This window comes from Candidatus Nitrosocosmicus sp. R (genome assembly GCF_054408505.1).
In genome coordinates, this window is the sequence record NZ_CP167090.1 from 1,624,044 (window position 1) to 1,739,386 (window position 115,343).

General features: G+C 33.4%; 124 protein-coding genes, 3 tRNA genes and 2 pseudogenes. 62 read left to right on the top strand and 67 right to left on the bottom strand.

The window, feature by feature from the left end:
- Positions 1-125 precede the first annotated feature (125 nt).
- Both AAGU22_RS08320 and AAGU22_RS08325 read left to right on the top strand, forming a co-directional pair.
- Positions 126-527: a hypothetical protein gene (locus AAGU22_RS08320; RefSeq protein WP_458718659.1), complete on the top strand. Its 402-nt coding sequence runs from the start codon at positions 126-128 to the stop codon at positions 525-527.
- Positions 528-1,064: 537 nt separating this feature from the next.
- Positions 1,065-1,400, top strand: a complete 336-nt coding sequence (locus AAGU22_RS08325) for a hypothetical protein (protein ID WP_458718660.1) — start codon at positions 1,065-1,067, stop codon at positions 1,398-1,400.
- A gap of 553 nt (positions 1,401-1,953) precedes the next feature.
- Here the strand turns inward: AAGU22_RS08325 and AAGU22_RS08330 are convergent.
- Both AAGU22_RS08330 and AAGU22_RS08335 read right to left on the bottom strand, forming a co-directional pair.
- Complete coding sequence (locus tag AAGU22_RS08330) at positions 1,954-2,307, bottom strand: hypothetical protein (RefSeq protein ID WP_458718661.1); 354 nt, start codon at positions 2,305-2,307, stop codon at positions 1,954-1,956.
- A 452-nt stretch (positions 2,308-2,759) separates the two neighbouring features.
- Entirely contained in the window at positions 2,760-3,905 is a 1,146-nt protein-coding gene (locus AAGU22_RS08335) for a sensor histidine kinase (protein WP_458718662.1), read from the bottom strand.
- A gap of 281 nt (positions 3,906-4,186) precedes the next feature.
- Between AAGU22_RS08335 and AAGU22_RS08340 the strand changes: the two genes are divergently transcribed.
- Together AAGU22_RS08340 and AAGU22_RS08345 are read left to right on the top strand one after the other, a co-directional pair.
- A complete protein-coding gene (locus AAGU22_RS08340) occupies positions 4,187-4,705 on the top strand; it encodes a hypothetical protein (RefSeq protein ID WP_458718663.1) in 519 nt (172 codons plus the stop codon).
- A gap of 347 nt (positions 4,706-5,052) precedes the next feature.
- Positions 5,053-5,214, top strand: a complete 162-nt coding sequence (locus AAGU22_RS08345) for a hypothetical protein (protein WP_458718664.1) — start codon at positions 5,053-5,055, stop codon at positions 5,212-5,214.
- Positions 5,215-5,716: 502 nt separating this feature from the next.
- On the opposite strand, the gene AAGU22_RS08350 is transcribed toward AAGU22_RS08345, so the two are convergent.
- From AAGU22_RS08350 to AAGU22_RS08370, 5 genes are all read right to left on the bottom strand, one after another.
- A complete protein-coding gene (locus tag AAGU22_RS08350) occupies positions 5,717-7,135 on the bottom strand; it encodes a patatin-like phospholipase family protein (RefSeq protein ID WP_458718665.1) in 1,419 nt (472 codons plus the stop codon).
- Positions 7,135-7,506, bottom strand: coding sequence for a hypothetical protein (locus tag AAGU22_RS08355; protein ID WP_458718666.1), 372 nt, complete (start codon positions 7,504-7,506; stop codon positions 7,135-7,137). Before AAGU22_RS08355 ends, AAGU22_RS08350 begins: the two co-directional genes overlap by 1 nt.
- Positions 7,507-7,757: 251 nt before the next feature.
- A complete protein-coding gene (locus AAGU22_RS08360; protein WP_458718667.1) occupies positions 7,758-7,892 on the bottom strand; it encodes a hypothetical protein in 135 nt (44 codons plus the stop codon).
- 28 nt (positions 7,893-7,920) lie between these two features.
- Positions 7,921-8,796 (bottom strand): manganese catalase family protein, encoded by an 876-nt coding sequence (locus AAGU22_RS08365; RefSeq protein ID WP_458718668.1) that lies wholly within the window; start codon positions 8,794-8,796, stop codon positions 7,921-7,923.
- Between the two features lie 130 nt (positions 8,797-8,926).
- Complete coding sequence (locus AAGU22_RS08370) at positions 8,927-9,439, bottom strand: hypothetical protein (RefSeq protein WP_458718669.1); 513 nt, start codon at positions 9,437-9,439, stop codon at positions 8,927-8,929.
- A 1,987-nt stretch (positions 9,440-11,426) separates the two neighbouring features.
- Between AAGU22_RS08370 and AAGU22_RS08375 the strand changes: the two genes are divergently transcribed.
- A complete protein-coding gene (locus AAGU22_RS08375) occupies positions 11,427-12,104 on the top strand; it encodes a hypothetical protein (protein ID WP_458718670.1) in 678 nt (225 codons plus the stop codon).
- Between the two features lie 366 nt (positions 12,105-12,470).
- Here AAGU22_RS08375 and AAGU22_RS08380 read toward each other — a convergent pair whose 3' ends face one another.
- Positions 12,471-13,130, bottom strand: coding sequence for a YsnF/AvaK domain-containing protein (locus AAGU22_RS08380; protein ID WP_458718671.1), 660 nt, complete (start codon positions 13,128-13,130; stop codon positions 12,471-12,473).
- Between the two features lie 294 nt (positions 13,131-13,424).
- On the opposite strand from AAGU22_RS08380, the gene AAGU22_RS08385 reads away from it, so the two are divergent.
- Positions 13,425-13,922, top strand: coding sequence for a hypothetical protein (locus AAGU22_RS08385; protein ID WP_458718672.1), 498 nt, complete (start codon positions 13,425-13,427; stop codon positions 13,920-13,922).
- Positions 13,923-14,438: 516 nt separating this feature from the next.
- Here AAGU22_RS08385 and AAGU22_RS08390 read toward each other — a convergent pair.
- Positions 14,439-14,750 (bottom strand): CorA family divalent cation transporter, encoded by a 312-nt coding sequence (locus AAGU22_RS08390; RefSeq protein ID WP_458718673.1) that lies wholly within the window; start codon positions 14,748-14,750, stop codon positions 14,439-14,441.
- 817 nt (positions 14,751-15,567) lie between these two features.
- Positions 15,568-16,473, bottom strand: a complete 906-nt coding sequence (locus tag AAGU22_RS08395) for a hypothetical protein (protein WP_458718674.1) — start codon at positions 16,471-16,473, stop codon at positions 15,568-15,570.
- 244 nt (positions 16,474-16,717) lie between these two features.
- On the opposite strand from AAGU22_RS08395, the gene AAGU22_RS08400 reads away from it, so the two are divergent.
- The 3 genes from AAGU22_RS08400 to AAGU22_RS08410 all read left to right on the top strand — a co-directional run bounded on the left by AAGU22_RS08400 (position 16,718) and on the right by AAGU22_RS08410 (position 20,118).
- Complete coding sequence (locus tag AAGU22_RS08400) at positions 16,718-17,146, top strand: hypothetical protein (protein WP_458718675.1); 429 nt, start codon at positions 16,718-16,720, stop codon at positions 17,144-17,146.
- A 572-nt stretch (positions 17,147-17,718) separates the two neighbouring features.
- Complete coding sequence (locus tag AAGU22_RS08405; RefSeq protein WP_458718676.1) at positions 17,719-18,639, top strand: transcription initiation factor IIB; 921 nt, start codon at positions 17,719-17,721, stop codon at positions 18,637-18,639.
- Between the two features lie 1,149 nt (positions 18,640-19,788).
- Entirely contained in the window at positions 19,789-20,118 is a 330-nt protein-coding gene (locus AAGU22_RS08410) for a hypothetical protein (protein ID WP_458718677.1), read from the top strand.
- A gap of 78 nt (positions 20,119-20,196) precedes the next feature.
- Here AAGU22_RS08410 and AAGU22_RS08415 read toward each other — a convergent pair whose 3' ends face one another.
- Positions 20,197-20,328 (bottom strand): hypothetical protein, encoded by a 132-nt coding sequence (locus AAGU22_RS08415; RefSeq protein WP_458718678.1) that lies wholly within the window; start codon positions 20,326-20,328, stop codon positions 20,197-20,199.
- Positions 20,329-20,424: 96 nt separating this feature from the next.
- Here AAGU22_RS08415 and AAGU22_RS08420 point away from each other — a divergent pair, with 96 nt between their 5' ends.
- From AAGU22_RS08420 to AAGU22_RS08435, 4 genes are all read left to right on the top strand, one after another.
- Positions 20,425-21,129, top strand: coding sequence for a DUF1264 domain-containing protein (locus AAGU22_RS08420; protein WP_458718679.1), 705 nt, complete (start codon positions 20,425-20,427; stop codon positions 21,127-21,129).
- A 187-nt stretch (positions 21,130-21,316) separates the two neighbouring features.
- The gene (locus tag AAGU22_RS08425) at positions 21,317-21,670 is read left to right on the top strand and encodes a hypothetical protein (protein ID WP_458718680.1); all 354 of its coding nucleotides are present in this window, start codon (positions 21,317-21,319) and stop codon (positions 21,668-21,670) included.
- 344 nt (positions 21,671-22,014) lie between these two features.
- Positions 22,015-22,434 (top strand): hypothetical protein, encoded by a 420-nt coding sequence (locus AAGU22_RS08430; RefSeq protein WP_458718681.1) that lies wholly within the window; start codon positions 22,015-22,017, stop codon positions 22,432-22,434.
- A 76-nt stretch (positions 22,435-22,510) separates the two neighbouring features.
- Positions 22,511-22,795 carry a hypothetical protein gene (locus AAGU22_RS08435; RefSeq protein ID WP_458718682.1) on the top strand — a complete coding sequence of 95 codons (285 nt, stop codon included), beginning with the start codon at positions 22,511-22,513 and terminating at the stop codon, positions 22,793-22,795.
- Between the two features lie 709 nt (positions 22,796-23,504).
- On the opposite strand, the gene AAGU22_RS08440 is transcribed toward AAGU22_RS08435, so the two are convergent.
- The gene (locus AAGU22_RS08440; RefSeq protein WP_458718683.1) at positions 23,505-24,185 is read right to left on the bottom strand and encodes a type 1 glutamine amidotransferase domain-containing protein; all 681 of its coding nucleotides are present in this window, start codon (positions 24,183-24,185) and stop codon (positions 23,505-23,507) included.
- A 992-nt stretch (positions 24,186-25,177) separates the two neighbouring features.
- On the opposite strand from AAGU22_RS08440, the gene AAGU22_RS08445 reads away from it, so the two are divergent.
- On the top strand, positions 25,178-25,408 hold the full coding sequence (locus AAGU22_RS08445) for a hypothetical protein (protein WP_458718684.1): 231 nt from the start codon (positions 25,178-25,180) through the stop codon (positions 25,406-25,408).
- Between the two features lie 355 nt (positions 25,409-25,763).
- Here AAGU22_RS08445 and AAGU22_RS08450 read toward each other — a convergent pair whose 3' ends face one another.
- A complete protein-coding gene (locus AAGU22_RS08450) occupies positions 25,764-25,916 on the bottom strand; it encodes a hypothetical protein (RefSeq protein WP_458718685.1) in 153 nt (50 codons plus the stop codon).
- A gap of 293 nt (positions 25,917-26,209) precedes the next feature.
- Here AAGU22_RS08450 and AAGU22_RS08455 point away from each other — a divergent pair, with 293 nt between their 5' ends.
- Together AAGU22_RS08455 and AAGU22_RS08460 are read left to right on the top strand one after the other, a co-directional pair.
- Positions 26,210-26,470, top strand: coding sequence for a hypothetical protein (locus AAGU22_RS08455; RefSeq protein WP_458718686.1), 261 nt, complete (start codon positions 26,210-26,212; stop codon positions 26,468-26,470).
- A 582-nt stretch (positions 26,471-27,052) separates the two neighbouring features.
- Entirely contained in the window at positions 27,053-29,482 is a 2,430-nt protein-coding gene (locus AAGU22_RS08460) for a sialidase family protein (protein WP_458718687.1), read from the top strand.
- A 751-nt stretch (positions 29,483-30,233) separates the two neighbouring features.
- Here AAGU22_RS08460 and AAGU22_RS08465 read toward each other — a convergent pair.
- The gene (locus tag AAGU22_RS08465) at positions 30,234-31,169 is read right to left on the bottom strand and encodes a hypothetical protein (RefSeq protein WP_458718688.1); all 936 of its coding nucleotides are present in this window, start codon (positions 31,167-31,169) and stop codon (positions 30,234-30,236) included.
- A gap of 194 nt (positions 31,170-31,363) precedes the next feature.
- On the opposite strand from AAGU22_RS08465, the gene AAGU22_RS08470 reads away from it, so the two are divergent.
- From AAGU22_RS08470 to AAGU22_RS08485, 4 genes are all read left to right on the top strand, one after another.
- Positions 31,364-31,636 (top strand): hypothetical protein, encoded by a 273-nt coding sequence (locus AAGU22_RS08470; protein WP_458718689.1) that lies wholly within the window; start codon positions 31,364-31,366, stop codon positions 31,634-31,636.
- Positions 31,637-33,233: 1,597 nt separating this feature from the next.
- Positions 33,234-33,701, top strand: coding sequence for a TspO/MBR family protein (locus tag AAGU22_RS08475; protein WP_458718690.1), 468 nt, complete (start codon positions 33,234-33,236; stop codon positions 33,699-33,701).
- A gap of 663 nt (positions 33,702-34,364) precedes the next feature.
- Positions 34,365-34,628, top strand: coding sequence for a cyclophilin-like family protein (locus tag AAGU22_RS08480; RefSeq protein WP_458718691.1), 264 nt, complete (start codon positions 34,365-34,367; stop codon positions 34,626-34,628).
- A 151-nt stretch (positions 34,629-34,779) separates the two neighbouring features.
- Positions 34,780-35,112, top strand: coding sequence for a hypothetical protein (locus tag AAGU22_RS08485; RefSeq protein WP_458718692.1), 333 nt, complete (start codon positions 34,780-34,782; stop codon positions 35,110-35,112).
- Positions 35,113-35,359: 247 nt separating this feature from the next.
- Here the strand turns inward: AAGU22_RS08485 and AAGU22_RS08490 are convergent, their stop codons facing one another.
- Positions 35,360-35,944, bottom strand: a complete 585-nt coding sequence (locus AAGU22_RS08490) for a hypothetical protein (protein WP_458718693.1) — start codon at positions 35,942-35,944, stop codon at positions 35,360-35,362.
- Positions 35,945-36,768: 824 nt separating this feature from the next.
- Between AAGU22_RS08490 and AAGU22_RS08495 the strand changes: the two genes are divergently transcribed.
- From AAGU22_RS08495 to AAGU22_RS08510, 4 genes are all read left to right on the top strand, one after another.
- Entirely contained in the window at positions 36,769-37,191 is a 423-nt protein-coding gene (locus tag AAGU22_RS08495) for a pyridoxamine 5'-phosphate oxidase family protein (RefSeq protein ID WP_458718694.1), read from the top strand.
- A gap of 182 nt (positions 37,192-37,373) precedes the next feature.
- Positions 37,374-37,724, top strand: coding sequence for a PPOX class F420-dependent oxidoreductase (locus AAGU22_RS08500; protein WP_458718695.1), 351 nt, complete (start codon positions 37,374-37,376; stop codon positions 37,722-37,724).
- Positions 37,725-38,486: 762 nt separating this feature from the next.
- Positions 38,487-39,242: an adenylate/guanylate cyclase domain-containing protein gene (locus tag AAGU22_RS08505; RefSeq protein WP_458718696.1), complete on the top strand. Its 756-nt coding sequence runs from the start codon at positions 38,487-38,489 to the stop codon at positions 39,240-39,242.
- A gap of 404 nt (positions 39,243-39,646) precedes the next feature.
- Positions 39,647-39,976 carry a nitroreductase/quinone reductase family protein gene (locus tag AAGU22_RS08510; protein WP_458718697.1) on the top strand — a complete coding sequence of 110 codons (330 nt, stop codon included), beginning with the start codon at positions 39,647-39,649 and terminating at the stop codon, positions 39,974-39,976.
- A 799-nt stretch (positions 39,977-40,775) separates the two neighbouring features.
- Here AAGU22_RS08510 and AAGU22_RS08515 read toward each other — a convergent pair.
- From AAGU22_RS08515 to AAGU22_RS08530, 4 genes are all read right to left on the bottom strand, one after another.
- Positions 40,776-41,042: a hypothetical protein gene (locus AAGU22_RS08515; protein ID WP_458718698.1), complete on the bottom strand. Its 267-nt coding sequence runs from the start codon at positions 41,040-41,042 to the stop codon at positions 40,776-40,778.
- A gap of 56 nt (positions 41,043-41,098) precedes the next feature.
- The gene (locus tag AAGU22_RS08520; RefSeq protein ID WP_458718699.1) at positions 41,099-41,254 is read right to left on the bottom strand and encodes a hypothetical protein; all 156 of its coding nucleotides are present in this window, start codon (positions 41,252-41,254) and stop codon (positions 41,099-41,101) included.
- Between the two features lie 327 nt (positions 41,255-41,581).
- Positions 41,582-42,181: a hypothetical protein gene (locus AAGU22_RS08525; RefSeq protein ID WP_458718700.1), complete on the bottom strand. Its 600-nt coding sequence runs from the start codon at positions 42,179-42,181 to the stop codon at positions 41,582-41,584.
- 252 nt (positions 42,182-42,433) lie between these two features.
- On the bottom strand, positions 42,434-42,580 hold the full coding sequence (locus AAGU22_RS08530) for a hypothetical protein (RefSeq protein WP_458718701.1): 147 nt from the start codon (positions 42,578-42,580) through the stop codon (positions 42,434-42,436).
- Between the two features lie 1,891 nt (positions 42,581-44,471).
- Between AAGU22_RS08530 and AAGU22_RS08535 the strand changes: the two genes are divergently transcribed.
- Positions 44,472-44,720, top strand: coding sequence for a hypothetical protein (locus tag AAGU22_RS08535; protein WP_458718702.1), 249 nt, complete (start codon positions 44,472-44,474; stop codon positions 44,718-44,720).
- A gap of 316 nt (positions 44,721-45,036) precedes the next feature.
- Entirely contained in the window at positions 45,037-45,399 is a 363-nt protein-coding gene (locus AAGU22_RS08540) for a hypothetical protein (protein ID WP_458718703.1), read from the top strand.
- A 243-nt stretch (positions 45,400-45,642) separates the two neighbouring features.
- Here AAGU22_RS08540 and AAGU22_RS08545 read toward each other — a convergent pair whose 3' ends face one another.
- Entirely contained in the window at positions 45,643-46,062 is a 420-nt protein-coding gene (locus tag AAGU22_RS08545) for a hypothetical protein (protein ID WP_458718704.1), read from the bottom strand.
- A 284-nt stretch (positions 46,063-46,346) separates the two neighbouring features.
- Between AAGU22_RS08545 and AAGU22_RS08550 the strand changes: the two genes are divergently transcribed.
- Positions 46,347-46,901 carry a DUF6789 family protein gene (locus AAGU22_RS08550; protein ID WP_458718705.1) on the top strand — a complete coding sequence of 185 codons (555 nt, stop codon included), beginning with the start codon at positions 46,347-46,349 and terminating at the stop codon, positions 46,899-46,901.
- A 598-nt stretch (positions 46,902-47,499) separates the two neighbouring features.
- On the opposite strand, the gene AAGU22_RS08555 is transcribed toward AAGU22_RS08550, so the two are convergent.
- The gene (locus AAGU22_RS08555; protein ID WP_458718706.1) at positions 47,500-48,066 is read right to left on the bottom strand and encodes a hypothetical protein; all 567 of its coding nucleotides are present in this window, start codon (positions 48,064-48,066) and stop codon (positions 47,500-47,502) included.
- Positions 48,067-48,302: 236 nt separating this feature from the next.
- Between AAGU22_RS08555 and AAGU22_RS08560 the strand changes: the two genes are divergently transcribed.
- Complete coding sequence (locus AAGU22_RS08560) at positions 48,303-48,653, top strand: hypothetical protein (RefSeq protein WP_458718707.1); 351 nt, start codon at positions 48,303-48,305, stop codon at positions 48,651-48,653.
- 871 nt (positions 48,654-49,524) lie between these two features.
- Here the strand turns inward: AAGU22_RS08560 and AAGU22_RS08565 are convergent.
- Positions 49,525-49,839: a Rieske (2Fe-2S) protein gene (locus tag AAGU22_RS08565; protein ID WP_458718708.1), complete on the bottom strand. Its 315-nt coding sequence runs from the start codon at positions 49,837-49,839 to the stop codon at positions 49,525-49,527.
- Positions 49,840-49,996: 157 nt separating this feature from the next.
- Between AAGU22_RS08565 and AAGU22_RS08570 the strand changes: the two genes are divergently transcribed.
- Positions 49,997-50,170, top strand: coding sequence for a transposase (locus AAGU22_RS08570; RefSeq protein WP_458718709.1), 174 nt, complete (start codon positions 49,997-49,999; stop codon positions 50,168-50,170).
- Positions 50,171-50,176: 6 nt separating this feature from the next.
- On the opposite strand, the pseudogene AAGU22_RS08575 reads toward AAGU22_RS08570, so the two are convergent.
- The 7 genes and pseudogenes from AAGU22_RS08575 to AAGU22_RS08605 all read right to left on the bottom strand — a co-directional run.
- Positions 50,177-50,443 (bottom strand): annotated as a pseudogene (locus AAGU22_RS08575) (DUF72 domain-containing protein); the annotation flags it as partial.
- Positions 50,444-50,727: 284 nt separating this feature from the next.
- Positions 50,728-50,895, bottom strand: a complete 168-nt coding sequence (locus AAGU22_RS08580) for a hypothetical protein (RefSeq protein ID WP_458718710.1) — start codon at positions 50,893-50,895, stop codon at positions 50,728-50,730.
- A 172-nt stretch (positions 50,896-51,067) separates the two neighbouring features.
- The gene (locus tag AAGU22_RS08585; protein ID WP_458718711.1) at positions 51,068-51,325 is read right to left on the bottom strand and encodes a hypothetical protein; all 258 of its coding nucleotides are present in this window, start codon (positions 51,323-51,325) and stop codon (positions 51,068-51,070) included.
- Between the two features lie 590 nt (positions 51,326-51,915).
- A complete protein-coding gene (locus AAGU22_RS08590) occupies positions 51,916-52,197 on the bottom strand; it encodes a hypothetical protein (RefSeq protein WP_458718712.1) in 282 nt (93 codons plus the stop codon).
- A gap of 203 nt (positions 52,198-52,400) precedes the next feature.
- On the bottom strand, positions 52,401-52,667 hold the full coding sequence (locus tag AAGU22_RS08595; protein WP_458718713.1) for a hypothetical protein: 267 nt from the start codon (positions 52,665-52,667) through the stop codon (positions 52,401-52,403).
- 69 nt (positions 52,668-52,736) lie between these two features.
- Positions 52,737-53,966 carry a patatin-like phospholipase family protein gene (locus tag AAGU22_RS08600; protein WP_458718714.1) on the bottom strand — a complete coding sequence of 410 codons (1,230 nt, stop codon included), beginning with the start codon at positions 53,964-53,966 and terminating at the stop codon, positions 52,737-52,739.
- A 515-nt stretch (positions 53,967-54,481) separates the two neighbouring features.
- Positions 54,482-54,655, bottom strand: coding sequence for a hypothetical protein (locus AAGU22_RS08605; protein ID WP_458718715.1), 174 nt, complete (start codon positions 54,653-54,655; stop codon positions 54,482-54,484).
- A 257-nt stretch (positions 54,656-54,912) separates the two neighbouring features.
- Between AAGU22_RS08605 and AAGU22_RS08610 the strand changes: the two genes are divergently transcribed.
- Both AAGU22_RS08610 and AAGU22_RS08615 read left to right on the top strand, forming a co-directional pair.
- Positions 54,913-55,506: a hypothetical protein gene (locus AAGU22_RS08610; RefSeq protein WP_458718716.1), complete on the top strand. Its 594-nt coding sequence runs from the start codon at positions 54,913-54,915 to the stop codon at positions 55,504-55,506.
- A 265-nt stretch (positions 55,507-55,771) separates the two neighbouring features.
- Positions 55,772-55,912: a hypothetical protein gene (locus tag AAGU22_RS08615; protein ID WP_458718717.1), complete on the top strand. Its 141-nt coding sequence runs from the start codon at positions 55,772-55,774 to the stop codon at positions 55,910-55,912.
- 473 nt (positions 55,913-56,385) lie between these two features.
- On the opposite strand, the gene AAGU22_RS08620 is transcribed toward AAGU22_RS08615, so the two are convergent.
- From AAGU22_RS08620 to AAGU22_RS08630, 3 genes are all read right to left on the bottom strand, one after another.
- The gene (locus AAGU22_RS08620; protein ID WP_458718718.1) at positions 56,386-56,616 is read right to left on the bottom strand and encodes a hypothetical protein; all 231 of its coding nucleotides are present in this window, start codon (positions 56,614-56,616) and stop codon (positions 56,386-56,388) included.
- Positions 56,617-56,907: 291 nt separating this feature from the next.
- Positions 56,908-57,609: a hypothetical protein gene (locus tag AAGU22_RS08625; RefSeq protein ID WP_458718719.1), complete on the bottom strand. Its 702-nt coding sequence runs from the start codon at positions 57,607-57,609 to the stop codon at positions 56,908-56,910.
- A 1,002-nt stretch (positions 57,610-58,611) separates the two neighbouring features.
- On the bottom strand, positions 58,612-59,037 hold the full coding sequence (locus tag AAGU22_RS08630) for a winged helix-turn-helix transcriptional regulator (protein WP_458718720.1): 426 nt from the start codon (positions 59,035-59,037) through the stop codon (positions 58,612-58,614).
- A gap of 57 nt (positions 59,038-59,094) precedes the next feature.
- Here AAGU22_RS08630 and arsM point away from each other — a divergent pair, with 57 nt between their 5' ends.
- The 5 genes from arsM to AAGU22_RS08655 all read left to right on the top strand — a co-directional run bounded on the left by arsM (position 59,095) and on the right by AAGU22_RS08655 (position 62,096).
- On the top strand, positions 59,095-59,901 hold the full coding sequence (gene arsM / locus AAGU22_RS08635) for an arsenite methyltransferase (protein WP_458718721.1): 807 nt from the start codon (positions 59,095-59,097) through the stop codon (positions 59,899-59,901).
- A 154-nt stretch (positions 59,902-60,055) separates the two neighbouring features.
- Positions 60,056-60,646, top strand: a complete 591-nt coding sequence (locus tag AAGU22_RS08640; RefSeq protein WP_458718722.1) for a methyltransferase domain-containing protein — start codon at positions 60,056-60,058, stop codon at positions 60,644-60,646.
- A 58-nt stretch (positions 60,647-60,704) separates the two neighbouring features.
- Entirely contained in the window at positions 60,705-60,860 is a 156-nt protein-coding gene (locus AAGU22_RS08645) for a hypothetical protein (RefSeq protein ID WP_458718723.1), read from the top strand.
- A 25-nt stretch (positions 60,861-60,885) separates the two neighbouring features.
- On the top strand, positions 60,886-61,338 hold the full coding sequence (locus AAGU22_RS08650) for an arsenate reductase ArsC (RefSeq protein WP_458718724.1): 453 nt from the start codon (positions 60,886-60,888) through the stop codon (positions 61,336-61,338).
- 59 nt (positions 61,339-61,397) lie between these two features.
- Positions 61,398-62,096 (top strand): MIP/aquaporin family protein, encoded by a 699-nt coding sequence (locus AAGU22_RS08655; protein WP_458718725.1) that lies wholly within the window; start codon positions 61,398-61,400, stop codon positions 62,094-62,096.
- Between the two features lie 211 nt (positions 62,097-62,307).
- Here the strand turns inward: AAGU22_RS08655 and AAGU22_RS08660 are convergent, their stop codons facing one another.
- Positions 62,308-62,712 (bottom strand): YybH family protein, encoded by a 405-nt coding sequence (locus AAGU22_RS08660; protein ID WP_458718726.1) that lies wholly within the window; start codon positions 62,710-62,712, stop codon positions 62,308-62,310.
- 624 nt (positions 62,713-63,336) lie between these two features.
- On the opposite strand from AAGU22_RS08660, the gene AAGU22_RS08665 reads away from it, so the two are divergent.
- The gene (locus AAGU22_RS08665) at positions 63,337-63,768 is read left to right on the top strand and encodes a hypothetical protein (protein WP_458718727.1); all 432 of its coding nucleotides are present in this window, start codon (positions 63,337-63,339) and stop codon (positions 63,766-63,768) included.
- A 287-nt stretch (positions 63,769-64,055) separates the two neighbouring features.
- Here AAGU22_RS08665 and AAGU22_RS08670 read toward each other — a convergent pair whose 3' ends face one another.
- Positions 64,056-64,409 (bottom strand): hypothetical protein, encoded by a 354-nt coding sequence (locus AAGU22_RS08670; protein WP_458718661.1) that lies wholly within the window; start codon positions 64,407-64,409, stop codon positions 64,056-64,058.
- 419 nt (positions 64,410-64,828) lie between these two features.
- Positions 64,829-65,113, bottom strand: a complete 285-nt coding sequence (locus AAGU22_RS08675; protein WP_458718728.1) for a hypothetical protein — start codon at positions 65,111-65,113, stop codon at positions 64,829-64,831.
- Positions 65,114-65,227: 114 nt separating this feature from the next.
- Between AAGU22_RS08675 and AAGU22_RS08680 the strand changes: the two genes are divergently transcribed.
- From AAGU22_RS08680 to AAGU22_RS08695, 4 genes are all read left to right on the top strand, one after another.
- Positions 65,228-65,692, top strand: coding sequence for a hypothetical protein (locus tag AAGU22_RS08680; protein ID WP_458718729.1), 465 nt, complete (start codon positions 65,228-65,230; stop codon positions 65,690-65,692).
- The gene (locus AAGU22_RS08685) at positions 65,658-66,059 is read left to right on the top strand and encodes a hypothetical protein (RefSeq protein WP_458718730.1); all 402 of its coding nucleotides are present in this window, start codon (positions 65,658-65,660) and stop codon (positions 66,057-66,059) included. Before AAGU22_RS08680 ends, AAGU22_RS08685 begins: the two co-directional genes overlap by 35 nt.
- A 357-nt stretch (positions 66,060-66,416) precedes the next feature.
- Complete coding sequence (locus AAGU22_RS08690; RefSeq protein WP_458718731.1) at positions 66,417-66,623, top strand: hypothetical protein; 207 nt, start codon at positions 66,417-66,419, stop codon at positions 66,621-66,623.
- 310 nt (positions 66,624-66,933) lie between these two features.
- Positions 66,934-67,170, top strand: a complete 237-nt coding sequence (locus AAGU22_RS08695) for a hypothetical protein (protein WP_458718732.1) — start codon at positions 66,934-66,936, stop codon at positions 67,168-67,170.
- A gap of 616 nt (positions 67,171-67,786) precedes the next feature.
- On the opposite strand, the gene AAGU22_RS08700 is transcribed toward AAGU22_RS08695, so the two are convergent.
- Together AAGU22_RS08700 and AAGU22_RS08705 are read right to left on the bottom strand one after the other, a co-directional pair.
- Entirely contained in the window at positions 67,787-68,065 is a 279-nt protein-coding gene (locus tag AAGU22_RS08700; protein WP_458718733.1) for a hypothetical protein, read from the bottom strand.
- A 24-nt stretch (positions 68,066-68,089) separates the two neighbouring features.
- Positions 68,090-68,371, bottom strand: a complete 282-nt coding sequence (locus tag AAGU22_RS08705) for an HsdM family class I SAM-dependent methyltransferase (protein WP_458718734.1) — start codon at positions 68,369-68,371, stop codon at positions 68,090-68,092.
- Between the two features lie 52 nt (positions 68,372-68,423).
- On the opposite strand from AAGU22_RS08705, the gene AAGU22_RS08710 reads away from it, so the two are divergent.
- Positions 68,424-68,687: a DUF5661 family protein gene (locus tag AAGU22_RS08710; protein WP_458718735.1), complete on the top strand. Its 264-nt coding sequence runs from the start codon at positions 68,424-68,426 to the stop codon at positions 68,685-68,687.
- Between the two features lie 270 nt (positions 68,688-68,957).
- Here AAGU22_RS08710 and AAGU22_RS08715 read toward each other — a convergent pair.
- The 4 genes from AAGU22_RS08715 to AAGU22_RS08730 all read right to left on the bottom strand — a co-directional run bounded on the left by AAGU22_RS08715 (position 68,958) and on the right by AAGU22_RS08730 (position 71,289).
- A tRNA-Ile gene (locus AAGU22_RS08715) sits at positions 68,958-69,031 on the bottom strand.
- Positions 69,032-69,085: 54 nt separating this feature from the next.
- Positions 69,086-69,766 carry a TenA family transcriptional regulator gene (locus tag AAGU22_RS08720; protein ID WP_458718736.1) on the bottom strand — a complete coding sequence of 227 codons (681 nt, stop codon included), beginning with the start codon at positions 69,764-69,766 and terminating at the stop codon, positions 69,086-69,088.
- 16 nt (positions 69,767-69,782) lie between these two features.
- Positions 69,783-70,013 carry a hypothetical protein gene (locus AAGU22_RS08725; RefSeq protein WP_458718737.1) on the bottom strand — a complete coding sequence of 77 codons (231 nt, stop codon included), beginning with the start codon at positions 70,011-70,013 and terminating at the stop codon, positions 69,783-69,785.
- Positions 70,014-71,007: 994 nt separating this feature from the next.
- Positions 71,008-71,289 (bottom strand): hypothetical protein, encoded by a 282-nt coding sequence (locus tag AAGU22_RS08730; RefSeq protein WP_458718738.1) that lies wholly within the window; start codon positions 71,287-71,289, stop codon positions 71,008-71,010.
- Between the two features lie 181 nt (positions 71,290-71,470).
- On the opposite strand from AAGU22_RS08730, the gene AAGU22_RS08735 reads away from it, so the two are divergent.
- The 4 genes from AAGU22_RS08735 to AAGU22_RS08750 all read left to right on the top strand — a co-directional run bounded on the left by AAGU22_RS08735 (position 71,471) and on the right by AAGU22_RS08750 (position 74,368).
- Positions 71,471-71,566, top strand: a tRNA-Glu gene (locus tag AAGU22_RS08735).
- Positions 71,567-72,398: 832 nt separating this feature from the next.
- Positions 72,399-72,683, top strand: coding sequence for a hypothetical protein (locus AAGU22_RS08740; RefSeq protein ID WP_458718739.1), 285 nt, complete (start codon positions 72,399-72,401; stop codon positions 72,681-72,683).
- Between the two features lie 347 nt (positions 72,684-73,030).
- Complete coding sequence (locus AAGU22_RS08745) at positions 73,031-73,543, top strand: hypothetical protein (protein WP_458718740.1); 513 nt, start codon at positions 73,031-73,033, stop codon at positions 73,541-73,543.
- 588 nt (positions 73,544-74,131) lie between these two features.
- A complete protein-coding gene (locus AAGU22_RS08750; protein WP_458718741.1) occupies positions 74,132-74,368 on the top strand; it encodes a DUF5678 domain-containing protein in 237 nt (78 codons plus the stop codon).
- A 725-nt stretch (positions 74,369-75,093) separates the two neighbouring features.
- Here AAGU22_RS08750 and AAGU22_RS08755 read toward each other — a convergent pair.
- Complete coding sequence (locus tag AAGU22_RS08755) at positions 75,094-75,501, bottom strand: response regulator (protein WP_458718742.1); 408 nt, start codon at positions 75,499-75,501, stop codon at positions 75,094-75,096.
- Between the two features lie 507 nt (positions 75,502-76,008).
- On the opposite strand from AAGU22_RS08755, the gene AAGU22_RS08760 reads away from it, so the two are divergent.
- Both AAGU22_RS08760 and AAGU22_RS08765 read left to right on the top strand, forming a co-directional pair.
- Positions 76,009-76,251, top strand: coding sequence for a hypothetical protein (locus tag AAGU22_RS08760; protein WP_458718743.1), 243 nt, complete (start codon positions 76,009-76,011; stop codon positions 76,249-76,251).
- 32 nt (positions 76,252-76,283) lie between these two features.
- Entirely contained in the window at positions 76,284-76,553 is a 270-nt protein-coding gene (locus tag AAGU22_RS08765) for a hypothetical protein (protein WP_458718744.1), read from the top strand.
- A 425-nt stretch (positions 76,554-76,978) separates the two neighbouring features.
- Here AAGU22_RS08765 and AAGU22_RS08770 read toward each other — a convergent pair whose 3' ends face one another.
- The 6 genes from AAGU22_RS08770 to AAGU22_RS08795 form a co-directional block, all read right to left on the bottom strand.
- Positions 76,979-77,221, bottom strand: coding sequence for a hypothetical protein (locus tag AAGU22_RS08770; RefSeq protein ID WP_458718745.1), 243 nt, complete (start codon positions 77,219-77,221; stop codon positions 76,979-76,981).
- Positions 77,222-78,270: 1,049 nt separating this feature from the next.
- Positions 78,271-78,564, bottom strand: coding sequence for a hypothetical protein (locus tag AAGU22_RS08775; RefSeq protein ID WP_458718746.1), 294 nt, complete (start codon positions 78,562-78,564; stop codon positions 78,271-78,273).
- A gap of 436 nt (positions 78,565-79,000) precedes the next feature.
- Positions 79,001-79,279, bottom strand: a complete 279-nt coding sequence (locus AAGU22_RS08780; protein WP_458718747.1) for a hypothetical protein — start codon at positions 79,277-79,279, stop codon at positions 79,001-79,003.
- A 439-nt stretch (positions 79,280-79,718) separates the two neighbouring features.
- Complete coding sequence (locus tag AAGU22_RS08785) at positions 79,719-79,934, bottom strand: hypothetical protein (RefSeq protein ID WP_458718748.1); 216 nt, start codon at positions 79,932-79,934, stop codon at positions 79,719-79,721.
- A gap of 262 nt (positions 79,935-80,196) precedes the next feature.
- Positions 80,197-80,709, bottom strand: coding sequence for a nitroreductase family protein (locus AAGU22_RS08790; protein WP_458718749.1), 513 nt, complete (start codon positions 80,707-80,709; stop codon positions 80,197-80,199).
- Between the two features lie 552 nt (positions 80,710-81,261).
- Positions 81,262-81,921 carry a GNAT family N-acetyltransferase gene (locus tag AAGU22_RS08795; protein ID WP_458718750.1) on the bottom strand — a complete coding sequence of 220 codons (660 nt, stop codon included), beginning with the start codon at positions 81,919-81,921 and terminating at the stop codon, positions 81,262-81,264.
- Positions 81,922-82,812: 891 nt separating this feature from the next.
- Between AAGU22_RS08795 and AAGU22_RS08800 the strand changes: the two genes are divergently transcribed.
- Entirely contained in the window at positions 82,813-83,691 is an 879-nt protein-coding gene (locus AAGU22_RS08800) for a polyprenyl synthetase family protein (RefSeq protein WP_458718751.1), read from the top strand.
- Between the two features lie 323 nt (positions 83,692-84,014).
- Here the strand turns inward: AAGU22_RS08800 and AAGU22_RS08805 are convergent, their stop codons facing one another.
- Positions 84,015-84,782: a tRNA (adenine-N1)-methyltransferase gene (locus AAGU22_RS08805; protein ID WP_458718752.1), complete on the bottom strand. Its 768-nt coding sequence runs from the start codon at positions 84,780-84,782 to the stop codon at positions 84,015-84,017.
- An 88-nt stretch (positions 84,783-84,870) separates the two neighbouring features.
- On the opposite strand from AAGU22_RS08805, the gene AAGU22_RS08810 reads away from it, so the two are divergent.
- On the top strand, positions 84,871-85,563 hold the full coding sequence (locus tag AAGU22_RS08810; protein ID WP_458718753.1) for a hypothetical protein: 693 nt from the start codon (positions 84,871-84,873) through the stop codon (positions 85,561-85,563).
- Positions 85,564-85,627: 64 nt separating this feature from the next.
- On the opposite strand, the gene AAGU22_RS08815 is transcribed toward AAGU22_RS08810, so the two are convergent.
- Complete coding sequence (locus tag AAGU22_RS08815; protein ID WP_458718754.1) at positions 85,628-85,981, bottom strand: hypothetical protein; 354 nt, start codon at positions 85,979-85,981, stop codon at positions 85,628-85,630.
- A gap of 57 nt (positions 85,982-86,038) precedes the next feature.
- On the opposite strand from AAGU22_RS08815, the gene AAGU22_RS08820 reads away from it, so the two are divergent.
- Positions 86,039-86,863, top strand: coding sequence for a metallophosphoesterase (locus tag AAGU22_RS08820; RefSeq protein WP_458718755.1), 825 nt, complete (start codon positions 86,039-86,041; stop codon positions 86,861-86,863).
- A 22-nt stretch (positions 86,864-86,885) separates the two neighbouring features.
- Here the strand turns inward: AAGU22_RS08820 and carB are convergent.
- The 3 genes and pseudogenes from carB to AAGU22_RS08835 all read right to left on the bottom strand — a co-directional run bounded on the left by carB (position 86,886) and on the right by AAGU22_RS08835 (position 92,676).
- Positions 86,886-90,202: pseudogene (gene carB / locus AAGU22_RS08825) on the bottom strand (carbamoyl-phosphate synthase (glutamine-hydrolyzing) large subunit).
- A gap of 66 nt (positions 90,203-90,268) precedes the next feature.
- Positions 90,269-91,423: a glutamine-hydrolyzing carbamoyl-phosphate synthase small subunit gene (gene carA, locus AAGU22_RS08830; RefSeq protein WP_458718756.1), complete on the bottom strand. Its 1,155-nt coding sequence runs from the start codon at positions 91,421-91,423 to the stop codon at positions 90,269-90,271.
- 44 nt (positions 91,424-91,467) lie between these two features.
- Positions 91,468-92,676: a glycosyltransferase family 2 protein gene (locus AAGU22_RS08835; RefSeq protein ID WP_458718757.1), complete on the bottom strand. Its 1,209-nt coding sequence runs from the start codon at positions 92,674-92,676 to the stop codon at positions 91,468-91,470.
- Between the two features lie 93 nt (positions 92,677-92,769).
- Between AAGU22_RS08835 and AAGU22_RS08840 the strand changes: the two genes are divergently transcribed.
- From AAGU22_RS08840 to AAGU22_RS08855, 4 genes are all read left to right on the top strand, one after another.
- Entirely contained in the window at positions 92,770-94,047 is a 1,278-nt protein-coding gene (locus AAGU22_RS08840; RefSeq protein WP_458718758.1) for a YdhT family protein, read from the top strand.
- A gap of 34 nt (positions 94,048-94,081) precedes the next feature.
- Positions 94,082-94,438, top strand: a complete 357-nt coding sequence (metG, locus tag AAGU22_RS08845; RefSeq protein WP_458718759.1) for a methionine--tRNA ligase subunit beta — start codon at positions 94,082-94,084, stop codon at positions 94,436-94,438.
- Positions 94,439-95,120: 682 nt separating this feature from the next.
- On the top strand, positions 95,121-96,245 hold the full coding sequence (gene purD, locus AAGU22_RS08850; protein WP_458718760.1) for a phosphoribosylamine--glycine ligase: 1,125 nt from the start codon (positions 95,121-95,123) through the stop codon (positions 96,243-96,245).
- Between the two features lie 10 nt (positions 96,246-96,255).
- Entirely contained in the window at positions 96,256-96,459 is a 204-nt protein-coding gene (locus tag AAGU22_RS08855) for a phosphoribosylglycinamide synthetase C domain-containing protein (RefSeq protein WP_458718761.1), read from the top strand.
- A 5-nt stretch (positions 96,460-96,464) separates the two neighbouring features.
- Here AAGU22_RS08855 and AAGU22_RS08860 read toward each other — a convergent pair whose 3' ends face one another.
- The 7 genes from AAGU22_RS08860 to AAGU22_RS08890 all read right to left on the bottom strand — a co-directional run bounded on the left by AAGU22_RS08860 (position 96,465) and on the right by AAGU22_RS08890 (position 101,060).
- Positions 96,465-97,034, bottom strand: a complete 570-nt coding sequence (locus AAGU22_RS08860) for a 5-formyltetrahydrofolate cyclo-ligase (protein ID WP_458718762.1) — start codon at positions 97,032-97,034, stop codon at positions 96,465-96,467.
- Positions 97,035-97,037: 3 nt separating this feature from the next.
- Positions 97,038-97,892 carry a bifunctional 5,10-methylenetetrahydrofolate dehydrogenase/5,10-methenyltetrahydrofolate cyclohydrolase gene (locus AAGU22_RS08865; protein ID WP_458718763.1) on the bottom strand — a complete coding sequence of 285 codons (855 nt, stop codon included), beginning with the start codon at positions 97,890-97,892 and terminating at the stop codon, positions 97,038-97,040.
- 109 nt (positions 97,893-98,001) lie between these two features.
- On the bottom strand, positions 98,002-98,823 hold the full coding sequence (locus AAGU22_RS08870; protein WP_458721765.1) for a sulfide-dependent adenosine diphosphate thiazole synthase: 822 nt from the start codon (positions 98,821-98,823) through the stop codon (positions 98,002-98,004).
- A 186-nt stretch (positions 98,824-99,009) separates the two neighbouring features.
- Positions 99,010-99,648 (bottom strand): DedA family protein, encoded by a 639-nt coding sequence (locus AAGU22_RS08875; protein WP_458718764.1) that lies wholly within the window; start codon positions 99,646-99,648, stop codon positions 99,010-99,012.
- A gap of 224 nt (positions 99,649-99,872) precedes the next feature.
- A complete protein-coding gene (locus AAGU22_RS08880) occupies positions 99,873-100,433 on the bottom strand; it encodes a CBS domain-containing protein (protein WP_458718765.1) in 561 nt (186 codons plus the stop codon).
- 88 nt (positions 100,434-100,521) lie between these two features.
- Positions 100,522-100,596: transfer RNA gene (locus tag AAGU22_RS08885), tRNA-Gly, on the bottom strand.
- Between the two features lie 203 nt (positions 100,597-100,799).
- Positions 100,800-101,060, bottom strand: a complete 261-nt coding sequence (locus tag AAGU22_RS08890) for a hypothetical protein (protein ID WP_196816258.1) — start codon at positions 101,058-101,060, stop codon at positions 100,800-100,802.
- Between the two features lie 146 nt (positions 101,061-101,206).
- Here AAGU22_RS08890 and AAGU22_RS08895 point away from each other — a divergent pair, with 146 nt between their 5' ends.
- Positions 101,207-101,620, top strand: coding sequence for a hypothetical protein (locus tag AAGU22_RS08895; RefSeq protein ID WP_458718766.1), 414 nt, complete (start codon positions 101,207-101,209; stop codon positions 101,618-101,620).
- 60 nt (positions 101,621-101,680) lie between these two features.
- Positions 101,681-102,646, top strand: a complete 966-nt coding sequence (locus AAGU22_RS08900; protein WP_458718767.1) for a DHH family phosphoesterase — start codon at positions 101,681-101,683, stop codon at positions 102,644-102,646.
- A gap of 10 nt (positions 102,647-102,656) precedes the next feature.
- On the opposite strand, the gene rpsJ is transcribed toward AAGU22_RS08900, so the two are convergent.
- The 5 genes from rpsJ to AAGU22_RS08925 all read right to left on the bottom strand — a co-directional run bounded on the left by rpsJ (position 102,657) and on the right by AAGU22_RS08925 (position 109,119).
- Entirely contained in the window at positions 102,657-102,968 is a 312-nt protein-coding gene (gene rpsJ / locus AAGU22_RS08905; RefSeq protein WP_148686504.1) for a 30S ribosomal protein S10, read from the bottom strand.
- 10 nt (positions 102,969-102,978) lie between these two features.
- Complete coding sequence (gene tuf, locus AAGU22_RS08910; protein ID WP_458718768.1) at positions 102,979-104,292, bottom strand: translation elongation factor EF-1 subunit alpha; 1,314 nt, start codon at positions 104,290-104,292, stop codon at positions 102,979-102,981.
- 292 nt (positions 104,293-104,584) lie between these two features.
- Complete coding sequence (locus tag AAGU22_RS08915; RefSeq protein ID WP_458718769.1) at positions 104,585-104,929, bottom strand: phosphomannose isomerase type II C-terminal cupin domain; 345 nt, start codon at positions 104,927-104,929, stop codon at positions 104,585-104,587.
- 153 nt (positions 104,930-105,082) lie between these two features.
- Positions 105,083-105,364 (bottom strand): hypothetical protein, encoded by a 282-nt coding sequence (locus AAGU22_RS08920; protein ID WP_458718770.1) that lies wholly within the window; start codon positions 105,362-105,364, stop codon positions 105,083-105,085.
- Positions 105,365-105,870: 506 nt separating this feature from the next.
- Positions 105,871-109,119, bottom strand: a complete 3,249-nt coding sequence (locus tag AAGU22_RS08925; protein ID WP_458718771.1) for a class I tRNA ligase family protein — start codon at positions 109,117-109,119, stop codon at positions 105,871-105,873.
- A gap of 274 nt (positions 109,120-109,393) precedes the next feature.
- Here AAGU22_RS08925 and ppa point away from each other — a divergent pair, with 274 nt between their 5' ends.
- A complete protein-coding gene (ppa, locus tag AAGU22_RS08930; protein ID WP_458718772.1) occupies positions 109,394-109,927 on the top strand; it encodes an inorganic diphosphatase in 534 nt (177 codons plus the stop codon).
- On the opposite strand, the gene AAGU22_RS08935 is transcribed toward ppa, so the two are convergent.
- A complete protein-coding gene (locus AAGU22_RS08935; RefSeq protein WP_458718773.1) occupies positions 109,922-111,223 on the bottom strand; it encodes an AAA family ATPase in 1,302 nt (433 codons plus the stop codon). The genes ppa and AAGU22_RS08935 overlap by 6 nt on opposite strands.
- A 192-nt stretch (positions 111,224-111,415) precedes the next feature.
- Between AAGU22_RS08935 and AAGU22_RS08940 the strand changes: the two genes are divergently transcribed.
- Positions 111,416-112,210, top strand: a complete 795-nt coding sequence (locus tag AAGU22_RS08940) for a TrmB family transcriptional regulator (RefSeq protein ID WP_458718774.1) — start codon at positions 111,416-111,418, stop codon at positions 112,208-112,210.
- A gap of 29 nt (positions 112,211-112,239) precedes the next feature.
- Here the strand turns inward: AAGU22_RS08940 and AAGU22_RS08945 are convergent, their stop codons facing one another.
- Positions 112,240-113,103, bottom strand: a complete 864-nt coding sequence (locus AAGU22_RS08945) for an NAD(P)H-hydrate dehydratase (protein ID WP_458718775.1) — start codon at positions 113,101-113,103, stop codon at positions 112,240-112,242.
- Positions 113,104-113,193: 90 nt separating this feature from the next.
- Here AAGU22_RS08945 and AAGU22_RS08950 point away from each other — a divergent pair, with 90 nt between their 5' ends.
- From AAGU22_RS08950 to AAGU22_RS08960, 3 genes are all read left to right on the top strand, one after another.
- Complete coding sequence (locus AAGU22_RS08950) at positions 113,194-113,397, top strand: hypothetical protein (protein ID WP_458718776.1); 204 nt, start codon at positions 113,194-113,196, stop codon at positions 113,395-113,397.
- Positions 113,398-113,527: 130 nt separating this feature from the next.
- Complete coding sequence (locus AAGU22_RS08955; protein WP_134482808.1) at positions 113,528-113,692, top strand: TFIIB-type zinc ribbon-containing protein; 165 nt, start codon at positions 113,528-113,530, stop codon at positions 113,690-113,692.
- Positions 113,693-113,908: 216 nt separating this feature from the next.
- The gene (locus AAGU22_RS08960) at positions 113,909-115,138 is read left to right on the top strand and encodes an adenosylhomocysteinase (protein ID WP_458718777.1); all 1,230 of its coding nucleotides are present in this window, start codon (positions 113,909-113,911) and stop codon (positions 115,136-115,138) included.
- Positions 115,139-115,343: the final 205 nt, after the last annotated feature.

Consider the following 115,343-nt stretch of genomic DNA (forward strand, 5'->3'; position numbering starts at 1 on the left):
ATTCATTTTATTACTAAAAGGAGGATATCTGTTATTAAATTAGATTTGTAATATGGTTAGCCAGTTAAGTTATTGGATGGGAGTTTGATAAGATCTATTTAAAGTATAGAATCTAAATTGTACTAATGAAAAACACCTTTATCATCCTGGTATGCACAGCCACATTATTTTTTACATTGGCATACACAGGATCAGTGTACGCTCAAAATCAAAATCAAACAACTGCATCTTCTCAAAATGAGACAATGGCAACTATTACAGACAAGCCACAAACTACCATAGCAAATCAGACTACCATACCAGTTGAACAAACCACAGTTACTGTCAATCAAACAACAAAGCCTATGGATAAATCTCAAATTCAACCACTCGGAAACCAAACATTGACACAGCAACCTGGAAATTTATCAAATCTTGAAAATAAAACTCTAATTCAACCCACAGGACCTGCTATTACCACTATCGCCAATAAAACCACAATACCTTTTAACCAAACTACAGTTGGAATGGGCAATATGACTAATTAATAATCTATTCCCTCTTTCTTTACATTAAGAAATAGAAAATTAGAGTAAGCATACAAGATTCTAGAATAGATCTTGATTCATAATTTTATTTAATAATTTGTAGAATTATGCAGAGGACAAAATAAAGCTTCGGACCATAGTTTTCTTAAATTGACTAAATATTCGTATTGACCATACTGCGAATATCATTCAGAATACCGATAACTCCTTTCCTGAAAAAAAAGTAGTAGATATTACTGCTGCAACGAATTTCCAGGAAACAAAGGAACTGATTTTACAAGGCTGAGAATACTAAACATCATGTCCTGCAATAATCTCTAATATCCCTTATTTCATATTGATAAAAAGGAAAATTTAATGTGGATAAATTCAATAAGATGAAAAAATTATGACAGAAAAATTCCAACCTATCTCCAATTATTATTTTTATTCTTCACTTTAGTTTTTGAAGATGAAGATACTTAATGAATTGAGTTAAGAAAAGTGTAAAATATTTGAATTTATTATGCTTAACTACTTTGAGCGAATATTATCAATATGTCAGAATCTAATAACGACATAAATTATACTGATCCGACCAAAACGGGAGAGTTTTCTACACATTTAAGACAGGGTGATAAAACAAATACTCCGGCTGATAACGAAGCCACAGATAGAGAAATCCTATCCAAAATGGCTAATTTGTTAGAGGGACTTCAATTTCCAGCTACGACGGAGGAAATAAAAAATCATTTGAATCATAAATCACCGGCGATGGGAAATAGAATCAACGATGTCTTGGAGGCCATACAAAATAATTTGAATCCAAAAACAAAATATCATGACGTATATGATATAGCTCTAGCTGCAGGATTGGTGATAAAGAAAAATTAGTTTCTAATAAAATATTAAAATAGAATCTATCATACATCGAGTTCTGAATATCTCGTTGCAATATGTTTGGTCAAAACAATTTTAGTAAATTTAGTTTACATCGAATTAGATTTCTTGGATTTAAAAAGAAAAGCAAAATAAAAAACTAAAAAATAGTTCTTCAATAACGCATCAAGCCAGTCAAGGATTCTTTGATGTGTTATCGCAACAGCACCTACTTGAAAGTGTTTTTCTGATTCTTCCTCTGTAAACATTATATATTTCGTTAATTCAGATTGTACAGAAAATGATCAATCGTAGACTTTTTTGGTTGCCCTTTTTTATCTTTATTATTTATTGTCGTTCCGCACCATCCTTTAAGAACGGCGCTAAATTATAGCTACATGAAAATAAGGCCCGTCAAAAAGATCTATTAGATTCGATTTTACATTTTTTTTATACTACGTATCTAAAGGCTGATTCAGTAAAGCCTACTTTCGTCTTTATAGAGTAATCATTGATTGCTTCCATCTAGATAATACCTTTCAACAATTTGATATTAGCAGATTCAAATTTACATGTTAACATCAGTTAGTGGAAATACCAAAGTAGAACGAACTAAATTTACAATGGGAATATAGATAGACTGACTATTGTCTCCAATGGCATTTGTAAATTTGTAATTTGATGTCATTTTATTTAATTCAATAAACTTTGTAGAAGGTTTTTCTTCCAAGATAAAATAGTGAGCAACGACTCCTCCAACCATCCCTGTGTGGACAAATAAGATTTCTTTATCTTTATATTTAATAGAATAAAGCATCGGTGTTATAGCCATAAAAGACTGCGACGTGTAAAGTACTACATTTAGTAAATCCCTTAGATTTTCATACTGGAGGTAAGTAGTAAACCATTCGCCTTGAGACACACTTCAATTAAAATGTGTTATATTTCTTAAATATTTCTTAAATATCTATTTGGTTTGAATTGACCATATTTTCATTGATATAATTAAAGGTCCCATTAGTTGTGATAGTAGTTACAACGACTCTAATAATTACTCTGTCCATAGAGCTTATCTACCATATTTCATTTTTATAAGAAATGGCAACAAAATAATAAGTTTGGATAGTCCATTATTAATCGTAAACAAATATTTGTTAAAATTTCGACATTAAAACTAACATACGGATACAGATCTTATATAGTTGGTGACATTTTTAGTTACCATGTGATTCTGAATAAGGATCATAGTACTCGCCGCCTTAAGGCGGTGCAACTATCTTCCACAGCCCACACTAGATGAAAAACGATGAATGGCAGTAGTTTATTATTCGAGTCCGTTGCCATATGAGAGTAGTAGCGTTCTATCGACTTTAATCAGTTGTTAGTTGAATAACTGTGTCGCCTGTTTATTGGTAAACTAAATGAGAAGGTTGCCCCTTTTCCATTCTTGTTATTTTGAGCCCAGATTCGGCCCCCATGTGCTTCAATAATGTTTTTGGCTATGAAAAGCCCTAAACCCGTACCTTGTTCTGATGTGGTCACAAACTTGTTGAATAGTCGTGGTAACACCTCTTCGTCAATACCTTTTCCTTTATCTTTAATGGATACTATTACTAATTCACCGTCTTTTTCCTTCCTGCATTCCCTTTCTCCAATTTGAGAGTCTTCGTGATTGATATGGTTCATTTTATTCCCATTATTTTGAAACTTTATGGCTGAAATAGTGATGGATTCGCCATTTGAAAATTTGATTGCGTTATTTATTAGGTTTGAGAGAACTTCAAAAATCCTTATTTTATCTGCAAATACAGTAATAGGCTCCTCTTGTGAATCAAAAACTATGTCAATGGGAGTAGGCAAGTTCGTATGAAGCGAACTAATGTTTATTTTAGTATGGACGTCTTTAATTACATTCTGTATATTTTCGTTTAGATTAAAGAATTCTTTATGTAAATCTAATCTATTACTTTCGATTCGCGATGTATCTAAAACATCATTTACCAATTTCTCAAGTCTCTGTGAATTTCTGTGGATGGATATGAGCCTATTTGCAAATTGTTCTAGCCTAGGCTTATCTTTGATTAAACTTTCAAATTCTTTATTGATATTATTTTTGCCTTCTAAGGAATTCTGCAGAAGTGACGGTATATCCATTTCAATTAATTCAAAATTTCCAGATAAGGCCTGGACTGGTGTCCTTAGTTCATGACCTGTAATATCCATGAATTCTTTTTGCTTTAATACAAGTTGTTTTATCTGTTCGTTAGCCACAACAAGATCTTTATTGACTTTTGCAAGTTGTTTATTGGTTAATGAGAATTTTTCATTGGTTTCTGTCAAATTATCATTGGCAACAAGAAGATTTCTTTCTGTTTCAGTTAGATCCTTTTTTGTATTTCTTACTTCTTCTGATTTCTTTCTAATTTCATTGTTTAAAAGATGAAGAGACTCATTTATCTCTCTCAATTCATCCGTCTTTGCGAGTAATTCACCCGTTTTTATTGTGAGGAGCTCCTTCACTGTCAAATCATTATTGCTTTTAGTTTCAGGTAGCGTTATGTTTATTCCATATATGTTGCAAAAGATACTTTAAATAAATAACTAATATAGGCCAGATAATCATATCGCATTATCCGAGTACCATGCTAATCCCAAAGCGAATAGAAGCCTTTTTTATTATTTGAAAATTGTCAACAGAAAGATAAAAAATCCTATCAATGTCTCCGTCCTTTGGCCTAATACAGGAATAGATTTTTGAAAAAATTCCTATATCAATATCCTATGAGATATGACTTTATTTTTTGAGAAAAGATAAAAAGTTGGCACTATTTCGTTATTTTAGCACTAGTGAGATAAGATTTACTATCGGTAAATACTTTATTATACAACTTTTTCATCTAATGGTTCGTTATCTTAAGGAAAAATTAAATCACTCTAAAATTGTATCGGTAAAAATAGAAATTATTAAGGGATGTATTATTGCATTTGTTTTGGCTATTACATTAAGCAGTATGGAAATGTTATATCCGAATAACATCCAGGCACAAGTTACAATGTATAAGTGTACACCTGATATGGGTATAAATGTGTCAATGGTAAATTGTCTTACAAATTCCACATCCGATACTTATAATAATTCAATGGTTGCTGAAATGAGGCAAAACCAAACCGGTCAAGTTGCTCAAGATACAATGAATGGGACTAGACAAACAGCAACTCAAGGAATGGAAGTTGCAATGAATGAAACTGGCGAAGCAGTATCAAATGCTACTGGTGGTGTGATGGAAGGAATTAAGGACTTGGTTAATGGCTTAAGCTAATAATAGAAATCTAACAATGGAATAACCAATATAACTATCACATTTTTATTGCGAAATTTCAAACACCATAATAATCAATCAGTCTTAAAGTTACGTTTAAGACTGTATTCAAAATTTTTTATTTGTGATTACGGATAGTAGTTTTTATAAGTCAATTAAAATACAAGAGCGTCCGTATGGCTTCCATTTCACATACTTGGATTTTCATATGAGGTTGCTTATTGTTAAAGACTTATCCTTATTACGAATTAGCAGTTTACGAAATTCTGAATTAGAATATTATATTAACAATTTAAATTAAGCAAATTTTAAAGTTTATCTGTAAAAATCTCATTTAGAATATACGAGTGAGGAAAACAAACCCGAGTGATTCATTGGAAAATGACAAGTTAAATAACGAAATCCTAAAACCTATAACAAAATCTGATTCTAAGGTAGTTGATGATTTGAAGGAGTTAGAAGTGGAGAATTCTGGAGGGGGCAGGGATGGTGGAGAGAGGTTGAAATAATCTTTTTTATAATCTGAATTATCCATAACTCAAATCAGAATGTTCAAAGTGGATTCTCGATTACTAACTAGAGTGAAATTTCCCATACTTACCACCTGTTTGTTATGTCATGATATTCAGAAAATGCAAATAACATGGAAAATAAAGTAAAAACTGTTATTATTAATTTCCGGCTGATCTGTATATGTTAAGTAGTGATTTAGATTATGTAGACATTAGTTTGAATCAATCACTTGTTAATTTCATAAGTCCTTCCTTTGGTAATATGTTTGAATATTAATTAAGAAGGTTTTTTTTGTCTTAAATTCTAATTTTATTATGCTTAGTTTGCTCAGATTGTGCTTTTGGCTTTGGTATATTGCAATAGCACTAGGTGATAAAATTGATAAGATTGATTTCTTTGAACCTGATTTTTACTTATTTAATTCTTTCGTGCTAATTTTATAGACCATATTGATAAATAAAACCAATTATATCGAAGCACGTCGCATTATTAGAAAAGTTATTTACTCAGAGCGTCTTGGTATCCATCCCGTATTAATCTGTCTATGGTTTCAGATGTAAAGTCAGTAAGTTTTCCTGAAACACTATTTTTGTCATCTTTCCGTTGTATGTGGGTTATTTTTACTATTCTAAAAGTACTCTTTAGTATATCGATATTTTTCTTAATTTCCTCGGTCATAAATCGTCTTTGGGCATATTCTTCTAATATCATGTTAATCTTCTCCCTTAGTAATTCATCATTCTCTCCAAGGCCAATCAACTTTTCAATTAAATTAACGTAGTCTGCATAGAGGCCATATGTTTCTGAATCATATGCTTTACCAAGTTTTATATCAATAATTCTACCTTTAACTCCATCAAAATCTTGTGGAACCTTGTTTCCAACAGAATTACTACTATTTTGCTTGGGATCCAACAAATTTACAATATATATTTCCAAATCTGGAATTCTCTGAACCTGTTGTTGCTCTTGTGATTTTCTGCTGTAATTATCCATACCTGTACTCTTCACTCTTACTCGAAATGAGTTTTCAAGATCTTTAGAACCTATTCTTTTTTCCCAAAATCTTTTATGTGCATTTACCAACTCTTTAATTGGAGTATTACTTAAGAGTCCTCCATCCCAGAACTTTCTTCCGTCTATATCCTCATAAGCATAGGTTTCAGGTAAGCATGAACTTGCTATTAGATGTTTGATGCCAATACCTTCATCGTAATGAATGATAATGGACTTCCCTAAATGAGAATCACCATATTCTGATTCTCTTTTTCCTTGCTCACTCTCATAGCTATCAAATGTAACTGTGGTACCTTCGGCCGCGTCAACACTCACAACAAGTAATCTTGGTTCGCCTTTATCAAAGCTAGTTGCAATAGGAAATTTAGCAAATTTTTCTATACTCTCTCTTAATGGTTGGTTATCATATACAAGCCATTGATTTTGAGAATCACAAAATTTATTATCTTGTTTTGGAGGATGTACGGGCTTGAATACGTTTTCCACACCCGATTTAGTAAATTCTTTTGCGGAATAATATCTTCGTGCAGATTCTTCTGATGCTACTAAGGGATTTCCTTTTGCATATTCTTTTTTCCACTGTTTTAACGGCTCAGCTATGTTTGGTGTAGGGGTAGACAAATACTTCCAAAATGTCTCAAGCTTTTCTGAAGCACCATCCCATGTCTTATTTTCAACAAAATAACTAACAAGGATGGCACCATTGATGGCACCTATAGAGGTTCCTGCAATAATGTCAAATAATGGAACATCTTTTTCATTACTAACATCTTGAATTCCTTTGATTTTTTCATGGAGACATTTAAAAGCCCCAGCCTGGTATGCGCCTAATGCTCCACCTCCTTGCAAAACTAATGCTCTTTGAACTTGCGGAATAGAATGTTTGTTTAAGTTTGACATTAATAATCTATACCTAGTTTCAGATTTTTAGTGGGGCTTCCCAAATTATCAGATCTCTCCTTACCTTCATCAGTTGTGGAGAAGTATCTATCTATATTATCTTCTTCTTTGTAATCATCTAATTTGAAAGCAGAATTGTTTATAGATTTTTTCTTTCTTATAGGGTTAACATATTTTGACATAAGTTGAATCTCTTCTTTGAATCCGGTATAGTTCCAATAGTATTTGTTAACAAGAGTCGAGATAACAAACCAAATAATACTATTGACTATGATAGTGATTAAAAAGCTATAATTATAAGCCATAATCGTCCCAGTTATTGTGCCTCCTACAAGATAAGGCATTTGACGCTTTAATACTGATTTTAACAAATTATCCAAAAGAACTACTACTCAGTATTTTTTGTATAACATAGTTTATAGACAAGTATATGATAACTGATACTCTTGAAGGGTTTATAAGATTATTTGAAGATACTCGGGATCATCATATATTAGTAATACTAAGGCCATTTGGTTTACAATTTACTATATGACTAGGCTAGAACTATTGATCAGGTTAGACATGCTATTTTTTTTGCAATTGAATCCCAATAGTGCTTCAAAAATTAAAAATAGTGGATTTATGGTCCAGTAGATGTAGTAGGAATTTTGCTATTTTCTGAAAGGTTTTGATAAGTGGATGTGCGCATTATCATCTCTTTGGCTTGTTTTATCAGATCCTTTGCATTTCCAGTTACAGACCAATGTAGGAACAATATCTTTCTTCTTACTTGCTAAATCTCTTCATAATTTCTTTGTCATGTTCTTTAGATCAGCATCGAGTCCTGGTGAAAATTCTTGTGGAGCTTCGGGCATACTGGGTATTTCAACACCTTCGGGAAATCCTTCAATAACCTCAAGGGTACCACCATCATCAAATGGGGAATCACCTTTGAATATCTTATCTAACAACGACTCTTCCCCCTTATTTGCAAATGTCCACATCTGATTATGTAGATTCTTGCTTTCCAGATCTCTTACTTCTGGCATATTAGATGTATCTATTCTTGGAACGGGTAATGATTTCCCCCAATTGACTCCAAGAGTCTCCAATGCTTTAGCAAAAACCTTTTCATGAACCAAATCCCTTACGATTAGGTAAGAAACTGTAGACCTGAACGCTTTATTATCACACATTTCATACAATCGACATTTTTGTAATCTTCCTGTGGCCTCTAGCATCAAATTATACAACATGTTAAGCACAAGATTTCCGCTATCGTAGACATAAGAAGCAGACCAAGGATTTCCTGCTGCATCTACAGGGCGTGCACTTTGAGCTGCAACCAAAAAGTGATGAATATTAGGAGATTCTAAAGCGATAGATAAAGGTAGTTCATTTGGATTATTTGAATTAGTTGAAGCACCTTCTAAAAGAATATTTATTGTGTTTGTTATTTGTTCAACATGTCCCATCTCTTCAGTGGCCATACTTCTTAGTAAATCTTGATAAGGTTTGGCGTTACCTCTAAAATTCATGTTTTGGAAAAAATATTGCATCATTGTACGCATCTCTCCAAACTGACCTCCTAATCCTTCTTGCAAGGCTTGAGCAGCTTTTGGATCAGGTTTATCTGCAGGTGGTATTGGATGTGGAATCCTTTTTACTGATAAAAACATATCATAAATTACTAATCATCAAAGTATTTATCAAAGGTACTTAAACAACTTAAGGATCATATTGGAAAATCAAATCTTAAGCAAATCATTCTAATATTACTATAAATGAGTACATGTAAAAAGAATAAAACTATAGTTTAATTCCATTTCCAATTTTTACAATTAAAGCATAACTCATCTCAGGTTCCAATCTGCCTTTTAGTAACAAACGTGCATAAGAATTAAGATAATATTCACAATCTTTGCGTTGAAATCCCTCAGTGGCTTCATTTATCACTCGTCCTTTTTCATAGTCTAATTTTTCACCTCTCTGGGTGACGTAGTACCAGAGAATATCTCCAGGCAACATTCCGTGTCCCCTTGGAGAAAAAAATTTAGATATTCTTTCCTCGTTATTCATACTTCCCTCTACAATATGACAGAGCTTCTCCGCTGGAAGATTAAACTTACATTTGTCGCATGACATTTGTTCATTTGCTCGGTTGGAGCCACTTTGTTCTCGTCGTTGCTCTATATAATTGGCATCAATCTTTGAAATCTTTTGGCCAGTCGACAAAAAATTTACCAATAAAAGGTCTGTATCATGTATATCTTGTTCCTCCTGATCTCCAATTGATTTTGTAATGTCTGACTCTTTTGCCATAACTGAAACTATTTAGTTTATCAAAACTTAACAACCAAACTTAGCAACGTTTACATTCATAAGTTTAATAAAACTGCTAAGGATTCCTAGGATTATTCATATACGGTATTGTCAGAATTGCATTATTTTCATAACAAAAACATAAAACTGTACTGATCCATTGTCACCACAGGTGCCACATATTTACAATTTGAAAAGCAAGTTTTACGCATAAATAATAAATTAGAACATGAAAAGAATTAATTTCTCCATTGCTTCTTTCTCCAGCGGTCCTGGAATTGCATCTGTATATTCATAAGCACCTATGACGAGTTTATGACATCCTGGACAGAACTGATGATAATTGTCATAGTTCATTCTTGTTTTTTTGTTCCATCTCTATCTTTTTTCCATTTGAGGTTGAAATGTAATTGTAAAGTGAAGGCATTGCATACTTAATTAACTATCGACAATAAACTATGTTAAATGTAAATTCTACCACTTTCCGAGTTGATTGCTATAAACCGTTTTAATTAACTGATTATCTGGTTCTAGTTTTGTTTCTATCTGTTACATATTTTTTAAAAAGAAACATTTCATCCCTAAAACCTGTATAATGCCAATAGTATTTATTGACAACCATTGAAATTATAAACCAGATAACACTATTCACCACAATAGCAAATAGAAAACCGTAATAATATGTCATTATAAGACCAGTTATTGTTCCTCCAATAAGAAAAGGAATTTGACGTTGAAGTGTTGCTTTTAATATTGTATCCAAACGACTCTATTCATAAATATACATGATAGTTTTTAACAATCTATAAAATTATCGAGAAGACTGAACTTCTTGATACTAAAATAAGGCCAATGGACGAACCCGATGAATTATTGTCTGATATTAAATCTGTTACTAAAAAAAATAGTAGATATTTTTATACTTTATTGATCATTTATTATTTACTTATTACTTGCACCAGTTAGGAGGTAGAGAAAGGTATTAACAATGATTACTTACAGTTTATCTACCTCATTTTATTATGGTTATAAACTATCGTATACATTGTATATTGCAATACAAGCAGCGCGATTCCATTACGGGATTGAGGTAAATGACTAATCCATATACCAACTTGACGAGGTTGTTGTTGTTGTTGTTTGCCTCTTCCCTTTTATACTGTTTTATTATTATCATTAAATACTATTTTAAACTTGAATATTTACCTCTCCGACACTCGAAGGGACATCGGCATTACTCAGAGATGGGGAATGATGTTCTTATGTTAATCGCATAACTTTTTCCCTATTCCTCATCTCTGGTTAGAAGACATAATTAGAATTGGTTATGTTCTGATCTGGATAGGAATATAAAATTAAAATCCTCATGAGATATCAACAAGGTAAACAGACTTTCGAATTCATAGTAAATGAGTCAACTTTGTTATTTTAGAATCAAATCCCATTCCTTATTATTTGGATTTCATTAAAAAGAAAAAATTTGTTAGTCTCAAAAATAATTCATTTTGAACCTGCGATTAAAACCAGAATAAACTGTGATGGCCAGTAGCCTCAAGCCGACGTTATAACTTTTGAACGATCGACAGTAAGATTCTTTAATCAGTATTTGGCACCTAAGCTGATCGAGATCCAAATAACGTATGATATTCACATTTAAAGGTAGTTAGGACATTCATCTTTAATTTCTCCTCGTCTGTTTCCATAAATCATACGAAATTTTTGAAATACAGGATAGAAAAAAAATCTGTTAACTACTGTATCAATTGGTTTTTAGAATAAAGGATAAACTTGCAATTACGATTCAAACAAGAATAATGAGACTATATAATTTGGTTTTAACATTTAAAAGTCTGAAAGATAAACGATGTTATAATAAGGTAGTTCCATTTATATTGAACTAGTTTAATTTATTCCGCTGTCTACTCCAAAATTTAATACGATTCTCCCACTTATGGAATGTTAAATACTTTATTATACATATTAGATTGTGAATAATACTAATTCAAGTAATTTTAACTGGAAAGATAATAGTATAGAATGGAAAGACATTATTAAAAAAGAAGCTAGAGGATATGAGAAGGGAGATGATTTGGGTGAGGTGCAAGAAATCGGACAGGAATTTGTTGTAACAGAAAGGGGGAGAGTCAAAAAAAACAAATTTTATTTACCTAAACTATTAGTTGCAGGTTATGATGGAGAAGTTCTTTGGTTTAATATAACCGAACAAGAAGCTGAAGACAATTTCAAAAAAGATGAACCACCACAGATGGGTGAGTATTCAAGGTACAAGTCAGCATCTGTAACAGAACAACCAGATACACAAACGTCCAATCAGTCAGAATCTTCGCGCGATCTTCAAAAGTATATTCCCCTTATTGAGAAAAGAAAAATAGATAATGTTGGTACTGATGCATCGTATACCATGCCTCAGGCGGGCATACAAGATTGGGACTCTATTCTGAAAAAGGGTGCACGGACAGGGGATTCTGTAGCAGTAGGCATTGTAACAGCAGTAAACGATGAAAATGTAATAATAACTTCTGATGGTGCTAAAGATGAATTTAGTATACCAAAAAACGAAATTCAATCCTACAATGGACAAGAGGTAGTTCTAAATACAACCTACGATAGGTTAAGTCAGTTCAAGGTAAAAGTTCCAAGATAGGCGGAAATACAATACCCCCACAACTTTTGACTTAAATGTAACATAATCTCCTAATTTTACTTATACACTGATTACTTTGTTCAAATTTGATGGCCTAATTTATCATCATAAATTTGATATGGTATTACAATTAGTAAAATAAAGAAAGAATAAATTCAACTTTGGCAGGCTTAAAGAGGAGATAAAATTCCATGTTAAGTAAACTTATACATTCATTTTCTTCTTGGTCTCATTAACCTATTAATCATCATATGGACCCCTTTTGTGGCTAATAAAGTTAAAAGCCATTTTCTTTTTGACATTTTTTATTATCTGCTTATATGATAAATGTAAAAGCTAAGTAAAAGAGGTTAAAGATTTCTTTCTTTATACATTACTGTCAGAAACATTAACCTTTTCAGACGTAACTTCTTCTGTAAATTTTCTGGTTTCTGTTACGGGTTTTTTCTTTACCACTACTTCCTCTTTTACATAGGGAGTTTTTGAAACTTCTACTTCTTCACTCTTTAATGGTATTTGTATATTTTCTGTTGAAGTAATTGGTTCTTGTGCTGTCGACGTATCTCCAGTTGGTTGTCTTCTTTCAATTGAAACTTCTTCATGCGTTACTGGGACTTCAATAGTTTTTGTTTCTGTTACAGGTTCTTTTGTAATATGTGTTTGACTTTCTTCAACTCTTTTGGCTACGTCTAATTTTTCCTCAGTTAAAGGTATAGTCGTCTCCTCACTTTCTAAAATACTTGATCCTTGATCAGCCTTGGATTGAGATGATTGGGAGTAAGAAGCCGGATAAGATTCTCCTTGATATGTGCTTAAAGCTTCATCATAAGAAATACCAAATCGGAGAACTTCACCATCATAACTTTCAACCTTGTCTTGAGGTATGAAAAACTTCTCTTTATCAATAATACCTTTTTGTACAAAAACATAACCGTTTGAAACTTCTTGAACTTCACCAAAATCTTCATCATTTAATCCTCTAGCTTCTTTTTTTATGACATCATTCCAGTCAATATTAGAACTCATAAGAATTTTTATATAACATAGTATAAATAGACGGATAAAAGGGTACTCCTAATGGTAATAGATCGAACTAACAAATCATGATTGGCTTTTAAAGGCAAATTTCGATAAACGTTGTTGATATCTTGTATTGTCATTTTCGTTATTTGATTTTCGACATTTTAATTTTTTCTTAAAACAACATTGTACCATGAATTAAGGTTTCGGGTCTAGCATGTCAGCCTGGGATATAAACATCTTCTGGCACAACTATCTCTATTACTGACTTATTTAAATTTTTATACATATAGGATTTCAGTGCCAAACAAAAAAGAAAACATAGAAAATCTGCAAAAGAAGTTAGGTGAAGTTCTAGGTTTAGAACGAGCAGCTCAAAAAGCAGTGACCGAACTAATATCGATGAAATTACTAAAATCTGGTTCTAAGTCTGAAGCAGAAGAAATCCAGGGAGAGGCAAGTACTCATGAAGAAAAAATTCAAGAAGTAGTTACCATTTTTTCTGAAGACAAGGATGTAAAATTGGACATTCGCAAAGTAGAGGAAAGTGCCAAAGAAACAGAGGAGAAAGCAACTAAAATTATGAAAACGTATCTTGGTGAAGAGCCCGATACACCAGAAGCATTAGAATTCCTGTGTTTAGCTGAAGGCGGAGAAGTTTCTCATTATGAAGTATTACAAGCTATTTGTGGGAACTTTGATAATAAAAAGGCGTTATCAACAGTCAAATCTATCCTAAAAGAAGAACAAAGACATCTTACTCAATGTATCGATATGGCCAAATCGGCCGTCTCATAATGAAATCATTGCTTAGGTCGTCATTTTTAAAATTCATCTTTCATATTTGATAGAGAGTGATTTTGTCTTTGCCTTGAAGTCAGTAGAACAATTAAACAAAGAAGGTAAGATTAGAAATATGCGATTAAAAATACATAGATTTGATCCTAGACCTAATCAACAAAGTTCATTTACCCTTCTCTTTACCAATGGAACCAAGGTACTTTGTTAAAATTTCAGCATGGATCAACATGACATGCTAGTATGCGTTGAAGACAATTTTATAAGTGAAAAAGAAAAAAGAACTTTTTAATGGCTTAGGGATGGTGATGTAATAGAGGATCTACAGGATTATACATATCTTGGAACGAGGGATGGTGGTCTCTATTGATTTGAAATTACAGGAAAAGGGATGGAGTAATTATCAAAATACTCGCTCTTCCCTTTATTTAATAAATATCCATTTTTTTGATTATAGAATAGCAGTAACTGCAGGGCAATAACACCCATAGTTAAAATCACTGTGACAAAGCTAGCCTAGAAGTTACTTAGATGTGATAGATCCAATCCACTCATTCCATAAATACCTGCCATCAATGTCAGGGGCGATAATATTACACTAAAAATCGTCAAAATTCTCATAGGATCATTTAACTGTAGAGAAACATTTGCCATATACATACCTCGTGTTGAATTTATTGTATCTCGATACGATTCTACTAGTTCAATTAGCTGATTTATATCATCATGGGCCAAGCGTAAATATTTAATTCCATCTTCTTTATCTGTTTGAGGATGTATAAGGAAATTCATTATATCTCTCGTATAGCAAAAGTGCCTCCTTAACATAAATTTGCTTTGGCATTGTATCTAAATACCTGAACATGTCTTTTGAAGGCTTTTATATAGAGACCTTTGTTCAAAATCTGCATTAGTGAGTTCTATGGAAGTTAAGAGTTGTTCTAACTTTTACGATAATCTCGTTGATTATGGTATGATAAAGAGCATCCATATGCGATTGTTTTAAATTCTTGTTTTTCTGTTCAAAAATACGTTTTACTGAACTTATCAAATCAATATTGGAGGAATGGATAGTTATTAAGCAATCCTTTCCTACCAAAATGTATATTACTCTATACTTAAATGAAGAGTTTTGTATCCCGTGTCTAAGATTATTGTAAAAATGTAGTTATTTATTTAATTTAACTCCATAAGAACCCTATGACTGATAAACAAGGAAAAACGATTTCATGAAAAAGAAACGAGATAACATCTCCATGACATTTGTTAATTTGTCACAAGCATTTTACATTGATAGAAGACTGTTGGTGCCCAGCATGTCTAATGTCCCCACTCAAATACTTATTCTTCCTTTTTAGAATCAAAAACATGAAAATGTGATCTGGCTGGATACCAATGCTGTCTATGATTAGGTTGGAGTAAGTTCATAACTGATGGTCTTTGCTTAATTCCTTTCTGTTTTTAGAGGTAAAGTGTCGCCAAAAGTTATTGTCGATATCATTGAATAGTAACTCAATTTCACATTAACGATTCATTATTAAAACAAGACTAACATTCTTTATTCGCCTCGGATAGGCAATATACTCCTACTCCTACTAACGCTATGGAAGAGTCTTCCTATAGGCTATAACAATGTGTTTAGTATTTACTTATAGTGATTGATACTAGTGTGTTCCTTTAAAACTTGTCTTGAGTCAAATGTTTGTCCACACGTTTCACAGGAAAAGGTTGCCTTTACATTTGTTGAACTTTCGTCTGAATTTCTTCCACTATCTACTTCGAAACTACTCGGTCTACTTTGATTGACTGATGAACCTTCGTATGTATGATTATCTGAACCTACCTTTGTCATTCCCCTCTTACGATACTCCTCTTGTGCTTCTGGCGTATCTGTTCCAGTTTGTCCGCCTGAAGTAATTTTCTGATCATGGGGGTCTCTTTTGACTGCTGTTGGCTCACCGGTGTTAATTTTAGCAGGAGTCATAGGTTCTTTATCTCTATACTCTTCTAAAGGATTATCATCCCTACTTGTATCTGTACCAGGTCCGCCTTCTTCGTATATTCTATCTCCACCAGAAGACTGTACATGTCCAACAGAAGATGAAGCTATTGTATCTTTTGTCTTATCCGTGACATCTTTAGTAGTATCTACTACCTTGTCTTTGACATCTTTAGTAGTATCTACTACCTTGTCTTTGACATCTTTAGTAGTATCTACTACCTTGTCTTTGACATCTTTAGTAGTATCTACTACCTTGTCTTTGACATCACCTATCTTATCGGAGATATTGTCTAGAACTGATTCGCCGTGGTTCTCCCTTTTTTGTTCAAACATTTTAAGTTCGGATTCAGTACTTTTCAACATTAATTGCGTGCCGTCATAGCCTTCAATCTTGGATTTCGGTATTGTGTAAACATTTTCACTTACTTTATCTTTTTCTACTATAATATAGTCATCTCTTTCACCAATTATGTTTCCTACAATTTGACGATCTAATAAAATTACCCCTTTTTTTGATACGATTAATTCTGCAAAATCTATATTTGACATATTTAATTTGGTTTATATAACTATATAAGGCTCATAATTTTTTAACATCCATCAAAAATTAGATTTATCTTGATTCATAAGGAAAATGACTGTTGTTAGTCACTACTTTTATAGATTCTGCTCTACATTCATGAAAAGCCCGGTCTCTTAAGTACAATCAGAGTATGCTACATTAGGTCGGACTCTAAAGTAATAGCAATCCTAATTGTGGTACTATATGAACCATCTTGCTTATAATATAGTAATGAAAAATCTTTCAAACATGTTTATGATTTTTCTAATAGCAGTCGGACTGGCAATAGTTCCTGTAATTAGTATGAATTCCATAAATAATGTTAATGCTCAAAATCAAAATCAAACTTCGACACCAAATTCTCAAAATGATACAATGGCAACAATCACTGATAACCCTCAAACTACAATTGCTAATCAAACTACTATTCCTGCAGAACAAACAACAGTAACGGTTAATCAAACGACTAACCCCATCGACCAATCTCAACTTCAACCACTTGGAAATCAGACAATAACAGCTCAAACTGGAAACTTGTCTAATATAGAAAATAAAACGGTAGTACAGGCCACGGGCCCCGCCACTACTACTATTGCAAACAAAACAACAGTACCGTTTAATCAAACTACTATCGGTATGGACAATGTGACAAAATCCTGATCATGAATATCCCCTTAGCAGTTGCAACAATCGAGTGGGATCATACCGGAGGAGGATCATAAAGTCAACAATAACAATCACCACCCCAAAAATAAAAGTAAAGGACAGTTAGACACTTGGTGAATCCGTTAATAAAATGACAGGAGGCTGGGGTTATTATAGAAAATACAATCTCTCTTCCTGACATTTGTATTTTATTATAATCTGCTTTTATGTAAATTATTATCCGTAAATTAATTAAATAAATCGATACCTGCTATAAATACCATGATAATATCATTAGATATAGAATGATTGCTGTTAGGTAGATAATGAAATAGACCTCTTCTTCAGGTGCGAGTTATGGCGCCGCCCAATAGGGTGATACAAGCCCCATGTCGTATGGAGATTGGACAATGTCATACTTGGCTACGTAGGATCTGAGGATGCTAATTGGTAGACTCTTGTACCAAAAAAGACAATGACCTTTAGAATAGCACCTGTGTCTATTTGTATCCTTTTGTAATAGTTAAGAAATAAATATAAAATTTGTAAACAACCACTTGTTATAGAATATTGCTTAAAGGTAGACATTGTCTAATATTTTGGTTGCCAAGAATGTAAAAGATTCACAACCTCAGATTCCAACACATCAACACTCTGTTATTTATGATTATGAGAATGGTGAAAAGATCTGTAATCTCTGTGGTATGGTTGTCCAGGACAAACTATATGATACGGAATTAAATATAGACTTCTATAATTATACAAGTGATACTAATACTGGATATCCACGGTCCCTAACTCTAAATGTCCATGGAATGTCAACTGCTATTGCAGACTATAATACTAAAAGCTCAAAGAGATTTTCTAACAAAAGGCAACACAATAAGATTGAATTCCTTACTAAAATAGTAAGTTGTTCAAACAAGAATAGAAATCTAAATATAGTCTTAGATCTGTTGAACAGGTTAAAAGACAAGTTGTCCTTGACCTCAGTATGCATAGAGGACGCACTTTTGTATTACAAAAAGGCTCTTACAAAGGGACTGATAAAAGGAAGGTCAATCAAGGAATTGATAGTTGCATGTGTTTATGTAGTATGTAGAAATTCGAGTATTCCACGAACGTTGACAGAGATTTCACAAATAGTAGAAGCAAATGAGATCTTTGCTGGCAAGTGTTATAGGCTCATTACAAGAGAACTAAAAATAACTCCCGTCCAATTCAAGCCCTCTATTTTTATTCGGAAAATTGCTGACGTGGCTAATATTCATGAGAGAACAGTAAGAGAGTCCATTGATATGCTAATAGCTATACAAAATGAAAGCATATTATCGGGTAAGAATTCACTCTCTTTGGCTGCAGCCATCCTTTACATCATGTGCAGGAAACATAAACAAAAAATTTCTCAAGCAAAGATTGCTACTGCTGCAAATATTAATATCATGACTTTACGAAAAAGGTTGTTAGAGGTAAGAACCGTTATTATGAATACACCTTTCTTAAATTAATAAAGTCGTTATATTAGTAAAGTTTAGAAAGCTAACAATCTATAGATACAGTAAAACATGACCTATTTTAGACGACAATGAAATTAATTAACATACAATGTTTAATCGATAAGTTGTACGATAATTGACGATCCCTCAAAATTGTAATAAGAACAAACAGGTCATAAAGATTATTCATCGATGGTACTTTTCATTTAACTCTCTAATCAGCACATCCAATACGGGGTCCTATCATTTTTGTAATTATTATGTTTATGTCGGGTTTATAATGATGGTTGTCAAAACGCAATTGCTATTCTGCCAACAAATCCTTACCATACATTCAATTTTTAGTCTCACTATTTAATTTCATGGATTGTTTTCCGCCGCCCTCTAGAAGGGCAGCTCTGACAAGGTTGATGATCTCGTAAAAATACTAAATAAATTTCTACTAGGCAACATACAACTTACAATCATATAATTAATATGCTTTGTATGTCTTGACTTCTGTTACTAAATCTTTATTCACTGGTTGAATGGTCTAATATATTAAAATTTAATAAGGCCCATTTTCCTTAAAAAGGAACAAACAAAAGAAATGAAAATTAGCTTGATGTCTTGGGATCATAGTTGATTTTGCTATATACATATGGAAAAGGCAAGTCTTTATTTATGTTTCTTACGAACTTTGGGTCTGTAGACTTTTGCCGGTGTTTTAACAATTGCAGGGCTAGTCGAAATTCTCCTACAAACCTGAAATATAATACTGCTTTTAAGATAAAAGTAATACGCGATGCATGAATAATATGAAGGTTATCGCATATTACAGTTATCTATTCAAACGTTTGAATATTATATTCTAGTTAGCATCATTTAAAACCCTCTCGAATTATGTATAGTTGAATTTCTTCTTTAAATAATTTGACTCCTAATTTAATCAGAGGCAAAGAAAACCCAGCCGAAAAGAGTCCATTATAATTAACTTGACTTCTTTTAATTGACTAAATTAATTGTTTCCCAGTTAGATAAAGTGAGTCTTTTTCAGATGCCCTGTTTATTTGTCCTGTTCCTCTCTCAGGATGTACCATACAATCAGAAGTGGTTGCAAAAATTTGCTAAATTGATATTCAAAAACAGGAAATATTTAAAGTATGGTACAAAAATATTTTGATGAGTCTTGAGGACAATACACCAACTAGAGAAATGCTTGTTTTATGCGGACAGTTACAAAGTTTGTACGATGCTAAAAAAGCACTTTGGACGATGGAGGAACTATACCAGAAGATACTGGATGACTCAAGACTGAATGAACCTATGCTGAGTTTTGAACGTTTTAAAGAGGATATGAATTGGATTATAGGACACGGCTTAGTCTCTTTTCAAGACGATAAATTGAATCTTGATGATTTCGCTAAAAATTTGCTTGTACATTTTTTTAACGAACATAGAGAGATCTTGGAAGATCAAACCTCTCAATACCAAGATGACGCAAACGGGTGAACTAGCGGAATTAGTGCCTGATATCAAATCAGTATCAACAATAATAGCTTAAAGTTTCTCTATCTCACTTTATTATTGTTATAAACCATCGTATACATTGTATATTGCAATACAGGCAGCGTGATTCCATTGTGAGATTGAGGTAAACAGGTAATCCATATACCCGCATGATGAGCTTGTTGTTGTTGTTTGCCTCTTCCCTTTTATCATGTTTCATTATCACCGTTAAATACTATTTTAGACTTTGATATTTACTGGATTCTTTCCACCTTATCTATTTAACCTATATTAAATAGCATATATTGGATGAATAATTCTATATTGTGGTCTAATGCACCACAATCAAAAAATAAAATAATGTCGATTACATTATCAATACTTTTATTCAGTGGGATCTATGTTGTCGCTTTATCAATAGAAGAGTACAATACTGTTCAAGCACAAGGACAATCTCACAATACTACTAATACTGCTACTCCTATGAATGCTAATCAAGCTAATGCTACTTCTGCTAATGCTACAAAACCAGTTGATGGTTATGGCGGTCCACCAACAGGTCCGTTAAATGCGGTTCGACACGTATTTGATGAACCGACTCTTAGAGTATATCATTTTTGTAAACCTAATGACAAAATAATGATGGTATGTCAACTATATGATAGCAGTTCTCCAAATGCAACGTTGATAGGAGTAGAATATATGATAGACTCTAAAACATATCAAGCATTACCAGACAGAGAAAAACCAAACTGGCATTATCATAAGGAAGAATTCTCTCCAGACAGAGCAAATCCAAAATTCCCATTGCTAAATGATCAACAACAAAAGGAATGGTTGGTGAAATTATCAGAGTCATATGGAAAGGTCATACTGAATTGGAATCCTATGGATATATTGCCTGCATTCCCGCCTCAAATACAACAAGTACAACATCCTTTTATGGTGAATCAAACAGTCAGCAATAATACTGAGAAATATGTTGGTAGCTTTAATCAAACATTAGACTACTGACCTTCTGCATAGAATTAAAGATAATAATCAAGGTTTGAGTTCGTCAAATTCTATTCTGAAGTTAGACTGTCATACAAGTGAGCCTTTTAGTTAAATAATTGATCTATCATTTTATTATTGTACTAAATGGAATTAAATATATCTCGAGTTTTCGGGCTAGTATAGTACAAGACTCTGTAGAGGACATATGAATATGAATATGAATCCAAAAGATTTACTGATGATCAATGCCACAATCATTGGTGGATTTCTTATTTTACTTACAATTTCATCATTTTCTCCAGCTGAATTTCCTAATCGTTCTATGTTTGTAACCATTGCAGTTGCAATTGTAATTATATTCTCATTTGCTTGCTTCAATTATCTAAATGATAATGACAACAGGGGAATATTATTCTCTAAGATAGGTTTCTTATCAATAATATTATTCATGATATTCATAGGGATGCTAAATATTATTAATATAATAGATCCTGCAATATGGTCGGAAATACCCGGTGCCGATAAAATAGCTACAAATAATGGGACTTTAACCATTTAGCTATTTCAGAAAAGTGTTGAAGTTGTACGTAACTCCAATTTATCAGCAATGATTTACAACAAACTTCATGACCACCTGGACCTCGATGCAAGGGAAGAAAACAAAGTCATTTCTGTGCCTCTAAATGAGGTTAACATTTCAATCTTAAATCAGGCTTAGTTTTCTAGAACTATATTCTAAATAAGTTATGGCAATCTAAAATGGAACGAGGATTTGAAATGAAATACCTAATTAATATGAAGTCAAGATGGTCTATTCCAAAAATTTTTTTCGCTTCGGATTTACTATGCAACGTCTTTGAAAATGTCATTATTATTTAAACTATTATTATTATGTTCCATTATATGGATTGTACAGATAATATAGTAAGTAGATTTCGAGAATTTGAAGAGACAATGGCAAGTTGTCTGCCTAAAGTAGACAAGAAATTGATCATTGAATTGCTGGATGACCTAAAAGAAGATGAATATCCTGGTTACAATCTTCAAATAAAATTGATAGATGGCTTTAATGAAAATAATTTTAGGGAATCGATCTTGCGCGACTTGGGTGTTGTGCCCGCATTTCATCAAGATGAAAAATATGGTGGCCATGCCGCTGTAGAACATAGGGTTAACTTCAAAACTCTTTCTTACCTAAGTAATTTGGAGGATATTGAATTTATAAGAGGCTCTAGAGCTGGAGGTGGAAGAGCATCTATAGGGCCACAATTAGAAAGGGATGAACATGATAAAACCTATGGTCCACAAGGCGGTAAAGCGTGACAAGGACCTACATCTAATGCCCTAGAATGCGGCTAAAAATATTGAACTATTTAATATTTGATGTACCAAATACATCATGCTTAAAATTCTAGTCTTGGCTATGATAGTGACAACTACAGCAGGCTTTTCAATGCAAGTGTTTGCTAGCAGTGGCCTTGGAGTTTTTCTTGATAACAAATCATCAGATAATAAACATTTATCTTTTACTGATTCTCTTGATAACCAAAATTTGACCTTAACAAGAGATAACACCACAGTCGGGGCTGAAAATTCACCGAGTAACACACTGGGAAATATATCAGAAGAATCACAATCAAACTCCAAATCTACCAACATGGCACAGGATACTGGTAGTTCGTAAAAAGTTTAAAAGAATAAGCAGCATAATGAAGGAACAATTACTTTACAACATGGTTTTTAATATATGAACAGGAAAGAATGTAGGGTTTCTAATCTTATATTACCTCCCTGTTAGAAGCCAAAAACTATGTTTGTTGCTTTGAAGTATGACCGACTGTATTCTGTATTCTAGTGGAATCCCTAATGAATCATATCCTAAAGAATGGTTGTTTCTTATCCATGACTTTGTGTGTTGGAAATATCCATTGCACATCATGACCTTATCCATTATAATGCAATAACCATATTTACAATTAACTTTACTTTTTTGATAAAATAGTATAACGAAAAATACTAATAATCTATTTTGAAACTACGAATGGATTAAAATTAGAGATAATATTTATATCTATTCCAATTGATTTTATAAGTTTGATATGAAGAAAAGTACCTGTGATGATATATTAAACCATATATCAAATCTGACTCATAATGACATCATATAGATCTAATAATAAATCAATATCTTGTCATCGGCTGTATTGTATTCAAAAGTCGCTCGCAGATGTACCGAGTGCTCATTCTATTATTGTTATGAACACGTTCAAACACAGCCACATCCAAGAGAAAGCTTGAAATTCAAAAATTTTCAATGAATATTTGCTAATCGTCAGTGAGATTTCATATAGATATCATCGGGAAATATATTTACTAGTATTGTCCTGACTTTTCTACCTCAAAACTTCTACTACCTTTTTCGCTGCTAGAAATGATGACGCTGGATTTTGTCCTGTTATAATTTGTCCGTCACTTACAACAAATGGTTTAAAATTATCAGTTTTCTCAAAATTGCCGCCCAATTCTTTTAGTCGGTCTTCTAATGAAAAGGGAACAGTCTTATCGAGTTTAACTGTTTCTTCTTCACTGTTAGTGAATCCAGTTACTCTTTTGTTTTTTAATATAGAATCTCCGTTTTTATCTACTGCTTGCAATAAACCTGCGGGTCCATGACAAACAGCGGAAATGACTTTCTTGTTGTTGTAAAAATCTTCCACGATTTTTTTTAAATCTTTGTCTTGGGATAAATCCCACATTGGTCCATGACCGCCAGGTAAAAACAATGTGTCATAATCACTAGTTGAGACCTGATTTAGGATAAGTGTATCTTCCAACTTTTGCATGGCTGATTTGTCGTTTTGAAGTCGATGAGTATATTCGGTTTGATTTTCTTTCAGCATACTTTTTGGATCAACGGGCGGTTTTCCACCCTTTGGGGATGCGATTGTAACTTCATATTCATTATCTACAAATTCATAATAAGGACTGGCAAATTCTTCAAGCCAGTATCCGGTTTTTTGTCCGGTATTACCTAGTTGATCATGAGAAGGTAAAACGAAAAGAACTTTTTTCATGTCTTTAAATGTTTGACATACTATAAAACGCTCACAGAAGAAGGCGGTTTCCATTTTATCCGATTTAGTATATGATCTTTATAATCTGGGATCGATAGTTCCCAGATATTTTTTCGTAGTCGCGTTTTATCATGACCGTTGGATTTATCTCTCCCATATCGATATACCCATGGATGCAGAATCACCCATCAATGTTTTCAAATTATTATGATTAATCACTCTTTGAGTTTGAGTTTCAAAAAAATTTTGAAATCCGTATGCAAGTTTAAAATCATGTCTCTTCTGACCATTCTTCAATTCCGCCTAAATACCTTGAATATACCATGCATGTGACAAAAAACTTTTTACATCTGTGCTATTGAACTTTATTGGATTAGAGGCCATTTTTGTTTAGGTTCACTATATCAAAAATTTCGTGTTTTCCACATGTTTCTCAGAACCCACGAGTACTCGATTATATTTTTCCATGAGATTTCCGATAGTTCATCCAATTTAATAAACATGAATATGCTTCTGGCGTAGTGAAAGGATAATATTGTTCGGGTTCTCCTGAATATACTATCTGTTTTGCTGCGATAGCTTTAGTTAGATCACCATTATTGTATAGAGAATAACATCTTTCCACTTGAGATAATCTAGTGCACCTAAACGAATCGCTGAAGACAAAATCAAAAAACCTAAGGTTTGATACGGCGATCAGTAAGTGCAATGAGTTTACGAATTTCCTCTATAGTAAGAGATCAGTGGCTAGTGCCTCTGAAATAAATGGATTAAACTTTTTACCAATATTTGATTGACATCTATTGAGACAGCTGATAGAATCTGTTCGTTGAACTGGATTTCTTTAGAGTTACTAGAACATTGGGTGTCGCATAAGCAGCATAATACCTAACATGATATCTCTAATATGGTCTTTTCAAATCATTTCCTTAACCTGATATTCATTGCGAATTCATAGCTATGTATTAACCTATATTGACCATCTATTGTTGATGATAGGTCATGTAATTTTACTAATATTGATTTTATCTATCTTATCAGATAGCCTTGGCACTGTGTATGCCCGTCAAAATATTTCTGAAGAAATTCATAAGATGTTTAGTAATTTGACACCGGATTATCTTGGGTTCAAAAATTTCTCATACGAATACCCGGGTGGTTTCTCAATAAGTTCCATGCCAAGCATCAATACAAGTAATAATTCAATAACTGGCACACAATAATACTGGTCAAGGCAAGATTATATCCTTAGTAATAGAACATTTTTCGGAAAATTGTAAAAAATAGTAATATTGTGATAAAGATAAAATTTCTCAATATTTCTTAAAACTTGCAACGCAGCTGCCTGACCACATAGAGATACCCAAAACTTAGTTTATGAGGTTTAGGAAACAAAGATATAGAATAAGAGAATGATTTTGTATATCTCTATATTAATAACACTTTCTACCGAAGGATAATAATTAAATGCTATTAATTAGTATTTATTTTTTTTACAATATAGCCTACCTCTAAAATAAGTTAATAATGTTCTTGATGTTAGATTTGATGCAAGATCTACTATTGGTTGGAATACATTTATCTAAGATCTTCTAAGATCACTTTGGCTATTTTTCTTCTTGTGGATTCCTTCAAAACTTGCAACGCGAATACAATCGATGTACCTCCCGTCATCATGCTTGCTATACCTACCGATAGTTCAGGTAATATAATATTTATACTTGTTAACATTACTGTGCCAGATATCTAACCCATGGTTATTAATTTTTTATTCATATCATTAGCAGTGGCAATTTAATATATAAACTAGTGCTAAAATAGCAAAATAGTGCTAACTTTTACTTTTTTAGGAAGATATAGTCATATTTTGCATGGTTATTGATTTAGGGTTTTTAATGGAAAGGTTTGTGAAGTATAAAATATATGATCGACCTTTTCAATAAATTTCACTTAAAAATTTACTCAAGCATTATAATTATAGATTCCTAATCAAGGTATAAATTTGCTAATGTAATATAATTTCAATGAATAAAAATTCATTAATCTTTTTAGCCATAATTTCCACTGTTGTTTTATCGAGCGGTAGCATGGTAACAAATGCTTTTTCTAGCACACCGGCTACTGCATCATATTGTCCCCCAATATGCTTAGATGAGGTACAACAACATGTAAACGATGCAAGAAATGCACTAAATGATGGAAAACTAATTGAGGCAACATCTGAGTTAGATATTGTTAGTAGCTTATTAGACCAATTAGACGATATGACAAGTAAATCAGACTAATTCTTTATTTATTTCAAATATTATTTTAGTATACTAAATCAAATAATAATACTAAGTTCTGTTTGTTAGAACGACAATAAAAATATAGATATGATTACTGATACGGGCTCAGGCGCTAGATTTGGTTCAGGGATAGGCTCAGGAGTAGGTCGTGGGTGTGATCAGGAGGCATTCATACCTATATAGTTTTTTGAAGTTCTATCCTGCAATAACGGCCTTATTTTAACTAGCAGTCTCGCTTGGATAATTTTATAAAAATAAAACAAAAAGAATACGATGATCCCAATCCCACTAATCAGATATCGGATGGAGTGGTTGTCTATGAAAGTTAAATTGTGAAACTGGACCACGAAATTGTTATGCTTAGATCCTGTTCTGCTTCTTGTTGTCCTCAATAATTTATAAATATTTAAGTAACCTTGGGGGAATTATACAATGATTTGCAAAATTTAAAAAAGATTGATAATAATATAGCGAATAGACAAGTACAACTAGCATTCTTTTGTAAAGTTTCTAAAAAAATAGTTAACTAGAAAAATGAATATTTCTTTAATTCTACTTAGCATTGTTCTTTTGTTTTTTATGTATAGCATTTACGTTCAGTTCGAATTTACTAATTCATTATTTGCATTTGAACTAAATACAGCAATATTTAACAATGGTAACAAAACTAATACTTTTGAATCAGGTCTAATATTCAACAAATCCAATTATGGGGCTAATGATAGAAATGAAAGCCAGATCAATTATCTGATTAATATCAGTTCAAACAATGGCCATTCTGAGTTAGCAAAGTTTGCTGTAGCTGGGAAGAATATTTCTGTCATATGGTTAGACGACTCATCGGGATACAGAGATGTTCATTTTAAAAGAAGTATTGACGGTGGAAAGACATTTGAAAAAACTATGAACTTGGGTAATATTCCCGGGGGAGCATATGACCATCAGATTGCAGTAATCAATAATTATGTTTTTGTGATATGGGAACAGTCTCCAGATAACAATGGTCAAATTTTTTTTAAAAGAAGTATTGATGGTGGAAAGACATTTGAAAAAACTATGAACTTGGGTAATAATACAGGATTATCTGGTACACCTCAGATATTGGTTTCAAAAGGCAATTCAGTAGAGAACGGTGGCAATTCCCTTCATGTATATATAATATGGCATGACTCATCTGAAGGCATAGTATTAAGAAAGAGTGATGATGGAGGCAACACGTTTGGAAAAGCCCTCAGTTTAAGTGAAAATAATCCATTTGCATTTTTTCCAAAAATCGCTACCAAAGGTAATAACATATATGCAATTTGGATAACCATTTATAATAAAGGTACGGAAAATGAGACAAGAGATGTTTCATTTGCAAAAAGCATTGACCGGGGAAACTCATTTGGCAATGTAGTGAATTTAACGAATAATGCAAAGATTTCTTTTAATGCGCAATTAGCATCCTCAGGAAACAACGTATATGTTTTATGGACCAATGGTACTATTGTAAAAGATGATTTTCCTATACTTACAGATACTATGTTTAAATATAGTAATAATTCAGGGCAAACATTTCAAGACACAATAAGTTTAAACAATTACACAGGATGGTCGGTTAATCCAATGATTAAGATCAAAGACGATAAATTATACATCCTCTGGGAAGAAAGAAGCCAAAATAGATATAGCGACATATATTTTTGTGTCATAAATATTAAAGATATAAACGAATGTAACTATAAGATAAACGTAAGCAATGATAGTAACAACTCCTTTAACCCATCTTTTGATATATTAAATAACAGTGCTCTTATAGCTTGGACAAATGAAGATTCAAATTATACATCCTCTATCATTATTAAAAAAAATATCAATCCATTGAATAATTTCACAGAAATTGAGACATCATTAATGGAAAATAATACGTATTACTTAAATCCACAGGTGGTATTTTCCGATCTAGGTAATGAAGCATTTATCATATGGAATGGGGATTCAGACATAAATGACGAAATATATCTCACAAACATTGATTATGCAAATATAGATGATGGAAAAAACGAAGTGAATAACAAAAATGTGGTCACTAAAATGAATACGACTCTCACCTACAATTTAGATAATTATTTTCCTTTGAGCAATATTGATATCGAATATCCAAATAACTCTACCTCCCTAAATACTACCCATGGCATCCGTATTGCACTTGTCGATCCGACATTTACAAACGCTGCTTACGATAATTCCTTTTATATCTTCTACAATCTTTACAACAATTTCTCGTTCTATCAAACTACTACAAAATACATCAATTTACTAGAAAGCAAAATTGACAAAGATTCAATACCTGATTATACGGAACTTTATCTCCAAAATCATATTTCTAATTTAATGCCAAGTGCAAATGTTACGATCATATCCGATCTTGATGTCCATAATAGAAATATTTTTAATGACAATACAATTACATCTAACAAATACGATGTAATAATTTTAGGACATCAAGAATATGTAACCCAAAAAGAGTATGATTACCTGAGACAATTCGTAGCAAATGGGGGCATACTAATTCTTCCATATAGTAATATATTGTATGCAGAGGTAAACTATAATCCTAAAGATAATACGGTAGTTTTGGTTAAGGGACATTCTTGGGATTTTGACGGCAAATCAGCCACAAAAAGTATTATTGCAGAGAGGTGGATAAATGAAACATCCGAATGGGTTGGCAGCAATTATGCCAATCAGTCCTCTGGAATCATTTTTGGAAATAATCCCTTTGGCTATCTAAAACATGAGGAACAATTTATCACTAATCCAAAAGTCAAAGTTTTACTTGATTACAATGTAACTCTTCCGACTATAAATCCAAAAGATTTCCATGACTTTAGAATTGCCGCATATGAGCACAATTATAAAGAAGGTAAAGTCATACAATTGGGGATTTATCCCTCCGACGACTTATTAAATAATGATAGATTTAATAGATTTTTTGATAGCATCTTGTTAAAATATATCAATTAAATTAAAAGAAGGTTTTAGACACTAACGAATACATTTATTACAAATGACATCTAGTAGATTCTACAACAGTGCCTGACCTTCAACTTTCCGCATCAAATCCCTGAAGAGTATTTCATAAACCTATACCTCCTCAATTTATTTGTGAATATTTCAAGAGCTGATGGAGACCAGATGGAAAAAAATAATCATGATATTTGAGAACAATTTATAAAACTTTTAGACGAATATTATCAACAAGAAATTTTCTCAACTGGAACGAATAAGTACTAAAAAATGGTAACATCATTGTAAGAAAATTTAGAAAAGATATGAAAACTGCATTAAGACAATACGCACACGTTAATGAGTAACTTTCTACGTGGCTTTATTTTTTTAATTCGACAAGTAATCTTGAGTTAAAGTGGTTGTAACCAGAATTAATGCCTTAGGACAAGATTGGTTCTTTAATTTATTTATGAATCCATTTTATGAAATATAGTTTACGCCCTCTTAATTATGTAGTTCAGTAGTGGTGCGGACTCTAGTATATGAGCCCATGTAGTTAATGGGCCCAAGGGGGCTAATGCTGATATCGGTTCTTTAAAAGAGATTCTATAATCCAATGATTTAATGCAACATTTAAAGTTTTAGCGAATTTGTAATTTAACCAATTATTACAAATAGAAATGCAAAAATGAACGGGTAAAAGCATGATCACAGGAGATAATATAGTAATAAAAGAAACGTCGTTGATCTTTCAAAAAGAAATAAGTTATTGTTGTGCTGCTGCATTGTTTCCAGTGTTTGTTTGACTCTGGTCATTTACATTGTTTCCTGAGCCAGCAGTATTACCACCTGATACAACGCCGCTACCTTGGTTAGAGGATTGTGATTGGCCAATACCTTGATTAACGGTATTACCACCTTTTCCGCCACTACCTCCTTGTTGTGCTGCTGCATTGTTTCCAGTGTTTGTTTGACTCTGGTCATTTACATTGTTTCCTGAGCCAGCAGTATTACCACCTGATACAACGCCGCTACCTTGGTTAGAGGATTGTGATTGGCCAATACCTTGATTAACGGTATTACCACCTTTTCCGCCACTACCTCCTTGTTGTGCTGCTGCATTGTTTCCAGTGTTTGTTTGACTCTGTGAGTTTAGGTTATTACCTGAGCCAGCAGTATTACCACCTGATACAACGCCGCTACCTTGGTTAGAGGATTGTGATTGGCCAATACCTTGATTAACGGTATTACCACCTTTTCCTTTTCCGCCACTACCTCCTTGTTGTGCTGCTGCATTGTTTCCGCTATTTACTTGGTTTTGAGCATTTAGATTGTTGCATGAAACAAAGGTTCCCGTTCCAGAAACACATAATGCATTTTGGTTGGAGGATTGTGATTGGCCTATACCCTGGTTGGCTTGATTGCCACCTTTACCGCCGCTACCGCTTTGTGCTAATGCGTTATTTCCACTATTAACTTGGTTTTGAGCATTTAGATTGTTGCACGAAATAAGAGTACCGTCGCCAGATACACAAACACCTAATTGAGTTGAGGCTTGAGATTGGCCAATACCTTGATTAGCCTTATTGCCTTGAGCAAATACGTTCATGGTCATCAAGGTTGGACCCACAAGAAGTATGAACGTCATCGCTAGAACTGTTGATGTAACTATTGTTTTATTAACACTAAAGATATTATTCATCACTTCAAATAATCATGCAAATTATATAAACTAAATTCTATATTCCTTAGACATAATATTTTATTGTGCGTATGTTATATATGATTTTATTTCTTATGATAAATCTAATAATATCGGTAAAAGCAAATCATATTGAAAGATAAGACCAATATTTCAAAACTAATCTATTTAATGTATGATAAGTATAAAGTATCATGAAATTTGTTTTAATCTTATTCCCTCTATTTTTATTACCTATTTTGCAAGTTGCATACGGTCAAAGTCTGACTGATTCCATAAATAACGCAGTAAATAATAATATTGAGAACACATTTGACTCGATAAATAAGGCCGCCAATAGTAGCAGCAATTCTCCCTCTGGAAATGATAATGGCTCTCAGTCTACCGCTACCGCCACCACGACCACAAGCGGGCCAGGTAATTCAAATTCCACAACTACAACTATGAAAACAAACAGTCAATACTAGATCGAGTATTTATTTTTTTAATTTTGTATACGAATAAATTTAACATATGGTAATTTTGATTTAAAAATATATTGATCCCTTTTCTTTATTCTAGACACAATTTACTGTTTGTAGGTACTGGGTCTTGGTATTGAGATCTGTTATGCTATCTCAAGACCTTTATTGGCTTGCGCCAAAGCCTACAATCTTTTATAAAAGTATTACCATTTACTGGGGGTATTGTGGATGGAGATACTATTTACTGTTTGTAGGTACTGGGTCTTGGTATTGAGATCTGTTATGCTATCTCAAGACCTTTATTGGCTTGCGCCAAAGCCTACATTCTTTTATAAAAGTATAAAATAATACGTTTGTCGATCTTAAATTATTTACGAAGGAGGAATTAATTACCTTGATTTTTATATCATGTGGGATGTCCCTGCCATAATGTAGACAAATTAAGGTCATCTTTTCTTAATATTTTAGAAAATATCTTACGAATTTTATCTGTGAAGATATAATTTTATTGATAGGAAGAGAACGGTAGACGCTATTGCTAGATACCTAAAACCTTAAGTTATAAAATTGAACAAATCATTCCCATGATCATTAGTTACAATCACGGCGGAATAGACATATGCCGATCCAAAAAATATCATGAAAAGAGAAAAAACAGTTCCCATGAAAACAATTATAATTTTAATAGTTTTGTTCATAAAGAATAAAGGTTGAGTGACAATTACATCTTGATTTAGTCATTTTATTTCTATTTTTGAAAAGTACTATTATTGTGAAAGTCATATGCAATTATAAAAATTAAAATGTGAAGTCAGCATCTGCCTCATAAAAGACTATAATTTACTCCCCTGACCATAGCGTCAAAATCCTTCACTACCTGAATATTAACTATCATTTTATTTCCTCTTTGAAGAAAATTATTGATTTAATCCATTATAGTATTATTCCATCGAAATTTATCCTGTTTTATCATTTCTATCTTGAGAATTTTGTATATAAACCTAAATCGCAAAACTGTCCAGCGATGAGTATTTCCATCACACAAATGAAGACTATCGAACATATCAGAATTTTATTATCTTGTTTTGATTTACAAGTTCCTAAATATCAGAGAAAATGACATTAAGTATACATCGTTTACTAAACATTTCGACCTATGAATAGTTTTGATTGTGTTGGCACAAAACCAGGTATCATATAGTTACTAAATTGGTAGCGGATTCGGTGGTAGGTGAAACAAATTTGACTCAAATTACCAATCCACATTGTGACAATATTATTTCTTCCAGTTGCCAAGACCTGCTTTTCATTATAAAAATGCGTTCCTCTCTCAAAAATTCCCTGAAAAGGGATGCAAGTTCTCTTTCGTCATTGATCACAATACTTGAAGGTGCAGATGACCTAGAAAACGACTATTTATATTTTTTAAAATCATTGAACTATATCTAGATATTTTGAGTTTTGGTCTAAGGGGATTTGAAATAGGAAATAAAAGCGGTTCAATTACCATCGTGTCCACTTTGATCATTTAGTCTTATAAATAAAACCAAAAGTTCCACAAAGAAGCAAAATATTTTTAGTCGTAAAAAACACAGTATATATGAAAGTTCTTAAATTTATCATTTCAATAGTTATTTGTCAATCTGCAGGCATCTTTGGTTCACTTTTTACAATTGAAGCAGTACCTGATTGGTATTCTACATTAACGAAACCGACATTTGCTCCACCAGGTTGGGTATTTGGCCCAGTTTGGATTATTCTATATTTTCTGATGGGAGTGTCTTTATATACCGTATGGGTATGTGAATCTAAGCCTAAAATTAGAAAAGTCTTCTTTACAGTATTTGGAATTCAACTTGCTCTAAATGCCTTGTGGTCATTATTGTTTTTCGGATTAAAGTCACCATTACTAGGATTATTAGATATCCTTCTACTTGATATAATGGTAACAGTTACAATAATTTATGCAAAATCAATTTCAAAACTTGCAGCCATACTTTTAGTTCCCTATTTAGTCTGGATAATTTTTGCTTCTATACTAAACTTTGCAATCTTCTTGCTTAATTAAAATCAATCTTTTATTTCGTTAAATTTGCAAACAGATATTGTCCTCCGATTCCTGGTTTTTCAATTTCTATAACGGAATTATAACACTTTTTGTCCTTTTTTTGTGGAACCCAACTAGGCGGACCATTATCGACATGAACTCATAGTGTTTAGTAATCGATATATTAATAATCACTTTTTTCTCAGTTTGTTTTATTACTGGTTGTAAAGAAATACCATCTTAAATTGTTTCTATTGAATGATAACCTATATGACTAATATTCATCCCAAAAAAATAAACTTCAATTTCTACACAAAGGCGAATGGATTTATTCTTGACTAATCAAGTATTGACATCTTCAGAGATTGTTATGATTAATAGTTTTAACGATAGTATAATAATTCAGCGCAAATATATGCACTAATATTTATAAATTATAAATGATCTAACAATTTAAATAATTTTCAGTATTTTATAAATCACTTTCGTCAAAAGAAGAAGTAATAAAATGTATATTTGAATACAACTCTAGCGTTAGTGAACTTAGTATATGAAAAAGATCATTGGCGTTGTATTTCCTGACCTTGGTAATAAAAATATCAAAGTAGAATTAGACAATTCACTTTCTCCAAAGACTTTTCAAGCAATATTTGATCATCTCCCAGTCAAAGTGAAAATTAACAGATGGGAAATGAACTCTATACGGATCTCACGGAAATAGATGTCGAAGCGGAAGAGAACGGGAAAACGGAAGTTAGTAAACTGGATGTCGCATATTGGCCTGAAGGTAAAGCCTTATGTTTATTCTATGGACCAACTCCCATAAGCAAAGACGGAAAAATATATGCATATTCTCCTGTTAAAATTGTGGGTAAAAGTCTAGATCCACCCATGAAAGATAATATTCTAGATCATGTTAAGACCAATACAAATGTAGTACTAAAATAGCAGCCAATTTACTGAAAAAACTATATATTGCTAAAAAATTAAATTCTTGGACATAGTTGTATGGCCGTACCTAATATGCTTCTCTTCAATCAAATATAAATAGAAAAGAAATGCAAGATTTATTGTGCCTCACATAGTAATTGCTGGACCTTTGAAATTTGAAAATATTTACGAAGAATTTCAGAAAGAAATTCACAAAATAGATGATAAAACAATTATCAAATATACCGATTGTTTTCTCAATAAGGATAAAAACATAGTTTTGATGAGCACAGTTGTAATTGAAAATCAAAGGCCAATATCTTTTTACACAATAATTATGGCAAAAGAAAATCAAATAACCATTAGATTAGATCCTATTACTGATCCGGAAAAAACATTTGGTGTTAAAAAGTCGCTTGCCCTAATTGCTATGAAAATATTGAAGAAAGGAAATAATTTGAAGATAACGAAAACAAATCTTCAAGACTTTATAACCCAATAAAATTCTTATAGTGAGTTAGTATCGCTTTAAACACTGAGAAATACATATTTTAGCATAGTTTAAAATGCTTTTTAATTTTTGGCCATGTTATGGCGGTATTTAGTTACTTTTCGAGTTATAAGCAGGATTGTGTAAGTCATAATATTACGATATCGCAATATCCTCTTTGCTACAATATTGAAATAATCTGATTTTACTAATTTATACAGTAATTTAAAAATAGCATTGCGGCTCTAGTAACTACGCATTAAACTTTTATTCTTTCTGAAACTGGTAGAGAATTGTTTAATGTATCTAGACATCTGTTAACTAGATTTCGGTTATTTGTGAAGAAGCCTCTATATTTAGCAGGGGTAATTTCTTCAGCAATTAATGCACAACCTTCGTCTTCACTTATAGATATTATTATCCAATTATTTTCCAATCCACAGTCACTAAAATCTATTATGCCTGCCAAATTGGATAAACTAATACCGCTTGCCAAGCTGGTGTTTCCTATCAAATACAGTTTTTTTGTCAGTGGAGAAATGGTGATGTATTGTTCTTTGACATCGTTGAAATTACTGTTCCTTTGAAATAAAGATATTAATGTGAATTTGTTAAAGGGGGGTTTTATTCTTACGATGTTTTCTATTCCTCGACTAAGTAAAAGCATGCTTTTTCTGGTTGTTGTATAAAAAGACTCATTCCAGTTCTCTGGTGCTACAAAATAATTATTTGGATAGTTTAAAGTGTTATTATAATCCGATTCAATTTCTTCAGATGGAAGTTTCTTTCCTTTAAAATCTACTATCAATTGTGTAAACGGTGTAGTACGAGAAGAATTAGACATTATTAATCACATTTGTTAGGTCATTAAGGCTATATATTTAATTTCTTGTATTGATTTGCATTTTGTTTATTTAGACTATATTTCCAGCATAGACGAAAACAATCACTTTTTCTTATACCTTTTATTTATAGACCAAAATAAAAGAACCAATATCGACGTGAGTCCAAGGAATTTAATAATAGATATATTACAAATCCAGTTAAGTAACTAAAAATTATTTTATATTAAATTTGTTCGAATCCGTGTGGATTAGTGCCGATATCGGTAGTCAGTTCATATAGAAATGACCCAAATTACATTTCTGATCTTGTTTGGTACTTTCTTCCAAAGATTCTTTTATTTGGTTTCATCCTCCTCTCTCTATTGTTCACTTTAGATCCGGATGATTTATTCGCTAGTCACACTTGAGGTAATTACTTATTTCTGGAGCAAATACATTCTTCCTGCTAACTCTCTGTTATTCAGTTTTTTGGTATGTTTTTTATTAAATCGATTTCTATTCCCCTTTTTATAAAAGTTATACAGTCTAGAAAAATCTTTAGTTATTTGGGTTATCGCTTCTTTCATCCTGCTACTCAAAGCATACATTTAAAGTAATACAAGCACTAGGTAGCATAGTCGATTTGCTTAATGTAATTATCTTTCTGTAGTACATCCGGCGTATTGGACTTTGAGAGTTGCCTAGGGAGGGATTCATGGAAATTTAGTTCTAGATTGAATATCATCGCAGGACAAATAATCTCCCTCAAGACCTTACTTCAACATGACTATAAATATTAAAACCATACAGGGATATTATATCTAAAAGGATGATTGGCCAAAAAATGTTAAAATTTATAGATGACGTCCATATCCCTATAAGGATAGCTTGTATTTCTGAGTCGGGTTATCCTATGGTTGTGTCACTAATGTATATTTATATGGATGAGAAATTTTTTTGTGCTACGCAAGCGACTTCAAAACTTATAAAGTCTTTAAAGATAAATTCCAAATGTGGTTTTGAAATTGCTCGGGATTCTCCTCCCTATCGTGGCGTCAGAGGATATGGAAAAGTTACTATAGTTGAAATTTTAGGAGAAAAAATTCTGCGCATATTATTGCAGAGGTATTTTGAGGGCAAAGAGTCATCACCGTTGTACAAATTTTTACTATCAGAGAATCACCTAAAGACAGAAGTTGCTATAGTAATATATCCTACTAGAATATTTGAATGGGATTATACTAATCGTATGAAGGATTTGATATAAAATAAGTTGATCCATTATATCAATCACTTTGGAGCATTTATATTTACAATTTAATTTTTGAATAAAGTGTAATATAATTGATAGATATCGGAGTATTCTTTATTGCAATATTATGTTAATATGTAAATTGAGGAACTGATAAAATAATAAGTAGCGCATAACATACGAATATTGAAGGATCCATGAATAAAAATAATAATCCGCTAGTGTTTTCTGAAAATGAAACTAAATATTTGTTCGACAATCGGTTAGGCAGACTAGCGACCGTTTCGTCTGAAAATCAACCTCATGTAGTTCCTGTTTCATATAATTTTGACGGAACAGATTTGTTTTTTGGAGGTTGGAATCTTAAGCCTAGTTTAAAGTTTCGACATATTCTGAAGAACAATAAAGTCGCAATGGTGGTGGATGATTTAGTGTCTATCAATCCATGGGTACCTAGGGGAATTGAAATTAGGGGAATCACCGAGATATTAAGAGGAGAGGATTATGTTAGGATCATACCTGTTAAAAAGGCTAGTTGGGGTTTATAAAATCGTCGCGTTAGCAGATGACAGCATTTATCATTTGTAGTCTAAATTCATGGTCAGTTAAATTCAATAGAGATATCAGTCAAGAGGACCACGCAGCTCCTAAATTAACATATTATCTATAGATTGAAAATATCCTAGTGTTAGAAAGGAAACAAGATTAAGAAAATTTTCATACTTTTGCTAGTGATCCATAGAGAGAAACATTCCGATTGATGAAAAGTTCCTGACTGGCGTTGTCAAGATACATGTAAAGGAGCCAGTTTTTATGGAAAGTAATATATCGTACACTCAAGCAGATAAATTCCTTTTTTGGGTGAACGTCTAAATTTTCCATTAGTAAAAAAAATATTTTAAAGAAACTATGCAAAATATACAGAATGGAACGTAAATTTTTGCTGACAATCTTATTCGCCGAAAAGAAAATTTTAAACTGAAAATAAATTTTATAAATCTATGTGTTGTTACTTTTTACCATAGGAAGATAATTTATGAACTAGTTAACAGAACCCCTAAAAGGGATGAGGATTTTTTATTTTATGGACTTTTTTTGTCATATTAAACTCAATACCATGTTACACCTATTAACATGAATTCTTGCACAGTAAATATAATTAAATAATGATAAAGATAGAGTTCATCGAGTATTTCCTCTATTTTTATTATTTTCATCTCACGATACGTTATAAATAATTAATTGTGGATGAATGACCAAAAACCTCTAACCGAGCAAACATTTTATCATTATCAACCCTTTAACAAGATGTGATAGGACATAATGATGTAGATATTTCTGTAAATGGGGCGAATTTTGAGGGTGAGAATGTGCAACTATTGACTGATAAAATACAGGAAAGATTATCAAGAGCCATAAAAAAGCGTTATCAATATGAATCCAATTCAAGATCTGCTCAAAAATTCTTACTTGACTTTGTTAACACTAAAGTTCCGTTAGTAATAATGTATGCCGATTTAGTGGGTTCGACTAAGATGAGTATGAGTCTGCCGGTTCGATCAATGGTTACAATAATAAGATCTTTTTCGTATGAAATGTCAAATATTATAAACATTAGTGGGGGATATGTACTGAAGTATTCCGGGGATGCAGTAATCGCTTTTTTTCCCTCAAACATTAACAAGAAATCAGCAATAAAGCTAGCTTTAGAAAGAGGGAATTTGATGATCGTAGCCGTAGAAAAAGGTATTAGCCCTGTGTTAATTCAGAATGACATGCCAGAACTTAAAATAAAGATAGGAATAGACGAAGGTGAGGATCTAATTATACAATATGGTCACGATACGACTTCATTGATAGATATACTTGGATACACGATGAATAGGACTGCCAAGATTACTTCACTATCTCTACCCAATGGCATTACCATAGGGCAGAATGTATTTGATAATTTACCTTTGGATATGAAACAGAATTACAAGGAAGTTAGATTTGATGCGGAAAAATGGAAGTATATCAATCTCCGGACTGGAGATCTTTATAAATTATATTCCAATATTGGTTGACAGTTATGTATCCAATAGGCTATATTCCTCTGTAAACTAACACTGCTTGTTTAGATCTATAACATAATACCTTTAGCTTGCCAACTAGGATTATCATTATTATGAGGGATACTTTCCTCAGATTACTCTCTGGTGATGAAAGAACTATTTTGTATGATGATAGAGGATAAGGAGAATAAAGAATCTGGATATCGCTCAAAGATCATTCTGCTTAAAGGTGAGGGATGTAGTTCCTGAGATAGGATAGTAACCAACCATTACGACATCAACATAAGAAAGTGAATACACCGATTCAATGAACATGTTATTGAAGGAATAACTTCTAAAATATACAAACACTGATGAGGCATTCGATTGGGTATATTTCAGATAATGTCAAATAGTAAATGAACTGATTATATATAATGGGAAAAGGCGATCAATCTCGATATCTACTATTGACCACTAAGGGTTGGAAAACGGGGATAAACCACAAAATAAGAATATGGTTTGTAGAATATATTGGTCGTTATTATATTACTTCAGAAACTTCTACAAAAGCACATTGGGTTCAAAACATTATTCACTATCCTAGGGTATTAATTGAGATAAGTAACAATGTATTCGAAGCCACAGCTCGAATAATAGATAATGAAAAGGAGCAGGAATTGTCTAACACGATAAAGGAGCTGATGAAGTCTAAATACGTTATTGGCTCAATTGTCGAAATTGAAAGGGATATAAAAAAACAATAGGATAAAATTTAAACACATACAAGTTCCTAATATTTGATTTGATTTGATGTTTAGTAACAGTCTGGGCGCAAGGGGGCTTACTACTAGTAAACACTGTAATCTACTACGCTATTTTAGATTTGGGTTCTTACAAAATTCTACTGATGTTCTGATATGTTTGTATTTTTTCCAAAGGCATAGAGATCAAAATGTTGCTGTTGTTATTTGAGATAATAATGATTGATATTCTTACTTGTTATCAATGTTTGTCTGTTTGGAAATATATAGCTTTTAAACTTAAGACGGCTATATACTGTTAGTAATTATTTAACATCGCGTACTTAGATGTTTGACTTTTCGGAATTAAAGAGTGTCTCTTGAGACACAAAACTATCCGTAATTACCCAAATATATTCTATATATGTTGTAATTTATTTATAAGACAAAATTGTTTTAAGGCGGTAAAAACCAATCCGAGGATTGATGTGGTAGTTATTGCTGATTCTCCATATGGTATAGACTGCGGAAGAAGATTGCCTGTATCGTTATTCAAAACCTTCTATCTTATAACTATAATGTTTTTTAGCGTATAAGCCTTAATAAAGAATGCATCATTTAGGCTTGGTGTTTACATCTGGAAGAGTTGAAAAATACTTTTCTAGATGTAATAATTGTCAATCTAATGCTTTAAGAATTTCGATAGGATAAATGATTAAAAATAACGAATTATATTATTTCAAATACTTTAGATGCACATACGATGCGTTTATTATTTAATATCCAACATGATAATCTTCATTCAATGAAACACATAAGACAGTTAGGAAATACGAGAGTCAAATAACTCTGAAAGTTTTGGTGCTATTAGATTAATAGAGTTAAATCCATCTACAAAGATAACTGCTCCTTTTTCCTCCATACCTTTTAGTTCATCCTTAAACCCTTGAAGAGTAATTAAATTTTCTTCTGAGGGATGAGTAAAGACATGAGTATATAATTCATCAATTGACCATGTTGTCTTTTCAGGCATCTTTACCGAACACAGCTTGTATAATTCATAAGCAATATTATTTTTATAAGAATTCATGATCCTTACATTCTATTCTGTGGAAACTCTTCACAAACTTCATGAATATAGATTAGTCAATGTTCTGCATCAATTAAGACGTTATCGTCTTTGTTTTTATTTTTGTGTTTGTCACCGTATTTTTGGGTTCCTCCTTCGTCGATCATCCTTTGTCTTTCTATGTCACTAGTAGGAATTGACTTGTTGTCTTTGTTTTTATTTTCCTCGTGCATTGTGTATGTGTAAATTTACCATATTATTTAACATTAGGTATATTATGTTTGGAACAAAAAAAGTGTCTTATGCATTACTTGTTATTATTACAAAAAAGGCAGGTAACATTTTTTGCTCATAAAAAAATTACTCTATTTACATCGATCATGATTTAATAAACTATAATAAGATTATAATTAGATTAATCCGTATAATGCCATCATACATGTTCCAACATTCTCATTACTGTCTATCTATCCATCAAAATGAAAAACAATAAAAATCTGAGCTCAAATTGATAGAATAAATAGGAACGCTACCGCGGCGTATATTCCTTTGTTGTTATGTTAATGACTTGAGGAGTTTTTGGTCGTAGTAGATGCGTTGTGGTTCGAATCAGCTACCTCTTCAACTTCTGCTGCTAATTGTCTTGAATTTTGTTCGAACACTCTTGCTGTATTTACTCCTGTGTTTGATAGGTGTCTTGAAACGTCTTTTGCTTGTTGTAGTAATGGTTTCCATGCATCAAGGGTTGAGAAAATAACGTTGTTTGAAAGTCTAATGGCCGATACTGTATTGTCTGCAACATTACTAACGAATCTTGTATATGCATTAACTGCTGCCTCAGGAGAATAATAGTTGGTAACTAATCCAGTGTATATCTCATTATATGGTCTCCATGCTGATTGGAGTGAATTAACAACTTCTTTTTGAGAATCAAGATATTCTTCTGAAATCTCTTTTGCGGTTTGTAGTGATTGCTCTTGATAACTATTTACACTGTCATTAATTCGTGGAATTTGTTTTCTTGATTCATCAATTGATTTTTTGATATTATCTTTAGTTTCATCAAATGACTGATTAACGGATTCTTGGAAATCATTGTTATTGTTTTGTTGATTGGTATTATTTGAATAATTTTGGTTAGTTTCTATTTTCTTTGACATAGTATCTATTAGTTACCGTACTATATAAACATTGGTATTAAACGGTTTTTTATACCAAATAGTGCCAAATTTGCATATATCTGGCGCCATGGATAGACAAAATTTTGATTATAGTCCTCATCAGTCATACTGATGTAAGTACTCTATGTTTGTCATAATAACTGTACTAATCAAAGTTGCCCTATTTGGCATATCGTTTTGGTAGAAAAAATAAAATTACTTGCCATTAGATTCGAGGTTTTCCTTGTCTAATTATGTCTTTTTGTTCTTGTTTGCTATTCCTCTGGGCCCAGGCTTCAGCGTGTCGCCTGTCTCATCCAAAATAACTTCACTATTATCGGCCGCATCGCCTACTGCTTGTTGTGAGTCATTCTTTTTGTTGATGGGTTCTTCTGACATCATGGTTGTTAATGCATCATCATTTTTATTAGATGCACCTACTTGACGAAGCAGTCACTCTCAACCGCGATGATGGATGGTGACGATGGTCCAAGTAATACAGGGCTGGATAGAGTTTATAGCTTTAATTCTTATCGGATTCATATGATGTAATACATTATGTATAATGGGTAAATATAGAGAGAATTACTTTGTTTGTAGCATGCTAATAAACCAAAATGGACTGAAAGATATGAAATTATTATGATTAGTGATTAAATATTATGTTGTATAAATAATACCACCTCATATGGAGGACGCACTGATCGTCGATCTGTGATAATCCGAATAAGGTGTAATAAGGCTACAGTCATGTCATAAGTTTACTGCCAGTGGTAGGAATACAAAAGCATGAGAGGGTCTGAGGTATACGACTAAATAGGATACCAAGTTACTACCGTAATAAGAAAAAAGACCTTTATTGAAACCTTATTGCCTTTCTAATATCTTACCTTTGATTGTTGCGTGAAATATTCTATATGTAGAAGAATATTGAAAATCATACTTAAAGAAGTGATATAAAAGAATCACACGGGAACGTACTATTCAATAAGAATTCATAGGGCTTCGAATCCATGAGGTACATGGGAACTGTAAATTTAATAAATTTTTACTTAGAAGAATTCAAGTTTAGTTAACAAAATCATAATATTATACTGTCAGAAGGGTATTTGATAAAGCCGGAAAGAAGATGAGTATGTACTATTGTCGCAAAGTTTTTACCACTCGAGAAATAAATGGATAGAGCTAGAGACCATGACTTGTTGTAGGGAAGGATAAGCGGTTCCGTATTTGTGAATCATTACTATAGACCCGACGTAAATGAAATTATTGCAGAGTATAAGGCCTATATTGCGCGAACTGATGAAGAGTTGATTAATGAAGTACATATTTATTCCCACTACATAGTAATATTCTGGTTCTAATCGATATGAGTTGTAATGGTATATGCGTTAGATATAAAGCAAAAAGGAATCATCAGGTGCCATCTAGGTATAAGGAAGGACAGAAAAGATGCAGCACTTGTGAGATATTTATAAAATGGGACAACAATGCCTATTGTCCCTGTTGTAATTTTAAATTAAGAACAAGGTCATTTCGTGGTTGGGAGATGAGGAAAAAGTATAGAGAAGAGACCATTAAGCGGTATTAATCATTCAGCATTTTAGACCAAACTTTTTCAAAATAATCCCAATAAGGATAAGTCCGGTTTTGGGTGAGTTGATTAAGAATTTGAAAAACGTCTTTCACTCAATTGCGGCATTGCCCATTTATAATGGAGGAAGATATCAATCAATCATAAAACAAATCAAAGTCCATTTTTTTGGAGTGTGATACAATAAGATGATTTGAGTTTCAGATATCCTTTTGAATGTGATTACAAAATACGGTCCCTTTACTAATATAGCATACAATTTGGTAACAAAACGTTGAAATTTCTTCTATAGCATTTTTGAAAGAAGACACTTCTCAAGTTTTCTTAATTTCGTCGTCTTGTTGTAGTCCTCGAATTTTTATTTGCATCATTTCTTTTATTTCGTTTCATAACAGTACATACCATCCATCTATATATCATCTCGAATACATACAACGAAGGAAAATCTGCGTCTTAATTTCCTTTACCACAATTTCTCTCTCTAATTGAACTAAGTCAGATAAATCATACACATGATTATCCATTTGTAAATGAAAAGTTGTTTATACATGGTTTGTATTACCGTAGGATTAAACTCGAAAGTATCTATTGTATCATTCATTACCTACTATATAGGCTACAATTAATTAGATCTTTGTATGTTACTAATAATAGAATTAATTTATAAATCATTATATGTACTACTATAATAGGAGAATGTTACAAATTAATAATAAAGGAATTTTACCGTATGATGGGTTTAGCAAGTTTTTTGATCTAGATAACAATAAAGACCTCTATGATAGAAACGAATTGTTCAGCGACTTTGATGATAGCTATAGAGGAATAGATAGCAAGTCTAATGTATTCAATGACATTTCAACGAATGCACCAAATGAACTGGTAAGAGAATATGGAACACAAGAAGCTCTCAAAGTACGAAAGGTAGTTGACTTGCATATGTAACTTGTTCTAAATTTATAATATTTTTGCCCATATAGTACTATGAAGTTTTCTTTAAATAAATCAGCAAACCAAGTTAATTGTTATTTCGTAAGCAAGGGAATTAAGAATAAGATGGTTGAATCATCGCGATCTTCAACTCATAAATCATTTTAGTGAAATAAAGAGACTATAATTTCCTCAGCACTTTTGTGTTAAAAAATTATTTGCTCTACCCCAATTAATGCTTTAATTATTAATATAATTTTTTTGCATATTAAAAAAAACCTTTTGAATTTGCAAACTGTTATATTTTTCCTTTGATAATTTTTGGTTTACTTTGTATGAGTATTCGGTATTGGCCGCTGCATTCTCTAATGTGAGCACTCTTGACATACTCAGAACAATAATATTGACTGGATTTGCAGGTTTTTCATCATTCCTTGGCATATATTTATCTAAAAGGATAAACTTTTCTGAACGACATATGTTGGCACTTACTTCGTTTGGAGCAGGCATCCTCATATCTGTTGCAATATTTGGAATGGTAGTAGAAGCTGAGAAGATAGTTAGTCTTACAATTACAGTTTTTGCATTTGTTATAGGTGCAATCCTTTTTACAGTATTAGATCGTATAGCCGAAAAAAAAGGGGGTGGTGCTGGAATATTATTGGGAATGGAGACGATTACAGATAAACTTTGAATTTTTCTCAATTTAAATTGTTAATATAATATAATATTCTAATTCAGAATTTCGTAAACTGCTAATTCGTAATAAGGATAAGTATTTAGCAATAAGCAACTTCATATGAAAATAAAGTTTGTGAAACAGAAGCCATACGAAAACTCGTGTATTTTAATTGACTTAAAAACTACTATCTGTAATTGCAAATAAAAAAAATTGAATAGATAGTTAATTGGCTATTCCATTGTCATATTTCCATTATTAGCTCGAGCCATTAACCAAGTCCTTAATTCCTTCCATCACGCCACCAGTAACATTTGACAGTGCTTCACCAGTTTTATTCATTGCATCCTTCATTCCCTGAGTTGCTGTTTGACTAGACCCATTCATTGTTTCTCGAGCAATTTCCCCAGTTTGGTTTTGCCTCATTTCAGCAACCATTGAATGATTATAAGTATCTGATGTGGAATTAGTCAGACAATTTACCATTGACACGTTTGTTCCCATGTCAGGTGAACACTTATACATTGTAACTTGTGCCTGAATGTTATTCTGATATAACATTTCCATACCACTTAATGTTATAGCCAAAACAAATGCAATTATACATCCCTTAATAATTTCTATTTTTGTAGATACAATCTTAGAGTGATTTAATTTTTCCTTAAGATAACGAACCATTAGATGAAAAAGTTGTATAATAAAGTATTTAACGATAGTAAATTTATCTCACTAGTTCTAAAACTACTAAATATTGGGAGTTTATGCAATTCATAAGGTTCACCCCTCTATTTTAGTGCATTATCGATAAAATAGTTCTCACATGAAGTCAAAGATAAATCTTAGTTCATGATTCTCCGATCCTTCGGTGGAATGACAACAAAATTTCATAATCTCTATTTGTTCGTTTCATTTGTAACTATCTCATATACCTTTATGCACATTTAGAGTGAAGGGATATTTCTATGACAAATCAAAAGGCAGTCAAAATAGTATTGTTTGGAGTATTAGGAGGAATCATTGCAAGCATAGCCATGTATCCATTTCTTTTTCTTACAACAAGTATGATGGGACTTCCTCTAGATGACTTGTCCATAGCTAGAGGTATGGCAATAAGTAATATCAATGACAATTATTATCTTAACCTGACATTGGGTATTGTAATGCATTTGCTTACTGGAGCCATTGCAGGTGTAATATTTGCCATTATAGTATCTACAGTGAAGAAATTTGCAATCATAAATTTTAAAAAAGGAATTACAGAAGGAGTCATTTACTCGATAATCATTTTCTTAGTTTTGTTTATTCCTACTACTATGGGTATGGTTCTACCAAATCTCTTCGATATAATGAACCAATCTAATCCAACCCAAAGCAGTCTCGAAGATCGCCAAACTGTTGAACAAAATCTCATTCCAATCTACGGGTTTGGTTTTATTGCACATATTGTATTTGGAATAATATTAGGGTTAGTAACATCATTGTTAGTTATCAGAGCTCATATGATTCAAAAGAATTGACGCAAATTGTCCCTCTCCAAATATAAATAAGTCAAACGAGTTGCGGATAAGATTTAATTAAATTCTCATTCCGAAAAACTTGTAAGACGTTTGCTATAAGTCTCATGAAAAAAGACTAAAATTTCACCTAGTCTTATATTTTACTATGACTCAGGATAAAATGTAAACAATGTGGTTTTGATCATATTTCAAACATATACCGATTGGAAGAACATAATTTTCATAAAAAATTTTCGATCTTGAAAGTTGTCCTAGCTGTGGAAATGTATCTAAATGTGACGAATCAGATTATAAATCTTAATTAGTCAGAGTAAGCCCTGTTAATTTAAGGTAATTTTTCAAATGCTTCCCAGTATTTCATATAGATTAAGAGGAATTATATCAGAACAAAAGGACATAAATCGTGCTCAAAATACAGGGGAATCTTGTCGATATCGTCCTGTTTGGTTCAATGACAACTCAAATTCACTCTATTTCAAATGCTTAAGTTAACAGGGCCCCAGTATCAGATCACTAACACATACCATCTAACTTTCAATCTTACTGTTTTGTATGTCATTTTTTATTATTGCTTTCTTCTTCTATCGAATTATTCACTCTATTCTCCCTTTAAGGTATCACTTATATTTTTTACATAATGGTATTCCAATATCGATTGTAAGTCCGTCTTATCATTATCCAATCCGGTAATTTCAAAATCTATATTGTATATTCCTGTCTCCGAAAATATGGGGCCAGTCATAATTATAATACCTGAAGGGTCAGGAACCATGGCATTAGTAAGCACGTCAAATGTCGCACCTGTGGTTACATGAGACGAATTAACATTCTTAATTACAATTGTCAACGGGCCTGGGTGTGAATGGAAAAACTCGGATGCTTTCAAATCGTGATCTTTGCTTATTGACATTCTATAAGTAACATGTTGAATCGGCTCTCCGGATTTTTCGTCGATCAAATTCATTTTCATTTGAATATCCTGAGCGGGGGTTTGGACATTTGGTTCCGCGGCAAAATTCATTATAATATTTCTGTCGCCTAGTGATGCCATAGGTGGTGGTGCGCCGTGATGTTGTGCACTAGCGTAATTAATCCCATAACTTGACAAAAAGAAAATCATAATAATACATAGAACAAAAATCATGTTTCTTTTCATAATGGTCATTATCCGGTTTAATGCCACATGTAATTTAATTTCATTAAAGGATTGTGTATGTCTACACACAATTATCAATTACTATTCGACATTTATAAAAGGATTTTTATCTTCAAGTCATTCTGGTGACAAGAATCTTATTAACAAACCCTCAGAGTATAAATCTAGTCAAAATTAGGGATTGGGATGAGATCTAAGTCTAAATACAAACTATTATCAAATCATACCCGGAATTATTTTACTACATGAGGGAAAAAATTGGATATGAATCATTTTTATTCCATAAAGCAAGAAAAGACGGATATGATTACACAATAGTCTCTAATGCTAAATTTAGACATGTAAGGGAATTAGGAAAAGACCATCATTTTTTAGACTGGGGTCAAAGTATGAAAGTTTTACGATACCATCCATTATTCGTGTTAGGAAGATTCATGATTGATTTTATAAAGAACAAACCTGTCGGCAGAGTTGGAACAATTTCAATCCTATATTACTATTTGATCTATAGGCCAAATGAGAGTGGATACAACAGCTTTTATCAAAAAGAACTGAGATTATATAAGAATGTCTCAAAGAAATCAGTTCAAAAATAAGATTAAAAGGTCCCCAGTGATTTTCGCTAGTTACTTGTCGACAAAATAAGTTCTATTAATGTAAGAAAACGATATTTCATAACCTAAACTGTTGCCTTAAAGAAGTTTAAACTAGAAAATATGTTATAAATAATAACTTACCGGACGGTTTAAACTATAACATCGCTACAACGGATTCACGAGGTGGGTTGACTACTACATTCAAGTTTATGATATAGCAAAAAATCAATTAAACATAAACAAAATCTCCATATGCATTAGCAATGGTTTCCTGTATATCTGCTAGGATAACAAAAACAAGACATCCTTACACAACAGATGTAAATAGTAATTTTTACGCTAATTACGTAAGAGATTTATTGAATCCATTCAACAATAGTGCCTGGATCAAATTAGATAAAACTAATGAAAGAGTTAACAGGATCATATTAATTATAAAATAAGTTGGAAAATATGAGCCTAGTCCCATACTTAACGATTAAACAAAAATAATCTTACATTCTTTTTACTAAATAATAATATTAAATAAACTTGAAATGTTTTTCTAAAAATCTTGCCTGTATTAGTTCAATCAGTACACCAAACCTTTCTATTTCATTTAAAAAGTTTAATTAAATTAGTATTTGCTAAGAAGGTTATTGAACCCCTTTACCTAAACAACTCAAACCCCATTAGTCAAAGCTAGAAAGTGACTGAGCCCATGTTTTGCTATGACTACCTGAAAATAATATATCGTAAACAATAGGATTGATAAATTTTTTTATTCTTGTATAGTATAATTTTGGATGACTGATTAATTATTCAGGGTATATTATTTACTAGAATTAAAAATAAATACTCACACCTTTTTTTGATTTTACCATTATGATATTTAGTTAATTAATATGTATACAGATTTATCCTCAACCTTTGTATTATAGGTCTTTAAAGGCAATTCTGCTGGTCCGTTTTGAGGTACTCCATTTTCCAAATTAAAAGCTGACATGTGTAGTGGACAAGTTACGGTCTTTTCTTCCTCGCTTAAAAAACCGGTTGAAAGATCAGCATACGCATGAGTGCATATTCGATCAGTTGCAAAAATTTTGTCTTTAATCTTTGTTATCAGGATTTTCATTTCCCCATTATCATACTCCCTAAGATCTCCATTTTTTAAGGAATTCTCGTCACAGACTTTAATCCACCCCATATTGATTCTTTATTATTAAATAGCCAATAAATGTTACACTTTTTCTTTATTTATGAAAGTTGTAAAAAAATGACCCAATGTTCTTGTGTGCTAAATAACTTCGTTCATATTTCTGAATGTTTCAGCCAGGTTTAAAGCTGAATGACATGCAATTAAGATGTTTACGTTAACTGTTTCGCTTCCTGATGAAAGTTGGTGTTCAAATTTGCTTAGAAATGTCAGATGGAATAAAGGTCGAGTGGAATGTCCCCGATGCCATTGTTATGACATAAAGAAGGATGGTCAGTACCGTTCCTACCAAAAATACCGAGGTAAAGCCTCTCTTTTCTGAAAGAAAAGGTGGAAGTTGTATTAACAATGTTAAAGTTTTATCAATTAAGGGCTCTAATGAATAAAACAAAACAGACAAGGGCTTGATGATGTCTTCTAATTTTCTCTCGTGAGTAATTATTTTAGGAAATTTCAATGAAAATTTGAAGTCTTCAGGAGTTTTGTCCTTCCAACCTCTAACCGTATATCTTGAAGGTGTGTGATAATATGTAGAATCAACTTCAACAAATTTGAAGAATTTCGAGTAATAAGACAAATAGTCTTTATTTTCCATCTTCTTTGGATAAAAATTACCTTTCCAACCTTCATAACTCCAGCCAGAGCAGCCTATATCCAAAGTCAAGTTCTATTTGAGTAAATTGATCAAAACAGTAGAAAAACTTTCTTTCGAAGGATTAGACTTCCTATGAAATCAGGGACGGATCACTCTATTTGAACCCACGAATGCCCTGACAAATCATAATTTTCTAAAAGTGAAACTACTCTAGGATGACAAATGTTTTAATACCAAAGTATTACAAAGTCAGATAAATAAAATTGGTCATCTCGTAGAAATAACTATGCACCGCCTATTTCCTCTTCATCCTCAGACTTTCTAATATCTACAAAACTAACCTGTACACCAGTTGCAATGTTCTTCAATGCTTCACTCATGAATCTTTCTGCATCTTCCCTTTTTATGTCAGATTCCGTTGTAAACTTTGCAAGGATATTATAGGTTGCCATTTCTACTCAATATCTCTATTATTCTTATTACTTATTATAGTCTTGCCTTCTTTCCCTAACTATGCAAAATACCAATACGAAAGTGGCTCCCAAAATTACCTAATTCTATGTACTTCATTCATAATCTCAATTCCATACCACTATTGCATTCTTGATTTCCTAATTTGCATTTTCAGAAAGATATTATGTTAATTTTGTCTGTTTTGGTTTTCAACCTATTAGGTTGTTTTATATTCTCATCAATTAATACCGCATCAATTTTGGCCCTCAAGATTTTGAGATTCTCTTTATCGATTGCAAAACCAATTGTATCTACTTTTCCATTATCCATATTGACAAGTTTAGCAACAAAATACATGTTCTCATATCCTGATTTTCCTTTATGCTTTTTTTCTAAATCGGTAACAGTAATCTCTATTTTGTCTACCATATTTCAGAAATGAATCTCAATTTTCAAATATATATAATTTCTTTATTTGTTGAAATACCTTATTGCAATTCTCTCGTCATTCAAGTTAGAATATGGGTCATATTTGTTTCACACACCGAAGCCATCATGAGAGGATTCTATGGATAATATTATGAATATCTTTATTCTTATAAAACAAATTTGGACTTCTTTTCGCCCACTGAGATTGTAGAACCCAAAAACATATTGAAAAATTGATGTGCTATTGAAAATAATTGGAAAAACTTATCTAATTGTTACTGTCACTATCTCCACCACTTGATGCATTCGTATTTATAATATCATAAAATACCAAACATGGGCTGCAAATTCTAATGTCATTAATTATCCGCAAAATTTTTGCCCCCAATTTTTCTAATCAAATAGACTTCAAACAATTTTTGAAAATATTGTCAAAATATTATTTAATTAGTGTTACCATATCTATGAAATGATATCTAGTGGAATATATGCTTTGACCAGAATGAATAAGGTTTTCTAATAGACAAAGAACATGAATCATTAAAGTCTTCTCTACAATGATTTAAGATAAAAAAATGCGGGTATATTATCTAATGCTTTGGCTGTTTACACTTTTGGTCTGAGCCACTTTCGCAGCCTTCTTTTGCTACCTTATTTACATTGTCACCTCCATGGGCTTCTTTGAATTGTTTACAATCATCATTGTCTTTCTCACAACCTGCTGATACTCCAAATTGACCATCCTCAGTTTCCCAAGCTTTGAACTTTCTGTCAGGGTCTGCAGATGCTAGTCCTGAGTATGGAACCACTGTAGTTAACGTCGCTGCTCCTAACACAGTTACTATGGCGAAGATAAATATTGTCTCTTTCATCTAAAATCACACTAATGAGATACAATACAAATTCTTCCTTCCTGGCTAGAATTGGAGGAAAATCCAGTCGAAGATATTATACTTGGACATTGTGAGACAATGAAGAATACATGGTCAAACAGCTCATCAAAAGACTCTATATTATTTGTGATTTAATGGTCCAGGATTATAAGCAGAAAGCGTTCAAATAAACGGTACAGAAACTAATTATTTATTTTTGTCTCATTTTTAATATGTTTTCTAATCCTCGTCCATGCTTGCTTTGTTTCATAATCCATAGGTCGAATATCTGATTCTTTGAGTTTTCCATATCTCTCAAATTCTCTTGCAAATGCTGTTTGTATTCTATTTAGTACCTCTTGTCTATCTGTTCCAACTATTACTGATTCAGTATTATTCAATGCAAAGTCGTCTAGAATCTCTTCAGTCGGGATTTTGATTATTCCCAAGTGAATATCTATTGGAATCAAATGAAATTCATATCCATCAATAGAATATTGTTATAGAAGCACAATTATTAACAATTAATTCAAATACCTTTACAAATTAAAATCAAATTTCAAAGGCTCAACATGTGACATCTTTTCTAATGTGGTTCTTTCGCCTTGGTCTATTAGTTTTTTTATTGTTTCGGTAGAGAAATCAGCATTTTTAAACATTGTTGGGGATTCTATTTCACTTCTAGTAATCCTTATTACGGATTTTATCTCTGCCCCATAGCTTTCAATAAGATTATTATACTCTTCTTTTATTTTTTTTAACTCCTCTATATCGATTTTGGTTTTATCAGTGTATTTTTCAAATACATCATATAGTTTTTCTATAAGATTTATGTGTCGAGTTACCAACTTAGATAATTGTATATTATACATATCTTTATCGCAGAATAAAATATCTTTATATCGATTAATGACTTCAACCATATTTGCAGGAAGACGATCTATGTTTTGGGGATAGTTTTCAACAATGAAAATATTCTTGTCGTTCCTTGGAGATATATATATAACATCTCGAATCGGGGTATTACTAAGTAGACTGCCATCCCAACCAAATACATTTTCTTCCACTTTTACCCAAGGAAATCCATAAATTGGATAGCCTGAACTTGCTAGAATATGTTTTGCCTTAATCTCCATTTGTTTGTTATCAAAAACAAGGGGTTTTCCAGTCATAACATTTACTGCGGTTATAACAAGTCTAATAACATCAGGATTTTCCTCTTGTTTTGCAGCAAGATTTAATTTTTTATAATCGATATATTTTTCAAGGATTTTCTCAAGTGGAGAATGATCATATATAAAAGTCCAGTTTTTGGGATTAAAATAATTCTCTGCATCTGTTTTTGCCAAAAGACCATAACTATTCCACCACTGCCATCTTGGAATAAACATTTTTGGAATACCAAAGATTGCAGCATTTACAGAGGCTGATAATATTTTTTTAATAAAATACTTTTTACTGTATGAATCCCATTCATACATCCATAAATCAGGAATAAGCTTGATGGTACTTTCACTTAATTCAAGCCAAAATTCCTCCAAATCCTTTTCCGGTTGGTCACTTTTACTTCCTGCTATGATTGCAGCATTTACAGCCCCTATAGAAGTACCAGCAACTATATCTACTCTTACTTTTTGTTTTACTAAAGCCTTAAAGACACCACAGGCAAAAGACCCTAAGGAGCCGCCTCCTTGCATAACAAGAACATTTTCTAATTTTCTAGATTTTTTATGTCTTGGCGGACTTTTTTCTTCTATTTCATAGCTCATATAGTTACAATTAACCTTAAAGACTAAAAATTTTCTTTTACATATAAGCGATTAAACTATATTATTAATATGGTTTAAACATAGGTATTACTCCGTTAGGCCCCTGTTAACTTAATCATTAATCACCTCAACATTGTGATAATCTAAAAACAAATTCAGCCATTTCCGAACATGGCTTAGTTTACAATCATTTTTTCTACAGGGAAAGTAATCATAAAATCCTTCAGTTCGATTCTTGATATACTGCATCGTCCTTTCGATAATGCTTTTCCTCTTTAGATTATAGTCGATTTTGAATTAAATCACCAATCCCCTTAATCTAAGGTGAATAACCTCGTAGAAATATCCTTTTGGTTTATCAATACATTATTGTGATTGGACATAAATATATTGAGTAAATTAATATATTTGAAAACTTTTCCAATACTACGAAACTAAAGGTCATTCCAGTTAGTTGAGTTTTATCATTATAATGGCTATTGTTAATAATAATTTCTCAATTTATGAGAATAATATTATGATAGTTGTGTATGATGAGGTTTCTTGTTTGGGTTAATGCCCTTTTTATTCTCATCAATTAACATAGCATCAATCTTAGCCTTTAAGATCCTAAAATTGTTATCAATAGCAAAACCCGTTGTATCTATCTTTCCATTATCCATGTAGACATGTTTAGCAACAGAATACATGTTCTCATATCCTGATTTTCTTTTATGCTTTAAATGGTTCCGTATTCAACTGAAAGTCCAAAATCTGATAATCTTACCAGTAACACGAATCAAATTTAATTGCTGGTTCCAATAATAAATAATAATCTTAGTCAAGTCTCTCTAGAAGCCGATAGATATGCAGACAATTTTGAAATTGCGAACTATTATGGGGAGCATTGACTTACATTGTAAAGAAAACAAAACATATATGGAGAGTGCAGCACTTCGTGATCATAATGCATTTTATGATTTTAGTATTAGCGATTACTTTGGGAATACTTGTTTTTATCCAATCTACAGACTTTGTGACTGCCCAAGAGGGAAATGGAAATGAGACTGGAGCAGAATTCTTGTTTATCCAGGGTGCACAGTCTGGTTCAGTATCTGAAGTAAATGCTACAACTTCTACACTTCAATTGAATGATGTTTCAGATAAGACAATATTATTTTCAGATAGACCTGACAGAATAGTAACATCTACTAACACAACTGATTTTATTGGCAACTGGAGTACAGGGACAAACAACTTTGCCGTAGACCCTCCCAATGCCGTCTTGATTTTAGATGATGAAGTAGAACAAAGACAAGATTTAGGCGTAATTGAACTCTATAATCCACAGTATGATGCAGAAGCAAATACAGTAAAGTATGACATAACCGCGGAGAATGCAACGACAACGACAACGACATCCATTAATCTACCAGGTGAGTTTGGACAATCTACTTTGTTGATTGACTCAGAGAATCAACAAGGACCTTATAATCCGGGACAACGGTCGGATACTTCAGGCGGGCTAACCAAATGCATGTTCGAACCAAATGCATGTTAGAGAATGGTATGTAATAGGATGCGGCGAATCTGCTAACATCCACGAAATTAGGTAACCATGGCAATTTTGCATGTTAGCAATGCGGTATTAGATGACTTGATTGATCATCTGTTAAAACCTTCCTATGCACCTTGCTTTAAGCTTCATCCCATCTCCCTTCTTGACCAGCATTTGTAAATCCTGAAGAGCATACCGATGGATTTCTCTCCACCACGAGATATTACAGCCGGGCTAACCAAACCTGGCTTTCAGAATCAAGAACACAATGCGGTACCACCAACACACTGATTCTAATACTCCTAAAGCGTATTGTGGGATTGATTCAGCAGCAGCAGTTGCTGCAACAAAAGCCCTGAAAATATCGTCAATTCAAACAATGTCTTACAAAATATTCGAGTGGATCTGAATAACGGAAATGGTCTATCAGCGCAAGCAAATAATAATGAATTTTCTGACAATAACTGTAATATATCAATCCCATATGGATTATGTTTGGCTTATTAATTTATTGATTTTTGTAATCATAAAGTGCAAAATCATGCTGTGATGTCACTCAATCCACTTTAGTTCTTTATGAACAAACTCTAAAAATCTGATTATCTTTATGGGAACCGTTTTTGCTATTTTCATGGGATTATTTGACTTGGCAGGCGTTTATACGGCAGCCATTGGAACTAAGATTATGCCAGAGATCCAGTGTATTTCCTTACTTTTGGTATAATATGTTTGACAATTGGATCAATCGCTGGCTTCCTATCAGTAAAGCTACACTATCATAGATAAAAATAATGGAAACCGGATTAAAGTTGATAGTTAGTCTCAGCGTACAGTGTCCTCCTATACTGAATCGTATAATGCTAAGCAATATTAGATCATCTATCAAATTGTAATTTTTTTCTTTTTGCTCGGCTTATCATCATCTATTAATATTGCATCGATCTTAGCCCTCGTGATCATAAGATTCTCTCTATCGATAGCAAATCCAGTCACATCTATCTTTCCATCATCCATGTAGACATGTCTGGCTATAGAAAACATGTTCTCGTATCCCGCTTTACCTTTATGCTTTTTTTCTAAATCTGTAACAGTGACGTCCACTTTATCCACCATATTTCAGAGCTGAGAATCTCAAAACTTAAATTTATATGATTTTTATGATGGTCGAAACACTAGATTGCAATTCGCTTACTACGTAAGTTAGAATATAGGTCATATTTGTTTCACACACACCGAAGTTATCACGAGATGATTCTACGGATAAATATTTTGAATATCATTTTTCATTCAAATCACATTTTTGGACCTCTTTTTGAGCACCGAGACTGTATATGATAAGATTAGTAAAACCAAAACACATTGAAAAATTGATAAATGCTGTTAGAAATAATTTGAAAAACTTATCTAATTGTTACTGTCACTATCTCCGCCACTGTCACTATCTCCGCCACTGTCACTATCTCCGCCACTGTCACTATCTCCGCCACTGTCACTATCTCCGCCACTGTCACTATCTCCGCCACTGTCACTATCTCCGCCACCGTTGCCTTCATCACTACTATCCTCGTTACTACTATTGTCTTGGTCTGAATTGCCTTCATCGCTATCGTTGTTATTTTGTTTCTTTTCATCTAGTATTTTGTCCATTTCCTCAACCGACAAATTCTTACTTGGGTCATCATCCTGCCAGTCAATTGAGTCATACTTGGGATCATTTCGTGGGTCTTGAGGTTTATCTTGTCCTTGTGGATAGGAGTAGGTTGTTGTGACTGTAACATCTACGTAATATTTGATCTTATTACCATCTCCACCATCATCATTACCGTTTTGATCTGTTATTGCACCTGACACGCCATCAAAGACATAGGTTTGATTAGGTGCTAGGTAATAGTTTGCAACTAATCCGTTGTCAAGTTCCATACTAAAGTTTTTGGTGTTTGATGGCAGATCAAAATCATCAATCGCCTCTTCATATGCTATTGATGATTTAACATCGTCCAAGTCATATCCAAATAGTGGATTTGTTATGGTTGAAAAAAGTAACAGGAAACTTATAATTGCGACCGTAGCAAAAAAATAATTATTATTGTTAACCTTTCTATTCATTTTAGTCTTGCCTAATTTTGGAAAACAAATTCATTCTCCTTGGTATTTTGTTAAGAGATTGTTAATATATATTTTCTAATAGCAATGACTTTATTGTTACCTTTACACTGCGTAATAGTAATATATCTAAGAATTATTCGATGCAGGTGAATTCCTATTTGTAAGGGAAATCAAACTGGTGGTCCAGAGGTCGCTTTGAATGGTGCCACTATCGTATACCAAATCCTTCCCCACCTATAACAACAACTCAATATTGGTACAACTGTAATGATGATTCACTGAAATGAATAAGGGACAAGATTAAGGATCTTAAAAGAGGAAGAAGAAATTGTAGGAGTAAAATCAGTAATAAAGAAATAATGAAGAACACCCATAACAATCTTCAAACTAAGAAATAAAGAACATCCTAAACATTAAAAATGATTTTCAGTTTTTTATCTGAAAACTCTCCTAAAAAGTGTTATTTTTGTGTTTCAATGGATTATTTACCATTTATCTATTATATTGACTCTTTTTCGTTTTCGCACCGCAACTGAACTAATACAATTCCTTTGTATACAATGATAAATAGAAAATACTTTCTAATAACTAGAGATGGGCTTTTTTCTCCTAAAATAAGATTACAGAGTTACAATTAAACAAAAATTAAGGATTCTAATGTAATCTGTGTTATTTATGGCCAATTATAACTATCGAACTTCCAGACAAAAAAGTATTCAGGATGAGATTTAGCCGATGAAATCTAACCTTATGTCATATCTATTACTAACAGTTCGATCTTTTCATAAGGAAATCATTTTTCTTTTCAATGAGCGTAAAGTCATATCATTTTACTTAATAATATAATTGATTCAACTATTTTACCTACGTGCAACAAATCCATTGGAATAGTAATAGAATCTTTATATTATTCTAGCGTTCTAGTATATTAGAACCTGTTTCAAATAACCGATATTGATAGTGGGAGCAAGGTCTCATTCCACAGTATTCTGTTTTGATTAATTATTTGTTTGACCATTTTCTCATCCATTGTAGCAGGTTGATAATGGATCCGACTAGTTCTTGACCCTTTGGAGTAAGCCTATATTCAACTCGTGGAGGGATCTCATTAAATGATTGCCTGTTTAAGATACCACTTTTTTCTAACTCTTTTAATCGTATTGTGAGGGTCTTACTGCTGAAACCTTTCATTGACTTTCTAAACGTTAAGTATCTTACAGGGTTTGTAGAACAACAAAGCGGCATTAATATTTCTAACGTTCCTCTTTTAGTAATTATATTTCTCAATTGAGATGTTTCTTTCATTAAACTTTCAACATCATAACCGTAGAAATTGCAAGGATTATTATCGTCCTCAAGTATTGGTAGCTTCGATGATTTTAGTATTGCTTTATTAGGTCTGTTTTCTGTGGGTTTCTGTGATTTCACTTACTTTACTATTTTACTCTTACCAATTTATATAGTTTACCTGGTAAACTATAGGTAATGAGTAAACAATCAAATATAAAAAACAAGATTAAAGAGCAATATGGAAAAATAGCATTGGCGGATGGTTCACTATCATGTTGCTCTTCTTCTGCAGGATGTTGCGGTAGTAGTGAGACAGTAGTATCACCAATAGAATCATCTGAAACACTTGGGTACAATCTAAACAATTTGAATTCCATTCCACAGTCATCTATCTTAGGTTTAGGTTGTGGTAATCCATCCACCTTTGCTCATCTTAAAGAAGGAGATGTAGTGGTAGATCTCGGTTCTGGGGCAGGTATTGATGTGTTTATAGCTGCAAACATAGTCAAAGACAAAGGTAATGTCATCGGAATTGATATGACAGACGGTATGTTAGTAAAGGCAAGAAAGAACGCTGAAATAAACGGCTATCATAATGTAGAGTTTAGAAAGGGTGATATCGAGCAAAAAATCCCAGTAGATGATAGTTCTGTAGATGTTGTTATTAGCAATTGTGTTATTAACTTGACAGAAGACAAACTTAACACATTCAAAGAAATACACAGGATCTTAAAGCCAAATGGAATAGGAAGATTAGTAATATCTGATGTAATTACTTCAAGAGAGATAGAAAAATCGTTAATCAACGAGGTTAATTGGTGTGGATGTGTTGATGGCGCTTTAACAAAAGAGAACTACTTGAATAACATAAGAAAGGCTGGATTTGCCAATATTGAAATCTTAGAAGAAAGACCAGGTAACGTAGTCGAGGATTATAATGAACATAGTGAAAAGGAAACCAGAAATATAACAAGCATTACTGTAAAGGCTATCAAAAATTAAATGTGAGAATATGAACTTTCTATACAAACCAAATGAGTATTCAGAGGAACCCTTTTTTATTTTTTAGATATTTGTCTTATAGTTTACGTAATTTCACTTAGTTTACCCAGCTTCTCTTACCAACTTAAATAGTTTTTCTAGTAAACCTGTATGTATGGATGAACAATTGCATTTAAAAGAAAAAATTAAAGAGCAATATGGAAAAATTGCCATTGATGGCAATTCCAATTCTTGTTGTATGCCCTCTAGTGATTGCTGCGATACGTCACCTGAGGTTCTCATCTCACCATTTCAATCATCTAAGGCTGTTGGGTATGATTCTGACAATTTGAAGTTAATTCCTGAATCTTCCGCATTAGGAGTAGGGTGTGGAAATCCTACTAGGTTTGCAGATATTCATGAAGGCAATACAGTAGTTGATTTAGGTTCAGGAGCAGGTATCGACGTATTTCTTGCAGCAAATTTGGTGAAAGAAAGTGGAAAGGTCATTGGAATCGATATGACAGAAAATATGCTCAATAAAGCAACAGATAACGCTAAAAAACATAGGTATACAAATGTTGAATTCAGACAAGGAGATATTGAGCAAAGAATACCTGTTGAAGATAATTCTGTTGACGTAGTTATTAGCAACTGTGTTATTAATCTGACAACAAACAAAGAAAATACATTTAGAGAAATTTACCGAATTCTTAAATCAGAAGGAAAAGGGAAAATGGTTATATCAGAATCTAATTACGTCTAAGGAAATAGATCTAAATTCTGTTAATACAGAGAGTTGGTGCAGTTGTATTGATGGTGCCATGACAAAAGAAAACTACATTGACAGTATTAAAAAAGCTGGATTTACTGATGTTGAGTTACTAGATGAAAAACTATACCTGGAACTAGAAACAGACGAAGAAGGCCAAGAAAAAAGACAAATCACCAGTATTTCCATTAAGGCTGTAAAAGAGTAAAAAAATAAGAGAATAAGTGATTAATATGAAATTTTCATTTGGTAAACGAGATCATTACAATGTAACGAAAACTGTTCTCTTTGTTTGCATTCAAAATGCTGGAAGAAGCCAGATGGCGGAGGGTTTCTTTAGAAAGTATGCTCCAAAAGCATTCGAAACTATTAGTGCAGGTACAGTTCCTACTTCTCAAATTAATCCGATTGCAGTAGATGTTATGAAAGAGGTTGGAATAGACATCAGCAGTCAAAAGCCTAAAGATTTGACAGAAGATATGATGCGAAATGCAACAACCATAATCAATATGGGTTGTATGGACGATAAATACTGTCCTGCATTATTTATACCAAAAGTTATAGACTGGGGTATTGAAGATCCAAAAGACAAGCCGATAGAGAAAGTGAGACAAATAAGAGATGAAATTGAAAAAAGAGTATTGGAAATAATTGACTCTGCCAGAGACAATAAAATTCCAATTTAAGATAATTGCACTTTATGTCGTTCAGTTAAGTGAATCCAAGTAACTCCTAGTAAATAATCATGTCAAAGGAATCTACTTTTGAATCTGTAGTTAGCAAGCTATCTACTAATCAAAAAAGGTTTATCGCAGAACTGGTGGGAACGTTTGTCGTTGTTGTTTTAGCTACAGGTTCGGTAGTTATTAATGCAAAGTTAAATGGTATTCTTGGACTACCATTTGTTGCATTTGCTCCTTTTGTGGGCGTTGTAATAGGTGTATATCTTTTTGGAAAAATCTCTATGGCACATTTTAATCCTGCTGTATCTGTAGGGTTTTTGATAACAAAGCATATCACAAGAACGCTCATCGCTTTGTATCTCTCGGCTGAAGTTATCGGTGCTTTTCTAGCAAGTCTTTTTGTAAGTATTATGATAGGCAAAGAGGCAAACATAGGAGCTAATGCACCTAATTATTCATACCCTTTACCTTTAATATTTGGAATTGAAGTTTTAGCATCAGCTCTTTTAATGGCGGTAATACTCACTGTTGTTTATACAAAAGGTTTGAAAGGATTCGGCGGTATCGCTATTGGAGGTATTGTTGGACTAGATATTTTATTTTTGGCTTTTATATCTGGTGCATCTATGAATCCTGCTCGTTCACTAGCCCCTGCTGTGTTATCAGGTGTATTGACAGATCTATGGCTATACTGGACTGCAACATTTATTGGTACATCAGCGATAGCATTGCTATATAGAAAGAAAATAGTTGGTCGTTAAATTAGATTAATTCAAATAAGTAATTTCAAACTTAGATCTTCTTTTCAGATGACATATAATTTTAATAAATATATTAATACCGTCTATAGAAACAATAATTCGAATTTTAAAAGTTCTACTTTATTCAGAAACTTGGTCATTCAATGCTGTTACGAATTAAGAGAATAAAGAAACTAAAGAATATTTGTGTTTGTATAGATCTTGTCTCCTTTTAGTCTGTTCCCCAAGGATTATCAATGACAAACCGCCAAGTTCCATCAGCTTGTTGACGCAAAACATCGGCAGATTTGGCTGATATGTTAACAGGGTTGCCATCAGGTCCTGTTCCATTAAATGACCATTCAGTTGTTACCAGAGCAAGATCGCTTGCTTGAAGCACTCTCTTTACCTTTAGCTCTAACTTACCCTTTAGATCAATGAAACCCCGAAGACTTTGACTAATAGATGCTGGGTTCTTAGCAAGCTGTCCTGGTTGGGTTGCGAAACATGCATCTGTTTCATAGAGGGTCATCAAGGACTCGAGATTTCCTGTGTTTATACCTATAACGACTGAATTTAGGACTTCTTCTGGTGTTGTTGCTTTATTGATATTAAAGTTGGGTATTAGTTTACTCATTACCTATAGTTTACCAGATAAACTATATAAATTGGTAAGAGTAAAATAGTAAAGTAATAGTAAAAGAGGAAACTACATGAATGATGTTTCAAACCCCATTTTTTATATTTAAACACATTCATGACGTATACTAAAAGAAAATATTTGATCCCTTAGTTTAGTATATTTAAGATTATGACCTTCATCTGAAACACCATTATTAAAATTTTTACCTGTGGTATAATTTTGGGTTTAACCTAGTGTGTATTAAAAGAAAACCATTGACAAGTCGGCTCTGTTCACTTAAGTATTTGACTAACAGTAATCTTTATCATAATGTATGTTCACTGTAATTTCCTAGGAAAACATCTCTGAATTATACGAATAAATTATTGCCAAATTTATTGGAAACATTTTGAGAGCACTTTAGATGGTAGAAATTATAGAATAATTTCCTTAAATGAACAAATCCGACTAGAAGGATTAAATTAATTAAAGAGTAGATTCAAAAAACTACTAATTATTGATATTCATTAATTATAAACTAAAGTATTGTCTTGACGTCTACTAAAAGAGTATCTTAAGGCCTCAAAGGATAAAATCCCATACACGACGCTTTTTAAAGTATTGTAAACACTCAAGATTGTGAGAGGATATCAAAAACTTACAATAGTAACAGCAGCATTAGGATTAGTAATCCCTTTTATCGGACTTTTCTTGTATTTCTTTATCAATAGTGTCATAGGAATTCCTGTTCTAGGCCTATTTTTAGGAGAGGCTCTACTTATTGCCATTGCAATCATAGCAATAAATATTGGTGCAATCATAGCAGCTTTTAAAGTAAAAAACACAAAAATCGTTGGTATAACTTTAATCGCTTGTGGAATATTGCTATTTTTGGTTATCCAGTTTTTTGCCATTCCAAGTCTGGTATTATATGTAATAGCAGGAGTTCTTGCGTTAAGGGAAAAAAATTCAACAAATGTAAAGGCAACCTTTTCCTGTGAAACATGCGGACAAACTTTTGACTCAATACAGGGTTTAAAGGAACATTCTAGCATCACACACTATAAATAATTACTAAACCTTTATAGCCATAGCCTATAGGAAGACTCTTCTATTATTGAATTTATCCTCTTGGCAACACAATATGACATGCGCCGTTCCTAAAGGACGGCGCTAAATTATAGCTACATGAAAATACCGCTGGTCAAAAAGATCTATTAGATTCGATTTTACATTTTTTTTATACTACGTATCTAAAGGCTGATTCAGTAAAGCCTACTTTCGTCTTTATAGAGTAATCATTGATTGCTTCCATCTAGATAATACCTTTCAACAATTTGATATTAGCAGATTCAAATTTACATGTTAACATCAGTTAGTGGAAATACCAAAGTAGAACGAACTAAATTTACAATGGGAATATAGATAGACTGACTATTGTCTCCAATGGCATTTGTAAATTTGTAATTTGATGTCATTTTATTTAATTCAATAAACTTTGTAGAAGGTTTTTCTTCCAAGATAAAATAGTGAGCAACGACTCCTCCAACCATCCCTGTGTGGACAAATAAGATTTCTTTATCTTTATATTTAATAGAATAAAGCATCGGTGTTATAGCCATAAAAGACTGCGACGTGTAAAGTACTACATTTAGTAAATCCCTTAGATTTTCATACTGGAGGTAAGTAGTAAACCATTCGCCTTGAGACACACTTCAATTAAAATGTGTTATATTTCTTAAATATTTCTTAAATATCTATTTGGTTTGAATTGACCATATTTTCATTGATATAATTAAAGGTCCCATTAGTTGTGATAGTAGTTACAACGACTCTAATAATTACTCTGTCCATAGAGCTTATCTACCATATTTCATTTTTATAAGAAATGGCAACAAAATAATAAGTTTGGATAGTCCATTATTAATCGTAAACAAATATTTGTTAAAATTTCGACATTAAAACTAACATACGGATACAGATCTTATATAGTTGGTGACATTTTTAGTTACCATGTGATTCTGAATAAGGATTATAGTACTCGCCGCCTTAAGGCGGTGCAGTGATCAATGTCTATCTGCCAATTACCCACTACGTCGGCTGCTTTTTCAATAATGTTTTTATCTGGATTCTATTTAATCTCTTTTTCATTCGGTGTCCACACAGAACATATACCATGCGGTGCTATTTCGTTCGACAAATTTCCATTAATATCCTGTCCTTCGTCAGTTACGATCGCACAATGATTTGGCTTTATAAAATATATGCAGTTATAACAGAAATAGCCCGTATGTGTATCGGAATTTTTAAAATTGATCAACTCCATATATCCTGAACGAGCCTTTGTTAGTTTATTCAGTTTAGTTGCGTCTTGCGGTATTTTTTGCGCAGATGTAAAATTAGAAGATACACTCATGAGCATAAATGTGAAACATACCTTAAATAGGCTATATTTAATAAGCTAAAATACGATTCTCGTCATCGATATTGATAATAGCTTCTATGTAACTTCTAAATCCTCTTTTTATCGATGATAAATAAAAATGAGATTTCAAGTAATTTACTACTTCTGTCAGTTGCTAGTATGTTAGCCTTATCGGGGCTTATTTATTATACATCCTCAAGTGAAGTATTCGCCCAAGCAAATCCTTTTAGTGATAACAATACTGCTGGCGTGGATGTACAGCCAAATATCAATGCTGAAAACATTTTTAATACCAAAACAATGACTTTGGGTAACAACATAAAAAATCTTGTCATCCTTATTCCAAATGATGGTCATCATGCTGCTGGCGAAGATAACGAATCCAGATTTTTGGATCAATACTTTGTAACGGAAAGTGCTATAGTCAACACGGGAACTACGGTTCAATGGTTTAGTGGTGATACAGGTCACGAACGCACTATAGACGTAAAGGATACAGACGGAAGCACATCATTATTTAATACTGGAGAAATCGTTGATAGTCAAGCATCAACCCCCCTTTACCTTTAGCAAACCTGGTGTGTTCAACTATGAAGCAGAAGGCGACCCAGGCGTAACAATGACTGGTTCGGTCACTGTAGGCGATATCCAATCACCAGTAACATCATCTAGGTCATCCACCTCAAATTCAAGTTCAGGTAGTATTAACACCGTAGGAATTTTAATGGTTCCAACACAAGATATAGATGACTGTATTCAACAAATAACTAGTGCAGGAATTGCAGTCGACAATACTTTTGACTTTAAAGACTTGAGAAGCGGACAAAAGAGTACAGGTGATACACAAACATTAATTGTATGGACCACAGCTGGCAAGGATTTAAGCCAAACATTTTCATTCTTAAGTGATCTTTCTGCAGATTTGCCGTATAGTTGACAAACTATACTCTATCTTATTTGACATTAACATCCAAGTTGGATTTAAAACTAACTCAGGATTATCATCCTGAAAATTTTTATTAGTATATCAGGAATGGTAACAACTAGGAGTAAAATTACCATATTAAGTATTAAATAATAAACGCATCGTATGTGCATCTAAAGTATTTGAAATAATATAATTCGTTATTTTTAATCATTTATCCTATCGAAATTCTTAAAGCATTAGATTGACAATTATTACATCTAGAAAAGTATTTTTCAACTCTTCCAGATGTAAACACCAAGCCTAAATGATGCATTCTTTATTAAGGCTTATACGCTAAAAACATTATAGTTAATAAGATAGAAGGTTTTGAATAACAATACAGGCAATCTTCTTCCGCAGTCTATATCATATGGAGAATCAGCAATAACTACCACATCAATCCTCGGATTGGTTTTTACCGCCTTAAAACAATTTTGTCTTATTTTGCAGAATCAAAAATTGATATGCAGAATCGGGAAGTATACTGAGAAAAATTCTAAAAGTGATAGTGATATATTACACTTTATCAATTGAGCACTCGCAAAGTTCCCGTTCTATTAATATTGTTGCGACCTCACAATTCAAACTTAACATCAATATATCTGATTTATGAGTAGACTAACTTTCAAATAGTGATAGTTAAGATGTGTCGTCGCCAATTTATTCACAAAATCATTAGCAATATTTTTGACATTGTTAACAGTAACAATACTGTCATTAATCACTTCAAATAAAAATTGTTTATTCAAACTAATCTTGAATATATCATACGTTTTTCATATTGTCAAAGTTAAAATACAACTTAAAAATCGAAGTTAAATACTACAATCTTCTATAGAAATTGATGAATTCAAAAACATTAACAATAGGTATCATAGCAATTTCTGCCCTTATGCTAGCAGCAGTAAGTGGGTCAGTATCTGAACAATCTTTTGCAAAGTCAGTAAGTGAATGTACAAACCATGGTGGCCACAATTCCGAGGGATCGTGTTCAGGATCTGATAATAACAAGAAATGTGAAGAAACCCACGCTGGAAATAGCTTTAACTCTAAGGTAAAGAGCTCAGACTCAGATTGTTAATTTAGATTAACAACAAACCAATTTTTTTCCTTAATGTATCAACTCATCAGAAAAAATTTCTCGATTCTAATTGTAATCTAGTTAAATAAACTTTGAAGAAAATTCTATAAAATGACAAGGCCCTATACCATGTAGTCCAAGACCTTGAGGGACGAAAATGTCGTCAGGTTAAGCTCACCTAACATACTTGAAATTATTATGGTACTTTTTTTGTAGAGGGTTTCTATTATCAGTTATAGTTCGTAGTATAATGTCCCTATTCGGCCAATGAATCAGTGACACTAATGACTCAAATAAGGCAAATATAGGATCCCTGTCTGATCTTATGGAAAAGGGGCGGCGACCCCAAATTAAACATAACAAAATCAGAACAATGGACTACATATACTAACCCTCAATTACAATTTCAAATGGATTATTCAGAAAAAGATTAACTTACATATTGCTGTGGACCGTTCTGCGATTTAGGTTTCCTTCAGTCCAGATCTATATTTCAGTTTGAGAACAAACATAATGTTTCTAGCTGGTAAAGATAGTGGATCAGTAAAGTAGTGGTATTTCAGATTGAAAGTGTCGTGGTGATTTAGATCCGTCGAGATAAATGGTATCAAAGGTACTACTTTGATTGTTTACACTTTTGTCCTGAGTCACTTTCGCAGAATTCCTTTGCTGCCTTGTTTATATTGTCTCCAAAACCTTCGTTAAAATTTTTACATCCTCCGGTGTCTTTTGTACATCCTATAGTTCTTTGTACACTTCCATCCTCACTTTCATAAGTTTTGGACTTTAAGTCACGGTCCGCAGACACTTGTTTTAGCAATGGAACAACTGCAAGACCTATTGTTGTTAGAATTACAATAGTTATCGCCAAAACTGTAAATGATTTGTTATTCATTTTAATGATCATTAATTATAGATATCAATAGCCGGTACCGTCGCCTTCACCGCCAGCGCATGTGGGATCACAGATCTTCATTCCTTCTTTTGGCTCTGTTATGTTAACAAGTAATCTTACTACCTCTCTAGGAGTAAAGAATTCACCACCTCTCTTCTTCGTTTGGTCTGCAAACTCTTCCAAAAGATATTCATAAGCATCTCCAAAGATATCCTCCTTTTCTAAATCTCCATTTCGAAGTCTTGGAGAATTAAAATGTGAGATTAATGCTCTGAGTTTATCATCAGGGTATTTTCTATTTATCATTGTATACAAAGGGACAAAAATACTAATAAGCAAATCATATTAAGATAATATCTTGACAGAAAAGCATTTTACAAAAGATGATGCCAGAAGAATAGGCGAGTCTTTAGGTATTGGTTGGACTAGGTTTGACGTAGAGCAATTTAGAATGGGGTTAGACGTAGAATTAGAACACGGAAGTCACGAATTATCAACGAATGTAACAAATGATGATGAAACAACAACTGGAAAGATTGCACTAGCACATCTAAATGAATTTCCTGATTATTATACGCGATTGCAAAAAATGGAAAGTCAAGCAAAAGAAGAGCAGTCATAGAACCAAATAATGTTAAAATTTTATTTCAAAATAGACTATCTGATAATATAGTAATTCTTCATGTTTTTTATGAGACATTTATACTAGTTTTCTATACTTTTCAGATAAAAAAGATATTGAATAAATAATTTTTTTATAAAAAAGCGTTACGGCTAAACATTTCAAAGAATATGTAGTTATTAAACCGACAGACAAAAGCCGAATTTTATTATCGTGGCTCACTACTGTTATATTTAATAATTGAACCCAAAATTATAGTCAAACTTGACATGGGCCCAAGGGGGTTTGAACCCCTGACCTACCGGTTATGAGCCGGTCGCTCTACCAGGCTAAGCTATGGGCCCATTCATTTTAGTTTAAAAATGAAATGAGTGTATAAAGGTTTTGTTTATAAATATCTAAACCTCAATATTTTGTTCCACATATTTGCTGTAAACCGAATCTAATAAATTATTCTGGGCGGTCAAAGATATTTTTACAGCATTTAGTATTTCCTTGTGTTTATCTTCTGAGCACTCGTTTAGTATATTCTCCCAAACTTTGGCATGATAGATATCAACTTCTTTATGGATAGTAAAATAGCGATGAGAATCATCGTCAACTTTATTATAAAATTCTTTCAGCCCCTTGCTCTTCGTTTCGCTAATCTGTGGTAATTCTTTTTCAAAAGCATATAGACTTGCAACTCCTTCTTCAAAAGAGGCTTTAGAGATTGTTAATAAGCTGTCTACAGCCTTTCTCGTCGATGGTTCTCCAGAATAGTCTTTTAAATCTTCAGATTTTACATTTAATGACGATGCAAATCTAATCCATGGTTCAATATGGTCTCTTTCTTCAGCCAAATTACTTCTGATTATATTATCATACTTTTCACTCTTGTTGTTGATGAGTGTATTCTCAACAAGATGTGGCACATTTTTCACCAATTGATAATATTCTTTTGAATATCCAGCTAAATGATCTAGAGTAAGTTTACCTTCTTGCCACATCTGGTAAAACTTATGCTTTAACAAACTACTTTTTTCAATCTCAGCATTAATTTGATCCATTAAAAGAGTCATACAATCTAATTCTGACATTTTTCCATAATAAACATTATGCCTTCGTTAGCGTGTGTATTACATTTAATGAGATGATAGTTACCTTCTGCAATGAGTTTACTAAGGCCATCGCTAACTTTTGTGCTGGAATGCTAATGTTAACCCCCACTGGATTCTCAAGTATTATACGAATAGGGGGTACCGTTGGATCTCCTTGTCTTAAACGTCTAGACTTCGAATTAGAAATGATTATTCTTTGGCTTCCATTACCTTGCTCTATATTCATCTCCGGAGCTACAGGAGTATTTGTACTCGAACCCTTGCTTTGAGTATTAGTATCTGAAGGATAACTAACGCCATTTTGTCCAATTGAGGAATTCTGAGTTTGATTCTAATTGTGAAACGTTTCCTCCAACTTTAGAGTTATTACTAGACATAGAATTTCACTTATAAAAGTTAGAAAGGAATGGAGCAGAAAGCTATGTTAGATTACCGTACTGATTGAACTAGAAATGAGGATAGGCAATGGTCTTTACAAAAGTGTATGGAGCAGCTTATTCCTCATTCCTAGGAAATGACGTTCATTATGCTCCTTGGATGGTTGATTGAGCAAATAGATATGAATAAAATAGTATTTAACGATAATAATAAAAGAACCATAGATTTGGAACTTATCAATAATGGTTTTAAGAATGAGCAAATGTATTAAATATTTTGTCTGTTTTTCCCTTTTTGGGTTTTGTCGATTCGGATCTAGATTATCGGTTGTATGATATGTATGATCATCTACCAAAACAACGTTAATCCAAGTTTTAGTTGTCTTGATATTATTATTTTAAACCTGAAACCGATGGTTTCTATAATACCATCATGTTATGGATACTTGAGTCACTCTGAGTGACTCGGTATAATAACAAAAAAGTGAATTGTTAATTACTGATCGGAAGTTTGAATGGCCCCCGACATGAATATTTATGATAAATAAGCACACTTGAAAAGAGACAATAAATTTTACAGGCTAAACCATCATTTCCCAATATCTAAATAATCAAAACGGTCATATGTGATTTCAGAATCTATTTGTAGCAATTAAACTTGCAACAAGTTTAATAGCCTGTATTCTTCGGCTTCTAAAATAATTCTTAAAGGCATTTTATAAATCAAACATTTATTGTATTTAAGTGGAATACCAACATCAATGATGAATTTTTGAACTTACAAAAAATAATTGCTATAGTATTGATTGCATTAACTACCTTAAAGCCCCCATCGTGAAAAATTTATAGGTTAAAATACAAATATTCACATTTAACACATTGAATTTTTTTGGGTTTGTTATATCCAAAAGGCTGCAATACTGTACATTTAGCTAACTCACAATCTTGACACAACACACGACACCCGAACTTATCCTTAATTCGATTATTTTTTTTCAGAGAGGTTATAGTAAGATATCTTTTGTCATCATTCAATGCTTCTTCCAAGAAGCGTATGCTATTTTCATCATATTTTGACACGACAATATCAGAATCTATTTGTGGAGGTTCTAGTCTCTTGCTCAATATTTAGATATGAGAGTACATATACTTAGATTTTCCTTATCAGTGTAAAATCCAGCATGGAAAGAATTAATTATTCACGATGGGCTCAATCTTTCGATAAGTATAGTAGAGAAAACAAACTCGATAGTAAAATCTACAAATAAAAAGGATTTTATAATATCTATAAAATACTCAAATTGAAGCTCCGGTGGTGTAGTAGCAATAAAAGCTGCACAATCCGGTCAAGCATTGCGGCCTTTCGAGTCGCAGATCCCGGGTTCAAATCCCGGCCGGAGCATCGGTGATTTTGAGTTCTGAGACCATTTTGAGGAGATTTAAGAGTTTTTCATTGAGACATAATCTTTATACAGTTTTTCATTTACAGTATACGTTTTTTATCAAAGTGGATATTACAGTTTGCGCATACATATCCTATCTTTTTGAAGGCTCTTGACTACCAGAGCGGGTATAGGTTGAATTGAGGCCTTTATTACAAAAAGTATATCTGGTCATCTATGGCAATTAATTCGTCTTCTGGATCTTTAAAGATTTTGTTATTTGGGATTACGATTCAAACGCCGCAATGCTTGACCGGATTGTGCAGCTTTTATTGCTACTACACCACCGGAGATTCATCAAACACCCGTCCAAATAGACCTATCAAGCTAAACCCCAGTTGTAGCCACTTTGCTATCAAGAACTAGAGTCATTGGATTTTGAACTGCTAGCCGACATATTGTAACAAAACAACATGTTGCAGAATGTTTCTGTTTGTTTCGGTGTCATTATAGAGAGGACGACACCACGTAGAATATGATGAATTGGGGACAGACATCAACAGGGAGAAAAGTCAGACATCGGATGAAAGTTCTTTTGCAAAATCTAACCTCTTTCTGATCAGGCATCTTCACTTTCTTTCATAGGATTGAGAAACTTGTTTTTACCTTGAAGATATAGAATTCAGAGTTTGATAACATGATGACAGAGATTCTCGAAGTACTAATGAATAAACTTTTTCGATTAAAATGGGGTCCGAGGTTAGAAAGAGATGTATCAATTTTTAATAGTATCCTTCCCAACAGACACATGTTGCTAGTGTTTTATAAATAAATTTCTCTAATAGTATATAGATGGAAAATACCTCTGAAGACATCAAGCGTCTGACCCACAGATTTGTCAAGATTTTAATTGAAAGTACAGGTAGTGAATTGAACGTGCCAGTAAAATTTGTTGATATCTATAATAATGCTTGTAGAAGTCGAGGAGGCAGTAATGACAAATACGAATCAACCACAGAGATGAGACAGCATGTTCGAGATAACTTGATGAAAAATGGTTACATCTTTGTAGACACAAAAGACGTTGACTCTATCAATCTAACTCAAAAGGCCATAGATGAATACTCAGGTTATTAGAAGACTAGAAAGACGAAATGAATTTGTATCATTGTTATGTATATATGCATTATTAGATATTACGAAGACACAAAAGACACTACAAGAAAAACTCGATGAACTTGAAATATTTTGCGATACTAAAGGATATACTTCATGAGAGATACAGGGTGAGGGTCAGGCATTAAAGATATTAATAGATAAACCAGATTCTTACAAATAACGAGATTTACATTTTTCCTTTTTTTAGGTTAACGACTTAATGCATTCTGTAATTTGACCATATGAATATGTGAATTGCCTAATTCCTCACTACGCATAGTTACACTGCGTAATGGTTAAATCATATGATTATCTTATCTTATCCAATGGGTCGAAGCATTCCTTCGTTTAGACACTTAATTGAACTCGAGCGGTTGAATTGGTCCGAATTTAGGAAAGGGCTACCATCCAAGGATGAGAAAGAAACGTTTAATAGCATATTCGAAAACGCTAAGTTGTATACACAATATCTATCTAATGCCAACAGACCAATTCCTATAGAGCCTATTATGAGGGGCGCTTTGTTCCATAACTATAAAACGCTTTTGAAGTTGTGTAAAGAGGAGGATAATGTCACTGAAGAATCCATAGAACAGAAATTGGTTGTATTGGAAAGAGAGAAACCATTAGTTAAAGCGTTGTTTGATAATACTTGCGAAAGGTGGCGCGGTCTGCTATACGCCTTTCATAAAGATGATAGAGAACAGTTGTTAAAAATGTTAGTTGATTGTTGTTGTGGTCTGGACGATGGGGCGACCCAGATGTTAATCGACAAAGTTTCAGAGTCTACCATTTCTGTTCTGTTCTTTATCTGTCTTATCTTGCAGAATCAAAACTGATAAACGGAATTAAAAAGTCCACAGTGAAAGCCACCAAAACTGATGTTAATATGTTAGACTTTATCGATTAACTCTAACTGAGGGTTCAAGGTTTATGACATTGTTGCGGCCACATCTCGAACTCTACGTCAATATTTCTAATTTGTCAACATGAAAATGTTAAAAGTTATGGTAAAGACGTGCCGTCGCCAAAACTTTTGAAATGTTTATCTCAACAATAAGATATCGCAATCAAGCAAACTAGATCGTTTTACATCTATAGATAATGCATGGTTTATAATGGATTTCATAACCATTTACAGGCTTTAAATTAGTGTAGACACTATGTGAGCAATTTTCTTATAGTTATTGAGAAAGGTAGAAAAACCCTGTAAGAAGTTTCCGAGTCAATTAAAGCATTCTTATGAGTATTAAAAATGGCGGGCCACAAATTGGTACTTACCGACTGATAAAAGATAAAATGTGCTATAGCTATATCGCTTAACACGAACCCCAGTATATCATCTTATATAAATATAAAGAAGGGATGACAGGGCTTTTGGATTTACCAATGTTTATTAGGGTAAAAAACCCATTATAGAAATTACAATGCAATCTCTAGATGATTTTGCCAAATCCGATCTAGATAAATTGGAAAGGTTGGCAGACAACTTTGAATGGGTACATAAACAACACGACAATCTTAAGGAAAAATATGATAATCAATACGTTGCCATTAAGGATAAAAGGATAGTAGATACGGATAACGACCATGATAGATTAGTAAATAGAATGAATATTACAAACTATGATGAGTCTATCGCGATAGAATATATCTACAATTAAATACTATTTCTAAAATTACGGAGTACGAGATATACTAACATTCTTTCCTCATGCGGAATTTTTGTTAGATACGGAATATTCATTCATGCGTTCTGACCATCTCACCCTTTCAAGTTCGGTATTTTTTTGATTGTCTTAATTACACCCAAGATCATTATCCTTTTTATATATAACACTGGCAAAGATATCAAAATTCACTTTGTTAACCTTATGGACGTAACATGTTCAGGTATAGACATTCTTTTCCGTTGTATCTTCTATGTTACTATTAGACATCCACATATGAACAAGCCCACTAATTCATGATTCTACAACCTCGTAATATAGCCGTCGCCAAAACTTTTGATACTTAACGGTCAAATACAAATCACTTTTCTTATCCCAAAAAGTTCCTCAATTTGAGAAATATATTAAGAGATAAATATTTGACGAATGTTGAAACTGACTAGCGTTGAAGAATACTGTTGAAATTGGGCTGGCAAAAAAAAGAGGAATATATATGCAAGAACTTCTCCAAATGGAACAACATTTCTTACCACCGATCCCAATGGATCTGATATGAATACTTTAAACTTTCTACCCCTCTTTGACAAACCATTATTAAGACGGCTGATAGAAACTGTTCGTTGAGCAAGATCCCTTTAGATTTGTCAATATCTAATTAAATATAAATTCTTTACCCTAGCTTGTTGTCATGGTTAGTAACCGACAACTTTGTTTCAGATTCATTCTGGCCAACCGGTAGGGTAAACATGTTCTTCAGGATAGATATTGTTGGTAGAGCAGAGTTTAATTATATGGGTCCCCAGATCACTCAAACGTATTGGCTTTAGCAATACTTCATTGATTTTGCCCTCTCCGAATTCATCCTCAAGCAGCATGTCTTTCATATAATATTCCGATAATATAAGAATAGGAACCTTGGAATTGATTGTTCTAATCCTCTTTGCAAGTTCCAGACCATTCATAAACGGTAAATCCCAATCTAAAAGTACCAGTGCATATCTACCTTGGTTTTGTTCATAATGCTCCAAAGCTGTTAACGGATTAGCGAAAATGATCGAATCAATTTCGAATCTTGTTAAATACAATTTGTAAATATGTGACAGATCTCGTTCATCTTCAACTATCATAATAGACAATGGCGGCGACATTCTGTCGAATATTACTATTAAGGTTTATAACTATCGTTGTTTTCTCGTGACATACTAGTTGATCACACCTTCCGCAAAAGCTTCTTTTCGACAAAATAGATAATACAATCTTGTAGCATTCCAACAAATTCTAAATCAGTAGTAGATTCTACTACTATCCTAGATTAATCATGGTTTATAATGGCATTTAAACCCACTTATAGGTTTAGAATGCTAGGCTGACTTTATTTAATAATAGTGACCTGGATTTTTGGCTCCGTAAGAAGATATCTGCAAATTTTGTGATTCTTTCATTAAACTCCTTTCTAGTTCAGATATGAAGGTAGGTTAAACTTTTCTTAATCAATTCTAATATGATCAGATATGTCATAAATAGTTCAAATACTTGTTAAAATTTGAACAAATTTCAACTCTTTGGATTGTTATAGCTAAGATATGTCAATAGTTTTATGTAACAAAGAACTAGAAGATAAATAGGTATGTAAAGTGAATATTAACATATCAGAATCCGATCGAGATTTTGCAAAATATGAAAAGTTGAAGGATAATTTTGATTGGTTTTATTCTAATTATGATGAATTGAAAAGAGATTATAGCAATCGGTATGTTGCAGTCAAAGGAAAAAGACCAATAGATAACGATTGCGATCTAGAACGATTGGTAAAGAGATTGAACATATGCAACTGTGAAGAATCAATTGCAATCGAATATGTATGTAAGCTGACTTAATATACTTATAATGCAGACAATTCTCTGTTTTGATGAATAAACTTCTTTCAATGACAATAATGGCTATAGTAACAACTGGTCTTTTGTCAGTATCTGCAATAGGATTGTTACAACCTGAAAGTGCAGTTTCAGATAATGCTAACCTGGTAGGACAAATAGTAAGTAAAGATGGATCTAGTAGTAACCAAGGTTATATGCAATCTTGCAAACAATCCAGTTCAGCTAACGAATGTGCAACCGGACCAACCAATAACGGAGAATATACATCTAACTTAGCTAAATCCACTAACGGCCCCAATTAATCTAAGTTAAAAAAAACCAATAAAACCCTTTTTTATGGAAACTATACCCATACATACCTTAAAATTATCTAAAAACAAGATAAAACTTGAACATTTTCTGGCTTTTAATATTTCATTTTCGGTCTTTCGTTCTCATTTTTGGGATAGTAAATACAATTTGAACTCGGGAACGTTCCCCTTTCTAATCTCAATTCATAAAACAGGTTCCTACAAACGCTATAGTCTTGGATACTTTCCTAGCAGACGGCGAAATAATCTACATTCAACCCCGCTCTTAGCTGATTGGTTTCCGGTACAAACAAAGCAGCAAAGGAAGAATTAGCAGCCAAAGTATAATCTGCAATAATCTAAGCACATGAAAACAACAAAAACTCCAATCTGTTTTAGATGTAGAAAAATAAAAATCTAAAACTTGAAATATTTTTTTATAGAGATTTGCCTAGATTTTCAAAAGTTTTTACTATCAGGCTGTCCTTGTCACCATACATGAATTCAACCCTTTGCACTCCCTTGATACCGTGAAATACTGCATATTCAGATACAAATTGTTCACAACCTTGTCTAATTTCCTGAAATGAGGACCCGGTTCCAACAAACTCTAAATAAATATCACTTCTTCTCGTTACTGCTACTTTAACCTTTACAGTTAGAGTTATTTCAAATGCCATATTTTTTATCCTGAGAGAAGAGATTAGAGGCGAAAGTATTTGTTTGTTTGTTTGTTTATATTAGAACCTACTAGGAAGGGTTGGTATATAACCTTGTCTTGATGAATTCTTTCCAGTCCATACTTTGTTTTGGTAGTGCTTCACCCAACTTGATTTTCGAAAGCGGTTGATCGATATATGACGGTAGAGCCACAATTTTTGATATCTTTTAATTAGGAAACGGATGGAATGCTCCAGGCTTTGTTTACAAGGTCAACATATTCACAAGGATTCTGTTCGGTATCTCTAACAATTTTTTTGTTTTTACTTTTTATCCATTTGGTTCTTCACGATTCCCCCCAATTGCTGCTCCTACGGCGGATAATCTACCTATGATTGCGTTTGTTGTTTGACCTGCTATTTGTTCTATTTGTTCTGTTGTTGCGATAATGTTGTCTGTTGGGGTTGGTTTTAACAGTGATGGGTAGTAAAGTTCTTATTATTAAAACACCGCCCAAACTTTCAACTAAATCAATTGAGAAATCGATGGGCATCTAGATATAGCAATATTAGACCTTACGTCTCTAAATACGCAGTAAATCTTCAAATAGATATTCGGTTTGCTGAGGAATGAAAAATATATTACATTGACATTATGAGTTAGACCGCCACTACGTAACTAGTCATAATATCATATATATAATTAGTAACACCTTTACCTCAAAAGTAATAACAAACACTTTGTTTCTTCGTTTCAATTTCCATTTTGAGCTAACATTTGAACCTTCTCATGTAGACTTTAAAATATTTCTTTAACCCTTATGAAACAAGATTTCAGATTAGCAATACAATTTTTGTCCATGTATGGCTAATTTTTCGAAACTTTCACAGGTCAAAGGGTTGATCACTTCGCAAATTCATTGCAGTCACGATTTCACTTTGTTCCTTGAGAGACTAATAAGAGATGGATTAATTACATCGTCTCCAAAACTACATTAGTTGCTAGAGAAGAATTCTTAGCCTTCCTAACCTTGGAAGTGACTAAATGTCTAAAAACTAATAGAGATTAATTAGATCATTTCTTTCTCTACTCTAATATGTCTGGCTAGAGTAACCTTTAGTTCAATCAACTCTGGAGTAGTAAACATAGATAGTAAAACATGATTGTCCATTGGTTCTTTATTGATCTGAATCTCCTTAGCTATCCTATTGTTTCTACCGGATCCTTCTCTCTTTATAATGGACAACTGAATCCCAAGTTGTGCAAAATTGAAACTTCCGAAAGGTAGTTTTGAAGTAAGGTATTTACAATCTTCAGCTAATCTAATCCTTGACTCCCTTTCAGATATCATATTAAAAGTCATTATATCCTTAAGTATAATTTGGTTTGAAATGTTTCTTTAATAGTAATTTTAAATGAATTTTTTAAGGTACAAAGACATTCCTCAATTATAGCCCATATGCCCACTAACTGACAATTTAATAGGGGAGAAATTGTTAAGTCATGAGATACAAGGTTTTGGTCTTGTTTTTAATACGTTTTTTATAGTAGGTATTATCTACTTCTCAAGCATATCAGAATTATGTCGTTTTTTTATTTCTGCGAATCTCTCAAACGATTAGTATAGATGCCTCATCTCCAAAACTTTTGTAAGGTAATTTGGAGATTGTATCTAGTTTGCAGTTATTTTGTATTCCAAAAATTTGCAAAACCTCTATCATTTAGTAACCATATGTCATGATGTACTTTTAAACAAATTTCGACTTTACAATTTTGTCCCTTGGAAAAAGATATGGACTCTATTGTCCATGTAGATTAAGACCAGTATTCTCACTGGAGGACAGATCCCCAGAATTACAAGAATCTATGATAGTAGCATTTGGTGGGGCATAACAATATGAACCTTGCATAGAGCTTTGGGAACTAGTTATAGATCGATCTTCACCACTATCACTGCTACTAACATCGAATTCCACATAGGCATACGATATGTTAGTAGAAATAATGGATATTGAGATCGCTATAAAGATGACTAGTATGGATATGCTAATTTGTTTCTTTATGTGAATTATTCTCATTAATGATATTATTCCTGTATCCTATATCGAGATTATGTTACATTAAACTGAATTTGTCTTACATTAATTTGGTACCGAAAGCAGGCAGATAATTAATGTAGTTTTATCTATTTGCAAATTCAGCATCAATGTCATATACAAAACATATATTTATGAATATTGTCTTAGGCCCTTTTGTCATGATTTAGGAAAAGGCATAAATCCACGCACTTTGGTAATATTTTTCATTCACTCGTGAGATCTAACAGATATATAATCTTCTAGGAAGCAGCATAGAAGACCGGCTTAGAAATATTGTTTTTTGCCATAAAAGAACCACGACACCCGATCATATTGAAAATTGAGTATGATTAATGAAATATACACTCCATTCAACTCCCTGCCCGTCATTTTCAATCCTGAAGACAGAACTTAAGATGAAATTTAACTATTTTTGTATCTATTCAACAACAGTTCCATTAATTGCTGTAGTGGGGTTCGCAGAAGAGTCACTAATTAAAACAGAATCGGTATTCGATTGATTTAGAGAAGCATCAGCAATTGGCTGACCGTATGTGTCAGTTTGTATTGAATAATTATCTAATGATGACAGTAGCAATAGTACAAGTATTAAAGTAGGAATCATAGTCAAAGAACAAAAAGTCTTTAATTTCATATTATTGATGCCACTTTATCCTTTAAAAATTTATTGTGGGAATTCAGTCTCTAACCTCAAAATTAAGAGTTCTTAAATAATTAGAGATCAAATAGGTAGAATGTGGACTAATGAAATTACAAATCTAATCAACTAAGAATTATCCAAATCGAAGGATTTTATGCGCTACATTTCATACTGGTTGTGATTTCAAAATCAAAATTTGTAATTATCTTTCAATTCCGTTCGAGTTTTGATCTTAAATTAGTTTGTTGGTTAAGCGCTAGGATTTTCCATATTCTTCGAACGAAACCAGTTCGTGCATTGTCAACCTGTTTTTCTTTTTCTTTTTGCCATCGATTTTCTTTTTTGGATATCCAAATCCCACTACGATCACAGGTTTATAATCAATGGGTATAGCGAAATCCTTTCGTATCCGATCTTCTTCTATCCCTGTAAATAGAGCGGAACCGACACCGTAGTTCCAGGCAGCAAGCTGCATATTCTGCACCACTTTGCCAGCATCAATTAGATGAAAGCGAAAATAAGGATTAGTTAGAATAATTATTGCGAAATTAGCCTCGGAAATCCATTTACCGCTAGTGCTATCATTAGATAATTTCATCAGATTGTTTTTATTCTGTATGACTATAAACCTCCAAGGTTGGGTATTTAGAGAACTACCAGTAAGCCTAGCTGATTCTAAAATTTTTAGCCTTATTTCTGATGAGACACTATTTTGATCATTAAATTCTCTAACCTCGAGTTTAGTTACTATACAATCATAAGCATCCATGTTATACCATCTATGATTGATCATATTAATCATTTCAGATAATTCTATAGATGAAATTTTATGAAATATTTACATTCAATTAATGTAAAGAAGAATCGAAGGTCTTCAAATAAGGGTAATTAACCATACGTTATTTTTTATCACATTTCGGTATGATCAAAGTACCAAATTCGATTTACTAAGGAATTTGAAAATCAGCTGATGATAAAACGGCTGTTTGGATCCAAATAATAAATAAATTATCCTTATTAATCAAAAACTATCTAGTTTTTTGTCAAAGAACTTAAAAATTATTTCTGGTTTTGACTAATGCTTACGGAAAAAAGACTTGCTCCAAGCAGTATTGGATTCAAATAATCATTCATTCCTGCTCTACCATCAAGGATTATTCGTTTAAATCAAAAGATGAAGAATGAAATAAATCAATTATGAAACTCGACATGAAAAAGTCCACCTCTAGTGCTGGGCATTGAGTTAAATAGAAAGCCAGAAGTGTATACATAATGATTCAAAACTGAATCAAGCGACGACTGGACTGGACTGTACTTGACTCTATTGGCTCTGTAGATAATGAGGATTTACCCATTCAATAAAGCTGGCATAGTTTAAGGAGCGAGCATCCTCAAGATAATTGGAAAGGATCTTGATAAAATTAAATCCATTGATGAGATCGAAACTCAACACAAGGTCGTGCAATTTACAGTCTACAACACTACGTGCATATTGTAGTGGTGATAATTTTCCAGAATATTCACAGTAGTTATATAGTCTGCCACCTCCAATCATCCTTTTCACATTCATTTTCATTGCAATATCCTTTCTCCCTTGATACAATTTGTGACCTATTCCTCTATGTCTAACTCGAGGATGAGTGGATATATCGGCCCCATAAAGAGTATCACCAGTTGGGAAATGGGTCGTAAGCATTCCACCCCCCGTAATACTCTTCCAAGTGTGGTCTACGTAGATAGGATTTAACTGAACAATTAGACTGGTAGCCGATCCCACAATCTTATTTTCAAGCTCAGCAACAATCTGACCCTCTGGGAATATATTCAGATGGCTCCTTAATTCATCAGGATGCCAAATATTACCCATCTTTGCTAGATCAGCAAAAGATTCTTCCTGCAACTTTACGATTTCCGGAATATCATCTAACGTGGTGGGCCTAATTAAAACTGAATCCGAATCAAGTACATAAAATGAACTCATTTTTGCTTTATAGAACTACACTAAAGATTTAAATTTTTTTTATGCTTGGAGGGTTATTGGATTGGTGACGCACTAACTATGAATTTCGCACCAGTCAGCACGAAATGGATATTAGATTATTAAATTCTGAGAGCTTTTGGTATTTGAGAAATAACAAGTAGAAAGTGCATCAGCACCTAATTTCGGTATTCCTATAGAATCAAATTCAAATTCAAATTCAAATTCAAATTCACTAAAAAGCTGGAAACTCGGTAACTTAGAAACTTTCTTTCATGCTTGAATGAATAGAATGTTATTTCACAACAATTAGAATTACAGTAATTGCCTAGCTAAAAGCCTAAAAGTACCATGCCAAATAACCTAGTTATCCCACCTTCCAATTGGATTACTCAAAATATGTTGTAACGAATTCAGCAGCGACGTAAATTTTTAATCATTTGAATAATTGCACCTCTAATGATCTCCCAATAATATCGTATAATATTAGAGTGGCTTAGGGTAACCTTGTGATATTATTAGTTTAGACTTTTGTAAAGAACTCACTTAATTCGACTATCAAGTCCTAACGAATAGAATGTAGATGAAAAAATAAGGCTATTTCAAAGGAAAACCAATTTATTATGCTAATTAATATTCACCAAATAATTACCTTTTCACATAAATGCGATATAAATTAGATTGAAAAAATTAATCGATATCATTTAGAAGTAGGATGTGGAAGCTCAATAAAAATAGAGAAACGCCTTTTTCCAAAATCTAATTAACCCAACTATTCTTGATTTAATTATAAAAGTAGTACGGATTCTTTTAAGAGCCTGGATAATAAAATTACGATAAAAACAAGCATTAATAAGTTCAGAGTAAATTACTTATGTAGGCTAGGAATAATTATTGAATGAGAGAGACTTTCAGGTAAATCCGTTTGTTGAAAGGTTTAATGAATATATTAATAAAATTAATGAATCCTTATCGAGAGAAATAGAGTCTTATTCCTGGTCAGAATTTTATCTGCCACTTAAATATGCATGCCAGGGTGGTAAACGAATTAGACCTTTGATTTTAAATCTAGCAGCCGAAACTATTAAGAATGACAATATTAGCTCCCTAAACTCAAAATCTAGGGAAAATATATTTGCTGTTTCTTCAGCAATCGAATTACTACACACAGAATCAGTTATACATGATGATATTATTGATTCTGACAATATTAGGAGAGGCCTACCTTCTTTCCATGTAAAATATGGATATAATGCAAGTATTCTCACAGCGGATTTCATTTTAGGTATCATATTAAATATAAGTGCCAAAACTAATAACAATCGCGTTACTCAAGAGCTATCTACAGCATCAATTAAAATGAGCGAAGGTGAAATGCTTGAGTTACGACTAGTTAAGAACCATAAGATATCTCAAGAGGAATATATCACTGTTATCGAAAATAAAACGGCATCATTGTTTGAGGCTTCAGCTAAAATCGGTGCAATTTTGGCAAATGGGAACGAAGATCAAATCAATGCTCTTGCAAATTTCGGACGCCTTCTAGGCATTGCTTATCAGATCCATGATGATTTGATTGATTATAACAATGAAGAAAGATTATTTAATATACTTGTCAAACAAAATGACGAGGACAATATATTTATCGAAATAATGGAGAACACATATCTTAATTATTCACACCTTGCCAAGAAAGAACTCGACGGCATAGAAAGTAATCATCATTCCAAAAAAATACTTCAGGATTTGACCAATCTTGGTTCATTTTCTTAACAAGCCTACTAACACTTTAGACTTAGTAACATGATTATTCGGTTATTAAAAACTCACCAAAGTAAATAACAAGAGTCAGTTTTTATGTATTTATCGAAAAGCAGTTTGCTTATATTTCAATACTAATTAATAGTTGCGTTAGTAATCAAGCCCGCCCGAATTCACTTAAACTCGATTAGAATATTCGACCGGAACACTAACAATTATTCAAGAATTCTAGGTAATTAATCATAATATAATGAGTTTAGATCTAAATAGTATCGAATCTCTTTAGATTGTTACATGAAAATGAAAATTCTTCACTTTTGAAGATGGAACTTATTTTATTTTAAAACTTTTCTTGCAAAACCTAGGTATGTCGTATGACCTATCATTCTCATCGATGGACGTGTTTTCCCTTCTCTGGCTTCTATTTTTCGGAGAAATGTCTCTACACAGTCCGAATCGATAAAACCACCGTGAAAGAAATGAGTTGCCAAGTTTTCCAATTGATTCATTGTGGGACATATACAAACCACTGAGGCACCGCTCTTCATTGAAGGATAAACAACATCCAAGTAATTCCAAGGATCACCAAGATCGATTATGACCAAATCTACATCCCGGATTTGATCTATTTTTGTGGGGTCATATATTGCCTGAGTTACGTAAGGTTCCATACCGGATTTTTCCAGATTCTTCTTTGCTATGGACATAAAATCCTCATTAACATCAAATGTATAAATGTGACCTTCAGGCATAACAATACTTGCAAGAAATGTAGATAGTGCAGCACTCCCAGTGCCAATTTCTAATACTTTAGAGCCATTTCTCAGTCCTGTCCTTGCAGCAATATATCCGTAGTCCTTTGGATATACTATTTGTGTGGTTCTCTGAGACTTCATTACGAAATCATATGTATTCGGGGGCAAAAGATAAATTTTTTTATCTTTATTCGTCATGATGTGCGAACCATATTCCAAACCAATCGTAGAACCTGCGTCAATAATTCCAAGGTGAGTATGTAATTTCTTTTCATTTTCAATCCGTATGAGCCATTTCTTATCACTGTTAAAAAAAAATAAGACAAAAGAGCCGTCTGATATTATCAAGGATTTCTTTTGTTTATGTAGGGTTAAATATATATTATTTTAAGACTGCACCAAAGGTTAATCTAATCATTTCCTTCTAATAACATTAATGAAAATTGTTGTCGCTATTTACAACTCGAATTATTTGGTAGGAAATGTATCATGCTTAACCCTTTCTGTTTTAGTCATTTGTAATGTATGGGTTATTCTGGTAAATGATGAATCGGTGTTTGGCTTAAAATTAGTACAATCACAATTGACTCAAGATCAAAACAAATTCCATCACATAATCGGTATAGCTCAAAATGATTTGAATATGACATTAGATAACATTTTTGTACAGACAATTATTTCAGGCGAAAATAATACCATATTAGGTAATTATAGCAATCAAGTTGCCGTACATCCTTTATACCCATCGGAAAAAACTCCGTTTGATGTTCTCATATATGATAAGAATCATAACAATCTAATCAAGAATTATACAATCGGTTTTTCATATGAAGAGACAAACACCAACGGAAGGGACCTTGAAATACATTCTACAAGTTCCAGACTAGATGCAACTGGGTTTTACTATATAAGTGGTAGAATTACCAATAACATGAATACTATAGCGAATAGCACAACTATAATTGCAGCCCTAAATGACAGAAATAATGATCTAATTGGTATATGGAAAGCCCAAGCAGAACCATACAATATACCTCCATTGTCAACAGCTTCATTCACAGTTCCAGTAACATCTCGCTCGCAAGGATTTAATATCTACAATTATACACTATATTCAAATAATTCTTGATATTGTTTACTATAACGAGATACAATAACGTATATGGTAACAGAATAAAACAGAATAAAAGAGATTATTCTGTTTGAGGTTGCTTTAGTGAAAGCACATATTTTTCTATCTCATTAAATCGTAGCATCGCGTTCTCACTTTGCATTACCGGAGCAAAAGTCTCATCATGTTTAATTTTTTGCAAAACTTGAATAACCTCATCTATTGTGACTCCATGTTTAAGATCATAATCCACCTGTTTGCAACAATTTGCTATTGTTCCATACCTTTTGTGCTGGCGCTTTTCCCATATGCTAGCAGTTTCTGACAGGCCTGTAATAAATTTTTTAATAGTTTTTTCAACATGCTCCAAATGCCATTGCTTCATGGGAAAACTATTTTGGGTCAAAAAAATATCATTATATAGTACATCACACATACATATAAGTGAAACTTGCATTTTTCAGGTTTTGGATATTAACAGATAAAGACCCCTATGATAGATGATATAAACACTAATAAAAGCAAGTGTTTTCCACTTTACCCTCATCCTGTATTACTAATAGAGACCTCAGGTTTCAAGAATTTTTTAGCCATTTCAGATGTGCATGTTGGATTGGAAGACAAAATAAGAAGAAACGGTATATTAATTGACACTAGAAAAAATATAGATGAATTAATAAAGCTACTGAGCAAAATTCATTCAGATACTGGAGTTAAGGAATTAATCATCCTTGGTGATTTGAAATCATCCATAAGAATTATAACTAGAACGGAATGGGATAACGTTCCTTATTTTTTGGAATCATTGTGTAAATTATTCAATATCTATCTTATTCCTGGTAATCATGATGGTAATATTAAACAATTATTACCAGAAAATGTTAATCTAATGCGTTCGCAGGGAATGGAAATCAATAACATACTTTTTACACATGGTCACATCCTACCCCGAATTGGAATGAATGTGGAAAAGATCATCGTAGGACATTTGCATCCGATCATTCAAAAAGAAGGAAGTATTTTAAATGGTAACAAAATCTGGGTAAAAATCAAATTAACTAAAAAGCATTTTTTGGGAAGTAACAACAAAAAAGATACTAGAAACATTGAACTGATTATTATGCCTCATTTCAACAACATTTTAGACTACTATAGTAAGATAAATAGGAACATATCAGGGAAATGTGGAAAATCTAAATTGCCTTTATTAGATAACATGATAAATAAGCTAAACTGGTCAGTAGAAAAAGCTTTTTTGTTTACCATGGATGGATCAATCATTGGTTCGGAAGAAGAATTAACAGGGTTACTTTACTAAGGTCTTGTAAAAAATCATTTTTTTAATAGCTATCCATTGGTCTTATCGTCGGCTCATTATGCTTAGTCCACTCCAAAGTTTTCACGAATGAAACTGTACTTTCTACAGTCGTAAGAACCGGTACTCCCATTTCTACAGCTTTGCGTCGTATTTGATATTCATCATAAAGCATTCCAACATATTTTTCAATAGTGGATGTCGATGGTATGTTTACAATAAAATTAATTTTCCTTTCAGTAAGGAGGGACAGTATATTTGGATGTCTTTCGGGTTCGCTAATTTTGTATACTAATTCCACATTCTTAATACCAGATTTCTTAAAATATTCTGCAGTATGTTCAGTTGCTAATATTTTGAAACCTAACGCAGATATCAGTGAAACGATTGGAAGTAATTTTTCTTTGTTTTTGGTTCCCCCTATTGTAATTAATGCTGATCCTTCAGTAGGTAAAGAATATCCTGCGGCCAGATATGATTTTGAAAGGGCATCATAAAATGAGTTCCCAAAACAGGCAACCTCCCCGGTTGACTGCATTTCTACTCCCAATACAATGTCAGCTCCTTCCAACTGCATAAAAGAAAATTGCGGAACCTTGATTCCAAAGCCAGATTTCTTGAGCCAATGTTCATTATCTATCGCTGGAAAATCATTGCCCAGAATGGATCTTGCAGCCAACTCGATTAGATTCAAATCATAGAACTTTGATACAAAAGGCATTGAACGAGATGCCCTAACATTAGCTTCAATCACATAAACTTCATTATCCTTTACCAAATATTGGATGTTCAGTGGACCCTTTACATTCAATGCTTTACCTATCTTAACGGTATATTCAATTATGGTTTCCATTGTTTCCCGATTTAGTCGCCAAGGTGGAATACACATCATAGCATCGCCTGAGTGGATTCCTGCATTATCAATGTGCTCAATAATCGAACCGATTACAATTTCATTGGTGCCACCAATGGCATCAACTTCAACCTCTGATGCCTCTTCCAAAAATTTGCTTATTACTATTGGATAATCAGGACTTACACTCGAAGCTTCCAAAATGAACTGCTCGAGTTGAGATTCACTCCAAATAACTTTCATCGCCGCACCACTTAAAACATATGACGGTCTTACTAAGACAGGATATCCTTCTGTATTCGCAAATCTTTTAGATTCTTCCAAATTGGTAAACATTTTCCAAGGAGGCTGTTTTATTCCCAACACATCTAATAAATGGCTAAATTTAGAACGATCCTCTGCATTGTCTACGTCTTTACTGGACGTTCCTAGGATTTGGACATCATATTTACTCAATTTAGAAACTAAATTGTTTGCACTTTGTCCACCTACGCAAGCTACTAAACCTTTCGGATTCTCCTTTTCATATATATCTAGAACCCTTTCCAAAGTCAACTCTTCAAAGTATAATCTATCCGGAACATCATAATCTGTGGAAACCGTTTCAGGGTTACAATTTATAATAGATATATTATTTACCCCATTCTTTCTTAAACCAAATACCATGTTGACTGTCGCCCAGTCAAATTCAACGCTACTCCCAATCCTGTATGGACCAGCTCCAAGGACAATTATAGACCGGTCTTCTTTAGCATTACCAAATGACAAATCATCGGAGTCTCCGTTGTATGTGAGGTACAAATAATTTGTTTTTGCAGGCCATTCAGCAGCCAAGGTATCAATTTGCTTTACTACTGGCGTTATTCCGAATTTTTTTCTAAACTCCCTAACTTGATCTTCTTGAAGATTCAAACATCTACCGACTTGTTTATCAGAAAATCCCAGTTTTTTGGATTCTTCAATTAAATGTAAATCAAATTTTGAATTTTTCAATTCATTCTCTTTGTCAATTACATTCTTGATTTTAATGAGAAACCAAGGATCAATAGATGAGAGTTTGTTTATCCGATCAATACTAATTCCAACCTTTATTGCTCTTACAACATTGAAAATTATTTCATCGTCTGGGTGAATTAATGAATATTCTATTTTTTCTATGATAGAGGCATCATGGTTAGCCTTTGAGTTTTCAATCTGTCTAGTCATGGAGGTATATTCACCTTCATCTCCATCGTTTGCGACCAACCCGTCCTTGCCGATTTCACACATCCTGATGGCTTTCTGTATAACTTCTTCAAAATTTTTCCCAATAGCCATTACTTCGCCAACAGATTTCATAGCACTTCCCAATTTTCTTTTTACTAGCTCGAACTTCCTAAAATCCCATCGTGGCATTTTTACTACCATATAGTCCAACGCAGGTTCGAAACATGCTGACGTCACTTTTGTGATTGTGTTGACGAGCTCAGGTAACGTATATCCCAAACCTATTTTTGCTGCCATATATGCCAAAGGATAACCAGTGGCTTTGCTAGCAAGTGCCGATGATCGTGATAGGCGGGCATTTATTTCAATCGCACAATATTCATCTGAAGAAGGATTCAATCCGAATTGGATGTTACATTCCCCGTTAATTTTACAATATGTCGTAGCTCTTAAGGCGGCGTCACGCAGCATATGATATTCGCGATTATTCAGTGTTTGTGATGGGGCTACAACAATATTGTCTCCTGTATGAACTTTCATCCCCAATACATTTTCCATATTACATATAATCACGTTGTTTCCGACAGAGTCCCTCATTACCTCATATTCAATCTGTTTCCATTCTCCAACGTACTTTTCAATCAGAACTTGGTGAACCATACTCAGCGAAAGTCCACGTTGAACTATTTCCTGCAAATGGTACTCATTATATGCTACACCGCCTCCTCTACCGCCTAAAGTATAGGCAACTCTTATTATCACAGGGAAGCCAATTTCCTTTGATGCCCTCAGGGCTTCCTCATATGAATAAGCAGTAGTACTGTCAAGAACAGGAACGTTACTTTTTACCATTGCATCCTTAAATTCCTGTCTATCTTCAGTTAACTTAATACCTTCAACTGAAGTATTTAGAACGCGCACATCATATTTTCGAAGAACTTCACTTTCATATAGGTCGACCCCGCAGTTCAATGCAGTTTGACCACCAAAGCTTAGCATTATGGAATCAGGTCTTTCTATTTCAATAACCCGTTCAACAAAATGTCTATTTATTGGTAACAAATACACTTTGTCTGCAAATTTACTGTCTGTTTGAATAGTTGCGATATTTGGATTAATTAAGACACTAGATATACCTTCCTCTTTCAAGGCCTTTAAGCATTGAGAACCAGAGTAGTCGAAATGGCGGCCAGATATTTGATCTAGCTTTCGCCCGCTTCTCCGATTTTTATTGCTCCGCTACCTAATACCAGGACCTTACGTATATTCCTGTTTCGAGGCATTCCTTTTCATCACAAATGACATTTTGACTAAAACTATGAACATTAGGAATTAAATTTATATCTTTTCTATGGTGCCACGATTCCGTATGTCTTTACTAGATCCTTAAACTTATCAAAGACATACAAGCAGTCGTCAGGGCCTGGTGAGGCTTCAGGATGAAACTGCACAGCTATAACTGGCTTCTCCGTGTGTTTTATGCCTTCGACCGTCTGATCATCTGTATTCTTGAACCATATCTCAAAATCAGTCTTGTCCAGGCTGTCTGAGTCGATTCCATATCCATGGTTTTGACTTGTTATTATCGTATGATCGGAAACCAAGTCCAGACAGCTTTTATTTTGACCCCGGTGTCCAAATTTTAACTTATGTGTTTTAGCGCCTCCAGCTAAAGCGAGAATTTGGTTACCTAAACATATCCCTAGGGTAGGGATAGATCTTTCAATTAGCTCAAAAGCGGTTTCTATAGTCTCCCTACAAACAATCGGATCCCCAGGGCCGTTGCTCAAAACCACACCGGTCGGCTTATGCACCATTACCTGATCGATTGAAGAATCCCAAGGCAACCTTATTACCTGGAAACCAATTCTTAAAAGATTTCGAATAATGCTATATTTAGTACCAGTATCAATTAATACGATTTTTGGATATGACTCTTTTCCATAATACGTAGGCTTACTAATTGAAACCTCAGGCATAAAATTATAAGAATTGTAATCAAAACTTTCATCATTCTTGTTTTCAGACTTATCCATTACAATTTTAGCATTCATGACACCATTAGATCTAATCTTTTTTGTTAACTCTCTAGTATCCACGTCACATATCCCTGGAATTTTCTCATCAAATAGCCATTGATCTAGCGTTCTCTCACAGGACCAGTGACTTGAGACATTTGATAAATTATTAACTATCAGACCTCTTGTTTGAATTCTCTCAGATTCAAAATATTTTGGTAAGCCATAATCGTCTAAATCCTTCTGAGATGGAACACCATAATTACCGATAGAAGGATACGTAAAACATAATATTTGCCCTCTATAAGATGGGTCGGTAAGTGTTTCGGTGTAACCGACCATACCAGTATTGAACACTATTTCTCCAGATACACTTGTTGGAAAGCCAAATCCTTTGCCTTCAAAAAAAGAGCCATCATCAAGTACTAACCTTGCTTTATAATCTGTAATTCTGTTTAAAAGAGTCGGAATTTTTTTGTCCCTCACAAACCAAAAATTAAAATCATTTATAAATTTTTGTAAATGATTTTTTAGCAACTAATCCCCTTGCTATAATTATATTCCCTATCTCTCCACTTTATCCTTGCATGTTTTTCTGAGGTCAATATAGACCAAACAAATGATAGAGACACTATAAAACAGCCAATTGGGGTGCCTAAAAAGTAAACTACCTTATGAGTACTGGCTTTTTTCAATTGATAAAAATTTGTCACATATATGCTTAGTATGTTCAGAATTGTAAATAACATCAAAATATTATAAGAGAGATCTTGATCTGCGATGTGCACATAGTATGCAACTGAACAATATATAAGAACAAGGAATGGAAAAGGCATTAAGAAAAATATCCCGATGGTCATTAGGATAGAGTTTAACCGGTCAGTAAAGTATAAAGGAATGATCAATCTTTTCAAAGAATTCCATAGGGTGTTAAAATCACGTGCCCAGTAGGCTTCTAATAAATCTTCACCACGGAACATTTTTAAATTATAACCTTCTTCCTTCAATTTTTTACCTAAAGCTCCGTCTTCAACTATTTCTGATTTAACAATGGCGTGGGTACCAACGCTTTCATAGCATTCTCGAGTTATTATGAAAAAGCTCCCAAACAGATATCCAATACTGACATTAGGATCATTTACTCTAATAGGAGAGTATCTAGAAAACATAAAAACTGATAGCACGGGCAATACCATTTTTACAATCAAATTTGGGTATTTCAAGTTTGGAACTGCGGTCATAACATCCAATTTTTCCTTAATCAGCGTACATAATGAATCCCTAATACTTCTTTTTGAATGAATGGTATCAGCGTCGGTAAAAATAAGATATTTACCTTTTGAATTTTGATATCCGACGTAACATGGCCAGTTTTTTCCAACCCAACCTGAGGGCTTTTCACCTGCTTTTAATATTCTTACTCTTGGGTCTATCCTAAAATTCTCCATCAAATCAAATGTAGAATCGGTTGAGTTATCATCAACAAGCAATAACTCATAGTTTTTAATGTTTTGATCCAGAAGACTTTGAATACATTTTTTAATATACTTTTCTTCGTTTCTAGCAGGTATAATCACACTGATTAATTCCCCCTCTAAATCTAAAGTATCATCCGAATAGATCTTTGGGGATAATTCAAATGATCTTTTCAGCACAGAAAAAAGATAAATCCATATTCCTGATGAGCCTAGTATAATTACGACCAAGAATAAGTTAATTATTACGGAGATTTCCACCATTGAATCAACTTTCAATTTGACATATAAATATAACACAATACTATCGGGTAATTAGTAAACATTTTTAAGTAAAACTTTTTATAAGCTTAGATAATGTTTAGAAAAATTAAGATCGATAAACATACATTTAGTTTATTTTTCCTTGTAATTTCCACATTCTTACTATCCCAAAGTTACAGTGCATCAATTTCATTTGCTCAAACAGAACCAGGCTCAGCTTCTGGAGTAACACAAAGTCCAGCACAATCAATACTCGTTTGCGAGTTTGTGCAATATTGTTCCAATCCGGTGGAATTGAGTACAAATGTTAATGACACAGCAGCTACTCCTACGGTTACACCTGAGACTGAAGCTCAAACACCGGCAGAGACTGAAGCTCAAACACCAGCTGATTCATCAGAGCTTTTGCCAGATGTCACATCAAATATTTCATTGATAATGACCCCAGATTTGCCAGGTAATTTGGCTGTAGATTCTCAAGACTCAGTTAATCAAGATTTATTGGCCGCTAATGAAACCCAACTGGTCTCATCAAACGCTACGGAGGATAGTCAATTAGTAGTCCCTGAAAATGCGACAGTAATTACACCGGACGCTCAGATCCCATTGGAAACCGCATATGAAAACAAGTCAATGACAATTCAAGATAATAATGGTACTACCACTCCCGGTAGTAGTTCATCTAATCAAAGTGAGTTAGCAAATACAGTTCCACTCAATAATGTAACAATGTCTATTGACGGCAGTAATATGTCTCAAAGTGCCCCTGTTGATGAAACCATTGATACAACAGGTGCAAATGAAACCATTGATACAACAGGTGCAAATGAAACCATTGATACAACAGGTGCAAATGAAACCATTGATACAACAGGTGCAAATGAAACCATTGATACAACAGGTGCAAATGAAACCATTGATACAACAGGTGCAAATGAAACCATTGATACAACAGGTGCAAATGAAACCATTGATACAACAGGTGCAAATGAAACCATTGATACAACAGGTGCAAATGAAACCATTGATACAACAGGTGCAAATGAAACCATTGATACAACAGGTGCAAATGAAACCATTGATACAACAGGTGCAAATGAAACCATTGATACAACAGGTGCAAATGAAACCATTGATACAACAGGTGCAAATGAAACCATTGATACAACAGGTGCAAATGAAACCATTGATACAACAGGTGCAAATGAAACCATTGATACAACAGGTGCAAATGTAAATCAACAAGATAACACATCAAATGGAAATCAGGTTCAGCCTAATTCTACCCCGATCTCTGAAAATCAAACCGCTCCACCCTTCTTCTTAGATCCCCTAATTAACCCATTTAAGGAACTTTTTGGAATTAAATAATATTCTATATATTTTTTTGACTCGTTGATACAACATGAGCGAAACGGAGAATAAAGAAACTGAAAATAAGATAACATTTGAGGAATTCAGCAAAGTTGAGCTTAAGGTTGGTAAAATTCTAAGTGCTGAAAATTTGCCAGGATATAAGAAAATATTGAGATTAACCGTCGATTTGGGTGGTGAGGAAAGGGAGATTATGTCTGGATTGGCCAAGCACTACCAGCCAGAAGATATAGTAAACAAAAATGTCATAGTTTGCACCAATCTTGAACCCAGAAAGTTTGGAGATCAGGTTTCAGATGGCATGATACTGGCTGCTTCAAGTGAAAATGGGAAACCAATTCTATTAACAGTCGTTGAGGATACAATTCCTGGCACTCAAATTACATAACACAATCGATATTGGATTTTTTGACTCGAAATAAATATTTTCCACTAATTTGCTATTTCCAAGATAGTAAATTCAGTTTCCCAGATGCTAAGTGTATTTCTATTCTTAATCCCCGTTTTGTATCTGTATTCACATAGTCGAATTGATCCATGAATCCCTAGAAAGTATTATGAGTTAGTCATGTCAAAGCCCAGTAGATCACCATTATATTCAATTAACTGAACAAATATCAAAAAATTGTCTCCAACATGAATTCAGTTTGCTATAAGATTATAATCCGTAGAAATAATTAATGATTGGTGGATAATCATCTCATTAACATCGATGATTCTTCTGATAAATCATTACCAACCGAAAGAATACTGCTCACAAAACACTTGTTTTTACCCTCTGGAAATTTCATGTGGGAAATACAAAGCAGAAAAAACAATTCAAGTTACTATCTGGACCATGCACTAACATTTTGCTCCTGTAAGGGGTTTTATTATAACTACAATAGGAGAAAATGCTATCACCTATCTGACGTAGTTAATTACATTGAAAAATCAAATTATACAATCTCCATTTATGAAGACGAACATTATTATCAATTAGTTAAAAGAATCATTCTTCATATTATTTCTAAATCGTAAGCAATGATATCTTAATTTCAAATATATATTAGATAAGAATTCTATCGATCATGCATGAGTACGAGAATGTACTAATCGTAGGCTCAGGTGGTAGAGAACATGCTTTGGGTTGGAAGATTTCTCAAAATAAAAATGTAAAAAAAGTAATATATGCAAATGGCAATGGTGGGACTCCTCAGAATATTCAGATATTACCTACTGAAATAAACAAATTAGCAAAATATGCAAAAGAAAATGAATTATTTACGGTTGTTGGTCCAGAAATACCATTAGCTTTGGGCATAGTCGACACGTTTAATTCTTACGATTTACCCATTTTTGGCCCCACAAAAAGCGCCGCCAGACTTGAAACCAGTAAAGAATTTTCAAAGCAGTTCATGAGTAAGCATTCTATTCCAACTAGCGAATTCAAAGTATTTACTGATGCTGAAAAAGCTGTAGATTACATCGAGAGAATCAATTTTGGCGCTGTTATAAAAGCTGATGGACTGGCAGCAGGTAAAGGAGTTTTTGTGAGTGACAACAAAACGGAAGCCTTGGATGCAATCGATCAGTTGTTGAACAAGAAAATATTTGGTCCGGCATCCGAAAAAATCATTGTGGAGAAGAAAATCATAGGAGAAGAAGTTTCCCTTATGGCCATCTGTGACGGGGAATCTTTCATGATTATGGATACCTGCAGAGATCATAAGAGAGTTTTTGACGACGATCGAGGCCCAAATACGGGAGGTATGGGTAGTTACTCACCTGTTCCTGAAATAAGCGAAAACGACTTAAGTTATATTTCAGATAAGGTGTTCAAGCCTGTTATTGATGGAATGCAAGCGGAGGGAAATCCATTCCGTGGTTTTCTTTATGCGGGGATAATGATTGAAAAAAACACCGGCAGACCCTTTGTTTTGGAATTTAACGCAAGGATGGGAGACCCCGAGTGTCAACCTCTAATGATGAGAATGCAATCTGACTTGTTTGAATACATAAAAGCAGCAGAAAATAAATCATTAGATTCAATGCAACCTCTTGTGTGGAAGGATATGTTTTCTACTTGTGTCGTAATGACATCCAAGGGATATCCTGACAAGTACGAAACCGGATACTCAATAAAAGGGGTGAGCAAACCACCTGACAAGTACGAAACCGGATATCCAATAGGAGGTTTGAACAGAATCATCTGACCCCGAAATTATGATATTTCATTCTGGAACAAAACTAAACCAAGCCAATGAACTTGTCACCTCCGGAGGGCGAGTATTGGGCATAACGTCATTGGGTAAGTCAATTAATGAGGCAATGGAGAAATCATATGAAAAAGTGCGAGAAATATCTTGGGGAGATAATCAACAGCATTATAGAACTGATATTGGAAGAAAAGGTTTAGAAGTCGAATAGATGACTTAACCTAAAAGTATCATCCTCTCGTCTGAAATTAGTATATTCATTTTGACATCTTGAGCATTACAAGTTATTTTTTCTAATATTAATTGGAAATCATATCCGAGACCCACTAAAGTTATGTTTTGATGAGCGTTAGAATTAAAGAATTTGTCATAATAGCCTTTACCATATCCAATTCTGTTACCTGTTATGTCAAACACAACACCTGGCGTTATAACAATATCGAGAAAATGATTCATATTTTCACTGGTTGCCTCAGGTTCCATTATGCCATATTTGCCAATCCGAAGCCTTTTCGTTGGTTCGTATTTAAAAAAAATAATTTGATCATTTACGATTGTAGGCAGACATACTGTCTTTGAATTTAAAATAGCTTGAGATATTATTTGGAAGGTTTGGACTTCATTTAAGATAGGATAATACAGGCCAATAACTTTGCTTTCTGAAAAGAATCTTGAACCAAGGAATCTTTGTTGAGCAGACATACTTTTTATAAAACAATCAAAAGATGACAAGTTTTTTCGTACCAGGAGGAATTTCTTTCTTAAGATTTCTTTAGAAGGTACCATCTTTTACTTTGCGTACGCCTTTGAAGCCATGACAGTATTACGCAGAAGCATGCAAATGGTCATTGGGCCAACTCCCCCAGGAACCGGAGTAATGTAGCCGGCCTTTTCTTTTACCTTTTCAAAATCCACATCTCCACAAAGTTTGCCATCTATTCTATTTGTTCCGACATCAATTATTGTTGCACCGTATTTTATCATATCATGTGTTAATACAAAAGATTCCCTATTCCCCACAGCGGTAATAATTATGTCTGCATTTTGGGAGAAAAGGTCAAGATTTTTGGTGTGAGAGTGAGAAATAGTAACGGTTGAATTTTTCCTCAATAACAATGATGCCAGAGGCTTCCCCACCAAATTACTCCGGTTAATAATCAATGCATTTGCCCCATCCAATTGAATTTCATAAAACCGGAATAGTTCCATTACTCCAAGGGGGGTACATGGTATTAGATTCGTTTTATTGTTAAGTAACAAACCTGAATTGACAAATGTTAATCCATCAACATCTTTCTTGGGATCCACCATGTTAATTACCTGATATTGATCCATATGATCCGGTAATGGCAATTGTATCAATATTCCGTGAACAGTAGAATCAAGGTTAAGCTTTTCAATTAATCTAATCAATTCCGTCTGTGAGATATCACCATCAAATCGATAATCGAAAGTTCGGATCCCTATTGAGTTGGCAGCTTTTTGTTTGTTGTTAACATAAACCAATGATGGCGGATCGGATCCAACAAGGATTGTAGCCAGACAGGGTATCAGACCTTTAGTTACTAGCCCAGAAATTTCATTTTTAAGATTATTTTTTATGTGATTTGAAACCGCTAATCCATCTATTATCTTAGCCGTCAATATATCCATCTAAATATGAAATTGATATAATTTTAGTCTTATTATATAGATAAATCAGTACAAGATTAAAAATTGAGATTCAAAATAATAAAGTAAACATAGTATTTGCTTACTTGAGTTTGACCTTTATTTTGGGCGAGTCAGTTACATTTTTCAATTTTGCTACAGCTAGTTCTCCTGCTTTTCGACCTGATAAAAGCATCGAACCAAATGTAGGGCCCATTCGCGGTAACCCGTATGTTTCAGTCACAGACATTCCGGCTGCAATTAATCCAGGAAAGACCTCCCCTGTTGAATGCACAACTCCGTCTTCACCACCTTCTACCCACATTGGATTCATACCTTTCCAATCAACCAAACCTCTTTGCATTAATCGTTTGACTGCCACAGAATCGTGACCGGTAGCGTCTATTACTATCTTACTTTCAAAGGCCACCGGGTCAACACAAGTAATATTTCTAGGCAGTGCGGATACTGGCATCCAGTTTATGACCACCCCACATACCTTTTTATTTTTCAAAACAAGATCATCAAATTTGGTTAATTGTAAAAATCTAACTCCAGAATCGCACGCTGCTGATATTAACTTTGAGCAGGCATCTGGACCCCAAGCGGCATATAAATTATCATTGATTTTCCTATATGGAACTCCTAATTCATCCCAAACTTTTTGGGCTGGGGCTCTCACTGTGACTGGGTTCATCATATATCCACCAACCCAATAGCCGCCCCCAAGATAGTTATTCTGTTCGATTATCAATGTTCTAGCTCCGCTTTTTGCTATTTCTCTTCCAGCTGATAGCCCTGCAGGTCCTGCACCCAAGATTATAACATCAGAATCGCTGTATTCTTGAATAGTTTCAAAAAACATAGAAGCTATGGAACGAGTGATCTCCTTTTCACTCACATCAGCAAATATTTTCTTCTCCATATGACAAGTTCTTTGTCGTAATATTAATACATTTTTCGAATACTGAATATCCCCAGTAAATCCGCTACTCAAAGATTGATCCCACAAAAACTCCTTATGTGGGTAAAGTTAGCCCGGCCCGACTGTGAGAACGGCGATTTATTTTCCCTTGATAAGATTCAAGTAATTCTTGCGAGTAAAAAAGAGTTAATCCGGATCCAAGTTTGTTATCTTATTCCTCTTTTTGTCATATAGCACATAAAAATAAATGACTATACCTATTGATAACAATGTAATAACAGAGATGATTGGAAAGTACTTTGAAAGTGTTTCTGATAAGCTATCCCAGGAATTTCCCAGAAAGTAACCTGAAAAAACCAAAATTAGGCTCCATATAAGAGATCCTAAAAAAGTAAAAGTTACGAATTTTGCGAAAGGCATTCGGGCTATGCCAGCTGGGACACTAATTAATTCTCTGACACCTGGAACCATTCTTCCTAGGAATACGGCATAAACACCATATTTTTCAAACCATTTTTCTGCAGATTCTATCTTTTTCTCACTTACAAAAGCATACTTTCCAATTTTGATTATGGCAATTCTGCCTATTTTGAGAGAGATTAAATAAATGACAATGGCTCCAATGGTCGCGCCAACTGATCCCGATGCAGCCATAAAGAATGTCTCAATATAAGTAAAATTAGAGTTGAATCCTACGAATCCTGCAAGAGGGAATATCAACTCACTCGGAATAGGTGGAAAGATAGTTTCGGCAAATGCGGCTATGAATATTCCTAGATATCCATAAGAGGAAACAAGAGATGTAATAATATTAATGATATCCACCTTGACTCAAAAGAGAGTACAACGCCTAAATTAATTAATTTTTGGTATGTTTGAAAATTTGAAAATAAGATTAATAAAGTAATTACACTATCTATATTTGTTGAGCGATAAGAAATGTGCTCTTTGTGCGATCATCCTTCCCAAGGAATCACAAGTAAGTATTTGCAACGATTGTCTAAAGTGTGCTGATTGCTGTGTGGGTCTTGAAAAGTTGTAGAGTAGGATTAAGTTAGTTCTACAATCTTTAGTGTATCAGTTAATGTGATTATTCCTATTACATTACCTTTCTCACTAACTAATACACATTTAGCAAATCTTACTAATGAAACTAGTGCTTTTGCAGGGGTAGATTCATCTACAAGGGGGGGTGGTGGTTCCATAACTGAGCCAATTTTTACCAAGTGTATGTCTTTATCACTATTTTCTATCATTATTTTGGCCAGATCATCCTCGGTTAATATGCCAACCACTTTCGTTCCATTGAAGACGGGCATTTGACTGATGCTGTGATCACGCATTTTTAAAATCGCTGTACTCAATGATTCCTCGCTTTGAATAGTTATGAGATCTTTATTACATATATCACCAGCTTTGATAGACGCATTACTCTCCATCGAGAGCAAAATTTCAAATATTCTCTTGGCAGTATCATAACTAGGTTTACATCTACCTGACTCGATTTGATTAACCATAGACGTACTGATCCCGCATAAAATCGCTAATTTCTTCTGGGTAACTCCTAATTTTAGTCTGGCTTGTTTGATATAATCAAGTCTAGGTAGCATGCTGAATAGTATATTGCTCTCATCGATTAATAATTCTATAAACTACTAAAGGATTTAGAACTTCTAATAAGCTACTGTTTGTAATCAATGCGACGGCCGGGATTTGAACCCGGGTTACCAGATTGGCAATCTGATGTCCTAGACCAAACTGGACGACCGTCGCATTCGTGACTTTTTATAAAAATCTAGGTTATATTAATTATATGGTGGCTCATATTGTCATCCTGGCCCGACAAACATGAATTAATAAGTTCAGGAGCATATATAAAATCACAAATCGCAAGATCAGTCTTGTGAATCGCAATTAATTGGTTCAAAATCAAATATACTACATTGATTGGTTTGGAATTGGAAAACGTACTATTGCTATAGTTCAATCTCGTGTGTAGGTTCTAATATTTTTTCTGTACCAGTAGGTTTTTTCATAACATTGTACTCTTCAAAAAGTGCATCAAGGGTATCTTTCTTTACAAAAAATTCCTTTTCTATGAATTCAGACTCATGATTGTCATTATATTCTCGAATTAGAACTTTAAAAACTCCTTTCTTTATTTCCCTCACCAAGAAATCGGCATTTTCTCCCTCATAATTAAAGTAGGTCACATATTCAGAAATAGGTACTTCCAATTTCCCCCAAATAAAGTCAAAAATTAACTAATATTAGTGTATCAACTTTCAAATGATAAGGTATATAACCACCTCTTGATCTTAAACTAGATCTAAATCTTTTGGAATCCTTTAAATTTTAAATAGTAAATAGGTCTTGTACTGATATGCATAAAAAATATGCTGAAAAACCGCCAATGGTACTAATTTCGGGATCATGTCTCAACTTCAGAAAAGAAAGAGAATCCATTTTAGAATTAGTGGGTGAATTAGAGTGGGCCTGTCATTATCAATCAAAATTTGAATGCTCTTCCGTTGGAAAGACCATGGGTTGGGATTTTTTTAATTTATATTTTGAAATGGAGTTTATAACAACATTATCTCAAGTACATCCAAAGATGCTTAAAGAAGAGGGAAACATTTTAGAACAACAGTTCGTGTTGTGGCTTGAGAAGCAATTTAAAAGAATGAAAAAGGAGTATCACCTTAAACTTGTTGAAACCCCATATGAAGTTTCAAAAGGGTTTAGAATAGATCCTGAAAGTTATAGAACGGAGGAGACATTATGGGATTTGAGATAATAGATCTTTTTTTGCACTTCCCAAAGATATGATTCAACAATTTTACAAATTGGCAACAGATTGAACTCGATAATAGTTACTCATGAATCTGATGTTGACGGGGTATTTTCTGCGTCAATAGCATTGATGAGATACCCACAGTCCAAATTAGTTTTTTCCTCTTATGGCAAGGATAACTTTTTGCGGATTTCAGATTTAATTTATAAAGAAGTAGTCTCAAGCCAGGGAAAGGGTTTAGTCATTTTCACTGATTTAGGCCTTAACGATGAATCGATCTCCCCTATTTCGGACACATTTAGTTTTCTTATGTCAAATTCATGGTCGGTTCTTTGGATCGATCATCATCCTTGGTCAGAGTGCGCATTGAACCTATTTGACAAGAATAAAGCCCTTCAATTGGTACTTGACAGAGGAGGAAACAAGTGCGCTTCGGAATTGATGTACGAACACCTTCTCTATGGGAATGATAGAGCGAAGCAATTGGCAAGCATAGCCCACACCTCAGATTATCTTCTAAAAGATCAAGATATTCCTCCCTTACCCGAGTTGATAGTTTATTATAGGACTCTTTCAAATTTCTATTCAAAGCTTACTGTACTGGCTAAGAGAATTTCTGACGGGATATTGTGGGATACTGAGATGCAGGCAGATTATAATACATATGTCAACCTTCGGAACGAAGCAAAATCAAGTTCTCTAAAAATGGTTAGAATTCAAAAGTTATCAGGTGGACTCAATTTGGCAGTTGTCCCGGTTTCTTCTTATATACAAACTAGCTTGTTTTCAGAAGAAATATTCCAAAAAACTAAAGCGGACGTGGCATTCTTCTTTAATAAAGAGGCTAAAGTTAGTATTCGAAGAAACAATCCCATAATCGAATGCCACAAGATTGCAGATGAACTCATTGAAGGTGGAGGCCACGAATACGCGGCAGGTGGTAAGATGAAATCTGATCCCGGTCAAATTGATGAAGTTTTAAAAGAGCTTGAAAATGCTACTGAAACATGGTTAAAAAAAAGAAAATAGAATAAAAGAATTATTGAGTTAAAGATACCTCAATATAAACATCTTCTGGGATTTTGAGACGCATTAATTGCCTGATCGATCTGTCATCAGCCCCCAGGTCAATTACACGTCTATGAACCCTTAATTCATATTTATCCCATGTATTAGTCCCTTGTCCACATGGAGACTTGCGTGTAACGACCCGCATCTTTTTTGTCGGTAGTGGGTGGGGTCCCTTAAGACGTATTCCGTTTTTTTCTCCAATATCCTTGATTTCGGTACAGACATTTTCCAATGTCAATAAGTTTGTGCTTGTGAGTTTGATTCTAGCTTCTTGAGGCATCTATCGTCACTTATTTCTTGTTTGGATCGTGTTTTTCAGTAATGTTTTTTACGATTCCTGCTGCGATAGTTGTTCCCATGTCTCTTAACGCAAACCTCCCAATTTCAGGGAATTCTTTAAAAGTCTCTATTGCTAACGGTCTTACGGGCCTAATTTTTACTATTGCAGCATCACCTGTTTTCAAAAACTTTGGTTTTTCTTCTACAATTCCACCTGTTTTAGGATCAATCTTGGCTACAAATTCTGATATTGTAGCTGCAACCTGAGCTGTGTGGGCATGTAATACAGGAGTATATCCGGGTGCCATAGCCGTAGGGTGATGAATTACAATAATTTGTGCTTCAAACTCTTTAGCTACACTGGGTGGGCTATCAATATTCCCAATTATGTCACCTCTATGTATGGCCTTTTTGTCCACACCTCTGAGATTAAATCCAATATTATCTCCAGCTTCGGCATAATCCATCTGTGTATGATGAGTTTCTATAGACTTTATCTCACCAGGCACGCCTGATGGCATTACAATAACCTTCTCGTTTGTTTTCATTTTACCTGTCTCGACTCGTCCAACAGGTACTGTACCGACACCAGTTATAGTATATACATCTTGAACTGGAATACGCAATGGTTTATTGATAGGTTTTTCAGGAGGAGTAAAAGAATCTAATGCCTCTGCTAGTGTTGATCCCTTGTACCAGGCCATATTTTCAGATTTTTTTACAAGATTGTCACCTTTCCAGGCAGAAACAGGAATGAAGCTTACTTTTGATGTGTTATAACCCACCATTTTTAACATTTTCTCAACAATTTCTTTTACTTCATTAAATCGGGCTTCTGCATAATTAACATCATCCATCTTATTTAGGGCAACTACGATTTGACCTACACCTAGTGTCCTAGATAAGAAGGCATGTTCTCTTGCTTGACCACCTGGTTCAGTGGCTGCCTCAGTTTCTCCTGGTTTTACTGAAACAACTAGAATTGATGCATCAGCTTCAGAAGCTCCAGTAATCATATTTTTGATAAAATCTCTATGTCCTGGTGCATCTATTAGCGTATAGAAGAATTTAGGGGTTTCAAATTTTTGAAATGCCAAATCAATGGTGATGCCCCTTTCTCGCTCATCTTTTATGCTGTCCAATACCCAAGCATACTTGAAGGTATCACCCTTCCCAGTTGCTTCTGACTCCTTTGCAAAAGAATCAATAGTTCTTTGATCTATAACACCTAAATCGACCATTAAATGACCAACAGTAGTTGATTTACCATTATCGACATGTCCTGTAACCACCAAATTCATATGTGGTTTTTTACTTGCGCTCATAAAAGATAAAAATCATTCAGGGGTTTATTTGTATTTCGCTATCTTATTTTTAATAACGTTTTGAAATCATATTTGTATGATTATAGAACAGATCAGTGAACAGCTAAAACAATAAAAACCGTCAGGTTTTATCCCGGGATCCATGATGCTGCATTAATCATCCGATTAATAACCAACATGCCGATTTAGTATGGTTCTTGATCATCTTAATAACATACTTTTATGAGTTCAGGAAGCCAATATCGCTCAAAACTAATATGACTAAAAGTTAGTGATTATTTATAGGGTGGCTTTATTTTCTGTTATAAGCATCCTCTAACCGTACTATGTCGGATTCATCAAATTCGCCCATTGAGATTTCCAAAATCGTAGACGAGTATTGCAAATTTTTAACCCTGTGCTTTGAACCCCTGCTTATAAAAATTACGTCGTTTTCATTTAGTATACTTTTATCACCATCGAGTTCCACAGAAATAGAGCCCTTCAGAACTTTCCACCATTCTTCTCTTTTATGATGATACTGCAAGCTGGTTTGAGAATGCGGATTCAAATGTAATAACTTTACAGTGCATTTTTCATTTTCAACAAATTTTTCAAATTTCCCCCAGGGTCGATTCTCCTCATAAACCTCTATCATGTTTCTAGATAGTAATTGATATCGTGTTATTTAAAAATAAACAGCGCTTTTTTTTGGGCTTTGAAATTCGTAGATAATTCCCATTGAAATTATGTTCGCATTAACAACTTATAGATGGCAATGAATCAGAATCTTCTAATAACAATAATAGGACTAGCGGATTGAAATCAAAGAATCATCAAGTGTCCCAAAACATTGGACAAATAGATTATTACTTCTCTTATAGATCCAAGTAGAGAATTCATCGAACGTAAATACTCGCTGGTGCTGGATTGCAATCGGAACATAGCCTCCAAATGTTATAACTTGAATCACGACGAAATCTTCATTTACGATTGCAAGTTCTTGTTCCCCATAATCACTTACCTCATCAAGTAGTGTAGTGTAAAGTATTACGGGCTTGCCTGTTTCAGCAACGGTCTGAGAAAGGTCCATCAACTTCTCTTTGAAATTGTCAATTAGGCAATCTTCAAAGGACATTTGTTTACTTACTTGTAGTCTCCGCACTTTTTTCAAGCAATCTCGTTCATTAAAAGAATTTATCTACATTAAAGATCATTACATTTGACTTTTAACTAATAATCTTTACACATCATTGCCAATTATTTTTCAATTAGTACAAAAAAAACTTGCGTTACAAATATAAAAATCAATGAATCAAGATTACCGCCGCCGCCCACTCGATAACCTCTAGGAGATGGTTTGCTCTCGAAAAGTACTGCTTTGGCTATTTTGATTGCTCCTAGATACTTCAGAAATCGTATAGTACAAAATTCTTTGATAATTTATTTTGTTCACACTTTGCTAAAAAAATGTTTAATATATTAGAATACGATAAGATAGAATAATTTCTATTTTGAAAAGAAGTGATGCACATTATTTAACTTCATATTCTAACAATAGTGCAAGAGTTTGTTATAGTAAGTTTCGCTACAATGAAACTAAAGTATGTAAATTGAAATTTCTCTCCCGTCCAATTCAATCTTTTTAGATCCTTTATCTTCATCGGTTTTCTCTGAAAATTCTATTTTGTTTACACGTACCAAATTCTGCAGGTCTATTTCGAAATCTTGTAATTTCGTAATTTCATCAGAAGAAAAATTGGAAATATACGCTGTATCCAATATTTGGGTAGGAGAATATCCTAATTCTTTTCGAAGTTGCTGAATGTTTCGAGCCAAATCCTTAACTAAACCTTTTATTATTAATTCCTCGTTTCTAGAAGTATTTAACAGGAGAATCACGTTTTCTTTTTCTCCTACCACATAACCTCTAGTTGGGACAAACGCAAAATCCATGTCGGTAATAGTCAAATCTATAGATTTACTTGGCAAATAATCGAAATGATAAAACCCCTCCACTTGGAGCTGTTTGAGGATCTGAATCTTATCTTCACTTTCAAATTTGTCAATTAATAAGCCGATATCACCTTTAACGATCTTGGCAACACTTTTTCTATTTATGGTAATTGATGGTATTATTGGAGCTTTAAAGTTCATTAAACTTGCTATTTTTTCAACAATAGTATTTGCTTTAATCTCTTTAACCTCAATATTTTCAATGTTCATCTGTTCTTTTAACAATTCTTTTATCCCTCCCACATTTAGAAATTCAATCTCATCAACGTAAATCAATGCGGATTCCAGTGGCCACCTCCTTTTCAACTTGTGTCGGTTTCTTAATGAAAATGATAATGATGATATCCCCTTGATCGTATCAAATGCCGTTTCAACTTCTTTATTAGCTATCAGGGCTAATTCTTCACCCTCAGGGAGATTTTCCATCAGAATTGAATCAAACTGCTTAAAACATGATTGGTAAAGGTATTCGGTAAAAAATGGACATATGGGATGAAGTATTATATCAATAGTCAATAGACAGCGAGATAGAATCCTATATACTGTAAATCGTCTATTCTGGTTATCCAGATCATCGCTCCAAAGATCATATCTTATCAGAGGGACATAGGTTTGACTCAATGAATTTATTATAAAGTCTTCAATCGCATGAGAAGCTTCATGAAATCTGCAGTTCCTTAACAGTTGAGAGGATTCGTCGATTAGGCCTTTTAGCTTTGTTAAGATCCAAATATCCTGACTCCTCAGGGAAAGGTCGTTAGCCTTCCAGCCCGACTTTGAGTACCAATCTTCGAATTTGAATCGATCATAGACAGCATTTTGTTGATAATAGATATGCAAGAAAAAAAGTGTGCTTAAAACCTGATGAGGTCTAGAGGACATTTCTTTAATGTCAAAATTCAAAGGCTCTATTGGAGAAGATTTCCAAATAAAGTATAATCTCACCAGGTCCACAGGATTGTCAATTAAGAGGGATTTTGCATCAACGACATTTCCCAAACTCTTGCTCATCTTATTTCCTTTATCATCCAAAACATGACCTGTGAACAAGAATGATTGAAATGGAGCTTGAGGGCTTTTTTTGAAGATAACATTTAACATCAACAAAGTGTATGCCCAACCTCGTGTTTGGTCAATCCCCTCTGTCAAAAATTCAGCTGGAATCAGTGTAACGTATTCTGCATCAGAAAGTGATGAGTACGGGGCACTTCCGCTGTTATGCCATGTATCCAAAACAAATAATTCTCTTTTCATTTTATTTTGACATTTGGGACAATTAATTAAAACTTCATCTATCCAGGGCCTGTGCAATTCAAAGTTTTCTCCATCCGGCAAATATGAGGCTCTCGCAACAATTGATTTTCTGGAAAATAACCCTTCCTTAAAAGAACATTTAGTACATTTCCAAATTGGAAGCGGTGTACCCCATACCCGTTCCCTCGATATGCACCAAGGAACCTTTTCCCTAATGATCTCGAGAAACCTATTTTTTGGTTGCTCGTAAAAATAATTTACTTTTGAGGCAGCGGCAATGGGCTGGTCTCCTAAAATATCAATCATGTAGAAATACTCCTTCCTTGCCAACCAAACTATTTTGTGATGAGAACGCCAACATGTAGGATATTTATGAGTCAGTTTGCTGATCTTTACTACTGAATTTGTCAATTGCATATCATTAACGACAATTGGATCCACATCTCTGACGAATTGATTTTTATATTTGCCAGCATCTTTGGTAAAGAATACCTTATCATCAATGGGTACAAAGATTGGTATTTTTCGTCTAGTTGCAATTTCAAAATCCTCTTCTCCATTTGCCGGTGATAAGTGGACTATTCCGCTACCATTAGTAACATCCACAAAATTTTCTGCGACCACAAAATGGATTTTTCCTTGGGATGCGAGATCATTCAAACCGGGTATGTTTTCTATGATTGGATGAATGTAATACTGGCCTTCTAATTTTATGCCCAAAAAAGTATCAACCACATCATACTTTTCAATCTTAAGGTCGGCCATCAATTCCTTAACTCTATTTTCGGAAACAATCCATTTTTCATTATTGCCTTTAAAATCGACCTTTAAGGTTAGATATCGAGCCTCAGGGTTTACACCCACCAATTCGTCGGTAACTAGAGTAAAAGGCATTGTAGTCCATACGACTAGGAAAGTTTCTGATCCTTTTAGTTTTACCTTATAATAGAATGAAGGATCTTCTACCTGCTCATAACTTTGATTGATTTCAGCATTACTTAACGATGTCTGACAAGAAGGACAATATGCTACAACTCTAAACCATTCCTTCAATATCCCCTCCTCGAATGCCTTGCCAATGTATTTCCATTCTCTTTCAATATATTGATCAGTATAAGTCCAATAACCCTTATCATAATCAAATGACATTCCGATCAAATTATCCACTTGTACCCATTTTTTGTTATATTCAAGAATTAATTTTTTACAAGTTTCGACAATCTTATTGATTCCAACTTTTCGAAGATTATCAGATTTATTACCGGTTAAACCTAGAATCTTTTCTGCTTGAAGTTCGACCGGTAAACCTTGAGAATCCCATCCCGGTTGAAACTCCATCTTCTTTTTTTCTATTGTAGATTTTCTGAACCATAGATCTTTAATTATTCTACCTCTAATATGCCCCAGGTGTGGCTCCCCATTCATAGTAGGTGGCCCCTCGACGTAGCCTATTGTCGTTCTAAAATTTTTAGTATCTCCAAGATATTCCCTAATGGTCCTTTTTATTGTGGGATCATCATAATATGCTCTAACATGATTTTCAAACGTCTTTAGCTCAAATTTATCCCCCAATTTCATATTATATTGAAAATCAAATGTCCATCCATTCTTAAATTTTTGGAACTTGAAGTCTGTTTCAAGTTACAAAAATATAATTCGAAATCAGCAGCAGTTAATGAGGTGGTTTAATGTTGTGATTAAACTCAAATACCCTGTGTGCATGACCTTTGTATATCCTACTGAAACTCAGGAATTATAGAAAATTGTAGAAAAGTTTCTCTCGTATAGGAGCAGATGTATATGGATACCTCCCACAAATAGAATTATATTAAAATTGTAAAAATCAATTGTTATGAATAAGTTTAATCAAATCGGAGCAGGAAAGAATCCACCCAGTGATATTTATGTAGTAGTTGAAATTCCTAAAAATAGTAATATTAAGTATGAATTGGATGAAGAGACTGGGATTCTATTTGTAGACAGAAAACTTCACACCTCCATGGTATATCCATTTAATTATGGATTTGTTCCTCAAACTAAGGAAGAAGACGGGGACCCAATAGATATCCTGATACTGAGTAACGATCAATTTTCTCCACTTTCAGTGATCAAGTCAAAGCCAATTGGTGTCTTAATTATGGAAGACGAAGAGGGGAAGGACTCTAAAATTATAGCCGTACCACATGAAAAAATTGATTTTGATTACTCTAGGTTCAATGAAATAAATCAATTGGATGGTCGAACTTTAGATAAAATAAAGCACTTTTTTGAACACTATAAGGAATTAGAAAAAGGCAAGTTTGTAAAAGTCACAGGTTGGGAGAATAGCAAGGTAGCAGAGCGGATAATTAATGAGGGGATGGAGAGGTTTAAGAAGGAATCATAGGGCTTTAAATTGTTCACTCCAACGCATATAAGCTCTTATCATATCTGAACTCACGCTAGGCTTTCTTACTTTAAACATTTCTTTGAAATCTGCCAAATTCAATTCTCTAGGTAGATCATCTTCAACTAATGGTTCACCTTTTTCAAAAAGTTCATTCACAACCCTTAGTTGTGCAGACTGACAAATGTCTTTGATATCACTAGCACTATAAGCTTCCGAAAGTCTCGCCAATTCGTCTATTTTTAGTAATGGGTCTTTAGTTAATTTTGAAACATACTGTTTGAAAAGGTTGCGTCTGGAAGCCATATCAGGAAGGGTTACATAGATCCTCTTTTGAAACCTCCTCAAAAATCCAGATTCAAGACTCCAAGGTTTATTGGTTGCACCTATTACATAAAGGAATGATTCTTTAGATTTTCCATTAATTCCATCCATTTCGGTCAAAAATTGATTCTTTACTCTGACTTCTCCTCCAACCTCTCCATTCCTGGTCCCTAATAGGGAATCTATTTCATCGATAAATAACAATATTGGGATTTTTTCTTTCTGGTGCAAAGCCCTCGCAAAAGTAAATAGTTTTGAAATATTTTTCTCTGCTTCTCCTAACCATTTGCTCATCATAGAGGCTGCATCAATATTTATGAAATACCCGTGTATCTCGGCGGCTGCAGCGGCGGCAAGTAAGGTTTTTCCGCAACCAGGAGGTCCAAAAAGCAGGATTCCTCTCGGCCAACCCAGCGGGAATAAATCAGCACGTCTAGTTGGGTATACAATAGATTCACGAATAGCTCTTTTGGCATCTTCAAGGCCCACTACCTCTTTCCAACTCACCAAAGGCTTTTCCTTTAGTATCAGGTTTTCTAACTCTGAACTCAACTCTTGTATCTTGTTTGAATCTGGAGATTGTGAGTTCTGCCGTCCATGATGAATATCGTTGTGCAAATTTGTTTTATTAGGAGGAATAACGTGATTATTTCTTGAGTTAATTTTTGGTAATTGATTATCAATCATACCAGTTCTCTTAGATTCAGGTTCAACGGAAGACTGCCTATCATCCTCTAATATGCCGTTTGCCATTTGTATAGATTTTATTCTGTTCTGATAAGCACCCGCCCTCTCTAGATAAACTCTATTTAATTTATATTCCGGATAAATTTGGACTAACTTTATTAATGCTTCACTAGCCCTCTGGTAGGAGTTTATTGCTGATGAATGTGATCCTTGAGAATCGAGTTTGATCGCTTCGGCGGCATATTTGCTTGCAGTATTCTCTAATTCCTGTGGTGCAAGTGTCATAGTATTATGTTCTCAAGTTATATTTCCTATTTGTTTGATAGGATATGAAGTAAATAGTTTTAATCAAAAGAATAAAAAAAAATAAACCTTTTTTGTGTAAATCAAAAGGGAATTGTAGTTGTCTTTTTTTTAATTATTAATATAAATATTTTGACACATGTTCTTACTATCCCTTGTGATACGATACTAATCATGATGTCAACTGATGGAAATGTAAATAACGAAATTCTTGGTGGTCTAGAAGAGTTGGGATTGTCAAAATATGAGGCATCAGCTTATTATAGTCTGCTTGGAAAGGGGATGATATCAGCAACTGAAATAGCATTTCACTCAAATTTGCCTAGAACAAAAATCTACTTTATTCTAAAAAAGCTGGAAAAAAAGAACTTGGTTTTTATAAATTACCAAAAACCATTAATGTTTAGAGCTCTTTCTCCTAAGGATTCTTTTGACAACATATTAAGTAAATACGAGAACAGGATCAAAAGTTTAAAAAAAATAATAGAAATACTTCAACATATTAATGAAAAGGGTTTGAAAAATAAGGGAATTGAGGAGAAAAGATACCTCGTCTTAAATCAATTTTCCACAGACAGTAAGATTATTGAATTGCTAAAAAATACAAATGAATCAATTGACATCTCCCTAAATCATTGGGGTAATGTGATTTTAAACGCCTCAAAAGAAGAAATATTGAAGGCCATATATAGAGGAGTGAAAGTAAGAATCCTATTTGACTTTATGTGCCCAGCTGATTCAATAATTTTGCCTAACGCGATTGAAAAAAAAAGTGCTAAAATTAGTACAAATATGTTTATCTTTGATAATAATAGTATGATAATAATCAATAATGACGGTACAAAATCAGCATATTTTGATTCTCATGAGATTTTTGTTCCCACCTTAGCTAGTCAATTTAACGACACATGGGTGAAGATGGAAACAGAATCTTTGAAAAGCAAAAATATAGAACCTATTAATTTGTAATTGGTCATTTAACTGGATAAATTAGATAATCACCCAATAATATCATATTCCTTCATGATGTATGGTAATTCAGTCAAAAGGTCAGAAGCGAGCATATGAAAGCCGATCTTTTTTGATAGCCTTAATCCTGCTTTCCCGTTAAAAAATAAACCAAGCAAACAGGAATCTACTGATCCATATTTGGTTCTGAATCCAGTAATGAGGCCGGAAAGTATATCCCCTGTCCCTCCAACGGTCATTGATGGGGTTGTTCTTTCGATAACAAAAGTGCTCTCCCCGTCAGATATTATATTCTGATATCCCTTTAAAACAATTATCAAGCCAAATTCTTTTGCTTTTCGATACACCAATTCGACCTGCTCAGATAACTTACCAGTAGGGCTATCACCAAATAGTCTTTTGAATTCTCCAGCATGAGGGGTAACTATAGTTTCATTCTTGCATATACTAGGCAGTATATCTGGAAGCAGAGCCCCAGCATCTATTACTAGATTAGAATCGCCCTCTAATAGCTTTTGTACAAGTAAAATCAATGGTTGTGATTTTGATACATTCAATCCCATTCCAATCGCCGCTGCATCAATTCTTTTCGGTAGGGTGTTTAACAGTCTTCTAACAGACCCAGTAGTTAATTTATCATCTGGAAATGGCAAGATTATCAGATCTGGAGAAAAGATTCGGGAAGAAATTAAGTTGATCTTTGGAATAGCGGTATAGACCAAGTCAGTCCCACTTCTTAAGGCTGCTAGAGAGGATAACAAAGGTGCCCCATGATAGATTCTGCTTCCCCCAACCACCAGAGATATCCCGTTTTCACCTTTTCTTGAAAGGATATTTCGGGGTTTGACAATTTTTCTAATAAGGTTATCGTCAACTAAAGAGTAGTCTTTCATGTTCGATAAATATTAGAGAATCCTCATAATAACTAGTTTTAATGACAATTAAATAGAAATATAGGATTACCTTCTATAATAATTGGACTATTGAATAAAAAGGAAAAGGGTTCAATTAAAGATACCCAAACAGAGAACACAGATCAGAAATTCACTGTTCCCATAGAAATCGATACACATTATCAATTGTACGGCAAGCATATGTGGGAGGTCAACTACTTTGAAAAATGTCCTCGGTGCAATAAACGGATTGACGAATTTGGCTATTGTGCATGTACTGGATTTGCAGAGTAATTAAACTCAAATATCCTCAGCAAAATTGACCGCAATTTTTGTTAAATTAATGAGAAAAGACAGGTTGTTATTTTAATTGATGTATATTGATTGGATAATAATTATATAGCTGTTCGAATAGATATTATGTATGAGTAACGAAGTTATGGGTGCGGTAACCTATGAATGTATGTCGTGTGGCACTAACGTAACAGCAGAAGAGTTGTCATACTTACCAGAAATAAAATGTATTTGCGGGTTCAGGGTATTTAGAAAAGTAAGACAACCGATAATAAAACAACTAAAAGCGATCTAAGTGAAAATTAGATGTCCTGATTGTAAAGAAGCGGCTTTTCTCAGCGATGATTTTTCTTTAGTCAAGTGTGATAAATGCGGTTTTGATAAGACCTATGGAGAGTATGTTAAATACGTTGCATACAAAGATGCAAGATATTCTGACGTATTAAGTGATTACAAGTAAAAGGATGCAAATAAAGCCAGCAGACATCATTTAGAGTGGTGTGAAATTTGTATGGCAATTAGGTCTGAAGTCAAAGAAAAGTATGAGTTAGGCAAATCAGAATACATGTGGGCAAAGAGGAATATGCCTATTCTAAATCGATTAACTCATAAATACGTCTCTAAAAGGTGCTTAGAAAATTTTAACCTTGGTATTTGTCTACATATAACAAAAGAAACATCAGTATTGCTGATGGCCCTAAAAGATGCTGGTGCCGAGGTTAATTTGTGCCCAGCCAATCCACTCTCAATTCAGGAACCTGTCAAATCTTTCTTGATTAAGAATGAAATCAGGATTTTTTCTAAAGAGGATGGGATCCTCCTAGATTTTTACAGTAATATGGAAAGCGTACTAGATACCAAACCTCATATCATTACAGATGACGGTGGGGAGCTTCACAAGAGAGCACTATCTAGAAAGTACAACATTAAGGGTGGAACTGAAGAAACTACTTCCGGAGTAAACAGACTTTTGGCTTGGTGTAAAGAAGGTTTGTTGAAATACCCGATCATCGCCGTTAATCGCTCAAGAGCAAAATCCCTGTTTGATAATAAATATGGAACAGGTCAAAGTACAATAGAAGGGATAGTAAAAACCACCGGGATTTTGTTATCTAGTAAGAGGATCGTAGTTTGCGGCTATGGCTGGGTTGGAAAGGGAGTAGCAAGATGCGCTAATGGTATGGGAGCCAAAGTTACAATTACAGAGGTTAACCCTCTTAGAGCATTGGAGGCATTTTTTGATGGCTTTGAAGTAAAGCTATTGGATGAAGTAATATCAAAGGCAGATATTTTCATAACGTGTACTGGTCAAGTAAATGTTATAGGGCAAGGTCAAATTGAAAAAATTAAGGAAGGTGCGATATTATGCAATGCTGGCCATTTTGACGTAGAAATTGACATAAATTATTTGAATTCATTAGACCAGAATCATTTTTCTCCAAGGATGAATGTAGATTGCTATAGAGTGGGAGAATGTAGAAAAAAAATTTACCTACTAGCAAAAGGAAGGGTTATTAACTTGGTTGGTGCAGAAGGTAACTCACCAGAGGTAATGAGTATTTCCTTCTCTAATCAATTTTTGTCTATTGTTTATCTTTCGCAATTTCATGAGAAGTTAGATAACCAAATCTATAAGACACCAAAAAAAATTGAAAGAAAGATACTATTGACTGCATTGGATTCATTTGGTTTGAAGATAGACAGTTTAACTCCACAACAAAGTCATTATTTCAATACATGATTTTATCAACTGGCATATCTATTTCTTTTAATTTTTAACTTTGACCCAACCGCAACCGCTGTTTAGAAAACGAATTATGTGGCCTACTTCTCAAAATAGTATTACAACATGGACATTTAACCCCCTGCCATTCAAGAAACAATTCACATTCTTTGCATAATTTGTAGCCTTGGCTGTAATAACTAAAAGAGTCGTTTGTTTTATA

Bases quoted from the DNA above. Each gene is read 5' to 3' on its own strand.
- AAGU22_RS08320 (WP_458718659.1), top strand. From the start codon at position 126: ATGAAAAACACCTTTATCATCCTGGTATGCACAGCCACATTATTTTTT.
- AAGU22_RS08325 (WP_458718660.1), top strand. From the start codon at position 1,065: ATGTCAGAATCTAATAACGACATAAATTATACTGATCCGACCAAAACG.
- AAGU22_RS08350 (WP_458718665.1), bottom strand. From the start codon at position 7,135: ATGTCAAACTTAAACAAACATTCTATTCCGCAAGTTCAAAGAGCATTA.
- AAGU22_RS08365 (WP_458718668.1), bottom strand. From the start codon at position 8,796: ATGTTTTTATCAGTAAAAAGGATTCCACATCCAATACCACCTGCAGAT.
- AAGU22_RS08370 (WP_458718669.1), bottom strand. From the start codon at position 9,439: ATGGCAAAAGAGTCAGACATTACAAAATCAATTGGAGATCAGGAGGAA.
- AAGU22_RS08380 (WP_458718671.1), bottom strand. From the start codon at position 13,130: ATGAGTTCTAATATTGACTGGAATGATGTCATAAAAAAAGAAGCTAGA.
- AAGU22_RS08390 (WP_458718673.1), bottom strand. From the start codon at position 14,750: ATGTTAAGGAGGCACTTTTGCTATACGAGAGATATAATGAATTTCCTT.
- AAGU22_RS08395 (WP_458718674.1), bottom strand. From the start codon at position 16,473: ATGTCAAATATAGATTTTGCAGAATTAATCGTATCAAAAAAAGGGGTA.
- AAGU22_RS08400 (WP_458718675.1), top strand. From the start codon at position 16,718: ATGAAAAATCTTTCAAACATGTTTATGATTTTTCTAATAGCAGTCGGA.
- AAGU22_RS08410 (WP_458718677.1), top strand. From the start codon at position 19,789: ATGAGTCTTGAGGACAATACACCAACTAGAGAAATGCTTGTTTTATGC.
- AAGU22_RS08415 (WP_458718678.1), bottom strand. From the start codon at position 20,328: ATGATAAAAGGGAAGAGGCAAACAACAACAACAAGCTCATCATGCGGG.
- AAGU22_RS08420 (WP_458718679.1), top strand. From the start codon at position 20,425: ATGAATAATTCTATATTGTGGTCTAATGCACCACAATCAAAAAATAAA.
- AAGU22_RS08425 (WP_458718680.1), top strand. From the start codon at position 21,317: ATGAATATGAATATGAATCCAAAAGATTTACTGATGATCAATGCCACA.
- AAGU22_RS08430 (WP_458718681.1), top strand. From the start codon at position 22,015: ATGGATTGTACAGATAATATAGTAAGTAGATTTCGAGAATTTGAAGAG.
- AAGU22_RS08435 (WP_458718682.1), top strand. From the start codon at position 22,511: ATGCTTAAAATTCTAGTCTTGGCTATGATAGTGACAACTACAGCAGGC.
- AAGU22_RS08440 (WP_458718683.1), bottom strand. From the start codon at position 24,185: ATGAAAAAAGTTCTTTTCGTTTTACCTTCTCATGATCAACTAGGTAAT.
- AAGU22_RS08445 (WP_458718684.1), top strand. From the start codon at position 25,178: ATGATAGGTCATGTAATTTTACTAATATTGATTTTATCTATCTTATCA.
- AAGU22_RS08450 (WP_458718685.1), bottom strand. From the start codon at position 25,916: ATGTTAACAAGTATAAATATTATATTACCTGAACTATCGGTAGGTATA.
- AAGU22_RS08455 (WP_458718686.1), top strand. From the start codon at position 26,210: ATGAATAAAAATTCATTAATCTTTTTAGCCATAATTTCCACTGTTGTT.
- AAGU22_RS08460 (WP_458718687.1), top strand. From the start codon at position 27,053: ATGTATAGCATTTACGTTCAGTTCGAATTTACTAATTCATTATTTGCA.
- AAGU22_RS08465 (WP_458718688.1), bottom strand. From the start codon at position 31,169: ATGAATAATATCTTTAGTGTTAATAAAACAATAGTTACATCAACAGTT.
- AAGU22_RS08470 (WP_458718689.1), top strand. From the start codon at position 31,364: ATGAAATTTGTTTTAATCTTATTCCCTCTATTTTTATTACCTATTTTG.
- AAGU22_RS08475 (WP_458718690.1), top strand. From the start codon at position 33,234: ATGAAAGTTCTTAAATTTATCATTTCAATAGTTATTTGTCAATCTGCA.
- AAGU22_RS08480 (WP_458718691.1), top strand. From the start codon at position 34,365: ATGGGAAATGAACTCTATACGGATCTCACGGAAATAGATGTCGAAGCG.
- AAGU22_RS08490 (WP_458718693.1), bottom strand. From the start codon at position 35,944: ATGTCTAATTCTTCTCGTACTACACCGTTTACACAATTGATAGTAGAT.
- AAGU22_RS08495 (WP_458718694.1), top strand. From the start codon at position 36,769: ATGTTAAAATTTATAGATGACGTCCATATCCCTATAAGGATAGCTTGT.
- AAGU22_RS08500 (WP_458718695.1), top strand. From the start codon at position 37,374: ATGAATAAAAATAATAATCCGCTAGTGTTTTCTGAAAATGAAACTAAA.
- AAGU22_RS08510 (WP_458718697.1), top strand. From the start codon at position 39,647: ATGGGAAAAGGCGATCAATCTCGATATCTACTATTGACCACTAAGGGT.
- AAGU22_RS08515 (WP_458718698.1), bottom strand. From the start codon at position 41,042: ATGAATTCTTATAAAAATAATATTGCTTATGAATTATACAAGCTGTGT.
- AAGU22_RS08520 (WP_458718699.1), bottom strand. From the start codon at position 41,254: ATGCACGAGGAAAATAAAAACAAAGACAACAAGTCAATTCCTACTAGT.
- AAGU22_RS08525 (WP_458718700.1), bottom strand. From the start codon at position 42,181: ATGTCAAAGAAAATAGAAACTAACCAAAATTATTCAAATAATACCAAT.
- AAGU22_RS08530 (WP_458718701.1), bottom strand. From the start codon at position 42,580: ATGTCAGAAGAACCCATCAACAAAAAGAATGACTCACAACAAGCAGTA.
- AAGU22_RS08535 (WP_458718702.1), top strand. From the start codon at position 44,472: ATGTTACAAATTAATAATAAAGGAATTTTACCGTATGATGGGTTTAGC.
- AAGU22_RS08545 (WP_458718704.1), bottom strand. From the start codon at position 46,062: ATGGTTCGTTATCTTAAGGAAAAATTAAATCACTCTAAGATTGTATCT.
- AAGU22_RS08550 (WP_458718705.1), top strand. From the start codon at position 46,347: ATGACAAATCAAAAGGCAGTCAAAATAGTATTGTTTGGAGTATTAGGA.
- AAGU22_RS08555 (WP_458718706.1), bottom strand. From the start codon at position 48,066: ATGACCATTATGAAAAGAAACATGATTTTTGTTCTATGTATTATTATG.
- AAGU22_RS08560 (WP_458718707.1), top strand. From the start codon at position 48,303: ATGAGGGAAAAAATTGGATATGAATCATTTTTATTCCATAAAGCAAGA.
- AAGU22_RS08565 (WP_458718708.1), bottom strand. From the start codon at position 49,839: ATGGGGTGGATTAAAGTCTGTGACGAGAATTCCTTAAAAAATGGAGAT.
- AAGU22_RS08570 (WP_458718709.1), top strand. From the start codon at position 49,997: ATGTTTACGTTAACTGTTTCGCTTCCTGATGAAAGTTGGTGTTCAAAT.
- AAGU22_RS08580 (WP_458718710.1), bottom strand. From the start codon at position 50,895: ATGGCAACCTATAATATCCTTGCAAAGTTTACAACGGAATCTGACATA.
- AAGU22_RS08585 (WP_458718711.1), bottom strand. From the start codon at position 51,325: ATGGTAGACAAAATAGAGATTACTGTTACCGATTTAGAAAAAAAGCAT.
- AAGU22_RS08590 (WP_458718712.1), bottom strand. From the start codon at position 52,197: ATGAAAGAGACAATATTTATCTTCGCCATAGTAACTGTGTTAGGAGCA.
- AAGU22_RS08600 (WP_458718714.1), bottom strand. From the start codon at position 53,966: ATGAGCTATGAAATAGAAGAAAAAAGTCCGCCAAGACATAAAAAATCT.
- AAGU22_RS08605 (WP_458718715.1), bottom strand. From the start codon at position 54,655: ATGTATTCTGTTGCTAAACATGTCTACATGGATAATGGAAAGATAGAT.
- AAGU22_RS08610 (WP_458718716.1), top strand. From the start codon at position 54,913: ATGCATTTTATGATTTTAGTATTAGCGATTACTTTGGGAATACTTGTT.
- AAGU22_RS08615 (WP_458718717.1), top strand. From the start codon at position 55,772: ATGCGGTACCACCAACACACTGATTCTAATACTCCTAAAGCGTATTGT.
- AAGU22_RS08620 (WP_458718718.1), bottom strand. From the start codon at position 56,616: ATGGTGGATAAAGTGGACGTCACTGTTACAGATTTAGAAAAAAAGCAT.
- AAGU22_RS08625 (WP_458718719.1), bottom strand. From the start codon at position 57,609: ATGAATAGAAAGGTTAACAATAATAATTATTTTTTTGCTACGGTCGCA.
- arsM (WP_458718721.1), top strand. From the start codon at position 59,095: ATGAGTAAACAATCAAATATAAAAAACAAGATTAAAGAGCAATATGGA.
- AAGU22_RS08640 (WP_458718722.1), top strand. From the start codon at position 60,056: ATGGATGAACAATTGCATTTAAAAGAAAAAATTAAAGAGCAATATGGA.
- AAGU22_RS08645 (WP_458718723.1), top strand. From the start codon at position 60,705: ATGACAAAAGAAAACTACATTGACAGTATTAAAAAAGCTGGATTTACT.
- AAGU22_RS08650 (WP_458718724.1), top strand. From the start codon at position 60,886: ATGAAATTTTCATTTGGTAAACGAGATCATTACAATGTAACGAAAACT.
- AAGU22_RS08655 (WP_458718725.1), top strand. From the start codon at position 61,398: ATGTCAAAGGAATCTACTTTTGAATCTGTAGTTAGCAAGCTATCTACT.
- AAGU22_RS08660 (WP_458718726.1), bottom strand. From the start codon at position 62,712: ATGAGTAAACTAATACCCAACTTTAATATCAATAAAGCAACAACACCA.
- AAGU22_RS08675 (WP_458718728.1), bottom strand. From the start codon at position 65,113: ATGAGTGTATCTTCTAATTTTACATCTGCGCAAAAAATACCGCAAGAC.
- AAGU22_RS08680 (WP_458718729.1), top strand. From the start codon at position 65,228: ATGATAAATAAAAATGAGATTTCAAGTAATTTACTACTTCTGTCAGTT.
- AAGU22_RS08695 (WP_458718732.1), top strand. From the start codon at position 66,934: ATGAATTCAAAAACATTAACAATAGGTATCATAGCAATTTCTGCCCTT.
- AAGU22_RS08700 (WP_458718733.1), bottom strand. From the start codon at position 68,065: ATGAATAACAAATCATTTACAGTTTTGGCGATAACTATTGTAATTCTA.
- AAGU22_RS08705 (WP_458718734.1), bottom strand. From the start codon at position 68,371: ATGATAAATAGAAAATACCCTGATGATAAACTCAGAGCATTAATCTCA.
- AAGU22_RS08720 (WP_458718736.1), bottom strand. From the start codon at position 69,766: ATGTCAGAATTAGATTGTATGACTCTTTTAATGGATCAAATTAATGCT.
- AAGU22_RS08725 (WP_458718737.1), bottom strand. From the start codon at position 70,013: ATGAATATAGAGCAAGGTAATGGAAGCCAAAGAATAATCATTTCTAAT.
- AAGU22_RS08740 (WP_458718739.1), top strand. From the start codon at position 72,399: ATGGAAAATACCTCTGAAGACATCAAGCGTCTGACCCACAGATTTGTC.
- AAGU22_RS08745 (WP_458718740.1), top strand. From the start codon at position 73,031: ATGGGTCGAAGCATTCCTTCGTTTAGACACTTAATTGAACTCGAGCGG.
- AAGU22_RS08750 (WP_458718741.1), top strand. From the start codon at position 74,132: ATGCAATCTCTAGATGATTTTGCCAAATCCGATCTAGATAAATTGGAA.
- AAGU22_RS08755 (WP_458718742.1), bottom strand. From the start codon at position 75,501: ATGATAGTTGAAGATGAACGAGATCTGTCACATATTTACAAATTGTAT.
- AAGU22_RS08765 (WP_458718744.1), top strand. From the start codon at position 76,284: ATGAATAAACTTCTTTCAATGACAATAATGGCTATAGTAACAACTGGT.
- AAGU22_RS08770 (WP_458718745.1), bottom strand. From the start codon at position 77,221: ATGGCATTTGAAATAACTCTAACTGTAAAGGTTAAAGTAGCAGTAACG.
- AAGU22_RS08775 (WP_458718746.1), bottom strand. From the start codon at position 78,564: ATGACTTTTAATATGATATCTGAAAGGGAGTCAAGGATTAGATTAGCT.
- AAGU22_RS08780 (WP_458718747.1), bottom strand. From the start codon at position 79,279: ATGAGAATAATTCACATAAAGAAACAAATTAGCATATCCATACTAGTC.
- AAGU22_RS08785 (WP_458718748.1), bottom strand. From the start codon at position 79,934: ATGAAATTAAAGACTTTTTGTTCTTTGACTATGATTCCTACTTTAATA.
- AAGU22_RS08790 (WP_458718749.1), bottom strand. From the start codon at position 80,709: ATGGATGCTTATGATTGTATAGTAACTAAACTCGAGGTTAGAGAATTT.
- AAGU22_RS08795 (WP_458718750.1), bottom strand. From the start codon at position 81,921: ATGAGTTCATTTTATGTACTTGATTCGGATTCAGTTTTAATTAGGCCC.
- AAGU22_RS08810 (WP_458718753.1), top strand. From the start codon at position 84,871: ATGAAAATTGTTGTCGCTATTTACAACTCGAATTATTTGGTAGGAAAT.
- AAGU22_RS08815 (WP_458718754.1), bottom strand. From the start codon at position 85,981: ATGTGTGATGTACTATATAATGATATTTTTTTGACCCAAAATAGTTTT.
- AAGU22_RS08820 (WP_458718755.1), top strand. From the start codon at position 86,039: ATGATAGATGATATAAACACTAATAAAAGCAAGTGTTTTCCACTTTAC.
- AAGU22_RS08835 (WP_458718757.1), bottom strand. From the start codon at position 92,676: ATGGTGGAAATCTCCGTAATAATTAACTTATTCTTGGTCGTAATTATA.
- AAGU22_RS08840 (WP_458718758.1), top strand. From the start codon at position 92,770: ATGTTTAGAAAAATTAAGATCGATAAACATACATTTAGTTTATTTTTC.
- metG (WP_458718759.1), top strand. From the start codon at position 94,082: ATGAGCGAAACGGAGAATAAAGAAACTGAAAATAAGATAACATTTGAG.
- purD (WP_458718760.1), top strand. From the start codon at position 95,121: ATGCATGAGTACGAGAATGTACTAATCGTAGGCTCAGGTGGTAGAGAA.
- AAGU22_RS08855 (WP_458718761.1), top strand. From the start codon at position 96,256: ATGATATTTCATTCTGGAACAAAACTAAACCAAGCCAATGAACTTGTC.
- AAGU22_RS08860 (WP_458718762.1), bottom strand. From the start codon at position 97,034: ATGGTACCTTCTAAAGAAATCTTAAGAAAGAAATTCCTCCTGGTACGA.
- AAGU22_RS08870 (WP_458721765.1), bottom strand. From the start codon at position 98,823: ATGGAGAAGAAAATATTTGCTGATGTGAGTGAAAAGGAGATCACTCGT.
- AAGU22_RS08880 (WP_458718765.1), bottom strand. From the start codon at position 100,433: ATGCTACCTAGACTTGATTATATCAAACAAGCCAGACTAAAATTAGGA.
- AAGU22_RS08895 (WP_458718766.1), top strand. From the start codon at position 101,207: ATGCATAAAAAATATGCTGAAAAACCGCCAATGGTACTAATTTCGGGA.
- rpsJ (WP_148686504.1), bottom strand. From the start codon at position 102,968: ATGCCTCAAGAAGCTAGAATCAAACTCACAAGCACAAACTTATTGACA.
- tuf (WP_458718768.1), bottom strand. From the start codon at position 104,292: ATGAGCGCAAGTAAAAAACCACATATGAATTTGGTGGTTACAGGACAT.
- AAGU22_RS08915 (WP_458718769.1), bottom strand. From the start codon at position 104,929: ATGATAGAGGTTTATGAGGAGAATCGACCCTGGGGGAAATTTGAAAAA.
- AAGU22_RS08920 (WP_458718770.1), bottom strand. From the start codon at position 105,364: ATGGACCTTTCTCAGACCGTTGCTGAAACAGGCAAGCCCGTAATACTT.
- AAGU22_RS08925 (WP_458718771.1), bottom strand. From the start codon at position 109,119: ATGAAATTGGGGGATAAATTTGAGCTAAAGACGTTTGAAAATCATGTT.
- ppa (WP_458718772.1), top strand. From the start codon at position 109,394: ATGAATAAGTTTAATCAAATCGGAGCAGGAAAGAATCCACCCAGTGAT.
- AAGU22_RS08935 (WP_458718773.1), bottom strand. From the start codon at position 111,223: ATGACACTTGCACCACAGGAATTAGAGAATACTGCAAGCAAATATGCC.
- AAGU22_RS08940 (WP_458718774.1), top strand. From the start codon at position 111,416: ATGATGTCAACTGATGGAAATGTAAATAACGAAATTCTTGGTGGTCTA.
- AAGU22_RS08945 (WP_458718775.1), bottom strand. From the start codon at position 113,103: ATGAAAGACTACTCTTTAGTTGACGATAACCTTATTAGAAAAATTGTC.
- AAGU22_RS08955 (WP_134482808.1), top strand. From the start codon at position 113,528: ATGAGTAACGAAGTTATGGGTGCGGTAACCTATGAATGTATGTCGTGT.
- AAGU22_RS08960 (WP_458718777.1), top strand. From the start codon at position 113,909: ATGGCAATTAGGTCTGAAGTCAAAGAAAAGTATGAGTTAGGCAAATCA.